Genomic DNA, 109,909 nt, shown 5'->3' with positions numbered 1-109,909 from the left:
CTGAGGCGGATCGGGGACGGACGAGACCGGGCGGGGCCGCGCGAGACTGGGCCGGCCGAGGCCAGGGCAGGCCGGGCGAGGCCAGGGCAGGCCGGGCGAGGCCGAACGGGCCTCGCGCCGCCGCGTGCTGAGCGTGGCTGCCGGGCGCTGAGCCGGGCCGCCGGGCGATGCCGGTACCGAAGGCCGATGCCGGGCCGCCGGTAGCGAAGGCCGATCGTGCACGGGGCGGATCTGCGGGGCCGCCGGGGTTGGCAGCCGAGTGGGTCTGCGAGGTGGCGGCGCGGCACCAAGGGCGAGCGGGTCCCGCGGGGCCGCCGGCGCCGGGCGCCGAGCGGGTCTGCGAGGTGGCGTCGGCACCGGCGGCCGAGCCCGGCCGATCAAGGCCGGGCGGGGCCCGGGGACCACGGAGGAACCCCTTCGGGTGGCGGAGTTTTCCACAATCGGAGGGTTTTCCACCAAGATCCACTCGCCGGTGCCGGATGCGTGAGAGTCGGTGCCGGAGGTGGTGCCCGATGAACGCTCGCGGAGCGCTCGGAAAATACGGCGAAGACCTGGCGGTACGGCTGCTCGAAGCGGCCGGAATGACGATCCTGCAACGCAACTGGCGCTGCGGCAGGACCGGTGAGATCGACATCGTCGCCCACGACGACACGTCCCCCGGCGGGCCCGTGCTCGTCATCTGCGAGGTCAAGACCCGCAGGACCGACGCCTACGAACACCCCATGGCCGCCGTCACCCCCGCCAAGGCCGACCGCCTCAAACGCCTCGCCGGCCACTGGCTCGCCGACCACGGAGGACCACCTCCCGGCGGCGTACGCATCGACCTCGTCGGCGTCGTCCTGCCCCGCAAGGGCGCACCCCACGCCGAGCACGTGCGGGGGGTGGCCTGACATGGGATTCGCACGCACCTGCTCGGTCGCCCTCGTCGGCGTCGAAGGAGTCGTCGTCGAGGTCCAGGCCGACCTCGAACCCGGCGTCGCCGCCTTCACCCTCGTCGGCCTCCCCGACAAGAGCCTCGCGGAAAGCCGCGACCGCGTGCGGGCCGCCGTCGTCAACTCCGGCGACGCCTGGCCCCAGAAGAAGCTCACCGTCGGCCTCAGCCCCGCGTCCGTCCCCAAGAGCGGCGCCGGCTTCGACCTCGCCATCGCCTGCGCGATCCTCGGGGCGGCCGAACGCATCGACCCCCGCGAACTGACCGACCTCGTCATGATCGGCGAGCTCGGCCTCGACGGACGCGTACGCCCCGTCCGGGGCATCCTGCCCGCCGTCCTCGCCGCGGCCGAAGCCGGCTACGAACAAGTCGTCGTCCCCGAACAGACCGCTGCCGAAGCGTCCCTCGTCCCCGGCATCTCCGTCCTCGGCGTACGCAGCCTGCGCCAACTCGTCGCCGTCCTCACCGACGAGCCCGTCCCCGACGAAGAACCCGCCGAAAAGGGCCGCCCCGACGCGATACTGGCCGGACTCGTCGTACCCGGCGCCGGGGCGGGCACCGGCCTCGCCGCCGGCCCACGCGACGCCGACCTCGACCTCATCGACGTCGCGGGCCAGCACGCCGCCCGCGCCGCCCTCGAAATCGCCGCCGCAGGCGGTCACCACCTGCTGCTGTCCGGCCCCCCGGGAGCCGGCAAAACCATGCTCGCCGAACGGCTCCCCGGCATCCTGCCGCCCCTCACCCGCCAGGAATCCCTCGAAGTCACCGCCGTCCACTCCGTCGCCGGAATCCTCCCGCCCGGCGAACCCCTCGTCCGCCGCGCCCCCTACTGCGCCCCCCACCACTCCGCCACCATGCAGTCCCTCGTCGGCGGCGGCAACGGCCTACCGCGCCCCGGCGCGGTATCCATCGCCCACCGAGGAGTCCTCTTCCTCGACGAAGCCCCCGAATTCGCCGGCAAAGCCCTCGACGCCCTCCGCCAGCCCCTCGAATCCGGCCACGTCGTCATCGCCCGCAGCGCCGGAGTCATCAGGCTCCCCGCCCGATTCCAGATGATCCTCGCCGCCAACCCCTGCCCCTGCGGCCGCCACACCCTGCACGGCGCGGGCTGCGAATGCCCCGCCTCCATGATCCGCCGCTACCAGGCCAGGCTCTCCGGCCCCCTCCTCGACCGCGTCGACCTCCGCGTAGAAGTCGAACCCGTACGCCGCGAAGACCTCCTCGGCGGAGGCGGCCGCGGCGAACCCAGCGCCGTCGTCGCAGCCCGCGTCCTCGCCGCCCGCGAACGCACGGCGGCCCGCCTCGAGGACACCCCCTGGAGCAACAACAGCGAAGTCCCCGGCCACGAACTGCGCACCCGCTGGCTCACCGCCCCCGGCGCCCTCACCGGCGCCGAACGCGACATGGAACGCGGCCTGCTCACCGCCCGCGGGCTCGACCGGGTCCTACGCGTCGCCTGGACCATCGCCGACCTTGCCGGACACGACCGCCCCGACGCGAACCACGTGGCCCTCGCCCTGGAACTGCGCACCGGCATCTCCCGAGGCGCCCCCATGCCGGCAGGAGTGACCCTGTGAGCACCCATCCCGGCCGCGGCGAGCGGCCCGTGGACCACCCCCCTGCGGGCCGGATCGAGCCCCCGCACAGCCTCCACGCGGGCCGGAACGAGACCCCGTACGGCCTCCACGCGGGCCGGAACGAGACCCCGTACGGCCTCCACGCGGGGCGGGGAGAAGACGCGGTCGGCACCTACGACGCCCGGGACGGCCGGGACCATCCCGTGGACAGGACCGCCCAGGAGCGAGAGCATCCCGTGACCGGTACCGGCATCGGCGGGGAGCCTCCCGCGACCCGCACCAGCGTTGGCGGGGAGCATCCCGGTACCGGCACTGGGCGGGAGCATCCCGCGACCAGTCCCGGCGTTGGCAGGGAGCATCGCGCCCCCGGCGCGCAGCCGGGCCGCACCGCGGCAGACGCCGAGCGCCTGGCCAGAGCCGCCCTCACCCGCATCATCGAACCCGGCGACGAGCGCGGCGGCCGCTGGCTGCGGACCTACGGCGCCGTCGACCTGCTGCGCCGCCTCACCGCATCCCAAGGGCCCGCGGACGATCCGCCCGGCGCCAGCCCGGCCCGGCTCGACGGCCACCGCCGCCGGGCCGCCCTGGCCGACCCCGAACGCGACCTGACGACCGCTCACGCGTCCGGCGCGCGATTCCTCATCCCCGGCGACGAGGAATGGCCCAGCCAACTCGACGACCTCGCCGACGCCCGGCCCATCGGCCTGTGGGTACGGGGCCACTCCGACCTGCGGATATGGGCACTGCGCTCCGTTGCCGTGGTCGGCGCACGGGCCTGCACACCGTACGGGGCCCACATGGGCGCGGTCCTCGGCTCCGGGCTCGCCGAAAAGGGCTGGGTCGTCGTGTCCGGGGCCGCCGCCGGAATCGACGGGGCCGTGCATCGCGGAGCCCTGGCCGCCGGGGGAGCCACCATCGCCGTCCTCGCCTGCGGAGTCGACGTCATCTACCCGCGCGGACACGCCGAGTTGATCGGACGCATCGCCGAACAGGGCCTCCTCGTGGGCGAATTGCCACCCGGAGACCATCCGACGCCCAGCAGATTCATCGTGCGCAACCGCGTCATCGCCGCTCTCACCCGCGGCACCGTCGTCGTCGAGGCCGAGTACCGCAGCGGCTCGCTCGTCACCGCCCGCGCCGCGCAGAAACTCGGCCGCTTCACGATGGGCGTCCCCGGCCCCGCCACCAGCGGGCTCTCGGCCGGCGTCCACGAACTTTTGCGCGGTGAGGCCACCCTGGTCACCGACGCGGCGGAAATCGTCGAACTCGTCGGAAACATGGGCGAGCTCGCCCCCGCCCGCCGGGGCCCCGTACTGCCCCGGGACCTCCTGGCCCCGGGCGCCGCACGTGTCCTGGAAGCACTGCCCTCCCGGGGTGCAGCGGCCGCCCGCGACCTCGCCCGCGAGGCCGGAACCAGCACCGACGAGGCGCTCGGCCGCCTCTACGAACTGCACTCGCTCGGCTTCGTCGAACGCGTCGGTGACAGCTGGAAGTTGACACCGGGCACACTCCAGGCCGCCGCCGCCCGGCGAGGCGGTGCTTGACCAGGGGCATTCGGGTGACAGGGTGAGGGGGCGATGTCCACCACGGGCCGCACGGCAGCGCTTTCGGGGCCGACGCGCGGCACCGCGGCCCCCACCTGCGCGTGCGCCGGGAACAGCCGGTGCGACCGGCCCCGTCCACCCGGCCCTCGCACACCGCGACCGCCCAGTCACGCTACGCTCACGAGGATTCCCGACCGGAAACAGCCCCCGCACACGTCACAGCAGAACGGCTCAAGGCAACGCATGCCCCAGCACACCTCCGGGTCTGATCGCACGGCAGCGCCCCCGGCTGCCCGCGGCAGCGGCACCGTGCGGCCACCAGCACCCTCATCCGTCGACGAGCTGTGGCGGTCGTACAAGGCCAGCGGTGACGAGCGGCTGCGCGAGCAGTTGATCCTGCACTACTCGCCCCTGGTCAAGTACGTCGCGGGGCGCGTGAGCGTGGGCCTGCCGCCCAACGTCGAACAGGCCGACTTCGTCTCCTCCGGCGTCTTCGGGCTCATCGACGCCATCGAGAAGTTCGACATCGAGCGGGCCATCAAGTTCGAGACGTACGCCATCACCCGGATCCGCGGCGCGATGATCGACGAGCTCCGGGCCCTCGACTGGATCCCGCGCTCCGTGCGCCAGAAGGCACGCGCCGTCGAGCGCGCCTACGCGACCCTCGAAGCACAGCTCAGACGCACGCCGTCGGAGGCGGAAGTCGCCTCCGAGATGGGCATCGCCGTCGAGGAACTGCACGCCGTATTCAGCCAGTTGTCGCTCGCCAACGTCGTGGCCCTCGAAGAACTGCTCCACGTCGGCGGCGAGAGCGGCGACCGGCTCAGTCTCATGGACACCCTTGAGGACACCTCCGCCGACGACCCCGTCGAGGTCGCCGAGGACCGCGAACTGCGCCGGCTGCTCGCCCGCGCGATCAACACGCTGCCCGAGCGCGAGAAGACCGTGGTCACCCTCTACTACTACGAGGGCCTCACCCTCGCCGAGATCGGCAACGTCCTCGGAGTCACCGAGAGCAGGGTGAGTCAGATCCACACCAAATCGGTGCTCCAGCTGAGGGCCAAACTGGCGGACGTCGGGCGCTGAGGGGCCCTGGCGAATCGTCCCTGCCGATCGCGTTCGGCGCTCGGCCGTAAAGTGGAGCAGTGCCCAGGATCCGAGCGGCCTCCGTGGCCGAGCACCGCACCATGCAGCGCGACGCCCTGCTGGACGCCGCACGATCGCTGCTGTCCGAAGGCGGAACGGAAGCGCTGACCTTCCCCGCCCTTGCCGAACGCACCGGCCTCGCCCGCTCCTCCGTGTACGAGTACTTCCGCTCCCGCGCCGCGGTCGTCGAGGAACTGTGCGCCGTCGACTTCCCGCTGTGGGCCGCCGAGATCGAGGGCGCGATGCAGCGGGCCGACACCCCCGAGGGCAAGGTCGAGGCGTACGTACGCCACCAGCTCGGCCTCGTCGGCGACCAGCGCCACCGGGCCGTGGTCGCCATCTCGGCCAGCGAACTCGACGCCGGGGCCCGCGAAAAGATCCGCGCCGCCCACGGCGGCCTCATCGCCATGATCGTCGAAGCCCTCGCCGACCTGGACCACGCCCAGCCCCGCCTCGCCGCGGTCCTCCTCCAGGGCATCGTCGATGCGGCGGTCCGCCGCATCGAAGCGGCCACCACGGAATCCCCCTCCGCGATCGCGGACGCGGCGGTGGTCATGGCCCTGACCGGCGTCAGAGGCTGAAGCTGGGTGGGGGGGCTCCCCCCCCCCGCCCCCACCCCCCTCCCCCCCACCCCCCCCCACCCCGCCCCCACCCCCTCACCCCGGCTCAACTACCCCCGTCACCGGCAGCAGCCGTGGTCGGCCGGTCCGGTGCAGGAGCAGGAGGGGGTTCAGGTATGTGTCGCCTTTTCTCAGGCCCCAGTGCAGGCAGCCCTGCGGGCAGTGGGAGGGGGCTTCGGTGGTGGCGACCACTTGGCCCGCGACGACTTCCGTGCCCTCCTTCACTTCGGCCCGTACTGGTTCGTATGTCGTTCTCAGCGGGGTTCCCCCTGGTGGTGGACCTGTGCCGGACAGGGTGATCGTGAGGACTCCGCGGCCTGCGACCCGGCCCGCGAAGGTGATGCGTCCCGGGGCGGCCGCGCGGACGGGGGTGCCCGGGGGTGCGGCGAGGTCGATGCCGCGGTGGCCGGGGCCGTAGGGCGTGGCGGGCGGGGCCCAGGGGTGGATCACCGTGGGCGGGACGACGGGCCAGGCGGCCGCGGCGGTCAGGCCGGTCAGGGTCAGTAGGAGTGCTCGGTACATGGGGAACAGGGTCCCGGGCGGGGGAGATCGGGGTGGATCTTGCTCGGTAGCTGTGGAGTACTCGTCGGTTGTGGACAACGCCGTCACCCGGCACTGTGCGGGTCCCGTACACTTCTTGTGGCGATCCGGGCGACCGGATCGACTTCGCACGCCCCGCCGGCGGTCTCACCACCATCGCCGGCCGCGCCTCTCGGTCCTCAACCCGCACAGGGTCCAGGGCATGGCGCACCGGGGCGTCAGGCGCGGCAGCCGACCGGCGGCCGCGGTAACCGAGTATCTCAAGGAGTACGGCCATGGCCGTCGTCACGATGCGGGAGCTGCTGGAGAGCGGCGTCCACTTCGGTCACCAGACCCGTCGTTGGAACCCGAAGATGAAGCGCTTCATCTTCACGGAGCGCAACGGCATCTACATCATCGACCTGCTCCAGTCGCTGTCGTACATCGACCGCGCCTACGAGTTCGTCAAGGAGACCGTCGCGCACGGCGGCTCCATCATGTTCGTCGGCACCAAGAAGCAGGCGCAGGAAGCGATCGCCGAGCAGGCGACGCGTGTGGGCATGCCCTACGTCAACCAGCGCTGGCTCGGCGGCATGCTGACCAACTTCTCCACCGTCTACAAGCGTCTGCAGCGCCTCAAGGAGCTTGAGCAGATCGACTTCGAGGACGTCGCGGCCTCGGGTCTCACCAAGAAGGAGCTCCTGGTCCTCTCGCGCGAGAAGGCCAAGCTGGAGAAGACCCTCGGTGGTATCCGCGAGATGTCGAAGGTTCCCAGCGCCGTCTGGATCGTCGACACCAAGAAGGAGCACATCGCCGTCGGTGAGGCGCGCAAGCTCCACATCCCGGTCGTCGCGATCCTCGACACGAACTGCGACCCCGACGAGGTCGACTACAAGATCCCGGGCAACGACGACGCGATCCGTTCCGTCACCCTGCTCACCCGCGTGATCGCCGACGCCGTCGCCGAGGGCCTCATCGCCCGTTCCGGTGCGGCCACGGGCGACTCGAAGCCGGGCGAGAAGGCGGCCGGCGAGCCGCTCGCCGAGTGGGAGCGCGACCTGCTCGAGGGTGACAAGAAGGCCGACTCCGAGGAGTCCGCCGAGGCTGCGGCCCCCGCGGCCGAGGCTGCTCCGGCCGCCGAGGCCGAGAAGCCGGCCGAGGCCGCTGCCGAGGCTCCGGCTGCCGCCGAGGCCACCGAGGCTCCGGCCGCGGACGCCGAGCAGGCCTGACCCTTCACCGGGACCCACAGGTTCGGTAGTTGACGGCGGGGGCCACAAGCCCCCGCCGTCGACCCGTAGCCCCGCAGATCTTCGTAGATCTTTCTAGACTCCGAGAGAGAAACACAGACTCATGGCGAACTACACCGCCGCTGACGTCAAGAAGCTCCGTGAGCTCACCGGCGCCGGCATGATGGACTGCAAGAAGGCCCTGGACGAGGCCGACGGCAACGTCGACAAGGCCGTCGAGGCGCTGCGCATCAAGGGTCAGAAGGGCGTCGCCAAGCGCGAGGGCCGTTCTGCCGAGAACGGTGCCGTCGTCTCCCGCATCTCCGAGGACAAGACCTCCGGCGTCCTGGTCGAGCTGAAGTGCGAGACGGACTTCGTCGCCAAGGGTGACAAGTTCCAGGCCGTCGCCGCCCAGCTGGCCGAGCACGTCGCCGCCACCTCCCCGGCCGACATCGCCGCGCTGCTCGCCTCCGAGATCGAGGCCGGCAAGACCGTGCAGGCGTTCGTCGACGAGGCCAACGCCAACCTCGGCGAGAAGATCGTCCTGGACCGCTTCGCGCAGTTCCAGGGTGGTTACGTGGCCGCGTACATGCACCGCACCATGCCTGACCTGCCGCCGCAGATCGGTGTCCTTGTCGAGCTCGACAAGGAGAACGCCGAGGTCGCCAAGGGCATCGCCCAGCACATCGCCGCCTTCGCGCCGAAGTACCTCACCCGTGAGGACGTTCCGGCCGAGGTCGTCGAGACCGAGCGTCGCGTCGCCGAGGAGACCACCCGCGCCGAGGGCAAGCCCGAGGCCGCGCTCCCGAAGATCGTCGAGGGTCGCGTCAACGGCTTCTTCAAGGACGCCACGCTCCTGGGCCAGCCGTACGCGCTGGACAACAAGAAGTCCGTCGAGCAGGTTCTGAAGGAGGCGGGTGTCACCCTGAAGCGCTTCTCGCGCATCAAGGTCGGCATCTGAGTCCGTTCGGCGTTCGACACTAGACCCCGCTAGGGTCTGAGGCAGTCGTCCGCGTACGCGACGGACGACCGCAGATCTGACGAGGAGGCCATTGCCGCTAGGGACCACGAGTACCCACCGGCAATGGCCTTCTTCGTATGTGCACGAGGAGATCCCCATGAATCAGGGCGCGGACGCCGCCAAGGCCGACCACTCGGCCGACCACAAGCGCGATGAAGGCAAGGTGGCCGGGCGCTTCATGCTGAAGCTTTCCGGTGAGGCGTTCGCCGGCGGTGGGGGGCTCGGTGTCGACCCCGACGTCGTGCACAACATCGCCCGCGAGATCGCCGCAGTCGTCCGGGACGGGGCGGAGATCGCCGTCGTCATCGGCGGAGGCAACTTCTTCCGAGGTGCCGAGCTCCAGCAGCGCGGCATGGACCGGGCGCGCTCCGACTACATGGGCATGCTCGGCACGGTCATGAACTGCCTCGCTCTCCAGGACTTCCTGGAGAAGGAGGGAATCGACTCGCGCGTCCAGACCGCCATCACGATGGGCCAGGTCGCCGAGCCGTACATTCCGCTGCGGGCCGTGCGGCACCTGGAGAAGGGCCGCGTCGTGATCTTCGGCGCCGGCATGGGCATGCCGTACTTCTCCACCGACACCACCGCCGCCCAGCGCGCTCTGGAGATCGACGCCGAGGCCATGCTGATGGGCAAGAACGGCGTGGACGGGGTCTACGACTCCGACCCCCGGACCAACCCCGACGCGGTGAAGTTCGACGCCCTCGAGTACGGCGAGGTCATCACCCGGGACCTGAAGGTCGCCGACATGACCGCGATCACCCTGTGCCGCGACAACAACCTCCCGATCCTCGTCTTCGAGCTCCTGACGGCCGGCAACATCGCGCGCGCCGTCAAGGGTGAGAAGATCGGCACGCTCGTGAGCGACCAGGGCACCCGGGCCTGACCGGGGGATGGACAATCCCCTGCCGGTCGGACACCGTGCAGGGAAAGACGCTGGTTATCCAGGGCCCAAGGCTCAGGTCGCACTGAGAACTCCCGGCCCACCCAAGACATGCAGGAGCAAGTGGTGATCGAAGAAACCCTCCTCGAGGCCGAGGAGAAGATGGAGAAGGCCGTCGTGGTCGCCAAGGAGGACTTCGCCGCGATCCGCACCGGCCGTGCGCACCCGGCGATGTTCAACAAGATCGTGGCGGACTACTACGGCGCGCTGACTCCGATCAACCAGCTCGCCTCGTTCTCCGTGCCGGAGCCGCGCATGGCGGTCGTGACCCCGTTCGACAAGAGCGCGCTGCGCAACATCGAGCAGGCCATCCGCGACTCGGACCTGGGTGTCAACCCCAGCAACGACGGCAGCATCATCCGCGTGAACTTCCCGGAGCTGACCGAGGAGCGCCGCAAGGACTACATCAAGGTCGCGCGCACCAAGGCCGAGGACTCCAAGGTGTCGATCCGCGCCGTGCGCCGCAAGGCCAAGGACGCCCTCGACAAGCTCGTCAAGGACAAGGAGTCCGGCGAGGACGAGGTTCGCCGTGCGGAGAAGGAGCTCGACGACACCACCGCCAAGTACGTGGCGCAGGTCGACGAGCTGCTCAAGCACAAGGAAGCCGAGCTGCTCGAGGTCTGATGAACGACTCTTCCTGGGGGGCTCCGCCGAGACCCGAATACTGGGGAACCCCCGAGGGGCCTTCCCAGGGGGCGTTCCCGGCGGGGCCTGCATACGATGCGTATGACGCCCCGCCGGTGTCGCGGACACAGCCGATGCCGGTCGTGCCCGACCTCGGCACAGGCGCCGAAGACCGCGAACGTGACCTGGGGGCCGCTCTGCCGGGCGGCCCTGACTTCCGCGACGAGCCGCCGCAGGAGCCCATGGCAAGCCCTCCGCCCGTGCCGCCCGTGCCCGCCCAGCCGGAGAAGAAGAAGGCGGGCCGTGACCTGCGGTCCGCCATAGGGGTCGGTGTCGGCCTCGGCGTGGTCGTCCTCGCGTCGCTGTTCATCGTGAAGGCCGTCTTCGTGGGGGTCGTCGCCGTCGCCGTGGTCGTCGGCCTGTGGGAGCTGACCAGCCGCCTCCAGGAGCGCAAGCAGATCAAGGCGCCCCTGGTGCCGCTCGCGGTCGGCGGCGCGGCGATGGTGGTCGCCGGATACGTCGGCGGCGCCGAGGGCGCGTGGGTGGCGATGGCGCTCACCTCGCTCGCGGTCCTGGTGTGGCGGATGACCGAGCCGCCGGAGAACTACCTGCGGGACGTCACCGCGGGGGTCTTCGCCGCGTTCTACGTGCCGTTCCTCGCCACGTTCGTGGCGATGCTGCTCACCGCGGACGACGGCCCGTGGCGGGTGCTCACCTTCCTGCTCCTGACCGTGGTCAGCGACACGGGTGCGTACGCGATCGGCTGGCGCTTCGGCAAGCACAAGCTGGCCCCGCGCATCAGCCCCGGAAAGACCCGCGAGGGCCTGTTCGGAGCGGTGTCCTTCGCGATGGTGGCGGGCGCTCTGTGCATGCAGTTCCTGATCGACGACGGCACCTGGTGGCAGGGCCTGCTGCTCGGTCTCGCGGTCGCCGCGAGCGCCACGCTCGGCGACCTCGGCGAGTCGATGATCAAGCGGGACCTCGGCATCAAGGACATGGGGACGCTGCTGCCCGGCCACGGCGGCATCATGGACCGCCTCGACTCCCTGCTGCCCACGGCTCCGGTGGTGTGGCTGCTGCTGGCGGTGTTCGTCGGAACTGGCTGACCTGCGCTTTCTTATCGCTTTGAACGGTGAGGGCTCCTCGTCCACAGGACGGCGAGCCCTTTTCCGTACGTCTGAGACACTTGAGGAACCATGCCCAAGCCCGGAGAACTCACTTTCGTCGCCCCCCGCGGAGCCAAGAAGCCGCCGCGGCACCTCGCCGACCTCTCGCCCGCCGAGCGCAAGGAAGCCGTCGCCGCGATCGGCGAGAAGCCGTTCCGCGCCAAGCAGCTCTCGCAGCACTACTTCGCGCGGTACGCCCACGACCCGGCGGAGTGGACCGACATCCCGCTCGCCGCGCGCGGCCGGCTCCAGGAGGAGCTGCTGCCCGACCTGATGTCCGTCGTGCGGCACATCTCGTGCGATGACGACACCACCCGCAAGACGCTGTGGAAGCTGCACGACGGGACGCTCGTCGAGTCCGTCCTGATGCGCTACCCGGACCGGGTGACGATGTGCATCTCCTCGCAGGCCGGCTGCGGCATGAACTGCCCGTTCTGTGCCACCGGCCAGGCGGGCCTCGACCGCAACCTGTCGACCGCCGAGATCGTGCACCAGATCGTCGACGGCATGCGGGCGCTGCGCGACGGCGAGGTGCCGGGCGGCCCGGCGCGGCTGTCGAACATCGTCTTCATGGGCATGGGCGAGCCGCTCGCCAACTACAAGCGGGTCGTCGGCGCGATCCGCCGCCTCACCGACCCCGAGCCGGACGGCCTGGGCCTGTCCCAGCGGGGCATCACCGTCTCCACCGTAGGCCTGGTGCCGGCCATGCACCGCTTCGCCGACGAGGGATTCAAGTGCCGCCTCGCGGTGAGCCTGCACGCCCCCGACGACGAGCTGCGCGACACCCTCGTCCCGGTCAACACCCGCTGGAAGGTCCGCGAGGTCCTCGACGCGGCCTGGGAGTACGCCGAGAAGTCGGGGCGCCGCATCTCCATCGAGTACGCCCTGATCCGGGACATCAACGACCAGGCGTGGCGCGGCGATCTGCTCGGCCGGCTCCTCAAGGGCAAGCGGGTCCACGTCAACCTGATCCCGCTGAACCCGACGCCGGGCTCCAAGTGGACGGCCTCGCGGCCCGAGGACGAGAAGGCGTTCGTCGAGGCCATCGCGGCCCACGGCGTGCCCGTCACCGTCCGCGACACCCGCGGCCAGGAGATCGACGGGGCCTGCGGTCAGCTCGCTGCCTCCGAGCGCTAGTCCGGAGGGGGCCGGCCAGGCCGGAGTCCGAAGCGGCGCCGTCGCGGCAAGGCCGTGCCGGGCCGTGCCGGGGCCGCCGTCCGAGGGGCAGAACGCCCGGGGCCGTGTCAGGGGCCCCGTGTAACCTGGCTGGAAACATCTGCATATTCCGACAGGGGAGCGCCACAGCGCTGAGAGTGCGGTACCCGCAAGGGATACGGACCGCAGACCCTCTGAACCTTGCCCCGGTCATGCGGGGTAGGAAGTTCGGCGATTACTCAAGCTGTTGCGCCCTGCCCGCACGACCTCGCGTCGTGCGGGCAGGGCCGCGTCTCTTCCTGGTCATCTCCAGGAGGAATGAAGAAATGCGCAGTTCCAAGAGGCTCGCGGCCGGGGCGCTCGCCGCCGCCCTCGGGGTCACCACGCTCGCGGCGTGCGGCGGCTCGGACGGCAAGAAGGCGTCCGGCGGGTCCGGCGGCAAGACCGTGACGCTCGTCAGCCACGACTCGTTCAACGCCTCCGACCCGGTGCTCAAGGCGTTCACCGCCGAGACCGGGTACACCGTCAAGGTCCTCAAGAGCGGGGACGCGGGCGCCGCCCTCAACCAGGAGATCCTCACCAAGGGCTCCCCGCGCGGCGACGTGTTCTTCGGCGTCGACAACACCCTGCTCTCGCGCGCCCTCGACAACGGCATCTTCACCCCGTACGAGGCCAAGGGCCTGGACCGGGTGGCCGCCGACGTCCAGTTGGACAAGGACAAGCACCGGGTCACGCCCATCGACACCGGCGACATCTGCGTCAACTACGACAGGAAGTACTTCGCGGACAAGAAGCTCAGCCCGCCGCGGTCCTTCGACGACCTGATCAAGCCCGAGTACAAGGACCTGCTCGTCACGGAGAACGTGGCGACCTCGTCCCCGGGGCTCGGCTTCATGCTCGGCTCGGTCGCCACCTACGGCGACGACCGCTGGCAGGACTACTGGAAGAAGCTGAAGGCCAACGGCGTCAAGGTCGTCGACGGCTGGGAGCAGGCCTACAACACGGACTTCTCCGGTTCGGCCGGCGGCAAGAAGGCCAAGGGCGACCGCCCGCTGGTCGTCTCCTACGCCTCCAGCCCGCCCGCCGAGGTGATCTACGCCGACCCGAAGCCGGCCGAGGCCCCCACCGGCGTCGCCACCGGCACCTGCTTCCGCCAGACCGAGTTCGCGGGCCTGCTCAAGGGCGCGAAGAACGAGGCCGGCGGCAAGGCGCTCCTGGACTTCCTGATCTCCAAGAAGTTCCAGGAGGACATGCCGCTCCAGATGTTCGTGGACCCGGTCGCCAAGGACGCCGCACTGCCCGCGGAGTTCACGAAGTACGGCGCGAAGATCACCGAGTCGACGACGGTCGCCCCCGACAAGATCGCCAAGAACCGTGACCAGTGGGTCAAGACGTGGTCCTCGCTCGTCCTGAAGTAGACGGCCCCGAGGCGGACGGCCCCGAGGCAGACCGCCCCGAGGGCGGGGTGCACCCCGGCGCGGCACGGCGCGGTGCGCTGCGCCGCGCCGGTGCGCGGTTCGGCCTCCTGGCGCTGCCGCTCGTGTTCTTCGCGCTGTTCTTCGCCTGGCCGGTGGCCGCCATCGTCGGCCGCGGACTCAAGGCGGACGGCGCCTGGCAGTTCGGCCGGATCACCGAGGTCCTCGGCGACCCGGACATCGGCCACGTTCTGTGGTTCACCACCTGGCAGGCACTCGCCTCCACCGCGCTGACCCTCGTGATCGCGCTGCCCGGCGCCTATGTCTTCGCGCGCCTGGACTTCCCCGGCAAACAGCTCCTGCGGGCCGCCGTCACCGTGCCGTTCGTGCTGCCGACCGTCGTCGTGGGCACCGCGTTCCTGGCGCTGCTCGGCCGCGGCGGGCTGCTCGACCAGCTGTGGGGCGTACGCCTGGACACCACGGTGTGGGCGATCCTGCTCGCGCACGTCTTCTTCAACTACGCGGTCGTCGTACGCACCGTCGGCGGCCTGTGGTCCCAGCTCGACCCCCGTCAGGAGGAGGCCGCCCGCGTCCTCGGTGCGTCCCGCCTCGCGGCCTGGCGCAAGGTCACACTGCCCGCGCTCGGCCCGGCGGTCGCCGCGGCCGCGCTCATGGTCTTCCTCTTCACCTTCACCTCCTTCGGCGTCGTCCAGATCCTCGGCGGCCCCACCTTCTCCACCCTCGAAGTGGAGATCTACCGCCAGACCGCCGAGCTCCTCGACCTGCCGACCGCGGCGGTCCTGACGATCGTGCAGTTCGCGGCGGTCGGACTGATCCTCGCCGTGCACGCCCGGACCGTGCGCCGCCGCGAGAGCGCCCTCAAGCTCGTGGACCCGGCCCAGACCGCACGCCGGCCGCGCGGCGCAGGCCAACGCGCCCTGCTCGCCTCGGTCCTGGCCGTCGTCGCGCTGTTGATCCTGCTGCCCATCGGCGTCCTGGTCCAGCGCTCCCTCGACACCCCCGACGGCTACGGATTCGGCTACTACCGGGCGCTCCAGGCCGCCGGCGACAACGGCAGCTTCCTCGTGCCGCCCATCGAGGCGATCGGGAACTCGCTCCAGTACGCCCTCGCCGCCACCGCCATCGCGCTCCTCGTCGGCGGCCTCGCGGCGGCCGCACTCGCCCGGCGCGGCACCGGCCGCCTCATGCGCGGCTTCGACGCGCTCCTGATGCTGCCGCTCGGCGTCTCGGCCGTGACCGTCGGCTTCGGCTTCCTGATCACCCTCGACCAGCCCCCGCTCGACCTCAGAACCTCCTGGATTCTGGTGCCGCTCGCCCAGGCGCTCGTGGGCACCCCCTTCGTCGTACGGATCATGCTGCCGGTGCTGCGCGCGGTGGACGGCCGGCTGCGCGAGGCGGCGGCCGTGCTCGGCGCGTCCCCGCTGCGGGCCTGGCGCGAGGTCGACCTGCCGTTGGTGCGCCGGGCGCTCCTGGTCGCGGCGGGCTTCGCGTTCGCGGTCTCGCTCGGGGAGTTCGGCGCGACCGTCTTCATCGCCCGGCCCGACCACCCGACACTGCCCGTCGCGGTGGCCCGCCTGCTCGGCCGGGCCGGTGACCTCAACTACGGCCAGGCGATGGCCCTCAGCACGATTTTGATGGTGGTGTGCGCGGTGTCGTTGCTCGTCCTGGAACGCATCCGGACCGACCGGAGCGGGGAGTTCTGATGCTGAAGCTCGACGGTGCGACCGTACGGTTTCGACAGCGGGCCGCGCTCGACGCGGTCGACCTGGAGGTCGCCGACCACGAGACGGTGTGCGTGCTCGGGCCCAGCGGCAGCGGCAAGTCGACCCTGCTGCGGGTCGTCGCCGGACTCCAACCCCTGGACTCCGGGCGGGTGTCGCTCGGCGGCGCCGACCAGGCCGGGGTGCCCGTGCACAAGCGCGGGCTCGGCCTGATGTTCCAGGACCACCAGCTCTTCCCGCAGCGCGACGTCGCCGGGAACGTGGCGTTCGGGCTGCGCATGCGGGGGGCCTCGCGAGCCGAACAGGCGGCCCGGGTGGGGGAGTTGCTCGACCTGGTCGGCCTTCCCGGCGCGGAGCGGCGGGCCGTGGCCGCGCTCTCCGGCGGCGAACAGCAGCGCGTCGCCCTCGCCCGGGCGCTGGCGCCCTCGCCCCGCCTCCTCATGCTGGACGAGCCGCTGGGCCAGCTGGACCGCACCCTGCGCGAGCGTCTGGTGGTCGAACTCCGGTCCCTGTTCGGCCGGTTGGGCACCACGGTCCTTGCCGTCACGCACGACCAGGGCGAGGCGTTCGCGCTGGCCGACCGGGTCGTCGTGATGCGGGACGGCCGCATCGCGCAGACCGGCACGCCCCTGGAGGTCTGGCAGCGCCCGGCCTCCGAGTTCGTGGCCCGCTTCCTCGGCTTCGAGAACGTGGTGCCGGCGACGGTGACGGGGACGGTGGCGGCCACCCCCTGGGGGAAGGTGCCGGTGCCCTCCGGCTCCCCCCAGGGGGAGGCACGCCTGCTGGTCCGACCCGGGGGCGTCCGGCTGGTCCCCGCACGGGACGGCCTGCCCTGCGAGGTCGTCTCACGCACGTTCCGTGGCAACCATGTGGCCCTTCGACTGCGGCCCGGGGCAGGGCCGTTGCTGGAGGCGGAGTGCGAGCTGACGGCCTCGCCGCAGCCGGGCGACGAGGTGGGGGTCGCCTTTGCGGCGGGCGGGGTCGTGGTGCTGGGGGAGGGGTAGGGGGCTGTCGGGCTGTCCGGGGTGCGCTGGGGCTCCGCCCCAGACCCCGGGTTTTCGGCCCCACCCCGCCCCTTCCCTGAACCCGCCGGGGGTGATGGGGTCGGGTCGGCTTCCGGGGCTGCGCCCGGGCCTCCTGGGTCGGCTGCCGACCGTGCGTGGTTGCTCGCGCAGTTCCCCGCGCCCCTGTAGGGGGCGCGGAACCAGCGACCTGGGGGCGGAGCCCCAGGGGTCTAGCCCACCCGGACGGGTTCCTTCGGGGTGGCCGGTTCGGGGGTGTCGGGCGTGCCGAACCAGGCCACCGCCACCGCCCCGCCCACCGCCAGGACGAAGCCCAGGACGGCCATCCAGGCAAGGCCGGCCCGGGACGCGTCTCCCAGCCACAGCACTCCGATCGCCCCCGGCAGCACCGTCTCGCCCACCACCAGCGCCGCCGTCGCCCCGTTCACCGAACCGATCTGCAGGGCCACCGTGTGCAGATACATCCCGCCGATGCCGGCGACCAGGATCGCGTAGAGCGCCGGGTCGGTGAGGAGGGCCCCGGCGTCGAAGGGGTCCACGCCGTTCAGGACCCGCACGCCCACCCCGAGCGCACCGAAGCCGAGCCCCGAAAGCAGTCCCGCCAGGATCGCGGCGCGCGAGCCCAGGAGGCGTACCGCCACCGTGCCGCCGGCCATGAGCAGGAGCGCGATCGCGAGCAGCCACCAGTGCGTGGACAGCTCGGTGTGCCCGCTGCCCTCGTGGCCCGCCGCCGAGGCGAGCAGCACCAGGGCCGAGCAGACGACCCCGATCGACGTCCACTCCGCACGGCTCAGCCGGATGCCGAGCAGCTTGACGCTGAGCACCGCCGTGATCACCAGGTTCGCGCTGATCACCGTCTGGGAGAGGAAGAGCGGCAGCAGCCGGGCCGCCAGCGCGCCGAGTGCGAACCCGACGAAGTCGAGGACCGTGCCGACGATGAACTCCCAGGTCATCGCGGCCTTGGCGGTCGACGACAGGCTCGGCCCGCCGTGCTGGGTCCGGTCACCGGCGGCCGCGTCGCGGCGGGCGGACTTGCGGGACCCGACGGCTTGCAGGACCGAGCCCGTGCCGTAGCAGACCGAGGCGGCGATGGCGGTCAGCAGACCGAGCAGCACAGAGGACTCCGTTCCTGGCGGGGGCAACCCGTTCGCCCCACTCCGCTTTACCAGACGTTTACCGCCCCTTGGGAGTTGCCTGGAGATCGGCCCTTTTCCGGACCGCCCCGGACGCGCCGCGCTATCGCGACATGCGGGCCAGTGCGTCGGGCGCCTCGGAGACGGAATCGACCAGGGCGATCCGCGCCGCCATCGGACGGTCCTTCGCCAGCGCCTGGAGCAGCGGCCAGGTCGGCAGCTCCTGCGTCCAGTGCGCCCGGTCGACGAGGACCATCGGCGTCGGCGTCCCCCGCGACTCGTAGTAGTTCGGCGTCGCGTTGTCGAAGATCTCCTGCACGGTCCCGGCCGCGCCCGGCAGGAAGACGACGCCCGCGTTCGAGCGGGCGAGCAGCCCGTCCTCGCGGGTGGCGTTCGCGAAGTACTTGGCGATGGCGCCCGCGAAGGCGTTCGGCGGCTCGTGGCCGTAGAACCAGGTGGGGATGCCCACGGAGGTGCCGCCGCGCGGCCACTTCGTCCGCACCTCGAAGGCGGCGCGCGCCCAGGCGGACACCGACGGCCTGAACGAGGGCTCCCCGGCCAGGAGTTGCAGGGCCGAGGCCAGCATCGCGTCGTCGAGGGGCGCCGCGTACGCCCCCAGGTTCGCGGCCTCCATCGCGCCCGGGCCGCCCCCGGTGGCGACGGTGAACCCGGCCCGCGCCAGGGTGCGGCCGAGCATCGCCGCGCCTTCGTACTCGGCCGTGCCGCGGGCCATCGCGTGGCCGCCCATCACGCCCACCACCCGCGCCCCGACGAGCAGTTCGTCGAGCGCGTCCGAGATCGCGTCGTCGTGGATGGAACGCAGCATCGAGGAGAATATGTCGCCGTCCGCCCGGGTGCGCTGGAACCAGTCGTAGGACAGGGCGTCCGGGGTCCCCTCGTAGCCCTGCGCGAGCCCCTCGAAGAGCTCGGCGGGGGAGTAGAGCGCGCCCCGGTAGGGGTCGAACGGCAGGTCCGGTACGGGCGGGAAGACGAGCGCGCCGTCGGCGCGTACCTTGGCGGCCGCGTCCGGCTCCATCGCGCAGCCGAGGAACACCGCGCCCGCGGTGTCGACGCCGAGCAGGGCGGACGTACGCCCGGTCAGGTCGACCGACTGGACGCGGTACCCGGCGAGTTCGCCCCGCTCGGCGGCCGCGTCGAACTCGGACAGCGATTCGATCTCGGTGTCGCTGCCCGCGGGGAACTTCACTTCGTCTTCCGGCACGCCCACATGCTAGGCGCTGCCCGGTGCGGGCCCCGCCGGTGGGTCCGCGAGCGCGGAGCCCGGCCGCACGCGCCGGAGCGGCTACCGCAGCGGCAGCGCCGCGACCTCCGCGATGAGCACGGTGAGCGGGGTGAGGACCGCGAGCAGCGCGGCCGCCCGCAGGAACGCGGCGGTCCGCAGCACCGCCATCGGGGTGCCGATGGACACCAGGGCCGCCGTGGTGTGGGCGCGGGCATGGCGCGACTCCAGGGCGGCGGTCAGCAGCGTCGCCACCGTGCAGCTCATCACCAGGGCCGCCCCGAGCCCGGTCAGCGGTCCGAAGGGGTGCGGTCCTGCCCGGTCGCCGTACAGGGTCGCCGCGGCGATCGCCCCAGCGGCCACCGCGCACACCACCCCGAGCGGCCGCCCGATGCGCCGGGCCTCCGCCATCAGGACCCGGCCCGCGAGCAGCCGGGCCGCGCTGGGCCGGGCCAGCTGGAGCAGCCGCCCGCTGAAGTGGACCAGGGCCGGGCCCGCCAGGGCGAGGCCGAGCACAGTGACCGCCCAGCCCGCCAGCACCCCGGCCGGGGTGCCTTCCGGGTGCCCCGGCATCGGGAACGCGGCGCCCTGGGCGCCCCGGCTCGCGTACGTCTCGACGGCGAGGCCCGCGGCGACCAGCGCGAAGCCCCACGGCAGTCCGGCCGGAGCCGGTGCCGGCTCCTCGGGGTGCACCGGGTCGCTGGTTCCGCCGGCGCGCGCGGGGCGTGGGCGCAGGGCGAGCCCGGCCGCGACGGAGGCCGCCACCGGCAGCACCGCGAGCAGGGTCAGGGCGCCCGCCAGCGGCATCGGCTCGTCGGCGGCGAGCAGCCCGGCGGCGGCGCCGTCGAAGGGCAGCCCGTCGATGTCGCCGCGCAGATGCAGATAGACCAGGAGCGCCACCGCCGAGCCCAGGGTGCAGGTCACCGCGGTGGACGCGGCGGCGATCGCGGCGAGCCGCGCCGGACCCAGGCCGACCGCGGAGAGCCCGGTGCGCGGCCGGGTGCTCGGGTCGGTGCGGGCGACCGCGACCGCGAAGTGCACGGTCGCCGCCAGCGGAACCGCGCACCACAGCAGCCTCAGCACCGAACTGCCGGGATGGCCGACCGCGTAACCGAGCGTGCACAGGAGCAGGAAGCCGACCCCGGCGGACGCGGCGGACACCAGCAGCCGGCGCAGCAGGACCAGGGGGTGGGTACCGCGGGCTAGACGGAGAGCGAGCACGCGGCGATACCCTCCGGTTCCGAAGTGCCGTTTTCTGTACGGGAGTTGACCCGTCGCCCGTCGATGAGGACCACCGTGCGGTCGGCGAGGGCCGCCACGTCCGTGTCGTGGGTGGCGATGATCGTGGTGATGTGGTGCGAGCGGGCCGCGGTGAGCAGGGTGCGCAGCACCTGGGCGCGGTCGGCGCTGTGCAGGGTCGCGGTCGGCTCGTCGGCGAAGAGGACGGCCGGCTCGGTGATCAGGGCGCGGGCGATGGCCACCCGCTGGCGCTCCGCCTGGAGCAGTGCGTGCGGGCGCTTCTTGGCGCAGGTGTCGATGTCGAGGCGCTCCAGCCACTCCAGGGTGGTCTTCTTCGCGCTCCGGTGCGAGACCCCGCGAAGCAGCAGCGGCAGGGCCGCGTTCTCCCAGGCGCTCAGCTCGGGGACCAGGGCCGGCTCGGGGTCGATCCAGGCGAACCGGTCGCGCCGCAGCCGCTCGCGGGCCGCGGCGCCCAGGGTGTGCACGGCCCCGCTGTTGAACCACACCTCGCCCTCGTCCGGCACGACCGCGCCCGAAAGGCAGCGCAGCAGGGTCGTCTTGCCCGAGCCGCGCGGGCCGCCGACGGCGAGGATCTCGCCCTCGCGGGCCTCGACGCTGACCCCGGTCAGGGCGGGCGAGCCGCCGTGGGAGTGATGCAGGGAACGTGCCCACAGCACGTCGTTGTCCGGCGGAGCCACCATGGTGCACACCTCGGTTCAGATCAGATTTCCTGCTCCCCGTACGGGGGAACGAAGGCAGGGCCGATCGGTCACTGGGCACGCTAGGCACTGGGGTGTGACTGCCATGACAGCACGCGGCCCGGCCGCCCCCATCTCACTCGGATGGGCGCGGCCGGGCCGTGGGCGGGACGGATCAGAGCTTCGTCCAGGCCTCCGTCAGCACCTGACGCAGGACGCCCTCGATCTCGTCGAAGGTGTTCTGGTCGGAGATCAGCGGCGGGGCGAGCTGGACGACCGGGTCGCCGCGGTCGTCGGCCCGGCAGTACAGGCCGTTGTCGTACAGCGCCTTGGAGAGGAAGCCGTACAGGACGCGCTCGGTCTCCTCGTCGTTGAACGTCTCCTTGGTGGCCTTGTCCTTCACCAGCTCGATGCCGTAGAAGAAGCCGTTGCCGCGGACGTCGCCGACTATCGGCAGGTCGTGCAGCTTCTTGAGGGTGTCGAAGAAGGCGCCCTCGTTGTCGAGCACGTGCTGGTTGAGGCCCTCGCGCTCGAAGATGTCGAGGTTGGCCAGGCCCACCGCGGCGGAGACCGGGTGGCCGCCGAAGGTGTAGCCGTGCAGGAAGGTGTTGTCACCCTTGTAGAACGGCTCGGCGAGCCTGTCCGAGATGATGCAGGCGCCGATCGGGGAGTAGCCCGAGGTCATGCCCTTGGCGCAGGTGATCATGTCCGGCACGTAGTCGAACTTGTCGCAGGCGAACATCGTGCCCAGGCGGCCGAAGGCACAGATGACCTCGTCGGAGACGAGCAGCACGTCGTACTTGTCGCAGATCTCGCGGACCCGCTGGAAGTAGCCGGGCGGCGGCGGGAAGCAGCCGCCCGCGTTCTGCACCGGCTCCAGGAAGACGGCGGCGACGGTCTCGGGGCCCTCGAAGAGGATCTCCTGCTCGATCTGGTCGGCGGCCCAGCGGCCGAAGGCCACCGGGTCCTCGCCGTGGATCGGGGCGCGGTAGATGTTGGTGTTCGGCACCTTGTGCGCGCCGGGGACCAGCGGCTCGAAGGGCGCCTTCAGGGCGGGCAGACCGGTGATGGACAGGGCGCCCTGCGGGGTGCCGTGGTAGGCGACCGCGCGCGAGATGACCTTGTACTTCGTGTGGTTGCCGGTGAGCTTGTGGTACTGCTTGGCCAGCTTCCACGCGGTCTCGACGGCCTCGCCGCCACCGGTGGTGAAGAAGACCTTGTTGAGGTCGCCCGGCGCGTAGTTCGCGAGGCGCTCGGCGAGTTCGACGGCCTTGGGGTGGGCGTAGGACCACACCGGGAAGAAGGCCAGCTCCTGCGCCTGCTTGTAGGCGGTCTCGGCGAGCTCGTGACGGCCGTGGCCTGCGTTGACGACGAACAGGCCCGACAGGCCGTCCAGGTACTTCTTTCCCTTGTCGTCGTAGATGTAGGTGCCTTCGCCACGGACGATGGTGGGAACGGGCGCGTTCTCGTACGACGACATGCGGGTGAAGTGCATCCACAGGTGGTCGTAGGCGGTCTGGCTGAGGTCCTTGCTCACGGCTATCGGGTTCCCCACATATAGGTCTGCTTCTTCAGCTTGAGATAGACGAAGCTCTCGGTGGAACGCACGCCGGGGAGGGCGCGGATCCTCTTGTTGATCACTTCGAGGAGGTGGTCGTCGTCCTCGCAGACGACCTCCACCATCAGGTCGAAGGAGCCCGCGGTCATCACCACGTACTCGCACTCGGCCATGGCCGTCAGCGCCTCCGCCACGGGGTCGAGGTCGCCCTCGACGCGGATGCCGACCATCGCCTGCCGCCGGAATCCCACGGTGAGCGGGTCGGTGACGGCGACGATCTGCATCACGCCCTGGTCGAGCAGCTTCTGCACGCGCTGACGCACGGCCGCCTCCGACAGGCCCACGGCCTTGCCGATCGCGGCGTAAGGACGGCGTCCGTCCTCCTGGAGCTGCTCGATGATCGCCAGGGAGACGGCATCGATGGAGGGGGACGATCCGTTCCCGATCCTGGGGTCTGTGCTTCGGCTGGCCACGGAGCCACTGTGCACCTGACTCGGTCTGTCCCGCAACCCCAAAGCGATGAAATTCGTTGTTCCGTGACCTCTGGAGAACTGAATCCGAAGTTCCGGGCCGTCGGGTCTGTCGAAAGCGTCGCTCCACCGACTAGGGTGGGCTGTCTCACCCATCGGACATCGGACCGGGAGGCCAGCGAAGTGACCACCGAACTGCGTCGTTTGCGCAACTACATCGACGGAGAGTTCCGCGATGCTGCCGACGGGCGGACCATCGAGGTGGTCAACCCGGCCACGGGACAGCCATATGCGACCTCGCCGCTCTCCGGGCAGGAGGACGTGGACGCCGCCATGGCGGCCGCGGCCAGGGCGTTCCCCGCCTGGCGCGACTCCACCCCCGCCGAGCGCCAGCGCGTGCTGCTCAAGATCGCGGACGCCTTCGAGGAGCGGGCCGAGGAGCTGATCGCGGCCGAGTCGGAGAACACCGGCAAGCCGCTGGAGCTCACCCGCACCGAAGAAGTGCCGCCCATGGTCGACCAGATCCGCTTCTTCGCCGGCGCCGCCCGGCTGCTCGAAGGCCGTAGCGCCGGCGAGTACATGGAGGGTCTGACCTCGATCGTCCGCCGCGAGCCGGTCGGCGTCTGCGCGCAGGTCGCGCCGTGGAACTACCCCATGATGATGGCGGTCTGGAAGTTCGCCCCGGCGCTCGCCGCGGGCAACACCGTCGTCCTCAAGCCGTCGGACACCACCCCCGCCTCGACGGTTCTGCTCGCCGAGATCATCGGCGCGATCGTCCCCAAGGGCGTCTTCAACGTCATCTGCGGCGACCGCGACACCGGCCGCGCGATGGTCGAGCACAAGACCCCGGCGATGGCCTCCATCACCGGTTCGGTACGCGCGGGCATGCAGGTCGCCGAGTCCGCCGCCAAGGACGTCAAGCGCGTCCACCTGGAGCTGGGCGGCAAGGCCCCGGTCGTCGTCTTCGAGGACGCCGACATCGCCAAGGCCGTCGAGGACATCGCGGTCGCGGGCTACTTCAACGCCGGCCAGGACTGCACGGCCGCGACCCGCGTGCTCGTGCACGAGTCGATCCACGACGAGTTCGTGGCCGCGCTCGCCAAGACGGCCGCCGAGACCAAGACCGGGCAGCCGGACGACGAGGACGTGCTGTACGGCCCGCTCAACAACGCCAACCAGCTGAAGCAGGTCGCCGGGTTCATCGACCGGCTGCCCGCCCACGCCAAGGTCGAGGCGGGTGGCCACCAGGTCGGCGAGCAGGGCTACTTCTACGCCCCGACCGTCGTCTCCGGCCTGAAGCAGGACGACGAGATCATCCAGAACGAGGTGTTCGGGCCGGTCATCACCGTCCAGTCCTTCACCGACGAGGCCCAGGCCCTGGAGTACGCGAACGGCGTCGAGTACGCGCTCGCCTCCTCGGTGTGGACCAAGGACCACGCCCGCGCCATGCGGATGTCCAAGAACCTCGACTTCGGCTGTGTGTGGATCAACACCCACATCCCGCTGGTCGCCGAGATGCCGCACGGCGGCTTCAAGAAGTCCGGATACGGCAAGGACCTCTCCGCGTACGGCTTCGAGGACTACACCCGCATCAAGCACGTGATGACGTCCATCGAAGGCTGAGCCACGGCCTGAACGGCGCGCAGGGGCGGGGGAGTTGTCCCCCGCCCCTTTTCGCTGCCGCCGTGCCCCGACAGGGTGTCTGGCCCGGGGCGCCCGGCTGTACGCAGCGTCCATTGAACGCGGTGGGCGCGGGAGGCATCCTGCCGGAATGCGACCGACCGCGTTCCCCGCAGCCAGCCCCCTGTCCCGCCGCAGCCTGCTGCGCGCCCTCGGCGGCGGCGCCGCGCTGGCCGCACTGGCCGGCTGCGGGGTCCCCGCGGCCTACGTCGAACCCGGTGACCGGGCCGGGCGCGACCGCTCGGCCGCCGACAAGTCCCTCACCTTCGCCAACTGGCCGCTCTACATAGACGTCGACGACAACGACGCCTCCCGGCGGCCCACCCTGGACGCGTTCACCAGGAGCACCGGGATCTCCGTCACGTACACCGAGGAGATCAACGACAACGACGAGTTCTTCGGGAAGATCAGCCCGGCCCTGATGAACCACCAGGAGACCGGCCGGGACCTGATGGTCATCAGCGACTGGATGGCCGCCCGGTTCGTCCGGCTCGGCTGGGTGCAGCAGATGGACCGAGCCAAGCAGCCCAACGTCACCCGCTACCTCGACCCCCAGCTGCGCACCCCCGCCTTCGACAACGGGCGTCTGCACAGCGTCCCGTGGCAGTCCGGGATCACCGGCATCGCGTACAACAAGAAGAAACTCGGCCGCGAGATCCAGCACGTCCACGACCTGTGGGACCCGCGGCTCGCGGGCAAGGTGACGCTGTTCTCCGGCCTCGACGAGTCCTTCGCGCTCCTGATGCAGGGCAACGGCGTCGACATCACCAAGTGGACCGCCGACGACTTCCACCGGATGTGCGACCAGGTCGAGAAGCAGGTCGCGAAGAAGCAGATCCGCCGCTTCACCGGCAACGACTACACGAGCGACCTCAACAAGGGCGACGTGCTGGCCTGTCAGGCCTACAGCGGTGACGTCTTCCAGCTCCAGGCGGACAACCCCGACATCGAGTTCGTGGTGCCCCAGGAGGGCGCCGAGCTGTGGGCGGAGTCGATGATGATCCCCAACCTGGCCCGTCACAAGGCGAACGCGGAGGCGCTGGTCGACTACTACTACGACCCCCACGTCGCGGCCGAACTCGCCGCCTCGGTCAACTACGTGTGCCCGGTGCCGGCCGCCCGCGAGGTGCTCGCCTCCTCCAAGGACAAGGACGAGGCCCAGCTCGCCGAGGACCCGCTGATCTTCCCGGACGACGCGATGCGGGGGCGCCTCGCCATCGCACGGGACATCACCTCCGAGGAGCGGGTCGAGTTCGCCAAGCGCTGGAACGAGATCGTGGGGCTGTAGGCGGGGTCCGGGGTCCGGGCCTTGGGCTTGCGGCCCGGCCCCGCTTTTGAACGCGTTCAACACAGGCGTACGCTGCGATCATGAGCGAGCGAAACGCCCTGTTGCGGCGTACCCGCGTATGGCTGGCCGTGTTCGTCGTCTGCCTCGTGCTGAGCGGCCTGACGGCCTTCCCCCTGGTGCACGAACTGCGCTGGACGCAGTCCGTGTTGCACCACACCCCGATCGGCGACAAGCTGCCGGGGCTGACCGGCTGGATCGACCGGGTACGGGCCGGCGTCGACACCGCCGACGCCGACTACCCGTTCCTGCTCTACGGCACGGACTGGCTGGCCTTCGCCCACCTCGTCATCGCGGTCGCCTTCTACGGGGTGCTGCGCGATCCGGTCCGCAACGTCTGGGTCGTCGAGTTCGCGATGATCGCTTGCGCGGGGATCATCCCGGTCGCCCTGATCTGCGGGCCCCTCAGGGGAATCCCCTTCTGGTGGTCGCTGATCGACATGTCCTTCGGGGTGTTCGGCGTGATCCCGCTGTACGTGGTGCGGCGCAAGATCAAGGCCCTTGAGGAGATGGGGGAGCGGGTGCCGGTGCCGGCTTGAGGGGGCGCTTCCGTCGGGCGTGTTCCCTCTGTCGGGAGGGGGGCGGGGCTCAGGAGGGGTCCGGGGCACCGCCCCGGGTCGCCTGCCTTTCCGACAGGACGGCCGACAGTGTGTCCAGGCGGTTGGTGGTGATCGCGTCCACGCCGTGGGCGATGAGGTGGCGCTGGGTGCGGGCGGTGTCCGGGGTCCAGGCCGAGACGAGCAGGCCGTCCCGGTGGGCCCGTGCCACCAGGTCCGAACTCAGCAGGCCGAAGCGGTAGTTGAGCCAGCGGGGCCTGACGGCCTCGACCAGGGCGGGGCGTGGCGGGGCGGGCCTGGTCCACGTCAGGGCGATTTCGGCGGCCGGGTCGGCGCGGCGCACGCACAGCATGGCGACCGGCCCCGCGCAGTAGTAGACCCGCTCGCCCGCACCGCACTCGCGGACCGTGTTCACCACCTTGCGCACCGACTCCTCGGTGGCGCCGGGCAGATCCAGCATCACCCGGTGCGCCCCGGCCGCCATCAGGGCCTGGCGCAGGGTGGGGACCCCGCCGCCGGTGACCTCGGCGACCTCCGCGTGCGGGAGCTCGGCCAGCGGGCGGTCGAAGTCCCACAGCCGCTTCAGCGTCTCGTCGTGCAGCAGCACGGGCACGCCGTCCCGGGTGGTGCGGACGTCGACCTCGACCGCGTCGGCGCCCCGCTCCAGGGCCGAGGCGATGGAGGGGAGCGTGTTCTCGCGGACGCGGTACGGGTCGCCGCGGTGGGCCACGGCTGTCACGGTGCGCATGGGGTCATTGTGCTGAGCGCCGGCGGGGGCGGCCAGCCGGGGCCCGGCCCCGGAGGGTCAGCGGGCGAGCCACTTCGCGGTGTAGTCGTCGATCTCCCCGGCGAGTTTCGTCTTGCCCGCGGGGTCGAGGAAGGAGGCCTCGACGGCGTTCTTGGCGAGGTCGGCGACCCCCTGCTCGTCCAGCTCCAGGAGCCGGGCCGCGACTGCGTACTCGTTGTTGAGGTCGCTGCCGAACATCGGCGGGTCGTCGCTGTTGATGGTGACCAGGACGCCCGCGGCCACCATTTCCTTGATGGGGTGCTGGTCCAGGTCGGGCACCACGCGCGTCGCCAGGTTGGACGTCGGGCAGACCTCCAGGGCGATCCGGTGCTCGGCGAGGTGCTTGAGCAGGGCCGGGTCCTGGGTCGCGCTGGTGCCGTGGCCGATGCGCTCGGCCCGCAGGTCGATCAGCGCGTCCCAGATCGACTGGGGTCCCGTGGACTCGCCCGAGTGCGGTACGGAGTGCAGGCCGGCGGCGATGGCCCGGTCGAAGTACGGCTTGAACTGCGGGCGCGGCACGCCGATCTCCGGGCCGCCCAGGCCGAAGGAGACCAGACCCTCGGGGCGCACGCCGTCCTCGGTGGCGAGCCGGGCCGTCTCGGCGGCGGCGTCCAGACCGGCCTCGCCCGGAATGTCGAAGCACCAGCGCAGGACCGTGCCGAACTCGGCCTCGGCGGCCCGGCGGGCATCCTCGATCGCGTCCATGAAGGCGCGCTCGTCGATGCCCCGGCGAGTGGAGGAGAACGGCGTGATGGTCAGCTCGGCGTAGCGGACGTTCTGCCGGGCCATGTCACGGGCCACCTCGTAGGTGAGAAGGCGCACGTCCTCCGGGGTGCGGATCAGGTCGACGACCGAGAGGTAGACCTCGATGAAGTGCGCGAAGTCCGTGAACGTGAAGTAGTCGGCGAGCGCTTCGGGGTCGGTGGGGACCTTCGAGTCCGCGTGGCGGGCGGCGAGTTCGGCCACGATGCGCGGTGAGGCGGAGCCCACGTGGTGCACGTGCAGCTCGGCCTTGGGCAGCCCCGCGATGAAGGGGTGCAGGTCGGTCATGGGGTCCTCCATGGGTCTGCCGCGAGGGTCCTCGCGCGATGGGCGTCGTACGGCCTTCGCCGGTCGGGGATCATGGTAGGCCGGGCGCACCCGCCCGGAACCCTTGGCCGTAGCATGACGGAACCACGATGGGGGAGGCCCATGTCAGACAACACCCAGCAGCCGTCGGGAGGCCAGGAGCCCCGCGACCCCTGGGCTCCGCCGGAGCGCAAGGTCCCGCTGGACAAGCCGTCGGTGCACGACCAGCAGACGGTCGTCTCCATGCCCGGCACGCCGACCGAGGGACAGTACCCCGCCCCGCCGCAGGGAGCCCCCGGCGCCCCGGCCCAGGGTCCGTTCCCGGGCGCACCCGGGCAACAGGCTCCCGGCAGCGGCTACGGCGGCCCGACCCCGCCGCCCGCACCGGGACAGGCGGCCCCCGGCAGCTACGGCTACCCCGCCTACCCGCAGCAGCCCGGACAGGGCTACCCGGGCTACCCGGGCCAGCAGCCCGTCTACGGCTACCCGGGCTTCACCGGGATGACCGCGCCGCAGAACGGGTTCGGCACCGCCGGGATGGTGCTCGGCATCATCGGCTGTGTCCTCCTGTTCTGCACGATCGGTATCGCGGGCATCGTGCTCGGGACTCTGGCGCTGATCTTCGGGATGCTCGGCAAGGGCCGGGTCGCGCGCGGTGAGGCGAACAACCGGGGGCAGTCCCTGGCGGGCATCACCCTGGGCATCATCTCCATCGTGCTCGGTGTCGCGCTCCTCGTCATCGTGATCGCGACCGGCTCGCTGGACCACCCCACCAGCTACGACTACTCGAACTTCCTGTCGTCGGGCGTCCTGGCCCGCTGAGCGGCTCCCGCCCGGGGGAGGGGGCCCGCGAGGCACCCTCCGCCCGGACCGGGCCCGCGCCCGGCCGGACCCGGGTACGCCCCCCGCCTCAGCCCAGCCGCTGTCGCGCCTCCGTCAGCGCGAAGCCCAGGAGGTTCAGGCCACGCCACCGCTGCGGGTCCGCCGCCTCGGGTGCGTCCGCCGCAAGTCCTATGCCCCAGATCCGGTCCATCGGGCTCGCCTCGACCAGGACCCGGCTCCCGGTGCCGAGCAGATACCCCCGCAGCGCCTCGTCCTGACCGAACTTGTGCAGGCTGCCGGCCAGGACGATGCCGTAGCGCTCCCGGCGCCACACCTCGTCGTCGAAGCCCCGCACCAGGCGGCCCGCCCTCTTCGCGAGCGCCGGATTCGCCGCGTCGATCGCCGCGCGCTCCGCCTCCGGGTCGCCGAACAGGCGGGCCTTCGACGCCATCATCCAGTGCTCGGCGGTGGCGTAACGGACGCCCTCGACCGTGAAGGGCGAGGGCCACCACTGGCTGAAACAGCTCGGGCCCAGGGACCCGTCCCGCTGCGGCCGGTGCCCCCAGAAGTGCAGATACTTGATCCGGTCGCCCTTCTTGACCTGCGCGATCAGCTCGTCCAGCGCCGCGCGGTCCCCCGTGTACTCGTTCATGCATGCGAGTCTGGCAGGCGCCACTGACACTCCGTCGGGCCATTACGGCTCCGACGCGACACATGGTCGACAGATTCCGTCGCGTAACCAAAAGGCAACAACGGAATCACTTGTTGGCCAGATGTGCCTCTGTCAGGATCGGCACTCAAATCGAGCTGAAGCTACGAAGAACGTGGGCGACATGGACACCGACACCGGCAACGGCAACAGCACCCCCGCCAAGGACCGCTTCCCCGCGCAGGACCGCTTCGCGGCCGGCGCCCAGTACATCGGGGGGCGGCTGCGCCCCGGCACCTCCGGGCGCCGGCACGCGGTCGTCGATCCGGCCACGGGGGACACGGTCTACTCGTACGAGCTCGCGGGCACCGCCGATGTCGACGCCGCGGTCGCCGCGGCCAAGGAGGCCTTCCCCGGCTGGTCCGGCGCCACCCCCGGCGAGCGCTCCGCCGCCCTGTACCGGTTCGCGGAGGTGCTCGCCGAGCGGGCCGAGGAGTTCGCGCAGGCCGAGTCCCTCCAGTGCGGCAAGCCGATCAAGCTGAGCCGCGAGTTCGACGTGCCGGGCACCATCGACAACACCGCGTTCTTCGCGGGCGCGGCCCGGCACCTGGAGGGCAGGTCGGCCGGGGAGTACGAGGGCGACCACACCTCGTACGTCCGGCGTGAGCCCATCGGTGTCGTCGGTTCCATCGCGCCCTGGAACTACCCGCTCCAGATGGCCGCCTGGAAGATCCTTCCGGCGATCGCGGCGGGCAACACCATCGTCCTCAAGCCCGCCGAGACCACCCCGCTGACCTCGCTCCTGTTCGCCGAGGCCGCCAAGGAGGCCGGCATCCCGGACGGTGTGATCAACATCGTCACCGGCGCCGGCCAGGACGCCGGCGAGCACCTCGTCGGCCACCCCGACGTCGTGATGACCTCCTTCACCGGGTCCACCGGCGTCGGCAAGCGCGTCGCCGAGATCGCCACCCGGACCGTCAAGCGGCTCCACCTGGAGCTCGGCGGCAAGGCGCCCTTCGTGGTCTTCGACGACGCCGACCTGGAGGCTGCCGTGCACGGCGCGGTCGCCGCCTCGCTCATCAACTCCGGCCAGGACTGCACCGCCGCCACCCGCGCCTACGTCCAGCGCCCGCTGTACGAGGCCTTCGTCGCCCAGGTCGCCGCCCTCATGGAGACGGTCCGGCTCGGCGACCCCTTCCGCGAGGACACCGACCTCGGCCCGCTGATCTCGCACGTCCACCGCGACCGCGTCGCCGCCTTCGTCGAGCGGGCCAGGAGCTACGCCCGGATCGTCACCGGCGGCGAGGCCCCCGAGGGCGACGGCGCCTACTACCGGCCCACCCTCATCGTGGACGCGCCCCAGGACAGCGAGGTCGTCCAGGACGAGATCTTCGGCCCGGTCCTGGTGGTGCTGCCCTTCGACACCGACGACGAGGGCATCGCGCTCGCCAACGACACCCCCTACGGTCTCGCCGCCTCCGCCTGGAGCCGGGACGTGTACCGCACCGGGCGGGCCACCCGCGAGATCAAGGCGGGCTGCGTCTGGGTCAACGACCACATCCCGATCCTCAGCGAGATGCCGCACGGCGGCTACAAGGCGAGCGGCTACGGAAAGGACATGTCGGCGTATTCCTTCGAGGAGTACACGCAGGTCAAGCACGTGATGTACGACAACACAGCGGTCGCCAGGAAGGACTGGCACCGCACGATCTTCGGGGACCGATAAAGAGGCGGCCCGACCAGGCCACCGAACCCACCCGAAAGGGCATACAGCGCATGGAGCAGTACGAGCCCGAAAGCCTGTCGGCGGCCCAACTGGCCGCCGTCCGGCGCAGCTTGACCAATGGCCGGGGCGCCCTGACCCGCCGTTCCCTGCTGCGCGCCTCGGGCGTCGGCGCGCTCACCGTCGGCGGCCTCGCCACCCTGAGCGCGTGCGGCATCCCGGCGGCCAAGAAGGAGAACGGCACCGGACCGTCCAACGCGGACCACTCCGCGCAGGAGAAGGAGGTCAACTTCTCCAACTGGACGCAGTACATGGACATCAGCGACGACAAGAAGCACCATCCGACGCTGGACGAGTTCACCCGCCGCACCGGCATCCAGGTCAAGTACACCGAGGACATCAACGACAACGTCGAGTTCTTCGGGAAGATCAAGCCGCAGCTCGCGGCCGGCCAGGACACCGGCCGGGACCTCGTCGTGCTCACCGACTGGCTCGCCGCCCGGCTCATCCGGCTCGGCTGGGCGCAGCAGCTCGACCCCGCGCACCTGCCCCACGCCTACGCCAACCTCGCCCCCCAGTTCCGGTCGCCCGACTGGGACCCCGGCCGCGCCTACTCCTATCCCTGGACCGGCATCCCGACCGTCATCGCCTACAACTCCAAGGCGACCGGCGGCAAGAAGGTCGACTCGATCACGCAGCTGCTCGACGACCCGACCCTCAAGGGCCGCGTCGGCTTCCTGTCCGAGATGCGCGACTCGGTCGGCATGACCCTGCTCGACCTCGGCAAGGATCCCGCGAAGTTCACCGACGCCGACTTCGACGCGGCGATCGGGCGGCTCCAGAAGGGCGTCGACTCGAAGCAGATCCGCCGCTTCACCGGCAACGACTACACCGGCGACCTGGTGAAGGGCGACCTCGCGGCCTGTGTGGCCTGGGGCGGCGACGTAACGCAGCTGCGCGCCGACAACCCGGACATCAAGTACGCGATTCCGGCGGCGGGTTACATGACCTCCAGCGACAACCTGCTCGTCCCGGCGAAGGCCCGGCACCAGGGCAACGCGGAGAAGCTCATCGACTACTACTACGAGCTGCCGGTCGCGGCGAAGCTCGCCGCGTTCATCAACTACCAGTGCCCGGTCGACGGGGTCCGCGACGAACTCGCCAAGATCGACCCGGCGCTGGCGGCGAACGAACTGATCCTGCCGGACAAGGCGATGGCCGCGAAGTCCCACTCCTTCCGCTCGCTCAGCGAGGCCGAGGAGACGGCGTACGAGCAGAAGTTCTCCAGGCTCATCGGAGCGTGAGCGCTCCGCGGGACCCGAGTTCACAGGTGCGCGGTCCGTTGCGGCCGATCGCGCCCCCACGTCCTCGGCTTCGCTCGAACAGGGGGGACCCCCATCGCTGCGCAGCCGCACCATGTCACAGCCCCGCGCCCCTTTCGGGGCGTTTGGCCCCCTCCCTCTCCCTCGACACCCCCTGGGACCCCACCCATGACTGACAGCACCGCAGGCGGCGACGTCCGCCTCACCGGGATCAGCAAGACGTACGGCTCCTTCACCGCCGTCCATCCGCTCGAACTGACCGTCCCGCAGGGCTCGTTCTTCGCCCTGCTCGGTGCGTCCGGCTGCGGCAAGACCACCACCCTCCGCATGATCGCCGGGCTTGAGGAGCCGACCACCGGCACGGTCTTCCTCGGCGACAAGGACGTCACCGACCTGCCGCCCTACAAGCGGCCGGTGAACACCGTCTTCCAGTCGTACGCCCTCTTCCCGCATCTGAACGTCACCGAGAACATCGCCTTCGGGCTGCGCCGGCGGGGCATCAAGTCGGTGAAGAAGCAGGTCGACGACATGCTGGAGCTCGTCCAGCTCGGCGACTTCGCGCAGCGCAAGCCGCACCAGCTCTCCGGCGGCCAGCAGCAGCGCGTCGCGGTCGCCCGCGCGCTCATCAACCACCCCCAGGTACTGCTCCTGGACGAGCCGCTCGGCGCCCTCGACCTCAAGCTGCGCCGCCAGATGCAGCTGGAGCTCAAGCGCATCCAGACCGAGGTCGGCATCACCTTCGTGCACGTCACCCACGACCAGGAGGAGGCCATGACGATGGCCGACACCGTCGCGGTGATGAGCGGCGGCCGGGTCGAACAGCTCGGTGCTCCGGCCGAGTTGTACGAGAACCCGAAGACCACCTTCGTCGCGAACTTCCTCGGCACCTCCAACCTCATCGAGGCCGAGGTCGTGGAGAAGAGCGGCGAGGACGTCGTGGTCACCGCGGGCGGCGCCAAGCTCAGGCTGCCCGGCGGGCGATGTTCGGCCGCCACGAGCAGCGGCGGCAAGCTCCTGGTCGGTGTGCGCCCCGAGAAGATCTCGCTCGCCCACCGCGACGACGAGGGCGCCGTCGCCGACGGCCGCAACCGCGTCACCGGCCGCATCGTCGACTCGTCCTTCATCGGTGTCTCCACCCAGTACCTCGTCGACTCCCCGGCGGGCAGCGGCCTTTCGGTGTACGAGCAGAACATCGAGCGCGACACCCGCCTCGTGCCCGGCGCCGAGGTCGTCCTGCACTGGAACCCGGCGCACACCTTCGGCCTGGACGCGGCGCAGGCCAAGGACGCGGGCGTCGAGAAGGTCGAGGACGCCGCGTGACCGCCCTGACCGAGGCGCCCGCGGCACCCACCGTGCGCAAGGCGTCCACCCGCAAGCGGCTCGTCCCGTACTGGCTGCTGCTGCCCGGCATCCTCTGGCTGATCGTGTTCTTCGCGCTGCCGATGGTGTACCAGGCCTCGACCTCCGTACAGACGGGCTCACTGGAGAAGGGCTTCCAGGTCACCTGGCACTTCCAGACGTACTGGGACGCCTTCAAGGAGTACTACCCGCAGTTCGTCCGGTCCCTGCTGTACGCGGGCACGGCGACCCTGCTCTGTCTGCTGCTCGGCTATCCGCTGGCCTATCTGATCGCCTTCAAGGCGGGCCGCTGGCGCAACATCGTCCTGGTCCTGGTCATCGCGCCGTTCTTCACCAGCTTCCTCATCCGCACCCTCGCCTGGAAGACGATCCTGGCCGACGGCGGGCCCGTGGTGCACGCGCTCGCCACCCTGCACGTCCTGGACGTCACCAACTGGCTCGGCTGGACCGAGGGCAGCCGGGTCCTGGCCACGCCGATGGCGGTGGTCTGCGGACTCACCTACAACTTCCTGCCGTTCATGATCCTGCCGCTGTACACCTCCTTGGAACGCATCGACTCCCGCCTGCACGAGGCGGCCGGCGACCTGTACGCGACGCCGGCCACCACCTTCCGCAAGGTGACCTTCCCGCTGTCGATGCCCGGCGTCGTCTCGGGCACGCTGCTCACCTTCATCCCGGCCAGCGGTGACTACGTGAACGCCGAACTGCTCGGTTCCACCGACCAGAAGATGGTCGGCAACGTCATCCAGTCGCAGTTCCTGCGCGTCCTCGACTATCCGACGGCCGCGGCCCTCTCCTTCATCCTGATGGCGATCGTCCTGATCATGGTCACCGTCTACATCCGCCGAGCCGGGACGGAGGACTTGGTCTGATGACTCACCTGCCGATTCTCAAGTGGCTGCGCCGCAACCTCGTGGTCATCGGGGGGCTCGCGACCCTCGCGTACCTGATCCTGCCGAACGTCGTCGTGATGGTGTTCTCGTTCAACAAGCCGAACGGGCGCTTCAACTACTCCTGGACGCGGTTCTCCACGGACGCCTGGAAGGACCCCTGCGGGGTCGCCGACATGTGCGGCTCGCTCTCGCTCTCGCTGCAGATCGCCTTCTGGGCGACGATCGGCGCGACCGTGCTCGGCACCATGATCGCCTTCGCCCTGGTCCGCTACCGGTTCCGGGCGCGCGGCGCGATCAACTCGCTGATCTTCCTGCCGATGGCGATGCCCGAGGTCGTGATGGCCGCCTCGCTGCTGACGCTCTTCCTCAACATGGGCGCGCAGCTGGGCTTCTGGACCATTCTCATCGCGCACATCATGTTCTGCCTCAGCTTCGTCGTCACCGCCGTCAAGGCCCGCGTGATGTCCATGGACCCGAGGCTCGAAGAGGCCGCGCGCGACCTCTACGCGGGTCCTGCCCAGACGTTCCTGCGGGTGACGCTGCCGATCGCCTCGCCCGGCATCGCGGCGGGTGCGCTGCTCGCCTTCGCGCTCTCCTTCGACGACTTCATCATCACCAACTTCAACGCGGGCTCCACCGTGACCTTCCCCATGTTCGTGTGGGGCTCGGCACAGCGCGGCACACCCGTGCAGATCAACGTCATCGGGACGGCGATGTTCATCGTTGCCGTCGTGGTGGTCACCGCCGGACAATTCATTGCGAACCGGCGCAAGAACAGCGCGAAAGCGTAACCGTACGCAGTTCCTGAGGGAGTTGGAAATCATGGCCGTGACCCGAGCCATGAAGAGTGCAGCACGCCAGTCCCTGGCGGGCGCCAAGCCCGTCCCCTTCTGGCTGGAGGACCCCGGCCGCCCCGAGGCGCTGCCCGCCCTCACCGGCGACGAGAAGTGCGACCTCCTCGTCGTCGGCGGCGGCTACAGCGGGCTGTGGACCGCGCTCATCGCCAAGGAGCGCGAGCCCGGCCGCGAGGTCGTCCTCATCGAGGGCAAGGAGATCGGCTGGGCCGCCTCCGGCCGCAACGGCGGCTTCTGCGCCGCCTCGCTCACCCACGGCCTGGGCAACGGCCTGGCCCGCTGGCCCGGCGAACTCGCCCAGCTCGAAGAGCTCGGCGCGGCCAACCTCGACGCCATCGGGGACGCGGTCGCCCGCTACGAGATCGACTGCGACTTCGAGCGCACCGGCGAGATCGACGTGGCCACCGAGCCGCACCAGCTGGAAGAGCTGCACGAGATGTACGAGGAGGCGACCGGGCTCGGCTTCGGCGGGCTCGAACTCCTCGACGAGCAGGCGCTGCGCGCCCAGGTCGACTCGCCCACCTTCCTCGGCGGGCTCTGGGACCGCGACGGCGTCGCCATGCTCCACCCGGCCAAGCTCGCCTGGGGTCTGAAGCGGGCCTGCCTGGAGCTCGGCGTACGGATCTACGAGCACACCCCGGGCCTCTCGCTGGCCCGGGTCGGCACCGGCATGGGCGTACGCACCCCGTACGGCAAGGTGCGGGCCGAGCATGTCGCGCTCGGCACCAATGTGTTCCCCTCGCTGGTCAAGCGGCTGCGGCCGTACACGGTCCCGGTGTACGACTACGCGCTGATGACCGAACCGCTGGACGCGGCCCAGCTCGCCTCGATCGGGTGGCAGGGTCGCCAGGGGCTCGGGGACGCGGCGAACCAGTTCCACTACTTCCGTCTGTCCGCGGACAACCGCATCCTGTGGGGCGGTTACGACGCGATCTACAGCTACGGCGGGAAGGTGTGCAGCGAGTACGACGACCGGCCCGAGACGTACGCCAAGCTCGCCGAGCAGTTCTTCCACTGCTTCCCGCAGTTGGAGGGGCTCCGCTTCGGCCATGCCTGGGGCGGCGCGATCGACACGTGCTCGCGCTTCTCGGCGTTCTTCGGCACCGCCCACGGCGGCCGGGTGGCCTACGCGGCCGGATACACCGGGCTCGGGGTGGGGGCGACCCGCTTCGGCGCCGATGTGATGCTCGACCTGCTCGCGGGTGAGCGCACCGAGCGCACCGAGCTGGAGATGGTGCGCACCAAGCCGCTGCCGTTCCCGCCGGAGCCGGTGGCCTGGGCGGGCATCGGCATCACCAAGTGGTCGCTGGCCCGGGCCGACGAGCGGGGCGGCCGGCGCAATCTGTGGCTCAAGGCGATGGACCGGGTCGGCCTCGGCTTCGACAGCTGACGGCCCCGGGCCACAACAGGGCTTCACCCTGCGACAGTTGAGTGCTTGATCATCTCGTACGCCCCCGGTCACGCCGGGGGCGTACCCCGTTCGATCACCGTGTGACCCAGCTCACTACCGATTGGTAGGCGAAGTCGCGTCATAGCCCGGCCCCGGGCCGCTCTCTCCCGTGGACGCACTGGCTGTGCCCAGTGGAGCGGGTTGATCGGAGGGACGGCAATGACTGCCTCGGGGTCGAAGACCGCGGTGGAATGGCTGGCGTCGGTGGCGCCGGATCCCGACGCCTGCCGGTGGGAGTGGGAGCGCAACCCCCATGGGGTCGCCCTCCTCCCGGCCGGCCGGCGCTGGGACGTACTGATCCTGCCGGGCGAGCTCGGCCACCACACGCTCGATGTGCTGGCCCGGCTCGTGGACCGGCCGGGCCCCGTGCTCGCCGACTTCGGCGACGCGCGGATGGGCTTCTTCGTGCCGCCCGGCACCGCCGCGCGCTGGCTCGGCACGGGGGTGCGGGGGGCGGGGCGCGGCACCTGGATCGTGGTGCCCTACCCCGGCCGGACGACCGGCGGGGTGCGCTGGCTGGTGCCGCCCGACGGCTCGGGCACCCTCACCGACCCCACCCTGCTCGAACTGGCGATGCACGAGGCGGCGGCCCGGATCGCGGGCGACGGGGACAACCGGGACATGGGGGACTGAGCGGGGGTGGGCGACTGCCGGAAGCCTTGACAAGCCGATTGGTCTGGACCATGTTGTGCGCACTTCGTGTCTCAATACCCCCTTGCCTGGAGGCAGTTGTGGACCGCACCAGACATCCGGCCTTCCGGTCATCCCTCTGCGCCACCCTGACGGCGGCCGCCCTCGCCGCCGCCGGGCTCGTCGCCGCGGCGCCGTCCGCGCAGGCCGCCGACACCGACCTCATGCGCAACGGCGGCTTCGAATCCGGGCTCGACGGCTGGAGCTGTACCGCGGGCAGCGGCGCCGTGGTCGCCTCGCCCGTGCACGGTGGCACCCACGCCCTGAAGGCCACCCCGGCCGGCAGCGACAACGCGCAGTGCGCCCAGAGCGTCGCCGTGCAGCCCAACTCCACGTACACGCTGAGCAGTTGGGTGCAGGGCAGCTATGTCTACCTCGGCGCGTCCGGCACCGGTACGACCGACGTGTCGACCTGGACCCAGTCGGCGCCGTCCTGGCAGCAGCTGACGACCACCTTCAAGACCGGCGCGAACACCACCTCGGTGACCGTCTACACCCACGGCTGGTACGGCACCGCCGCCTACGGGGCCGACGACGTGAGCCTGATCGGACCCGGCGGCGCCCCCGTCCAGAAACCGGCCGCCCCCGCCGGGCTCACCGCCTCCGGTGCCACCTCCTCCGGCATCGGCCTGAGCTGGTCCCCGGCCACCGGTGCCACCGGATACAACGTCTACCGCGACGGCGCCAAAGTGGCCTCGGTGAACGGGACTTCGGCCACCGTCACCGGCCTCGCGCCCGCCACCTCGTACAGCTTCCAGGTCACCGCGACCAACAGCGCCGGCGAGTCCCCCAAGTCGGCCGCCGTCGTCGCGAGCACCACCAGTGGCGGCACCACCCCGCCGCCCTCCGGGCACGCGCTCGTCGGCTATCTGCACGCGTCCTTCGCCAACGGCGCCGGCTACACGCGCATGGCGGACGTGCCCGACGACTGGAACATCATCGACCTCGCCTTCGGCGAACCCACCTCCGTGACGTCCGGCGACATCCGCTTCACCCCGTGCCCGGTCAGCGAGTGCCCGACCGTGGAGCCGCTCGCCGACTTCAAGGCGGCCATCAAGGCCAAGCAGGCCGCCGGCAAGAAGGTCCTGATCTCCATCGGCGGCCAGAACGGCCAGGTCCAGCTCACCACGACCGCCGCCCGCGACACCTTCGTCTCCTCCGTCTCGAAGATCATCGACGACTACGGCCTCGACGGCCTCGACATCGACTTCGAGGGCCACTCGCTCTCGCTCAACACGGGCGACACGGACTTCAGGAGCCCCACGACTCCCGTCATCGTCAACCTCATCGACGCCCTGAAGACCCTCAAGGCCAAGTACGGCTCCAAGTTCGTCCTGACCATGGCCCCGGAGACGTTCTTCGTGCAGATGGGCTACCAGTACTACGGCTCGGGGCCCTGGGGCGGCCAGGACCCGCGCTGCGGCGCCTACCTGCCGGTGATCTACGCGCTGCGCGACTCGCTCACCCTGCTGCACGTCCAGGACTACAACTCGGGCTCGATCATGGGACTCGACAACCAGTACCACTCGATGGGCGGCGCGGACTTCCACATCGCCATGACCGACATGCTGCTCACCGGCTTCCCGGTCGCGGGCGACACGTCCAAGGCGTTCCCCGCGCTGCGGCCCGACCAGGTCGCCATCGGCCTGCCCGCCTCCACCCAGGCGGGCAACGGGTGGACCAGCCCGGCCGAGGTCACCAAGACCTTGGACTGCCTGACGAAGAAGGCGAACTGCGGGACCTACCAGACCCACGGCAGCTGGCCGGGGCTGCGCGGCCTGATGACGTGGTCCATCAACTGGGACCGGTTCAACGGCGGCGAGTTCTCGAAGAACTTCGACGCATACCCGTGGAGCTGAGCACCAGGAGCGCCCCGCACAGACAGCAGCTGGCCAGGACGTCCAGGGGCCAGTGGTAGCCGTGCAGCACCAGACCGGTGCCCGTCGCCGCCGTCAGCACCCCGGCGGCGACGGGCAGCGCCCGGCGGCGGCGCACGACGGGGGAGAGCAGCAGCGCGACCGAGCCGTACGCCACCATCGCGGTCGCGGTGTGGCCGGAGGGGTAGTAGCCGGTGGCGGGGTCGAACGGGCCGGGCCGGTCGGTCCACTCCTTCAGCGGCACCACGAGCAGCGGCACGATCGCCATCGTGGCGGCGGCGATCAGCGCCTGCCGGCGCAGTCCGCGCCACAGGGCGTAGCCGATGGCGAGGGCGAGCACCGGCAGGGCGACCGGCATGCTGCCGAGGTCGGAGAGCCCCTCGGCGAGCCATGAGGGGCCGTGGCCGGTGAGCGAGGGGTCGATGCGCTCGTCGAGACGGCGCAGCGGGCCGTCGGAGACGACCTGCCAGGTGATGACCGCGAACACGCAGAGCAGCGTGACGAAGAGGAAAGCCGGCCGCCCCGGAACAGGGGGGGAGGTTCCGGGGCGGCCGCCTTGACCGGCGTGCCGCTCGCCCCGGGGGGTGTGGGGCGGTCGGCCGGCCGATCGGTGAGGAGTTCCGGAGCCGGGGGCTCCAGTGGTGTGCGCGAGGGCACGACCAGGGCAGGGCTGGGGAAGCTCCGCTCTGGAATCGCCCGCAGTCCCCTGCGGGCGGGGTGTTTCTCTCATCTGCAGAAACCGTACGGCAGACAGCGGGGGACCGACAGCGGGAACCCGATCCCGCCATTGGCCCCCCACACCTTCTTCACAGGCGCTGCCGACCGCCCGGCGTCACACGCCGGCGAAGGCCTGCTCGATGATGTCGAGGCCCTCGTCCAGCAGGTCCTCGCCGATGACCAGCGGCGGCAGGAAGCGCAGCACGTTGCCGTAAGTACCGCAGGTCAGGACCAGGAGACCCGCCGCGTGGCAGGCCTTGGCGAGCGCGCCGGCGGCCTCCGGGTTCGGGGTCTTCGAGGCGCGGTCCTTGACCAGCTCGATGGCGATCATGGCGCCGCGGCCGCGGATGTCGCCGATGATGTCGTACTTCTCGGCGATGGTGGCCAGCCGGGCCTTCATGACCTCCTCGATGCGCTTGGCCTTGCCGTTGAGGTCGAGCTCCTTCATCGTCTCGATCGCGCCGAGCGCCGCGGCACAGGCCACCGGGTTGCCGCCGTAGGTGCCGCCGAGGCCGCCCGCGTGCGCGGAGTCCATGATCTCGGCGCGGCCGGTCACCGCGGCGAGCGGCATGCCGCCCGCGATGCCCTTGGCGGTGGTGATCAGGTCGGGGACGATGCCCTCGTCCTCACAGGCGAACCACTGGCCGGTGCGGCAGAAGCCGGACTGGATCTCGTCCGCGACGAAGACGATGCCGTTGTCCTTGGCGAACTGGCTGATCGCGGGCAGGAAGCCCTTGGCCGGCTCGATGAAGCCGCCCTCGCCGAGCACCGGCTCGATGATGATCGCGGCGACGTTGTCCGCGCCGATCTGCTTGTTGATCATGTCGATGGCCTGCGCGGACGCCTCGGCGCCGGCGTTCTCCGGGCCGGTGAGCCAGCGGTAGCCGTAGGCCACCGGAACCCGGTAGACCTCGGGCGCGAACGGGCCGAAGCCGTTCTTGTACGGCATGTTCTTGGACGTCAGCGCCATGGTCAGGTTGGTACGGCCGTGGTAGCCGTGGTCGAAGACCACGACCGCCTGGCGCTTGGTGTACGCACGGGCGATCTTGACGGCGTTCTCGACGGCCTCGGCGCCCGAGTTGAACAGGGCGGACTTCTTGGCGTGGTCGCCCGGGGTCAGCTCGGCGAGCTGCTCGGCGACGGCGACGTAGCCCTCGTACGGCGTGACCATGAAGCAGGTGTGCGTGAAGTCCTGCAGCTGGGCGCTCGCGCGGCGCACCACGGCCTCGGCGGAGGCGCCGACCGAGGTCACCGCGATGCCGGAGCCGAAGTCGATCAGGCGGTTGCCGTCGACGTCCTCGATGATGCCGCCGCCCGCGCGCGCGGTGAAGACGGGCAGGGTGGAGCCCACACCGGCGGCGACCGCCGCGAGACGGCGGGCCTGAAGCTCCTGCGACTTCGGACCGGGGATGGCGGTGACGACGCGGCGCTCCTGCGGGATCGCGCTCATGAGGGGCTCCTGGAGATTTTCTGGGGGATTCGGACGCTTCCTTGGCTTTCTTGGCAGGCTAGGGCGCGGGGACGGCCCGTGGCATGCGCCGTTCGGTAGTGGTGGGGGTGTGTCCCTTGTCCTCGGCGGACAGTTCCCCCGGGCGGGCGCGCGGTGCGCGGCAGCGGTGAACCGTCGTGCGCTGCCACTAGATTGAGCGTTCGCACCGCTCGGAACGGACCTGGCTGGTCAGGGGGCAAGGGGTCGATGGACACCGAAGGCACGTACGACGCACGCGGCACCCGTTCGGGATCGGTCCCGCGCCCCGCCGGACCGCCGCCCCGCCCGGCGCTCCCGCCCCGCCCCGTCGAGGCCCCCACGGCCGGAACCTCGCTCGGCGACTGGCTGCGCACCCCGCGCGCCGCCGCGGAGCCCGGCCTGTGGCGCTTCGGCCACAAGCCGCGGCCCGACGCCGACCCGGACCGGGTGCCGGACCGGGCCCTGCTCGTCGGCGCGCTCGTGGCCCTGCTCGCCGCCACCCTCGTCTGGTCGCTGTGGAGCAACGGCTACATCCCGCACAGCCGGGTGCTGCTCGAACTGTTCACGCCCGCCGAGTGGTGGAGCTACCCCCGGCCGCCCCAGTCGATCACCGCGATCCAGGTCTACAACAGCCTGTTCGCGGCGCTGCTGATCTTCGTGTTCGGGCGGATGGGGAACTGGCTGGAGGTGTTCCGGCGGTACGCCGTCGACTGCCCCCAGCCCGAGCGCACCCTGCGCACGGCCCTGGCCGGCGGTGTGGCGGTGTGGCTCGTGATCGGCACCAGCCTGTTCCCGTTCTTCTTCGCGATCTGGAGCCTGTTCCCGCTGTCCTGGACGACCGGCGACGGAGACCGGACGGTCGCGACCCTCGTCAACTACGCCCTGTACGTCCTGGTCGGCGGCGCGGTCCTCTGGCCCTTCGCCAAGGAGGGGGACTGGCTGAGTCACTTCCGCGCGCGCAAGCCCGCCGCGCAGGCACCGGCCGCGCCCCCCGCCGCGCCCGTGACCTCCCCCGCCGACTGGCCCCAGCTGCGCTCCGCCGGGCTCGCCGCCGCGGCCGACCGGCTGGTGGCCGAGGAGCGGTCGGGGCGCATGAACGACGTGGACTGCGTACGCATCCGGCGGGCCTGGGCCACGGTGAAGGCCGACCCGGCCCGGCTCGGCGCGTTCACCGAAGCCGTCGCGGGCCAGGGCGCGCGGGCCTGTCTGCACCCCTCGGGCGACCGTGACCTGCCCGCCCGCGCGGCCACCCACGACCTGCTCACCTCCCAGGTGCGGCTCGGCCGCTACCCCGACGCGGAGCGCACTCCCCTCGCGCGCCGGGGCGCGGGCGCCGCGCTCGACCCGGGCTCGCTCGGCTCCTCGCTGCTGGCGATCGGCCCGTTCGGCTCGGGCAAGACCCGGCACCTGGTGCGGCCCGTCGTGGAGTCGCTCGCGCTCCAGGCGCTGGCCGGGAAGGCCGCCGTCGTCGCGGTGTGCGCGGCGGGCACGCCGCTCGGCCCCGACGACGGCTACGACGTGGTGATCAAGCCCGGCGACTCCGCGTCCGCCTACGACCTCGACCTGTACGGCGGCGCCACCGACCCCGACGAGGCGGCGGCCCTGCTCGCCGAGGCCTTCGCGGGCGACCTCGCCGAGGTCGACTCGCGGCGGGCCGCGACGGTCCTCGCCCAGCTGCTCGGCCCCTACCGTGCGGCCCACCGGCGCTTCCCCTCCGTGCCCGTCCTGCGTGAGCTGCTCGACGGTTCGCCCGGCGCGCTCGCGGACCTGCGAGCCCGGCTCGACGACGAGACCCACCGCGCCTACCACCGTGAACTCGACGCCAGGGAAAGGCAGTTGGGGACCCCGGGAGACCCGGGGCTCGCGCTCGCCGCACGCGTCGCGGTGCTCGACCGCCCCGCCTTCGAGGGCTTCTTCGACACCACCGGCGAGAGCCGGCCGTTCTCGCTGCGCTCCCTGGAACACCCGCTCCGGGTCCGCGTCGACGTGCCCGAACGCGCCCACCCGGAGGCGGCCCACCTCCTGACCCGGCTGATCCTGGCCCAGTTCACCACCGGCGCGACCGCCCGCAGGGACCGCTCGCTCTTCGCCTTCCTCGCCCTCGACGACGCCACGCACGCGGTCACCGCCGAGTCCGTACGGGGCCTGCAGCGGCTGCGGAACTGCAACGCCGGGGTGCTGCTCACGCTGCGCGCGCTCGGCGACGTCCCCGAACAGCTGCACACCTCGCTGCTCGGCTCGGTCGGCTGCCACATGGCGTTCGCCGGGCTCAGCACCTGGGACGGGCGGCTGTTCGCGCAGGCGTGGGGCACCGAATGGGTCGAGACCACCGAAGTCGCCAAACACACCGTCTTCGCCGACCAGCCGCTCACCCGGGCTGTCCACGCGCTGCGCAAGCTCGTCACCGGCAAGGCGGTCACCACCGACGCCGTCACCGTGCGCAAGGTCGAGCGGGAACGCTGGTCGGCCTCCGAGCTCGCCCACCAGGTGCCCGCGGGGCACGCGGTGCTCTCGCTGACCACCGTGAACGGGGAGCACGCGCCGCCGCTGCTGGTCGACCTGCGGGGATGAGGCCGGTACCCGGCGGTCGAACGACCCCCGGGTATCTGGCCGGGCTGGCAAAATGGGAGTGTGCGTTCATACGGGACGTAGTAATCGCCCGCGCCACGTCCGTCCCGTACGTCCTGCGTACGGTCCCGTCCTTTCCCGTCGAAGGTAGCCGGTCCCATGCCGCCCACGCTCGCCTCGCTCGTCCAGCACTCGGCGCTCAAGCTCACCGTGCGCGCCGGCGAGGACCACCTGGACCGCCCGGTGCGCTGGGCCCACGTCAGCGAACTCGCCGACCCCGTCCCGTACATGGAGGGCGGCGAGCTGCTGCTCATCACCGCGATGACGCTCGACGCGGAGGACCCGCAGGCGATGCGCCGCTATGTGCGCAGGCTGTCGCGGGCCGGGGTGGTCGGGCTCGGCTTCGCGATCGGAGTCAACTACGAGACCGTGCCGGACGCGCTCCTCGACGCGGCCCGCGAGGAGGACCTGCCCCTCCTGGAGGTGCCCCGGCGCACCCCGTTCCTGGCCATCTCCAAGGCGGTCTCGGCGGCCATCTCGGCCGACCAGTACCGCGCGGTCACCGCGGGCTTCGAGGCCCAGCGCGAGCTCACCAAGGCGGCGCTCTCCGACGGCCCGGCCGTCCTGATCGCCAAGCTCGCCGCCCACGTCGACGGCTGGGCCGCCCTGTACGACACCTCCGGCGCGGTCGTGGCCGCCGCCCCCGACTGGGCCGCGCGGCGCGCGGCCCGGCTCACCGCGGACGTGGCCCGGCTGCGCGAGCGGGCGGCCCCGGCCAGCACGGTGGTCGGCGGCGCCGACGAGGCCTCCGGGGACCGCGTCGAGCTCCAGTCGCTCGGCACCGGGCGCCGGGTGCGCGGCGCGCTCGCCGTCGGCACGGGGGCGCCGCTCGGCACCGCGGAGCGCTATGCCGTCCACTCGGCGGTCGCCCTGCTCACCCTCACCACCGAGCGGTCCCGCTCGCTCCAGGCGGCCGAGCAGCGCCTGGGCGCGGCCATCGTGCGGATGCTGCTCTCGGGGCAGCAGGACCACGCCCGCGCGGTCGCGGGGGACCTGTACGGCGGCCTCCTGGACGCGCCGTTCCGCCTGGTCGTCGCCGAGCCCGCGGGCGACGGCGACCCCGCGGGGCTCGGCGCGCTCGCCGAGGCGATGGAGTCGGCGGCCGCGCGCTGCGGCGAGGCGGTCCTGGTGGTGCCGGAGGCCGCGCGGCTCGTCGTGCTCGCCGCGGACGGGGGCGAGGCGGTCGCGGCCTGCCTCGCCCACGAGGCCGCCGAGGGCGAGGACATCGTCGTCGGGCTCTCCGCGCCGGCCGGACCGATCGCCGCGGCCTCCGCGTACAAGCAGGCCGAGCAGTCGCTGTCGGTCGCCCGGCGCCGCGGCAAGCCCCTCGTCGAGCACGAGGAGCTGGTGGCGGGGTCGGTGCTGCCGCTCCTCGCGGACGACGCGGTGCGGGCGTTCGCGGACGGGATGCTGCGGGCGCTGTACGAGCACGACGCGACGGGGCGGGGCGATCTGGTGGCCTCGCTGCGGGCGTGGCTCTCGCGGCACGGGCAGTGGGACGCGGCGGCGGCGGACCTCGGGGTGCACCGGCACACCCTCCGGTACCGGATGCGCCGCGTGGAGGAGATCCTGGGCCGCTCCCTGGACGACCCCGACGTCCGCATGGAGCTCTGGCTCGCCCTGAAGGCGACGTCTGCCCCCGACCCGGGGTGATCCTTTCTTCCCGTGGCTCCGCCCCGGCCCCCTCTCCCTGGGGCTCCGCCCCAGACCCCGGGTTTCGCCCCTCCCCGCCCCTTCCCGCAACCCTCCGGGGGTGGAGTGGGGGTGGCCGGGCTTTCCGGGGCTGCGCCCCGGGCCCCGCTTGTTCGGCTGCGGACCGCGCGTGGCTGGTCGCGCAGTTCCCCGCGCCCCTGTAGGTGGCCCCGAATGTCTCGGTGCTGGCCCGCATCGGGGCATTTCAGCCCGTCCGGCGTTTGAGGACGAGCGCCCTTGAGGCGCGAACGGCGTCCGGGGCGGAGCCCCGGGGTCTTTCAGCCCCCGGAGGGTTGCGGGAAGGGGCGGGGCGGGGAAAGGCTCTCGGGGTCCCCGGGGGCGCCGCGCTCGCGGGGCGACAAAGCGGCGTACGGAGTGGGCGGACCACTCCATCCCGGACAAACACGCACCCCCGCCGCGCGCCCTACCGTGAGGGCATGACTTCTACCCACGCCTTCTGGCTCGCCGGCCGCGAGGCCACCGGCGACGACAGCTTCGATGTCACTTCGCCCTGGGACGGCCGTCACGTCGCCTCGGTCAGCGTCCCCACCGACGCCCAGGTCGAGGAGGCCGTGGCCGCAGCGCACGCCGTCGTGGAGGAGTTCGCGGCGACCCCGGCGCACGTCCGCGCCGCCGCCCTGGACCACGTCTCCAAGCGCCTGACCGAGCGCACCGAGGAGATCGCCCAGCTGATCTCCGCCGAGAACGGCAAGCCGATCAAGTGGGCCCGCGGCGAGGTCGGCCGCGCGGTGTCCGTGTTCCGCTTCGCCGCGGAGGAGGCCCGCCGCTTCAACGGCGGCGAGGCCCAGCGCCTGGACACCGACGGTGGCGGCGTGGGCCGCCTCGCCCTGACCCGCCGCTTCCCCAAGGGCGTCGTCCTCGGCATCGCGCCGTTCAACTTCCCGCTCAACCTCTGCGCCCACAAGGTCGCCCCGGCCATCGCGGTCGGCGCCCCGATCGTCCTGAAGCCGGCCCCCGCGACCCCGCTCTCGGGGCTCGTCCTCGGCGAGCTGCTTGCCGAGACCGAGCTGCCCGCCGGCTCGTGGAGCATCCTGCCGGTCGCCAACGACAAGATGCCGGCCCTGGTGCAGGACGACCGCCTCCCGGTCATCTCCTTCACCGGCTCCGACAAGGTCGGCTACGCGATCATGGACTCGGTGCCGCGCAAGCACTGCACCCTGGAGCTCGGCGGCAACGGCGCGGCCGTCGTCCTCGCCGACTGGGCCTCCGAGGAGGACCTGGACTGGGCGGCGACGCGCATCGCCACCTTCTCCAACTACCAGGGCGGCCAGTCCTGCATCTCCGTGCAGCGCGTGATCGCGGACGCCGCCGTGTACGACCGGCTGCTCCCGAAGGTCGTCGCCGCCGTCGAGGCGCAGGTCACCGGAGACCCCTCCGACTCCGCCACCGACGTCGGCCCGCTGGTCAGCGAGGATGCCGCCCGGCGCGTCGAGTCCTGGGTCGACGAGGCCGTCGCGGCCGGTGCCGAGCTGCTCGCCGGCGGCAAGCGCGACGGCGCCTCCTACGCGCCGACCGTGCTCACCGAGGTCCCCGCCGACACCACCCTCGCCTGCGAGGAGGTCTTCGGGCCGGTCCTGACCGTGCAGAAGGTGGACGGCGAGGCCGAGGCGTTCGCCGCGGTCAACTCCTCCAAGTACGGCCTCCAGGCAGGGGTGTTCACGCACGACGTGGGGACCGCCTTCCGCGCCCACCGCGCCCTTGAGGTCGGCGGCGTGATCATCGGCGACGTGCCGTCCTACCGCGCCGACCAGATGCCGTACGGCGGCGCCAAGGCCTCCGGCGTCGGCCGCGAGGGCGTCCGCTACGCGATGGACGACTACACCTACGAGCGCGTCCTCGTCCTGACGGGCCTCGCCCTGTAGGACCTGACGCGCCTCGCCCTGCGGTCACGGGCGATGTGAGACCGGCGGCCGGAACCCACTGTGCGGGGGTTCCGGCCGCCGTCGTGCGTCCGGGCGGACGTGAGGGGTGGTCCAAGTGCCGGGAATGGGGTACATACGGTCGAGTAGCACCACCCGGTAACGGGCAGCCGCCCGCACCCGTCAGCCCGCGGCGAGGAGAACCCCTCAATGACCGCACCACAGCACACGCCCAAGGTCTCCGAGCGCGAGGCGCGCCAGGTCGCCGAGGCCGCCCGCGAGCAGGACTGGCGCAAGCCCAGCTTCGCGAAGGAGCTCTTCCTCGGCCGGCTGCGCCTCGACCTGATCCACCCCCACCCCCAGCCCGCCCCCGAGGACGTGGAGCGCGGCGAGGCCTTCCTCGCCAAGATGCGCGACTTCTGCGAGACCCGGGTCGACGGCCGCCTCATCGAGCGCCAGTCGCGCATCCCGGACGAGGTCGTGAACGGGCTCAAGGAGCTCGGCGCCCTCGGGATGAAGATCGACACGAAGTACGGCGGCCAGGGGCTGACCCAGGTCTACTACAACAAGGCGCTCACGCTCGCCGGTTCGGCCAGCCCCGCGATCGGCGCGCTGCTCTCCGCGCACCAGTCGATCGGCGTGCCCCAGCCGCTGAAGCTGTTCGGCACCCAGGAGCAGAAGGACGCCTTCCTGCCGCGCTGTGCCCGTACCGACATCTCCGCGTTCCTGCTCACCGAGCCCGACGTGGGCTCCGACCCGGCCCGGCTCGCCACCGCCGCGGTGCCGGACGGCGAGGACACGTACGTCCTGGACGGCGTGAAGCTGTGGACCACCAACGGCGTCGTCGCCGACCTGCTCGTCGTGATGGCCCGGGTGCCGAAGTCCGAGGGCCACAAGGGCGGCATCACCGCCTTCGTCGTGGAGGCCGACTCGCCCGGCGTCACCGTGGAGAACCGCAACGCGTTCATGGGGCTGCGCGGCATCGAGAACGGCGTCACCCGCTTCCACCAGGTCCGGGTGCCCGCCGCCAACCGGATCGGGCCCGAGGGCTCCGGGCTCAAGATCGCCCTGACCACGCTCAACACGGGCCGGCTCTCGCTGCCCGCGATGTGTGTCGGCGGCGGCAAGTGGGCTCTGAAGATCGCCCGCGAATGGGCGGGGGTGCGTGAGCAGTGGGGGCGTCCGGTCGCCCGGCACGAGGCGGTCGGCGCGAAGATCTCCTTCATCGCGGCGACCACGTTCGCCCTGGAGGCGATGACCGACCTGTCGGCGCAGATGGCCGACGAGAACCGCAACGACATCCGCATCGAGGCCGCCCTCGCCAAGCTGTACGGGTCCGAGATGGGCTGGCTGATGACGGACGAGCTGGTCCAGATCCGCGGCGGCCGCGGCTTCGAGACCGCGGACTCGCTGGCGGCCCGCGGCGAACGGGCCGTGCCCGCCGAGCAGATGCTCCGCGACATGCGGATCAACCGGATCTTCGAGGGCTCGACGGAGATCATGCACCTGCTGATCGCCCGCGAGGCGGTCGACGCCCACCTGTCCGTGGCGGGCGACCTCATCGACCCCGACAAGACCCTCCAGGACAAGGCGAAGGCGGGTGTGGGCGCGGCCGGGTTCTACGCCAAGTGGCTGCCCAAACTCGTCGCCGGGCCCGGCCAACTCCCCAGCTCCTACAGCGAGTTCGGGCCGCTGGCCCAGCATCTGCGCTACGCCGAGCGCTCCGCGCGCAAGCTCGCCCGCTCCACGTTCTACGCCATGTCCCGCTGGCAGGGCCGGATGGAGACCAAGCAGGGCTTCCTCGGCCGGATCGTCGACATCGGGGCCGAGCTCTTCGCGATGAGCGCGGCCTGCGTACGGGCCGAGCACCTGCGCGCCGCCGGTGAGAACGGCCGCGAGGCGGTCCAGCTGGCCGACACCTTCTGCCGTCAGTCGCGCATCCGCGTGGAGGAACTCTTCACCCGGCTGTGGAGCAACACCGACGACCTCGACCGCAAGGTCGTCGACGAGGTCCTCGCCGGGGCGTACACGTGGCTGGAGGCGGGCGTCATCGACCCGTCCGACGACGGCGCGTGGATCGCGGACGCGACCCCGGGCCCGGCCAAGCGCGACAACGTCCACCGCCCCATCCGCTGACCCGTGCCCGGCGGGCCGGAGCGAGTGTCTCCGCTCCGGCGCCGGGCCCCCTGGGCGCCGTCCCGACAGCGGGGTACGGGACGGCGCCCGCACCTGCCTCCCGCCCCCGGCCGCACCCCGCTCCCCGCCACCGCCCGGCCCCGCTCCCACCCGCCTCCCGGCGCCGCCCCCGCACTCATCCCGGGCTTATTGTCAGGAGCGCTGTTCGGGCGCACAGCCGATGCGGCAACAATGGGGGCATGAGCGACAGCCCAGCCCCCCTCGCCGACCCCCACATCACCTTCGACCCGGTCGAAGGCCGACGCGATGTGGTGGTCCTCGGATCCACCGGGTCCATCGGTACCCAGGCCATCGACCTGGTCCTGCGCAACCCCGACCGCTTCCGCGTGACCGCGCTCTCCGCGGCCGGCGGCCGGGTCGAGCTGCTCGCCGAGCAGGCCCGACGGCTGCGGGTGCGCACCGTCGCGGTGGCCCGCGAGGACACCGTGCCCGCCCTGCGCGCGGCGCTGGCGGCCCAGTACGCGGGTGAGCCGCTCCCCGAGATCCTGGCCGGCCCCGACGCGGCGACCGAGCTCGCGGCGTCCCCCTGCCACACCGTCCTGAACGGGATCACCGGCTCGATCGGCCTCGCCCCGACGCTGGCCGCGCTCACGGCCGGCCGCACGCTCGCGCTCGCCAACAAGGAGTCGCTGATCGTCGGAGGCCCCCTCGTCAAGGCGATCGCGAAGCCCGGCCAGATCATCCCGGTCGACTCCGAGCACGCCGCCCTCTTCCAGGCGCTCGCCGCCGGAAAGCGCGCCGACGTACGCAAGCTCGTCGTCACCGCGTCGGGCGGCCCCTTCCGGGGGCGCACCAGGAGCGAACTGGCCGACGTCACGCCCAGCGACGCGCTCGCCCACCCCACCTGGGCGATGGGACCCGTGATCACCGTCAACTCGGCGACCCTGGTCAACAAGGGCCTGGAGGTGATCGAGGCGCACCTGCTCTACGACATCCCCTTCGAGCGCATCGAGGTCGTCGTCCACCCCCAGTCCTATGTGCACTCCATGGTCGAGTTCACCGACGGCTCCACGCTGGCGCAGGCCACCCCGCCCGACATGCGCGGGCCGATCGCCCTCGGGCTCGGCTGGCCCGAGCGGGTGCCGGACGCGGCCCCCGCCTTCGACTGGACCAAGGCCTCGACCTGGGAGTTCTACCCGCTCGACAACGAGGCCTTCCCCTCGGTGGGACTCGCCCGGCACGTCGGGGAACTGGGCGGGACGGCTCCGGCGGTGTTCAATGCCGCGAACGAGGAGTGCGTGGACGCGTTCCTGGCCGGGCGGCTCCCCTTCAGCGGGATCATGGAGACGGTGACGGAAGTCGTCACCGAACACGGGACGCCGGCCGCGGGAACTTCCCTCACGGTCTCGGACGTCCTGGAAGCGGAGACCTGGGCACGCGCCCGGGCCCGGGAACTCGCGGTGAAGGCGACAGCGGAGGCACGCGCATGACGATCCTGTTGACGGTCCTCGGCATAGCGCTCTTCGCCGTGGGGCTGCTCATCTCCATCGCGTGGCACGAGCTCGGCCACCTCTCCACGGCCAAGCTCTTCGGCATCCGCGTGCCGCAGTACATGGTCGGCTTCGGCCCCACCATCTGGTCGCGCAAGAAGGGCGACACCGAGTACGGCATCAAGGCGGTGCCGGCCGGCGGCTACATCCGCATGATCGGCATGTTCCCGCCCGGCGCGGACGGCCGTATCGAGGCGCGCTCGACCTCGCCGTTCCGCGGCATGATCGAGGACGCGCGGGCGGCCGCCTTCGAGGAGCTCCAGCCCGGCGACGAGGACCGGCTCTTCTACACGCGCAAGCCCTGGAAGCGCGTCATCGTCATGTTCGCCGGCCCGTTCATGAACCTGATCCTCGCCGTCGCGATCTTCCTCAGCGTGCTCATGGGCTTCGGCATGGCGACCCAGACCACCCAGGTCGCCGGTGTGCAGAAGTGCGTGATCGCGCAGAGCGAGAAGCGCCAGACCTGCGAGCCGGGCGACGCGGTGTCGCCCGCCGAGGCGGCCGGCCTGAAGAACGGCGACACCATCGTCGCCTTCAACGGCAGTCCCGTGAAGGACTGGGCGGACCTCTCCGACCGCATCCGCGAGACCATCGGCCCGGCCACGATCACCGTGGAGCGCGCGGGGCAGCAGGTCACCCTGCACCCGACGCTCGCCAAGAACATGGTGGCGAAGAAGGACGGGAACGGCGACGTGGTGCCGGACCAGTACGTCCCGGCCGGCTACCTCGGCTTCGCCCCCAAGTCGGAGATCAAGCCGCTCACCTTCGGCCAGTCCGTCGACCGCATGGGCGAGATGGTGCAGAACGGCGTCCACTCGATCGTCGCGCTGCCCGGCAAGATCCCGGACCTGTGGAACGCGGCCTTCGACGGCGGCGAGCGCAAGGCCGACTCCCCGGTCGGCGTGGTCGGCGCGGCCCGCCTCAGCGGCGAGGTGCTCAACCTGGACGCCCCGACGCCGAACATCATCGCGACGTTCCTGTTCCTGCTCGCGGGCTTCAACCTCTCGCTGTTCCTGTTCAACATGCTGCCGCTGCTCCCGCTGGACGGCGGCCACATCGCGGGCGCCCTGTGGGAGTCGCTGCGCCGCAACGTCGCCCGCGTCCTGAAGCGGGCCGACCCGGGCCCGTTCGACGTGGCGAAGCTGATGCCGGTCGCGTACGTGGTGGCCGGGATCTTCATCTGCTTCACGCTGCTCGTCCTCGTGGCGGACGTGGTGAACCCGGTGAAGATCACCTGACGGCCGCGGCGGAGATCCCCGCCGCACGTGCCTGACGTACCACCGGGGTACTGCCGGTGTACGGACGGCGTACGCGATCAGGGGCGGCCCGGGTGCACGGAGTGCCCGGAGCCGCCCCTTCGCGTGAACTCCGGGGCACGGTGTGCCCCGGGCCCCGTGGGTGACGTAACCTCGAAGGCTGGAGCCCGCCGATCTCGGGACCTTGATCCACACCTTGGGGTTGCACAGCAGATGACTGCGATTTCACTGGGAATGCCGTCCGTACCGACCAAGCTGGCCGAGCGTCGCAAGAGCCGTCAGATCCAGGTCGGTTCCGTGGCGGTCGGCGGGGACGCACCCGTCTCGGTGCAGTCCATGACCACGACGAGGACGTCGGACATCGGTGCGACGTTGCAGCAGATCGCCGAGTTGACGGCGTCGGGCTGCCAGATCGTCCGTGTCGCCTGCCCCACGCAGGACGACGCGGACGCGCTCGCCACGATCGCGCGGAAGTCGCAGATCCCGGTGATCGCCGACATCCACTTCCAGCCGAAGTACGTGTTCGCGGCGATCGACGCGGGATGTGCGGCGGTGCGCGTGAACCCGGGCAACATCAAGCAGTTCGACGACAAGGTCAAGGAGATCGCGCAGGCGGCGAAGGACGCCGGCACGCCGATCCGGATCGGCGTCAACGCGGGCTCGCTGGACGCGCGGCTGCTGAAGAAGTACGGCAAGGCGACGCCGGAGGCGCTCGTCGAGTCCGCGCTGTGGGAGGCCTCCCTCTTCGAGGAGCACGGCTTCCGTGACATCAAGATCTCGGTCAAGCACAACGACCCGGTCGTGATGGTCAACGCCTACCGTCAGCTGGCCGCGCAGAGCGACTACCCGCTGCACCTCGGCGTGACCGAGGCGGGCCCGGCGTTCCAGGGCACGATCAAGTCCGCCGTCGCCTTCGGCGCGTTGCTCGCGGAGGGCATCGGCGACACGATCCGCGTCTCCCTTTCGGCCCCGCCGGCCGAGGAGATCAAGGTGGGCATCCAGATCCTGGAGGCCCTGAACCTGCGCCAGCGCCGCCTGGAGATCGTGTCCTGCCCCTCCTGCGGGCGGGCCCAGGTGGACGTCTACAAGCTGGCCGAGGAGGTCACGGCGGGCCTTGAGGGCATGGAGGTTCCGCTGCGGGTCGCGGTCATGGGCTGCGTCGTGAACGGGCCCGGCGAGGCGCGTGAGGCCGACCTGGGCGTCGCCTCGGGCAACGGCAAGGGCCAGATCTTCGTCAAGGGCGAGGTCATCAAGACGGTGCCGGAGTCGAAGATCGTGGAGACGCTCATCGACGAGGCGATGAAGATCGCGGAGCAGATGGAGCGGGACGGGGTCGCCTCGGGCGAGCCCCAGATCTCGGTGGCCGGCTGATCCGTCCCGGCCGGGGCGGCCCGGGGTGCGCCGGGGCTCCGCCCCGGGCCCCGGGTTTTGCCCCGCCCGCCCCTTCCCGCAACCCTCCGGGGGTGTGAGTGGGGATGGTTGGGCTTCCGGGTTGCTTCCGGGGCTGCGCCCCCGGGCCCCCTTTTTTTCGGCTGCGGACCGTGGGTGGCTGGTCGCGCAGTTCCCCGCGCCCCTAAAGGCCCGGTGCCGGCCCGCACCGGAGCATTTCAGCCCGCCGGGCTGATTGGTGCGGGCCCGTGCAGGCATCCCCAGCTCGTCATGGGGGTCCCCCCTGGCCCTAGAGGCCTCGGGGGAGATTGAGGGCCAGCGCCCTTGAGGCGCGAACGGGGCCCGGGGCGGAGCCCCAGGAAAGCGGGGGGACCGGGGCGGCGGGTACAGTGCGGAGATCAGCAGCCCGTCCCGTGAGGCCCCCTCGTGTTGATGCAGACCACCACCCGGGTCCTCGAACCCGGCGACCTCGGCGCGGCGCTCGCCATCCTGGAGAGCGAGCCGGTCGCCAACGCGTTCGTGACGTCCCGCGTACAGATCGCCGGCCTCGACCCCTGGCGCCTCGGCGGCGAGATGTGGGGCTGGTACGCGGACGGCCGGCTCCGCTCCCTGTGCTACTCCGGCGCCAATCTCGTACCGATCTGCGCCACCCCCGAGGCGGTACGTTCCTTCGCCGACCGGGCCCGCCGCACCGGCCGCCGCTGCTCCTCGATCGTCGGCCCCGCCGAACCCACCGCCCGGCTGTGGGGGCTGCTCGAACCGCACTGGGGCCCGGCCCGTGACGTACGCCCGCACCAGCCCCTGATGGTCGCCGAGCGGATGCCCGACGACATCGCCCCGGACCCGTACGTCCGCCGCATCCGCAAGGACGAGATGGACGTGATCATGCCGGCCTGCGTCGCCATGTTCACCGAGGAGGTCGGGGTCTCCCCGATGGCCGGTGACGGCGGCCTGCTCTACCAGGCCCGGGTCGCCGAACTCGTCGGCTCCGGGCGGTCGTTCGCCCGCATCGAGGACGGCAAGGTCGTCTTCAAGGCCGAGATCGGCGCCGCCACCAACCAGGCCTGCCAGATCCAGGGCGTCTGGGTCGCCCCCGAACACCGCGGCAAGGGCCTGTCGGCCACCGGCATGGCGGCCGTCCTGCGGTACGCGCTCGCGGACGTCGCGCCGGTCGTGAGCCTGTACGTGAACGACTTCAACGCCCCCGCCCGCGCCTGTTACCGCCGGGTCGGTTTCCGTGAGACCGGAGCATTCATGAGCGTGCTGTTCTGAGGTTAGGGTGCGCCCATGGCTCCTGACTCTGAGGTACTGGTCGGCCCGCTCGACCTCGCGGCCCGCGTGGACGAGGCGCTCGCCGTGCAGGCGGTCGCCTTCGGACTGGGCGCCGAAGAGGTGGGGGTCCGCCGCCACATCGTGCTCCGCCACCTCACCTACCCCGGCGCCAGGGCGCTCGGCGCCACCACCGCCGACGGGCGCCTGGCGGGCTTCGTCTACGGGATGCCCAACGACCGGGCGCACTGGTGGTCCACGGTCGTCGAGCCGTATCTGCGCAACAAGGGCACCGAGCACTGGCTCGACGACTCCTTCGTGATCACCGAGCTGCACGTCCACCCCGCCTTCCAGGGCCGGGGCCTGGGCCGGGCGCTGATCACCACCATCACCGACAGCGCGACCGAACCCCGCTCGATCCTCTCCGCGATCGACACCGAGAGCCCGGCCCGGGCCCTCTACCGCACGCTCGGCTACGCGGACCTGGCCGGTCAGGTCCAATTCCCGAGCGCGGCACGGCCGTACGTCGTGATGGGCGCCCCCCTCCCGCTGCTGCGGAGCGGACCTCCTCGGTAATCGGATTTCCGCGCACTCGGGCGGCCCGGCTAACCTCCAGGCATCACCCCGTGCACGTACAGGAGAGAAATCCATGGCAGCCGCCCAGGTTCAGCGCATGTCCCGTCTGATGGCCAAGACACTGCGCGACGACCCGGCGGACGCCGAGACGCTCAGCCACAAGCTCCTGGTGCGCGCCGGTTACGTGCGCCGCAACGCCGCCGGCATCTGGACCTGGCTGCCGCTGGGCAAGAAGGTCCTGGACAACATCTCCACCGTCGTGCGCGAGGAGATGGACGCCATCGGCGCCCAGGAGGTCCTGCTCCCTGCGCTGCTGCCCAAGGAGGCGTACGAGGCCAGCGGCCGCTGGGACGAGTACGGCGACCTGCTGTTCCGCCTCAAGGACCGCAAGGGCGGCGAGTACCTGCTCGGCCCGACGCACGAAGAGATCTTCACGCAGACGGTCAAGGACCAGTGCACGTCCTACAAGGACCTGCCGGTGATGCTCTACCAGATCCAGACCAAGTACCGCGACGAGGCCCGTCCGCGCTCCGGCGTGCTGCGCGGCCGCGAGTTCCAGATGAAGGACTCGTACTCCTTCGACACCACCGACGAGGGTCTCGCCGAGTCGTACGCGCTGCACCGCGCCGCCTACCAGAAGATCTTCGCGCGCCTGGGTCTCGACTACCGCATCGTGTCCGCCGTGTCCGGCGCCATGGGCGGCTCCGCGTCCGAGGAGTTCCTGGCCCCGGCCGCGGCCGGTGAGGACACCTTCGTCGACTGCCCGGCCTGCGACTACGCGGCCAACACCGAGGCCGTGACCTTCGTGGCCGCCCCCGTCGACGGCTCCGCGCACGGGCCCGTCGAGGAGATCGACACCCCCGACACCCCCACCATCGAGACCCTGGCCGCCCACCTCGGCGTCCCGGCCTCGGCCACCCTGAAGAACCTCCTCGTCAAGGTCGACGGCGAGATCGTCGCCGTCGGCGTGCCCGGCGACCGCGAGGTGGACCTCGGCAAGCTCGGCGAGCACCTGGCGCCCGCGGTCGTGGAGCTCGTGACGGCCGAGGACTTCGCCGACCGCCCCGACCTGGTGCGCGGCTATGTCGGCCCGCAGGGCCTGGAGAAGGTCCGCTACATCGCCGACCCGCGCGTCGCCCCCGGCACCGCCTGGGTCACCGGCGCCAACAAGCCCGACACCCACGCCCGCAACGTGGTCTGCGGCCGTGACTTCGAGGTCGACGACCACCTCGACGTCGTCGTGGTCGAGGAGGGCGACCCCTGCCCGTCCTGCGGCGCCGGCCTCAAGCTGGACCGCGCGATCGAGATCGGCCACATCTTCCAGCTCGGCCGCAAGTACGCCGACACCTTCCAGCTCGACGTCCTCGGCAAGGAGGGCAAGCCGGTCCGGGTCACGATGGGCTCGTACGGGATCGGCGTCTCCCGCGCGGTGGCGGCCCTCGCCGAGCAGACCGCCGACGACAAGGGCCTGTGCTGGCCCGCCGAGATCGCCCCGGCCGACGTGCACGTCGTCGCCGCGGGCAAGGCCGTCCAGACCGAGGCCGCGCTCGACGCCGCGGAGCAGCTGCGCGCCGCCGGTCTTCGGGTGCTGGTCGACGACCGCGCCGGTGTCTCGCCCGGCGTGAAGTTCACCGACGCCGAGCTGATCGGGGTGCCGCAGATCCTGGTGGCCGGTCGCCGGGTCGCCGAGGGCGTCTTCGAGCTGAAGGACCGCCGCAGCGGCGAGCGTGAGGAGCTGCCGCTGGCCGAGGCGATCGCCCGCCTCACGGCCTGACGGCCTGGTCTTTCCCCACCCCGCCCCTTCCCGCAACCCTCCGGGGTTGAAGGGACCCTGGGGGCTCTGCCCCCAGACCCCGTTCGCGCCTGAACGGCGCTCGTCCTCAAACGCCGGACGGGCTGAAATGCCCTGGTGCCGGCCGGCACCAGGGCATTGAGGGGCGCGGGGAACTGCGCGACCAGCCACGCACGGTCCGCACCCGACGAACTCTCCCCCCGAGGGTTGCGGGAAGGGGCGGGGTGGGGGCTCTCCCGGGGTGTGGGGCGGAGCCCCAGGGTCGTTTCAACCCAGGGGGCGCGGGGCTACAGCCAGCCCGCGAATTCGAGCAGGAGCTCCGCGTCGCGGTGGCGGCCCGCGGCCCCCGCCCGCAGTCCGGATTCCACCGCACGGAACAGCGTCCAGCCGTGCAGCCGCTCGGGGTCCACGTCGAGCGAGTCGGCGAGCTTCTTCACGCGGCGCCGGGCAGCCGACGCCCCGCTCGGTGCGGCGATCAGGTCCTCGACCCGGTCGCGCACCAACCGCGCGAGGTCGTAGGCGCGTTCACCCACCAGCGGTTCCGGACCGACCGTCAGCCACGGTGCCCGCTCGCCCGAAAGCACCTTGCTCTGGCGGAAGTTGCCGTGCAGCAGCATCAACTCCGACGCGGACGAGGCGAGTTCGTCGCGGGCCGCCAGCGCGGCCGTCACCAGCGGGGCGAACTCCCCGCTCTCCGCACCCCGCATCGGGACGCTCTGGCGCTCGGTGCGCTCGGCCACCGACTCGAAACCGTGGCCGCCCGGCGGCTCGACCCACAGCCGCCGTACCGTCCCGGCCGCTTCGAGCAGTGCCTTCGCCTCGGGCAGCGAGCGCAGCGACACCTCGGGGTGCAGCCGCTCCAGGAGCAGCGCGTCGTCCGGCGCGTCCTCCTCCATCAACTGGGCCGCGCCCCAGCCGTTCCAGTGCGCGAGCGCCGCACGCTCCAGGTCGGGGCGGGCGAAGGGAGGGGCGACCTTGAGGGCGGCCGGGGCGCCGTCCGGCCGGCGTACGAGGGCGACCAGGCTGGACCGCCCGCCCGGCGCCTGCACCCGGTCGACGGCGAGGCCGCGCCGGGCCGCCGACTCCTCGGCCACCTCCGGCAGCCGGCCGAGCCAGGGCCCGGCCAGCGCGTCCCCGTACGTCTCGCCGAGCGCGCGGACCAGCCGCTCAGGCGGTTCGAAAGCCATGCGTGTATTGCCCCTTGCTCAGGTCTGGCCGGTGGAACTCAGGTACCGGCCGGTGGAACGGGTGCGCTCGGGCGTTCCGCGAGCCCAGGAAAGGCTACGCTGCCGCCCCGCCAGCGCACGGCCCGCACCGCCGCCTCCCGCAGGGCCGCGGCCGCCTCCTGGCGCAGCGGCCCCGCGGCGGACCGGACGAGGTCGGAGTACACCCCGGCGACCCGGTCCTCCAGCTCCGCCGCGAGGCGCACCGCCGCGCCCGCGTCCGGCACCGCGAACGGCAGCGCGTAGGCCGCGGCGGCCGCCACCGGCGATCCGCCCAGGTCGCGCACCGTACGGGCCAGCAGATCGCGGCGGGAGCGGTGCCCGGTGAGGGCGTCGCGGGCCTCGGGAACGCGGGCTTCGGCGAGCCTGCCCCCGAGCACCCCGTACCCGTAGACCGCCGCGTGCTCGGCGGCGAGCGCGGCCTGTGCCGCGTCCAGGGGCTCGGCCATCACGCACCCCCGCCGAGGAGGTAGGCGTGCCCGGCGCCGGAAGCGGCCACCGAGGCGAGGAGCCGGGCCAGCTCCGGCGGGGCGGTGGCCACGGCCGCCAACTGGGCGTCGGAGGTGCGGCGTTCGGCGTCCGCGAGCTGCTTGACGGCGTCGTCGGCGTCGGCCGGGACGGAGGAGACCGAAGGCGGCCGGGTGGCCGTCGGGCCCGGCGTGGCCGCCGGGGGAGCGGCGAGCGCCCTGTCGTGCTGGGCGGACTGGTCGCGCAGCGGGGCGAGCCGGTCCCGCAGCGACGGATGCATCGCGAGGACCGCGTCGTACTGCGCGACCAGGGCCCGGCTCGCCGCCGAGGTCCGCTCGCGCAGCTCCGCCTCCGCCCGCTTCGCCGTCTCGCGCGCCTCGGCCGCCGAGCCCTGCCCGCCGGCCGCGTCCGAGCAGCCGGCCAGCAGTCCCGCGGCCGCCGCTCCCGTCACGGCCAGCACACGCCTTCGCGTGGTCCCCGGGTGCCCCACGTGTCACTCCCCTGTGTGCGGTCCGCCGGTGACCGAGTGATCACCGCAGGCGAGCGTACCCGCGGGCCCCGGCCGTGGACGGCAACACCCTCCCGGACCGGATACCCTTTGATCTGAACGGCGGCGGTCCACACGACGGCCGCCGTACGCGACGACGACCCCCCACAACAGCAGACGCGGCCGAGGAGTCACCCGGATGAGCACGACCCAGAGCGACAGGCTGCGCGGTCTTCTTGAACCGCTCGTCAGCGCGAAGGATCTGGACCTCGAGGAGATCGAGGTGTCCCGGGCGGGCCGCCGGCGCGTGCTGCGGATCGTGGTCGACTCCGACGAGGGCGTCGAGCTGGACGCCTGCGCCGAGCTGAGCCGGGCCGCATCCGAGCTGCTCGACGAGAGCGACGCGATGGGCGAGGACGAGTACGTCCTCGAAGTGACGTCGCCGGGCGCCGAGCGCCCGCTCACCGAACTGCGCCACTACCGGCGGGCCACCGGCCGGCTCGCCCGGCTCCAGCTGCACGACGGCGGCGAAGTGGTCGCACGGATCATCGAGGCCGACGAAGAAGGCATCGACACCGAGATCCCGGGTGTGAAGGGGCGCAAGCCCACCGCCCGCAGGATCGCCTTCGCCGAGATCGCCAAGGCGCGGGTCGAGATCGAGTTCAGCCGCAAGGACGGAAAGAACGAGATCACGCAAGGCAGCCAGGACAACAGGGACGACATCCTGAACGACATTCAGAACGAAGAGGAGGCGTAGCCGTGGACATCGACATGAGTGCCCTGCGGGGTCTGGTCCGGGAGAAGGAGATCTCCTTCGACCTGCTGGTCGAGGCGATCGAGTCGGCGCTCCTCATCGCCTACCACCGCACCGAGGGCAGCTTCCGGCGTGCGCGCGTGAAGCTCGACCGTGAGAACGGTCATGTCACGGTGTGGGCGAAGGAAGACCCGGCCGACCTCGAAGAGGGCCAGGAGGCCAAGGAGTTCGACGACACCCCGTCGGACTTCGGGCGGATCGCGGCGAGCACCGCCAAGCAGGTCATCCTGCAGCGCCTGCGCGACGCGGAGGACGACATCACCTTCGGCGAGTTCGCCGGCCGTGAGGGCGACGTCATCACCGGCGTCGTCCAGCAGGGCAAGGACCCGAAGAACGTCCTGGTCGACATCGGCAAGATGGAGGCCATGCTGCCGGTGCAGGAGCAGGTCCCGGGCGAGGAGTACACGCACGGGCTGCGCCTTCGTACGTACGTCGTACGGGTGGCGAAGGGCGTGCGCGGGCCGTCGGTGACGCTGTCGCGCACCCACCCCAACCTGGTGAAGAAGCTCTTCGCCCTGGAGGTCCCGGAGATCGCCGACGGTTCGGTGGAGATCTCCGCGATCGCCCGCGAGGCGGGTCACCGCACCAAGATCGCGGTGCGCTCCACGCGCAGCGGCCTCAACGCCAAGGGCGCCTGCATCGGCCCGATGGGCGGCCGGGTGCGCAACGTCATGGCCGAGCTGCACGGCGAGAAGATCGACATCGTCGACTGGTCGGACGACCCGGCCGAGATGGTGGCCAACGCGCTGTCCCCGGCCCGGGTCTCCAAGGTCGAGGTCGTGGACCTCGCGGCCCGCTCCGCCCGGGTGACCGTGCCGGACTACCAGCTCTCCCTCGCCATCGGCAAGGAGGGCCAGAACGCCCGGCTCGCCGCCCGCCTCACCGGCTGGCGCATCGACATCCGCCCGGACACCGAGCAGCCCGACCAGGACTGACGGGAATAAGAAGTGGCCCTGCCCCGGTTCACCGGGGCAGGGTGAGCTTTCTGGACAACAACCGTTCGATTTTTGCCCCGAAGGGGTGAGGTCGGTGCGGGGAGGTAGACTTAAACGTGTCTGGCCGGACGCACGCCCGCGCCTGCCCTGAGCGAACCTGCGTGGGATGCCGGGAGCGAGCGGCCAAGAGCGATCTGCTGCGCATCGTGGCGATCGAGGGTGCTTGCGCCCCTGATCCTCGCGGTACGCTGCCCGGCCGGGGTGCGTATGTACACCCCGCCTCGGTCTGTCTCGACCAGGCGGTCCGCCGCCGGGCGTTCTCCAGGGCCTTCCGGGCCAAGGAAGCGCTCGACACCGCGGACGTGCGGAAGTACGTCGAGCAGGCAGCAACGTAAGAAGAAGTACGGCACGGAATCCCGTGCGGTCAGGTACCTCGCGAGTTGGAAGTAGGTCGAGATTGCGATGAGCACTCGATGAGTACGCGATGAGTACGCCCATGAAGTAGCGACGGTCCGGCGGTAACCCGGACCTAAAAGGAGCGAAGTGGCTAAGGTCCGGGTATACGAACTCGCCAAGGAGTTCGGGGTGGAGAGCAAGGTCGTCATGGCCAAGCTCCAAGAACTCGGTGAATTCGTCCGTTCGGCGTCCTCGACGATCGAGGCGCCGGTTGTACGCAAGTTGACTGACGCACTGCAGGGGCCCGGCGGCAACGCCGGCAAGTCCGCTGCGAAGCCCGGCGCGCCCCGCAAGGCCGCGCCCTCGAAGCCCGCAGCGCCCTCCCCGGCCGCCGCGGCACGTCCCGCTGCCCCGAAGCCCGGCGCTCCGGCCCCCAAGCCGGCTCCCGCCGCGCCTGCGGCCCCGGCTGCCCCCGCGGCCCCGGCGAGCAGCACCCCCGCTCCGGCGGCCTCCCCGGCTCCGGCCGCCTCGGGCCCCCGCCCGGGTCCGAAGCCCGCCCCGGCCAAGCCGGCCCCGGTCACCCCGGTGCCCGCCGCCGAGTTCTCGGCTCCGGCTCCGGCCCAGCCCGCGGCGCCCCAGGCCCCGCGTCCCGCCGGCGCCACCCCCGGCCCGCGTCCCGCCCGTCCGGCCCCGGCCGGTCAGCGTGACGGCGGCCAGCGCGACGGTGGCCAGCGCGACGGTGGCCGTGGCGGCGACCGTCCGGCCCGCCCCGCGGGTCAGGGTGCTCCCCGTCCGGGCGGCGCCCGTCCGGCCGGTCCGCGCCCCGGCAACAACCCCTTCACCTCGGGTGGCTCCACCGGAATGGCGCGCCCGCAGGCGCCCCGTCCCGGCGGCGGCGCCCCGCGTCCCGGCGGTGCCGGTGCCCCCGGTGGCGCCCCGCGTCCGCAGGGCGGCCCCGGCGGCGCTCCGCGTCCGCAGGGTCAGGGCGGTGCCCGTCCGAGCCCGGGCGGCATGCCCCGTCCGCAGGGCGGCGCACGTCCCGGTCCCGGCGGACCTGGTGGTGCTCCCGGCGGTAACCGTCCCAACCCCGGCATGATGCCGCAGCGTCCCGCTGCGAGCCCGCGTCCCGGCGGCGGCCCCGGTGGCCGTGGTCCCGGCGGCCCCGGTGGCCGTCCGGGCGGCGGTGCCGGTCGTCCCGGTGGTGGCGGCGGCTTCGCCGGCCGTCCGGCCGGTCCCGGTGGCGGCGGTCGTCCCGGTGGCGGCGGCTTCGGCGGCCCCCGTCCGGGTGGCGGCGCTCCCGGTGGTGGCGGCGGCTTCGGCGGTCGTCCCGGCTTCCAGGGCCGTCCCGGTGGCCCGGGTGCCCGTGGTGGCACGCAGGGTGCCTTCGGCCGTCCCGGCGGGCCCGCCCGTCGTGGTCGCAAGTCGAAGCGTCAGAGGCGCCAGGAGTACGAGGCCATGCAGGCCCCGTCGGTGGGCGGCGTCATGCTGCCTCGCGGCAACGGACAGTCCGTCCGTCTGTCGCGCGGTGCTTCGCTGACCGACTTCGCCGAGAAGATCGGCGCCAACCCGGCGTCGCTCGTCGGCGTGATGATGAACCTCGGCGAGATGGTCACCGCCACGCAGTCGGTCTCGGACGAGACGCTGAAGCTGCTCGCGGACGAGATGAACTTCATCCTCGAGATCGTCAGCCCCGAGGAGGAGGACCGCGAGCTGCTCGAGTCCTTCGACATCGAGTTCGGTGAGGACGAGGGTGGCGAGGAACTGCTCGTCGCGCGTCCGCCGGTCGTGACCGTCATGGGTCACGTCGACCACGGTAAGACCCGCCTTCTGGACGCGATCCGCAAGACGAACGTCGTTGCGGGCGAGGCCGGTGGCATCACGCAGCACATCGGTGCGTACCAGGTCGCCACCGAGGTCAACGGCGAAGACCGCAAGATCACCTTCATCGACACCCCGGGTCACGAGGCGTTCACCGCCATGCGTGCCCGTGGTGCGAAGTCCACCGACATCGCGATCCTCGTGGTGGCGGCGAACGACGGTGTGATGCCCCAGACGATCGAGGCGCTGAACCACGCCAAGGCGGCCGACGTGCCGATCGTGGTCGCGGTCAACAAGATCGACGTCGAGGGTGCGGACCCGACGAAGGTGCGCGGTCAGCTCACCGAGTTCGGTCTGGTGGCCGAGGAGTACGGCGGCGACACGATGTTCGTCGACATCTCCGCCAAGCAGGGCCTCAACATCGAGTCCCTCCTGGAGGCCGTCGTCCTCACCGCCGACGCCTCGCTCGACCTGCGGGCCAACCCGGAGCAGGACGCGCAGGGTATTGCGATCGAGTCCCACCTGGACAAGGGACGCGGCGCCGTGGCGACCGTCCTGGTCCAGCGAGGCACCCTGCGGGTCGGCGACACCATGGTGGTCGGCGACGCGTACGGCCGAGTCCGCGCGATGCTCGACGACAAGGGCGAGAACGTGGAAGAGGCGGGTCCCTCGACCCCGGTCCTCGTCCTCGGTCTCACCAACGTCCCGGGTGCCGGCGACAACTTCCTGGTCGTCGACGAGGACCGTACGGCCCGTCAGATCGCCGAGAAGCGTGCCGCCCGTGAGCGCAACGTCCGCTTCGCCCGCAAGGGTGTGCGGTTCTCCCTGGAGAACCTGGACGAGGCCCTCAAGGCCGGTCTGGTGCAGGAACTCAACCTCATCATCAAGGGCGACGCGTCCGGTTCGGTGGAGGCTCTCGAGTCCTCGCTGCTCCAGCTCGACGTCGGCGACGAGGTCGACATCCGCGTCCTGCACCGCGGTGTGGGTGCGGTCACCGAGTCGGACATCAACCTGGCGACCGGCTCCGACGCCATCGTCATCGGCTTCAACGTCCGCGCCGCGGGCCGCGCGGCGCAGATGGCGGACCGCGAAGGCGTCGACGTCCGGTACTACTCGGTCATCTACCAGGCGATCGAAGAGATCGAAGCGGCCCTCAAGGGCATGCTCAAGCCGGAGTACGAAGAGGTCGAGCTCGGCACGGCGGAGATCCGCGAGATCTTCCGCTCGTCCAAGCTGGGCAACATCGCCGGTGTCCTGGTCCGGTCGGGCGAGGTCAAGCGCAACACCAAGGCGCGCCTGCTGCGCGATGGCAAGGTCATCGCGGAGAACCTCAACATCTCCGGTCTGCGCCGCTTCAAGGACGACGTCACCGAGATCCGCGAAGGCTTCGAGGGCGGTATCAACCTCGGAAACTTCAACGACATCAAGATCGACGACGTCATCGCGACGTACGAGATGCGCGAGAAGCCGCGCGGCTAGTCCGTGCAGCCGATCCGTACCCCTGGAGGCGCGGCCTCCTGAGGAACGCGAAGTCGGGGCCGATCGGCGGGAAGATTATTTCCGTCGATCGGCCCCGGCCGTTCCGGTACGGTTCTAGATGTCCCTGCCAAGACTTTGGCCGGGTCCTCTAACCCGTACCGGCGGGACATCCGGACATACATGTATGTGGGGACACTGTCCTTCGACCTGCTCCTCGGCGACGTACGGTCGCTGAAGGAGAAACGCTCCGTCGTCCGGCCGATCGTCGCCGAGCTCCAGCGCAAGTTCGCGGTGAGCGCGGCCGAGGTCGGTGACCAGGATCTGCATCGCAGGGCCGAGATCGGCCTCGCGGTGGTGTCCGGGGAGACGGGGCACCTCACAGACGTACTCGACCGGTGCGAGCGGCTCGTCGCCGGCCGGCCCGAGGTGGAACTGCTCTCGGTGAGACGCAGGCTCCACAGCGACGAAGACTGAAACACTGAGCAAGGCTTGAGAAGGAGAAGGACCAGTGGCCGACAACGCGCGGGCGAAGAAGCTGGCGGACCTCATCCGGGAGGTGGTGGCCGAGAAGCTGCTGCGTGGCGTCAAGGACCCGCGCCTCGGAACGCACGTCACCATCACGGACACCCGGGTCACCGGCGACCTGCGGGAGGCCACGGTCTTCTACACGGTGTACGGGGACGACGAGGACCGGGCCGCCGCCGCGGCCGGCCTGGAGAGCGCCAAGGGCATCCTGCGCTCCGCGGTCGGCTCCGCCGCCGGCACCAAGTTCACGCCCACCCTGACGTTCATCGCGGACGCGCTCCCCGAGAACGCCAAGACCATCGAGGACCTCCTCGACAAGGCACGGGCCTCCGACGCGGCGGTGCGCGAGGTGTCCTCGGGCGCCCAGTTCGCCGGTGACGCCGACCCGTACAAGAAGCCCGGCGACGAGGACGACGCCTCCGCATGAGCACCGCAGCAAAGACGCCCGACGGCCTTGTCATTGTCGACAAGCCGTCGGGCTTCACTTCGCACGACGTCGTGGCCAAGATGCGCGGCATCGCCAAGACCCGCCGGGTGGGCCACGCCGGCACCCTCGACCCGATGGCGACCGGGGTGCTCGTCCTGGGCGTCGAGCGGGCCACCAAGCTCCTGGGCCACCTCGCCCTCACCGAGAAGGAGTACCTCGGTACGATCCGGCTCGGCCAGGACACCGTCACCGACGACGCCGAGGGCGAGATCACCTCGTCCACCGACGCCTCCAAGGTGACCCGCGAGGGCATCGACGCGGGCGTCGCCGAGCTGACCGGCGCCATCATGCAGGTGCCGTCCAAGGTCTCCGCCATCAAGATCGACGGCAAGCGGTCCTACGCGCGGGTGCGCGGCGGCGAGGAGTTCGAGATCCCGGCCCGCCCGGTGACCGTGTCCTCCTTCCGCGTCTACGACGTCCGCGAGGCCGTCGCCGAGGACGGCACCCCCGTCGTCGACCTGGTCGTGTCCGTCGTCTGCTCCTCGGGCACCTACATCCGCGCGCTCGCCCGTGACCTCGGGGCCTCCCTCGGCGTCGGCGGCCACCTCACCGCGCTGCGCCGCACCCGCGTCGGCCCCTACGGCCTGGACGCGGCCCGCACCCTGGACCAGCTCCAGGAGTCGCTCACCGTGATGCCGGTGGCGACGGCCGCGGCCGCCGCCTTCGCCCGCTGGGACGTCGACGCGCGCCGCGGCTCGCTGCTGCTCAACGGCGTACGCCTGGACATGCCGGACGAGTACGAGAACGGGAAGCCGGTCGGCGTCTTCGGGCCCGAGGGCACCTTCCTCGCCCTCGTCGAGAGCCAGAAGGGCAAGGCCAAGAGCCTCGCCGTGTTCGGCTGAGCCCGCCGTCGGGGAGCGGGCCGGCCCCACCGCCGCCGAGCGGGGCGCCCATCGTGGAGTGGGCGGGCCGGCCCGCCCACTCCACGATCCCCCTCGTCCGGGGTCTATCCGCACCGCCCGGGCGATTCACCCCTACGGGCAGGCGCTCGGAGTGAAGGGCGGGGGCGCGAGGGGGCGCTTTCCCCCGATCTTCTTCTCGGGCGGATCACCCCAGAACTACCGTTTCGGACATGGGACGCGGGGCTGGGGGCGAGGGCGCCAGGGCGCTCGTACGGATCTGTGATCTGGCCGGGCGGACCCGGGGAACGGGCTTCGTCGCCGACGACCGGGGGACCGTCCTCACCAGTCACGAGGCCGTCGACGGACTGAGCAGGGTCGTGCTGCACGCCCCCGGCGAACGCACCTGGCTCGCCGAGGCCGACGACATCACGCCCCTGCCCGCAGCGGGCCTGGCGCTCGTACGCACCGACGGACTCGGGGTGCCACCGCTGCCGGTCTCCTCGCGCACCGGAATCGAACCGGGCGGCTATGTGCGGGTCGCCGCCCACGGCTGGCGCGAGGCACGCGTGCTCGGCACCTCGGCCGTCACCTACACCGCCACCGACCGCTTCCATCTCCTGGGCGGTGTCATGGAGTTGGCGATCGGCACGGCCGGCAGCGAGGCCATGCGGCTCGGCGGCGAGGCCAGCGGAGGCCCCGTCGTCGACACCGTCACCGGTGCCGTCCTCGGCGTGGTCGGCACCGCGCTGCACGCCGCCCACCAGGCCTCCGGCTTCGCGATGCCGCTGCGCGCCGAGCGGGGCCCGCTCGCCGACCTGCTGCGCCGCAACGCCGCCACCGTGCCCGCCTACGGCGCCGACCTCAACCTGGCCGGTGCCCTCCAGCTCACCGCGACCTCGGTGGGCTCCGCCGGCGGGTCCCGCCCCCGGCAGGACCCGGTCGAACGGCCCGCCACGCTCAAGGAGTTCGCCGCCTTCGCCACCGGCGGGGCCCTCGTGCTCGGGCTCGTCGGAAACCCGGGCACCGGCCGCACCACCGAACTCGCCGCCCTCGCCGCCCGCCGGGCCCGCGGCGCCGAGCCCGCGCCCACGCTGTGGCTGCGCGGCGCCGACCTGCACGCCGACGACACCTCGGTCGCCGACGCCGTAGGCCGCGCCCTCGCCCACGCGGCCCGCATCGTCGCCGCCTTCGTGGCACGCGGCGAGGAGCCGGCGGCCACCCACGACCGGCTCGCCCACCTCGCCCTTGAGGCCGGACGCCCGCTGCTCGTCCTTCTGGACGGGCCCGAGGAGATGCCGCCCGTCCTCGCCCACCGGCTGGCCGAATGGACCGCCGGGACCGTGGAGTGGCTCGCCGCGGCCGGGGCGCGCCTGGTGGTCGCCTGCCGGCCCGAGCACTGGGAGCAGGCCGGCGCGCACTACCCCGAAGGCGCCCTCCACCCGGCCCGGTTGCCCCGCCTCCCCGACGGGGTGCGCATCGGCGACCTGGGACCCACGGAGGCGGCCCTGGCCCGCGAGCGCCACGGCATCGCCCAGGACGCGCTCGGCGACCGCGACGCCCGCCACCCCCTCACCCTGCGGCTGCTCGCCGAGGTGCGCGGCGCGCTGCCCGCCGAGATCGAGGGCCGCCCGGACCGCGAGGACGTCTTCGGCGCGCACCTGGACCTGATGTGCCTGCGCATCGCGGTGCGCGTCGCCGCCTCCGCCCGCCCACCGGTGCGCGGCCGGGCGGTGCGACGGCTCGCGGCCCGCGTCGGCGGACAGGTGCACGAGGCGGCCCGGCGCTGCCTCGGCCCCGGCCAGGGCGAACTGGACCGGGAGTCGTTCGAGGAGATCTTCCCGTGGCGTACGGGAGCCGCCTCCGCCGTGCTCACCGAGGGCCTCCTCGTGCCCGCCGGGTCCGGCTACCGCTTCGCGCACGAGGAACTCGCCGACTGGGTGCAGGCCTCCCACCTGGACCTGGACGCCGCCCTGTACGCCCTGGTGCACCGCTGGTACGACGAGAGCGACCCGGGGACCGTCGTGCGGCTGCCCTCGCGGGACGCCCCCGGCGCCGGGGTGCCGGCCGGCCACGTGCCGCCCCCGCCCGGCTCGGGGCCCGCCCCCGCCGAGCGGTCCCTGCCGGTGCCCCGGCACCGCATCGGGCCCGTACTGGAAGCCATGCTGCTGCTCGGAAGCCGACACGGCTCCACTCAACTCGCCCTGAAACTGAAGGAGTTGGTGACCGTTCTCGGCCGGCCCCCGGCCGGGGGCGCGGACGGCGAACGGTTCGCGGACGCCCAGTGGTGGGCCGTCCACCTGCTCACCGAGACGCTGCTGCGGGTCCCCGACGCCCGGCCCTACCAGGAAGTGCTGCGGCTGCTCGCCGACCGGATCAGCCACCGGTCCCTGCACGAGGGAGGCCCGGCGCACCTGGGCGCGCTCGGCGGGTTCGGGCCGTGGTTCTGGACCCGGCTGCGCCTCGGCGAGGACGGCAGGTTCGAACTCCTGCGCCGCCTGGTGCCGGCCGACGGCGTGCCCGGGGCCGCGCCCGGCTGGGAGCGCTACCTGGACGCGGCCGACCGGCGGCTCGCCGCCGAGCCCCGGACCGTACAGCCGCTGCTCTGCCGCTGGTTCGGCGACGAGCGCCCGCTGCCGGTGGCACCGGGCACCGAGGTGCGGCCCACCGTCGCCCGGGCGGCGCAGGCCCTGCTGTACGCGCGCCGGTCCCTGGCGGTCGACGACCTCACCGAGGCCCTGGTGGCGACCGACCACGTCCGCGCCGGGGAACTCCTCGCCCAGCTCGCCGAGGACGAGCCGTCCGCGCTCTGCCGGGCCGTGGACCGCTGGGCCCACGACGACCGGCCCGAGCGCCGCGCCGCGGCCGCCGCCCACGGGCCGCGCGTCGCCCTGGGCATCCGCACCCCCGCCGACCGCGCCCTGCTGCGCTACGCGGCCCTCGCCCTGCTCGCCCGTCCCGAGGACACGCCCCTGCACGGCGCGGCCCTCGCCCTGCTGGTCCGCGATCCCAGCACCCGCGCCCGCTACCTCGACCGGGCGCTCACCGCGTACGCCGCGGGCGGTCCCGCACCGGCGCCCGGCGTGCTCGCCACCGCCCTCACCACGCACCCCGAGCCCGTCCTCGCGGCCTTCCGCGCCCGCCTCCAGGAGGGCGGCGACGGCTCGGCCGACGTCCTCGGCGCGCTCGCGGAGGTCAACACCCCCGCCCTCGCCCGCCGCGCCGCGGCCCTCGTGCAGGAGCACATCGAGCACCACCCCGAAGCGGCCGGACGGGCCGCCGCCTTCGTGGAGCGCCGGCTCGCCCACGGCCCGGCGGCCCGCGCGGTGCTCTTCCCGATGGTGACCAGCCTGCTGCGCGGCCCCGCCCGGCGCGCGCTGGCCCCCGTGCTGGCCGCCCCCGGCACCCGCGCCTCGCGCCCGCTGCGCGCCGAGCTGCTCGACGTCCTGCTCGACTTCGAGCGCCAGGCATCCCGCGACCCGGCCGTGGTCGACGCGCTGCTCGACGCCGCCGCGCACGGCTCGGGGGAGCGGGCCGAGGCGCGCACCCGCGACCTCGTGCACCGCACCGGGCTCCTGTTCGTCCGTACGCCCGAAGGCGCGGCGCGTTTCGACGGGCGGCTGGTCGAGCTCTGCGAGGAGGTCCCCGCCTTCGCCGCGCAGGTCGCCGGATGGCTGGTCCAGGCGCCGCACGAGTGGGCCACGGTGGTCGGTCCGGGCGCCCGCCGCGCGGTGGAGACGCTGGGCAGTCCCATGCCGATGCCATCCCGGGCGGCCGGGCATGGCAGTCTTAGACCTGCATGACGCGTAAGGGTCAACGACGTACACGGGTTCGAGGAGCGGTCACAGTGCAGCGCTGGCGTGGCTTGGAGGACATCCCCCAGGACTGGGGACGCAGCGTCGTCACCATCGGCTCCTACGACGGGGTGCACCGCGGACACCAGCTGATCATCGGGCGGGCCGTGCAGCGCGCCCGCGAGCTGGGCGTGCCGTCCGTCGTGGTCACCTTCGACCCGCACCCCAGCGAGGTCGTACGCCCCGGCAGCCACCCGCCGCTGCTCGCCCCGCACCACCGGCGCGCCGAACTGATGGCGGAGCTCGGCGTGGACGCGATCCTGATCCTCCCCTTCACCAGCGAGTTCTCCAAGCTGTCGGCCGCCGACTTCGTGGTGAAGGTCCTGGTCGACAAGCTGCACGCCGAGCTCGTCGTCGAAGGCCCCAACTTCCGCTTCGGCCACAAGGCCGCGGGCAACGTCGAGGTGCTCGCCGAGCTCGGCCGCAGCCACGACTACGAGGTCGAGGTCATCGACCTGCGGGTGCGCGGCGAGGCGGGCGGCGGCGAGCCGTTCTCCTCCACGCTGACCCGCCGCCTGGTCACCGAGGGCGACATCGAGGGCGCCGCCGAGATCCTCGGCCGCCCGCACCGCGTCGAGGGCGTCGTGGTGCGCGGCGCCCAGCGCGGCCGCGAGCTCGGCTACCCGACGGCCAACGTCGAGACCCTGCCGCACACCGCGATCCCCGCGGACGGCGTGTACGCGGGCTGGCTCACAGCGGCGGGCGAGCGGATGCCCGCGGCCATCTCGGTCGGCACCAACCCCCAGTTCGACGGCACCGAGCGCACGGTGGAGGCGTACGCCATCGACCGCGTCGGCCTCGACCTGTACGGGCTGCACGTCGCCGTCGACTTCCTCGCCTATGTGCGCGGCATGGCCAAGTTCGACTCCATCGAGGACCTCCTCGAAGCGATCGGCAACGACGTGAAGCGCTCCAGCGAACTGATCGAGGCGTACGAGGCCGAGCGCGACTAGTCCGCCCCGTGTGCCGGGGGCACCGCCCCCGGACGCGCGGCGGCCCAGTGGCAGGCGACCTGCGCGGCCGTGCCGCCCGCCAGGACCGGCAGGTCCTCGGTGCGGCAGCGGTCCGCCACACCCGTCCGGTCCGCCTCGCCCGAGGCCAGGACCTGGCAGCGGGCGTGGAAGCGGCAGCCGCCCGGGACGCGGGACGGGTCCGGGGGCTCGCCCGTGAGGACCACCGGGTCGCCGGGGGACTCCGGCAGGACCGACAACAGGGCCTGCGTGTAAGGGTGCTGAGGGTTCGTCAGGACGTCTTCGACGGGGCCCGTCTCCACGATGCGGCCCAGGTACATCACCGCCACCCGGTCCGCGATGTTCCACGCCAGACCCAGGTCGTGCGTCACGACCAGCGCCGAGAGGCCCAGCTCGTCCCGCAGACGCAGCAGCAGGGCCAGGATCTCGCCCCGCACCGACGCGTCGAGGGACGCCACCGGCTCGTCGGCGACGATCAGTTCGGGGTCGAGGACCAGCGCGCCCGCGATCACCACGCGCTGGCGCTGGCCGCCCGACAGCTCGTGCGGATAGCGCAGGAAGAACCGCTCCGGCGGCCGCAGCCCGGCCCGTGACAGCGCCCGGGACACCAACTCCCGCTCGTCGCGCGGCGATCCGTGGATGCGCAGGCCCTCGGCGACCGCGTCGTACACCGTGTGCCGCGGGTTGAGCGAGCCGCTCGGGTCCTGCAGGACCAGCTGGACGCGCTTGCGGTACGCCTTGAGGGCGCGGGCGTGATGGTCGAGCGGGCTGCCGTCGAAGGCGACCGTGCCCTCGGTCGGGGAGACCAGGCCGAGCAGGGTGCGGGCCAGGGTCGTCTTGCCGCAGCCCGACTCGCCGACCAGAGCCACGATCTCGCCCGCGCCGACGGTGAGTTCGACACCGTCGACCGCCCGGGCGGGCGGGGCGCCGCGCCGGCCGGGGAAGGTGACGTGCAGCGCGGACGCGGCGAGGAGGGGGGCCGTGGTGGGGGTCATGCGGTGCTCCTCGACGGGGAAGCGGCGTGCACACAGGCCGCCCGGTGCTCCGGGCCCGCCTCGCGCAACGGCTGGTCGTCCACGGCGCAGACGCCGGTCGCGACCGGGCAGCGCGGATGGAAGGTGCAGCCGGGCGGCAACGCGGACGGGTCCGGCGGATCGCCCGGCAGGCCCCGGGGCGCCCGGCGCGAGGCCGGGTCTCCGATGCGGGGGAAGGCGGCGGACAGCGCCCGCCCGTAGGGATGCCGGGCCGCCGCGTAGACCTGGCGCGCCGGGCCCTCCTCGACGATGCGGCCCGCGTACATCACCGCGAGCCGGTCGCAGGTGTCGGCGAGCACCGCCAGATCGTGGCTGATCATCAGCAGGCTGATGCCCTGGTCGGCCACGAGCCGTTCGATCAGGCGCAGGATCTGGGCCTGGATCATCACGTCGAGGGCGGTCGTCGGCTCGTCGGCGACGATCAGTTCGGGGGCGCAGGCCAGCGCCATCGCGATCATCACGCGCTGGCGCTGGCCGCCGGACAGCTCGTGCGGGTGGGCGTCCGCGCGGGCGGCGGGCAGCCCGACCTGTTCGAGGAGTTCGCGGACCCGGGCCCGGGCGCCGTCCGGCCCGGCCAGGCCGTGCAGCAGGATCGGCTCGGCGATCTGGTCGCCGACCCGGTGCACCGCGTTCAGGGAGTGCATCGCCCCCTGGAAGACGATGGACGCCCCCGCCCAGCGGACCGCCCGCAGCCGCCCCCAGCGCATCCCGAGCACGTCCTCGCCGTCGAGCAGGACCGACCCGGTCAGCTCGGCCGAGGACGGAAGCAGCCGCAGCAGCGCCATCGCCAGCGTCGACTTCCCGCACCCCGACTCGCCCGCCACACCCAGCTTCTGGCCGGGCGCGAGGGTCAGGTCGACGCCGCGCACCGCCGCCGCTCCGCTCCCGTACGTGACGTGCAGGTCCCTGATCTCCAGCAGGCTCATCGGACCCCCAGCTTCGGGTTGAGCACGGCCTCGACGGCCCGGCCGCACAGCGTGAAGGACAGGGCGACCAGGGCGATCGCGATCCCGGGCGGCGCCAGATACCACCAGTGCCCGGAGGAGACCGCGCCCGCCTCGCGGGCGTCCTGGAGCATCCCGCCCCAGGAGACCACCGTCGGATCACCCAGGCCCAGGAACGCGAGCGTCGCCTCGGTGAGGATGGCGTTGGAGATGCCGAGCGTGGTCTGCGCGAGGACCAGCGGCATCACGTTCGGCAGCACGTGCCGGGACATGATGTGGCGGTGCCCGCCGCCGAGCGCGCGGGCCCGCTCGATGTACGGGCGGGACTCGACCGCGATGGTCTGGGCCCGCACCAGCCGGGCCGTCGTCGGCCAAGACGTCACGCCGATCGCCAGGATCACCGTCCAGACGCTGTGCGACATGACGGTGGCCAGCACGATCGCGAGCACCAGCGTCGGCATCACCAGGAACCAGTCGGTGATCCGCATCAGCGCCGTCGCGAGCCAGCCGCCGTAGTGCCCGGCGAGGATGCCGACCAGGGTGCCGATCGCCACACTCAGTGCCGCCGCGAGCAGCCCGACCGCCAGCGAGATCCTGGCTCCCCAGATCAGCAGCCCCAGCAGCGAGCGCCCGAACTGATCGGTGCCGAGCGGGAATTGACCGCTCGGCGACTCCAGGGCCGAGCCGGGCGCACTGGTCACGCTCTGGATGTTCCCGCCGACGGTGAGCGGCGCCGTCAGCGCGATCAGCGCGATGACGGCCAGGCCCGCCAGACCGTACAGGCCCGCCCGGTGCGTGCGGTACGCGCGCCAGAAACGGGCCAGCGAATCGCGCCGGCGCGCCCAGGCCAGCGAGCCCGACCCGTCGTTGCCGGGTGCGGCGGCCGTGGTCATCGGCCCTCCTCGGGGTCGTGCACGGCGGTCCTGGCCACGGGCGCGGGACCGGACTCGTATGCGGTCGTCCTCATCGGCCCACCCGGGGATCGAGGAGCGGATACAGCAGATCGGCCAGCAGGTTCATCACGATCATCGCGCCGGCGAACACCACGAACAGGCCCTGCACCAAGGGGAGATCGGGCACGCTCAGCGCCTGGTAGAACAGACCGCCCAGGCCCGGCCAGGAGAACACCGTCTCGACCAGGATCGAACCGGCCGCCACATGGCCCAGGTTGATGAACAGCATCGTGACCGTCGGCAGCAGCGCGTTGGGCACGGCGTGGCGGCGGCGCACCGCCGCGTCGCGCAGCCCCTTCGCCCGGGCCGTCGTCAGATAGTCGCCGCCCATCTCGTCGAGCAGCGAGGACCGCATGACGAGCAGGGTCTGCGCGTACTGCACCGCCACCAGTGTCAGCACCGGAAGCACCATGTGGTGCGCCACGTCCAGGACGTACGCGAAGCCGCTCGTGTCGCCCGACGCCATGCCGCCGGTCGGGAACAGCCCCGGGACCGGGCCCGTGCCCACCGAGAACGTGATGACGAGCAGCAGCCCCAGCCAGAACGAGGGCACCGACCACAGGGTCAGTGCGAGCCCCGTGTGGAACCGGTCGCCGAGCCCGCCGCTGTGCCAGGCCGAGCGGGTGCCGAGCCAGATGCCGAGCGCCGAGTACAGGACGACGGCCGTGCCGGTCAGGAGCAGCGTCGCCGGGAGCTTCTCGGCGATCAGCGAGCCGACCGGCGCGTGGAACTGGTACGACGTGCCCAGGTCCCCGGTCAGCGCACCGCCGCAGTAGTGGGTGAACTGCTGCCACAGCGGCAGGTCGAGCCCGAACTGGCTGCGCAGGGAGCCCAGTTGCTCGGCCGAGACCTGGCGGCCGTGCGTCATGGTGCGCACCGGGTCGCCGGGGATGATCCGGAACAGGAAGAAGCTGGTCACCAGGACGGCGAACAGGGACACCACCGCCCCCGCCAGCTTGCCGCCCACGTACCGCAGATAGGCGAGCGCCGGGCCCGCGGTGAACCGGCGGCCGCGCGGCTCGGTGCGTGCCTCGGTGACCACCGCGGGGGTGTCGGCCGAACTCGCTGTCGTCATGGCCTACTCGCGGTCGTCGGCGTCGACGCGACGGCGCAGCACGACGAAGGAGGCGGCCCCGGCGAGCACGATCGCGCCCGCGACGATGCCGAGGACGACTCCGGCCGAGGGGCCGCCGCCCGGCTTCGCGGCCGAGCCGCTCGCCGGGACCGCCGACCACCAGCTCCAGTAGCCGTCCTGACCGTAGATGTTGCCCGCGGCCTCGGGCATCGTGGTGATCGACTCGATCTGGTCGGTGCGGTACGCCTCGACCGCGTTGGGGTACGCCATGACGTTGATGTACCCGGTGTCGTACAGCCGCGACTCCATCCGCTTGACCAGGTCCGCCCGCTTGGCGGTGTCGTACTCGGCCAACTGCTTCGCATACAGCTCGTCGAACGGCCGGTCGCAGACGAAGTCGTCCGTCTGCCCGGTCGCCCTCGGGGTGGCGGGCCGCGCGGCACAGGTGTGGATGGACAGGACGTAGTCCGGATCGGGGCTCACCGAGTAGCCGTCCAGAGCCAGGTCGTACTCGCCCGACATCCAGGGATCGGTGACGTTGTCGACGCAGTCCACGGTGAGCCCGATGCCGAGCTTGGCCCACCACTCCTGGAGGTACTTGCTGACCGCCTTGTCGTTGGGGTCGATGGCGTGACACAGCAGCCGCAGGCCGAGCGGCCTGCCGTCCTTGCCCGTCCGTCTGCCGTCGGCGCCCGTGCGGTAGCCCGCCGCGTCGAGCAGTGCGGCGGCCTCCACCGGGTCGTATGCGATCCTCTGCTCCGCGGCCGGCTTCCAGAAGTAGTCGGCGAACCGGGGCGGAATGTAGCCCTCGCCCTCGACGGCATGGCCCTGGAACACCTTGTCGACGAGCATCGTGCGGTCGACGGAGGCGAACAGGGCCCGACGCACCCGGGGGTCGAGCAGCGCCGGATTGCCGTCGCCGAACCGGGTGCCGTCCTTGGACTGCGCGCCCGGGTTGGCGGCGAGCGCGAAGAAGCGCCGGCCGGGGGCGTCGTTGACCTTGATGTGCGAGGCCGACTTCAGTGAACTCGCCTGTGCGGGCGTCAGGTTGGAGACGAAGGACACCTCGCCCTTGCGCAGCGCCGCGACCGCCGCGTCATTGTCCTTGTAGTACTTGAAGACCAGCTCGTCGAACTGGGGCGCACCCCGCCAGAAGGTCTTGTTGGGCCTGAGCTTGATGTACTGGTCCACCTTGTAGTCGGTCAGGACGAACGGCCCGTCGCCGACGACGGGGAAGCGCCGGTCGTTGTTGAACCGGGTGAAGTCGCCGACCTTCTCCCACACGTGCCGCGGCACGATCGGCACGTCCAGGGCCGTCATCGTCGCCTGCGGCCGCTTGAGTTCGACGACCAGGGTCGTGGGGCCGGGCGCGGTGACCTTCTTGAAGTTCGCCACGAAACTGCCGTTGGCGGTCGCGGCCCCCTTGTCGGTCATCGTCTTGTTGAACGTCCAGGCCGCGTCGTCGGCGGTGACCTGCCGGCCGTCCGACCACTTCGCGTCCCTGCGGATCGTGTACGTCCAGGTCAGCTTGTCCGGCGAGGTGTTCCAGGCGGTGGCGAGCCCCGGGACCGCGTGTCCGTCCCCGGCGTCGTAGTCCGTCAGGTACTCGTACATCAGCCGGTGCACGCTGGTGCTGATCACCCGCTGGGCGAGGAAGGGGCTCAGCGAGTCGACGCTCTGGGAGACGGCGACGGTGAGCACCTTCTCGCCGCCCTTGGAGTCGTCGGCCACCGCACCCCGAACGGGGAGCACGGCGGTGGCGAGCAGCGCGACGGCGGCGGCCCCTATGGCCACCCGGCGGCCGGGCCGCGGCGGTCGCAGGGCGTTGCGCGACGGGACTGTTCTTGCCATGGGACGGTGACCTCGCGTCATCACTCGCACGGAAAAGCAGGGTTGACCGCAGGTTGAGCGCCGGTGGAACAGCGGCGGCGAGCCGGTGTGGGCGCAGGTCTACCAGCGTGGTCTAGACGTGTCAACGACGCACCGCAGGCCATGCGCAAGCCATGTGGTCTGCGAAAACGCCAGAGGGCCCGCACCGTGCACACGGTGCGGGCCCTCATTGGTCCAGTCCTCGGTCGCCCTACTGCTGCGGGGCCGACGGCGGCTGCGGAGCGTGATCGGCGCCGTCCTCACCGGTCCGGGGCTGCGGCGGCTGGAGCTGCCAACCGGCAGGCGGCTGCGGGGCGTTGGGGTGGGGCCGGCCCGGAACGGGCTGCCCGGGCTGGGGCGCCGGCGGCTGCCCCGACGGGGCCGGCTGGGCCCCGTACGGCTGACCGGGATAGGGCTCCGGCTGGGCGCCGGGCCCCGGCTGACCGGGGTAGGGCAGGCCCTGCGGCGCCGGGTAGGGCTGCCCGGGCTGCGCCTGCTGCGGGAACGGCTGCCCCGGCCCGGGCCGGCCCGGGCTCGGATAGGGCTGACCCGGGTAGGGCCCCGGCTGGGCGGCGCCGGGCCCCGGCTGACCGGGTGCCGGGTAGGGCTGCCCCGGCTGGGGCTGAGCCTGGCCGGGGAACGGCTGGGCGGGGGCACCCTGATGGCCCGGCATCGGCGGGGCCATGTGCGGGGGCGGGTTGAGGCCGTCTCCCGTCCAGAGCCCCTGCTGCTGCTGGGCGCGTACGAAGTCCTCGGCCACCAGCGCCGAGAGGTTGAAGTACGCCTCCCGGGTCTTGGGCCGCATCATGTCGAGGTCCACCTCGGCGCCCGCCGCCAGGTGCTCGTCGAACGGCACCACGACCACGCCGCGGCAGCGCGTCTGGAAGTGCTGCACGATGTCGTCCACCTTGATCATCTTGCCGGTCTCGCGGACACCGGAGATGACGGTCAGGGAACGCTGGACGAGGTCGGCGTAGCCGTGCGCCGAAAGCCAGTCGAGCGTGGTGGACGCGCTGGACGCGCCGTCCACCGACGGCGTCGAGATGATGATCAACTGGTCGGCGAGGTCGAGCACCCCGCGCATCGCCGAGTACAGCAGCCCCGTACCCGAGTCGGTGAGGATGATCGGGTACTGCTTGCCGAGGACGTCGATCGCACGCCGGTAGTCCTCGTCGTTGAACGTCGTCGACACGGCGGGGTCGACGTCGTTCGCGATGATCTCCAGGCCGGACGACGCCTGCGAGGTGAACCGGCGGATGTCCATGTACGAGTTGAGGTACGGGATCGCCTGGACCAGGTCGCGAATGGTGGCCCCGGTCTCGCGGCGCACCCGGCGGCCGAGCGTGCCGGCGTCCGGGTTGGCGTCGATCGCCAGGATCTTGTCCTGCCGCTCGGTGGCGAGCGTCGCGCCGAGCGCGGTCGTCGTGGTCGTCTTGCCGACACCGCCCTTGAGGGAGATGACCGCGATCCGGTAGCAGGAAAGGACCGGTGTCCGGATCAGGTTGAGCTTGTGCTGCCGGGCCGCCTCCTCCTTCTTGGCGCCGGGCTTGAAGCGCGAGGCCCCGGCCGCCGGGCCCCGGCTGCTCTTCGCCTTCGGCTTGTTGTTGCGCAGCAGCCGGTCCGAGGACAGCTCGACGGCGGCCGTGTACCCGAGCGGGGCGCCGGGGTTCGACCGCTCCCGCTGGTCGTGGGCGATCGGCGCGGGCCATGCGGTGCCGGACCGGGGGTCGGCGGGCGGTGCGGGCTGGGCGTGCGGGTCGGCGGCACCCTGCGGGGCCGGCTGTGCCGGCGGATGGGGCTGCCCCTGTATGGGCAGGCCCTGCGGTCCGGTCGGGCCCTGCTGCGGGAAGCCGTAACCGCCTTGCGCGGGCCCGGACTGGGGGCCCGGCAGGGGCTGGGGTGCGGCCGGGGGGCCGGCGGCGGGGTGGGGGAAGCCGTAGCCGCCCTGCTGCGGCGCGGCCTCGGCCGGCCCGGGCCCCGGCTGCGGGAAGCCGTAACTGCCCTGCGGGGAGGGCGAGTTGGGGGCGGGCGACTGCGGGGCGACCCCCGGCGGGCCGGGCTGACCGGGCTGCGCCTGCGGCTCGGGCTGCCCCTGCTGGGGGAAGCCGTAGCCGCCCTGCTGCTGAGGGGGCTGCGGCTGCTGCGGCCACGCGGGAGCGGCCGGTGCGGCCTGGTCCGGGAACGGTCCCGGCATCGGCTGCGCCTGCGGCTGTACCGGCCACTGCGGTGCGGCCGCGGGCGCGGCGGGCTGGAACGCCGGGGGCAGCGGAGGCAGCCCGGGCTGCGGCCCGGCGGCCGGGGCCCACGGCTGGTCGGCCGGGGGCGCGTCCTGCGGCTCCACGGCGGGGGCATCCGCGGGCACGGCGTCCGCGATCGGCGCGGCGTCAGCGGCCGGCGCCGCATCGGCGACCGGGGGCGCGTCCGTGATCGGGGGCGCGTCCGCGATGGGATGCGCGTCCGTGATCGGGGACGCCTCCGCGACGGGGGGCGCCCCTTCGACGGGCGCGGGCGGGGCGGGTTCCGGGGTGGCCGGGCCGGCCGGGGTGGCTTCGGCGTCCGTGCGGGCCGCGTCCGTGCGGAGTGCGTCCAGAGGGGCGGCGGCCGAGGGGGCGCTGTCGGCGGGGTGCTCGGCGTGGAACGGCGAGGGCTCCGGCTCCGGGACGGCCGGGCTGTCGCTCGGCACGGTGGCGTTCGAGGTGCTGTCGTTCGGGGTGCTGTCGTGCGCGGCGTCGTGCGGGGGGAGGCCGTCGCCTTCGGTGGCAGGCGATGCCTCGGGTGCCTTGGGCGCCTCGGGTGTCTCCTCGGTGGCGGCCAGGGTCGAGAGCGTGCCGCTGGGACGCCTGTTGGGCCCCTCGTTGAACGGGTCGAAGTCATCGAAGCCGTCCGAGGCGTCCGGCCCCGAGCCGGTCGGACCGGTCGCATGGTCGGAGACGCCGGTGTGCTCGGACTTCGCCGAGGTGCCCGGGGTGCCGGAGTCCGACGTGCCCGATGCGCCCGAGGTGTCCGGCGCATCCGCCCCGGTGGGGGCATCGGGGCTCCCGGCGTCGGCGTCCGGCGCGGAGGCGGACTCCGGCGGCGCGGGCGGTCCGTCGGTCGGCGCAGTGGCTGACGGTGTGTCAGAAATGGGGGCCGGGGCGGGCGGAGGCGGGGTCGGTGCGGGCGCGGATGCGCCACGGGCCGCGGCCGCCGCCGCTTCGAGCTGCTCGAACTCCCGCTTGAGGGCGGAGGGCGAGAACCGCATCGTCGCGCCGCTCTCGACGTCCCCGCCACCGAAGGCCTGGCTCTCGTCCGCGGGGCGAGGCGCCTCGGGCGCAGGCGCAGGCGCAGGCGTCGGCGCAGGCGTCGGCGCGGGCGGGGCCGGGGGCGCCGCGGGGGCCGGGAAGGCGGGCGGGGGAGTGGCCGGTGCCGGGGCGGCCGGAGGCGGAGGCGGCGTGGCGGCCCAGTGCGGCTGCCAGCCGCCGTCGTCCGGAAGGCCGGGCACGTCGAGCGGTGCACCGGTCGGCGCCGGGGGCGGCGGAGGCGGAGCCCCCGTGTTCCCGCCCGGCTCACCGAAGGGAGCGGGAGCCGGGGCCGGAGCGGGTGGGGTGTCCTGCGCGCCCTGGGTGTACCAGGCGGGCGGGGTGTAGTCGATGGTGAACTCACCCGTGGTCTCGGGATCGGCGTCGGACCGATTCTCGTCGCGCGCGTTCCCGCCGGTGCGGAACTGGTCCTGGTCGCTGTTCACCGGTTTCCTTTCGTTTCGCCTGTGACCGGGTTGTAGGCCGTGGGTTTCCTTGGCACGTACGGCCGGGGCGGGGCAGCCCCCGTGTGCGGGGCGCGGAGTCGTGCGCGGTCGCCCGCCCCTTCCCCCACCGCGAGCGCCGCGTCGTCCGGAACGTTTACGGACGGCGTGCGTTCGTCGTGGAGTCCCTGCCCCCGGTCCGTCCCACCCTAATCGTCGTCAATACCGCCGCGGCAGGCCCGGCCACCCCGAGTGCCTGTCCCTTTCGTCACCCTCGCCTCGTGCGTGCCGCCGAAGTGGCCGACCGGGGGCGGGGCGTGTGGGGCGAAACGGGCAGAGCGGGTCAACTCGCGCCGCCGTCCCGGGGTTCAGTCCACCCGTCGGGCGTTACCCAACAATCCGGTCTCGGTGTCCGTCGCCTGCGTCATCGCGAAGGAACGGTCGCGCTCGTTGCACCAGAGCGTCACCCCGTCGGCGAGCGTGGGGAGGCCTTCTTGTTCCGTACGCGGCAGGCTCATGATGCGGCCTATGCGGGCGGCCTCGTCCGGCGAGACCCGCTGCACCCCGACGAGCCGCGCCTGGCGGACGAGCCGCGGGGCGACCGGGCTGACATAGGGGAGCAGGGTCAGCACCGCCTGCCAGGGTGCCGACACCACCCGGCCGCGCGGCGGGCGCATGCCGCAGTCCCGCACCACCAGGACCGGTTCGCCGGCCGAGGCACCGAGGGGCGGCACCCGGCCCACGTCGTGCACGGTCATGCCGCTCTGGCTGGCGATCGCGTGCACCAACTGGGCCCAGGCCTGCGGCCGGCCGGTCTCCACCGCGACCCGGATGCCGGTCGCGGCCGCCCGCAGCGCGAGCACCTGGGCCGTCCACAGCCCGCCGATCAGCACGATGTCGTACGCGGTCGGCCGGCTGACCCCGAGCACCGCGGGCCGTCCCGCGGCGTCCACCCCGACGACCACCCCGTCGTCGCCGATGGGCAGCGCCAGGGCGTCCAGCTGGTCGGTGGACAGGGTGTGGCGGCGATGGCGGGGCCCGATCAGGCCGAAACCGGTGCGCTGTTCGCGGCGCGGACCGGGGGCGGGTGTCGTCGTGGCCATCAGCGGGCGCCTCCGAACGGCAGGGTGGCGAGCACGCCGGGCAGTTGCTCGTGGTCGAGCGCCACGAGCTGGGCCTTCGCCGCGCGCGCCGAGCTCTCCAACGCCGAGCGGGCCGTGCCCAGTTCGGCCTCGTTGCGGCCGGTCACCCGCAGGTGGCCGCTGATGCTGCTCTGCCGGGCTCCGGCGCGGGCGATCGTCAGGCTGAAGGTGGTGGCGAGCGCGGGCACGGCCGTGAGCAGGGCCACGAGTTGCGGCAGCCCGCCCGTTCCGGCGCCCGCGTCGATCCGGGGCCAGCGGCGGACCCAGTACGTCGCGTGCCGGCGGTTGTCGCAGCGCCAGGACCGGCTCGACTCCTCGGTGCGCCGCTGCGGGGCCTCCGCGCGGCCCGCCTGCGCGGTGACCAGCGGATTGGCGCAGGCCGATGTCGCCACCGCGTCCGCGAGCTCCTCCTCGGTCAGGACCGTGGCGTTCAGACCCGCCCCGGTCAGCCGGCTCGCCAGGTGCAGTGCGGTGCGGGCCGCGCACTTCTGGGCGCCGGCCAGACCACCGCCGCGAGCGGCCACCGCCTCCGGGCACAGCTCCGGATTCAGCTTCAGCGCGATCCAGGTGATGCGGACCGCGGGCGAGGCCGTCCGGGCGTACAGCGGAGCGTAGTTGGTGACGGCGAGGGACTGCTGGGGCAGCCGCAGCGCGGGCGCGGGCTGGGTGTGCAGCACGATCTGCGCCGATTCGAGCCGGATGTCGTCCACGTCGAGCGCGTCCCGCACCAGGGCGAGCGGCAGCGGGCGTTGGCCCCGCTCGGTGCGCAGCGCCGTCGCGTCCGACTCCACTTGGAGGACGGTGGTGAGGAAGCCGCCGTCGCCGATCATCCCGATCGGCCGCTGGTCGCGGTCGCCGTGGCTGTAGCTGCGCAGCGTGGGGTCGCACTCCACCGCCGGGGCGAGCCCGGGCAGGGTGCCGGGCGGCACCACGACGTCGCCGGCCCGCTTGCGCCGGGCGCGCAACGCCCAGGCGGTGCCCAGCCGTTCGGGCAGCGAACGGCCCCGGTGGCGCACCACCGCGAGCAGCACCAGGGCCACCGCGACGACGCCCGCCGGCACCAGGGCCGCCGTGCCGACGGCCCAGGCCGCGAGCAGCAGGGCGACGGCCGACTCGACCAGGACGAGCTGTTGCAGCCGAAACGAACCGAAGCGTCCGGAACGGGACTTGAGGTGGGGCGTCACCGCACCGACGGCCGCGGTGACCGCCGTCCGGCGGGCCCGGGACGACGGCTCCGCACGCGCTCCCGGACGGGCGGCCGCGGTGCTCGGAGCGGGTGACCCCTCACGGGAGCGCGAGCGCGTCCCTGTCGGCGAAACCATCCGTCAACCCCCCGAAACCCCTCGAAAACCCCTGGCTGATAAGGCCCTTGAGGACCCGGCAACCCTACCCGCCCCAGACGTACGATCACGTAACAGGCATAGTAGGGGCCCGGTCTGACAACGGCGGGCGGGGGACGGGCCCTCGGGGGATCCGCCCGGCGACAACGGAGAACGCGGACACTCATGGCATCACGGCGGGACGAGCTCAACGCGTACACCTTCGCGAAGCGTCGCACGCTCGCATCGTTCATCCAGCCCTCGCCGACGGGCTCGGAAGAGGGGGCTCCGCGTCCGCTGCGAGCCGTGCTGCCGGGCACGGTCATGGCGGTGGTGCTGCTCGCCGCGTTCGGGGCGTGGGGGATGTTCAAGCCCACCGCGCCGCCCGGCTGGGACACCCCCGGCGAGAAGGTCATCATCGCGAGCGAGTCCACGACCCGCTATGTCGTGCTCACCACCGACGGCAGGAGCGAACTGCACCCCGTCCTCAACATGGCCTCGGCGAAGCTCCTGCTCGCCCCGGACAAGGGCCAGGTCGTCAAGGTCGACGAGTCCGTCCTGGACAAGGGTTCCCTGACGCACGGCGCCACCCTCGGCATCCCGTACGCCCCCGACCGGCTGCCCTCGGCCAAGGAGGCCGGGTCCGCGAAGCGCTGGGCGGTGTGCGAGCGGCCCGGCGACGGGGGCCGCGCCATCCAGAAGGCCGCGTTCGTCCTCGCGGACCGCGACATGAACCGCACCGACGGCGATGAGCGGCTGACCGGCGGCGAGCTGATGTTCGTCATCGGGGCCGAGGACAAGACCCGTTACATCGTGGACGCCCGGGGCACCAAGTACCCGGTCGGCTCCGACGAGAAGCTGCTGCGCCCCCTGGTCGGCTCGGGCCGTGAACCCGAGCGGGTGTCCAAGGAGTGGCTGGAGACCCTCCGTACGGGTGACCCGGTCGCGTTCCCCAAGGTCGAGGGGAAGATCGGCGCCCCGGCCGGGGTCCCGGGCAGCCTGTCGGCCGATGCGAACCGGATCGGCGTGGTCCTGCGGGCGACCAACGGCGCGGGTGCGCAGTACTACCTGGTCCAGCGGGGCAAGGTCTCGCCGGTCTCCGACTTCACCGCCAAGCTCCTCCTCAACAGCGTCCAGCTGAGCAAGGTCATGGGGACCGGTCAGGCGACCGCGACCAACGCGTCCATGTTCAGCCCCGAGGCCACCGAGTTCCCGGGGAACGTCGACTGGCCGCGCCCGATGCCGGTCGCCGTCAACGAGGCGGGCACCGCGAACGGCAGCCGCAACACGGTGTGCAACGTGCTGCGCGACGTCAACAAGGACAACGGCGCCACCACCATGAGCACCTGGGCGGGCACCGACTTCCCCGAGCCCCTGCCCACCGGTTCCAGCAGCGCGTACGTGACGCCGGGCTCCGGGCAGCTCTTCCGCCAGATCCAGGGCTCCGAGACCGAGGCGGGCGGCGTCTTCCTGGTCACCGACACGGGCCTGCGGTACGCGATGCAGTCCAACAGCGACAGCGCCGCGGGCGACTCGGGCGCGGGCCTGACCGCCGAGCAGCGCAAGCAGCTCGACCAGGAGGCCCAGCAGGCCCAGACCCGGCTCGGCTACGCCAAGTCCGACCCGGCCCCGATCCCGATCAGCTGGTCCACGTTCCTGCCCACCGGGCCCCGCCTGTCCACCGGGGCGGCCCGCCAGCCCCAGGGCTCGTGAGGGGCGGCGCGACCATGGCGTACGTGCACAGGAGGCTCGCCCTGCCGGCCGCGGCCCTGACGTCCCTCACGGTCCTCGCCGCCCCGGCGGCCGCCGCCCCGGCCGACGACGGGGGCGGCGACCAGTGCACCTTCCCCTCGAAGCCGTACGCCGGCCGGCCCTGGGCGCTGCAGCGCGTACTCCTGGACGAGCTGTGGCACCAGTCGACCGGCCGGGACGTGCGGGTCGCCGTGATCGACACCGGCGTCGACATCAAGAACGCCCAGCTCAAGAGCGCGGTCGACGCGTCCAAGGGCAAGAACCTGCTGCCGAAGGACATCAAGGACCCGAGCGGGCAGCCGTTGCCGCGCGGGGCGGAGAACGGCACCACCGACACGGTCGGGCACGGCACGAAGGTCGCCGGGATCATCGCCGCCCGCCCCGCCGACGGCACCGGGTTCGTGGGGCTCGCCCCCGACGCGACGATCATCCCCATCCAGCAGAACGACGCGGACGGCCACGGCACGGCGGAGACCCTCGCCAAAGCCATTCGCGAGGCGATCGACGCCGGCGCGGGCGTCATCAACATCTCGCAGGACACGGCGAAAGCGGTGGAGCCGGCGGGCACCCTCAAACAGGCGGTGGACGCGGCCCTTGCGAGGGACATCGTCGTGGTCGCCTCGGCGGGCAACGACGGCCTCGGCGGCAACGTCAAGCCGACCTACCCCGCCTCCTTCCCCGGGGTCCTCGCGGTCGCCGCGTCGGACCGCAACAACGAACGGGCCGCGTTCTCGCAGTCCGGCGCGTTCGTGGGGGTGGCCGCGCCCGGCGTCGACATGGTCTCCACCGTCCCCGGCGGCGGCCACTGCGCCGACAGCGGTACGAGCTTCTCGGCGCCCTACGTCGCGGGTGTGGCCGCGCTCATCAAGGCCAAGCACCCCAAGTGGACCCAGCGCGAGGTCGTCGCGCAGATCGAGCAGACCGCCGAGCGCTCGGTGGCCGGCCACGACCGCCTGGTCGGCTGGGGCGTGGTCGACCCGGTCCGCGCCCTCACCGAGGACGACCACCCGGTCCAGACCCCGGTCGCCCACGAGGGTGTCACCCCGGCCCGCGCCCCCACCCCCGCGGCCCTCCAGCTGGGCGAGACCGACGAACAGCGCACCCGGCGCCTGGCCACGTACGTGGCGGTGGGCGCGGCGGTCCTCGCGGCGGCCCTGGCGGGCGCGGCGGTGGCCTTCAGGGAGGCCCGCCGTCGTGGCCGACGCGGTGGCGCGAGCGGGGCGGCGTGACGGCGCTGCGTGCCTGAAGGGTTGCGGGGTCGTAGGGCAGAACGGCTATGGGGCTGAAGGCGAGGGCCCGTACTGCGCCTTACTGCGTGGGTTTGGTGCAGAACAGGTCAAGAGCGCGCCTGCGATGCCGGAGGCCGATGAGAGTTGATCAGAATTGATCAAACCTGAGTAGGTGTACTCATGCGTCGGGTGATGACCCTTCCTAGAGTTGGGGCAGCCCGGGAGAACTCGGCCCAGGAGAATGTCTGTTGGGCGTGCAACGGGTGTTGGCTAGAGTGCTCGCGGTGCGACAAGTGACGTCAATAGCGGCGCTGTAGCGATGTAGCGATATGCGCGCCGGATACGCAGCGCGTAAGCAGAGCACGTGCGGCGCAAGGCAATTGGTTCACGCGGACGGGGACGGGGAGGGTGGCATGGGGCGGCGCCCTGATGTCGGGAGCGGGGGCGGCGGTCATGGCCACTGACCTGAGCAAGGGCCTGGAGGCGCTGACGACCTTCAAGAAGCGCGTCGACAAGCTGCTCACCGAGTTCGACGGCTCCCACGGCAGCCCCACGAACCTCGCGGCCCACCAGATCTCCCGCGCCTCCTTCAGCGCCGCCGGCGCGGCCTTCCCCGAGGCGGACGGCCTCTTCACCCAGTACCACCGCGTGCACGAACGGCTGACCTCGCTGTCGCGGTCGCTGAGTCATCAGATCGAGGCGATGGGGATCGCCGTGCACGGGGCGGACGTCGGGTTCGACAACCTCGACGAGGAGACGCGGCAGCGGTTCTGGGAGATCCAGTCCAAGACCGACTACGACGCGGGTCTGGCCCGGCGCGAGAAGGACGGCAAGCCGCTGCCGGAGCGTACCGACGACAAGACCTCCGGAACGGGGTGGTAGCGATGACCGACAAGAAGCCGCAGTCACCCGCACCCCTGACGGACAAGCAGCGCGTCACCCAGCAGGTCGGCATTACCGACATGACCACGGGGGCGGCGCAAGCCCTCTCCGGCGTGTTCCCGTTCGGGGGAAGGGTCCGCTTCTTCGGAAAGACGGATTTCGAAGGCCACCGGCTCAACGAGATGATCGACCTGATCCATCCCGCGAACCCGCAGCATTTGATCAGCGCGGGTGACGCGCTCTTCGCCGCGCACGAGGCGATCAGCAGCGCCGCGGCCGAACTCCGCGGCCACATCGGCAAGGTCGAATGGGAGGGCGAATCCGGGGAGGCCTTCCGCACCTGGGGCAACAACCTGGCGAACCACGCCAACCGGCTGGCGGAATTCGCCGATACGGCGGGTGTGCAGATCAGCGCGGCGGGCCAGGGCCTCGTATCCGTGAAGAGCGCGATGCCGCCGCGGGACCACCGGGCCGAGCCGGTGAAGGTCGACGACCTGCCTACGGCGAAGAGGGTTGCGGGGAACGCCGAGTACGAGGCGGCGCTGAAGGTGGAGCAGGACCGCCAAGAGGCGATCAACCAGATGAACCGCCTGTCGTCCTTCTACTCGGTCTCCGAACAAACCCTGGCCGCGCAGGAGCCGCCTGTTTTCCAGATCATGCCGGATGTGGGCGTGCCCAAGCCCCAGCGTTCCACGGGGGATGGGCCTTGGCCCCAGCCTGTAAGGGCGGACGGCTCCTCGCCGGAAGGAGTGGCACCGGCACGGCACTCGGACAGGACAGGCACGCGCACGAATCACCCACCGGTGGAGACCGTGGCAGCCCCCGCCGGAGGGGCAGAAGCCTTTGTCCATGAGGGTCTCTCGGGTAGCAGAACGGTGGGTATGGAGATCAACAGCGCCCCGCCCTCGCTGGATACAGCACCAGGGCGGAGCGTCGTGGCCCCGATGTCACCGGTCGCGCCCGTGTCCCCTGAAGGTGCTACGCCCCCGCCTCCCACCCGCGCGTTCTCCTACCCGGCGGTGAACCGTGTGTCGCGGGCTCTCGGTGGTGAACACGGCCCCGGTCTGTCGGAACCGTCAAGGCGTCCGGGGGGCGCTCCAGGTAGAGGTGGTCCGAATCCGACAGGACGAGTGGGAACCTCGGGTTCGGAAGTCGCGAGGGGCGGGCCTCCCTCCGCTGTCGGCCAGTCGCAGATGGGACGCGGTGTCTCGGGAGGCACCCCCCGCGGTGGGGGAGCCGTGTTTCCGAGGGAGGGGACTTCCGGGGTAAATGGGGGAGGCCGTAACGGGATTGTCGGCGGACGGCCGAATGCCGGAGCACAAGGCCCCGCAGGACCACAGAGGTCCAAGCCGACGACCATCGGATCCGAAGGGACCTCCAGCCGGCCAGTCCCTACCGGTCGCCCGAGTCGGAAGGGTGTGGTCAAAGGCGCCGAGCCTTCCACAACTGGCAGGCCGGACAGGGGCGGACGCGGCAAGGGCAATGCGGACGGAGTGGTCGGACTTCCGCAGGGCCGATCCATCGGCCGGCGCGGCAATCGCAGCGGGTTTACCAGCGGTGGTTCCGGTTTGGTCCGGGCCTTACAGGAAGATCGGGCCGTGGACGACGAGGGCGATGAGACCGCGCGGGTCCAAGGCTGCTCGGGCGGCGACGAGGAAATGGGCAAGAACGCATGAGGCCACGAATCCGCCGAACCGGCAAGGGCAACTCTGCGCTGGGAGCCGCCGGCCGCAGACGCTTGGCGGCTACGTGCGCAGCCTTTGGCGCCTGGGTTGTCGCGGGTGCCGCATTGGCTCCTCAGGCGTTCGCGGACGACACGGCGGCACCGGACCAGTGGTACCTGGCGGCCATGCACGCCCCGGAGATGTGGAAGGCGAGTACGGGCAAGGGCATCACGGTTGCCGTCGTGGACACGGGCGTCAACCCCGACACTCCGTCCCTCAAGGGGCAAGTGCTCGCCGATGAGGTCCCGAAATCCGCTGCGTACGGGGCGACCGAGGACTATCAGGGGCATGGGACGACCATGGCCGAATTGATCGCCGGTACCGGAAAGGGCGGAGGGCTCAAGGGCCTTGCCCCGGACTCCAAGATCATCCCTTTGCGTATCACTCTCGACAGCCTCAAGGACCCAGCGGAGCGGAAGCTGACGCAATCGTCCGAGGCGGGCATCCGGGCTGCTGCGGATTCGGATGCAAGGATCATCAACCTCTCTTTCGGTGGCCCTGCGGTGACATCCGAGGGTGCGGATGCGATCAAGTACGCCCTTTCCAAGGGCAAGTTGCTGTTCGCCGCGACGGGCAATGACGAGAAGCTCAGCGATGAGCAGTACCGTGATTTCCCTGCCGCCTACCCCGGCGTCGTCGGCGTCAGCGCGGCGGACCAGAGCGGCACCGTCGGCGACTTCTCCCATTCGGGCAACTACATCGACCTGGCTTCACCAGGCCTCAAGGTTCCCGTGTGGTGCGACACCACCTTCAAGAAGTACTGCCCCAGCCAAGGCACCAGCCAGGCCTCCGCCATCGCCTCCGCCTCCGCCGCCCTGATCTGGTCCGCCCACCCCAGCTGGACCGCCAACCAGGTCCTCCGGACGATGATCGACACGGCCGGGCGCAGCTGGGACAGGAGCACGCCCAGCAAATACCTCGGCTACGGGCTCATCCGGCCCCGGCTCGTGCTGGAGCAGGCCCGCATCGACCCGGGCCCGGCCGGCGCCGACCCCCTCGCGCGGGAGAACGGCACCGGGGGCGGTGCGCCCGCCACCCCCGCCGTGCCCTCCTCCTCGGCGCCGCCCAAGACGCCCGAGAAGGGGGAGGCCCAGGCCGCGGGCAAGGGGGGCGGCGACAGCGGCACCCCCTGGCTCATCGGCGGGGTCGCCGCCGGGGTCCTCGTCATCGGGGGCGGTGCCTTCGCCGCGCTCAGGAGCCGGCGCCGCGCCTAGCGCACCACCGACCACAGCCATCCGCACCAGCATCACCACACCACCCCATCACGAAGGGAAGCCGTTACATGTCGAAGGACCAGCGGGTATCAGACAGTGACATGGCCAGGCTGGAGAACCAGATTCTCGAGCGGTTCGACTCGGTGAAGGGCCAGCTCAAAAGCCTCCAGGGCGTGATCGACAGCCTCGAAGGGGCCTGGGAGGGAATCGGCGCCGGCGCGTTCGACCGGAAGCAGACCCACATCAACCACCAGATGGTCCACATGGGCAGGCTGCTGCTGGACTTCCTGGAGGCCATGAAGGCGACCCGCACGCTCAAGGGCGACACCGACGAAGAGGTCCGCAAGGCCCTCATGGGCATCGACGTCGTGGACGGCTACAGCGGTGACGCGGCGGCCACGAGCGCGATGACCTCGAACCTCAGCACGTACTAAAGGGCGGACCGGCCGAAGAGGCCGCACCGACGGGCCCGAAGCGCCGCGCAGTCCAACACCAGCCATTCACAAGGAGATTGGGGAAGCCATGCCCAGCAACAACGGCGATGTCCTCGGAGTAACGTACGGCAGCCTCGACCAGGCGGCCGAGGCCATCAGGAACCAGGCGGCCAAGCTGGACCAGGACCTGGCCGAAATCCGCACCCTGGTCGACACGGCCGCCGCCAACTGGCACGGCGAGGCCCACGAGGTCTACGCGACGAAGCAGCGGGACTGGAACAACACCGCCGCGAGCGTCCACACCTCTTTGACGCAGATCGCCAACGCCGTCGCCGAGGCCGGTCCGACCTACCGTGCCGGTGACCACAAGGCGGCCGGCTACTTCCACTAGGAGCCGCACCGCACACGACGGACGGGGTGGGCGCGCACGGGAGGCGCCCACCCCGTCCGTCGTTCGTGCGCGGGCCGGTGTCCGGCCTGCGCTACTCCGACGGGGCTTCGAGCCCCCCGTTGCGCACCGACGGCTCCAGGTCGAACTCCCCGTCCCGCGCGCCCAGGACGAACGCCTGCCACTCCGCCTCGGTGTACCGCAGCACCGTCGAGGGGTCCACGGAGGACCGCATGGCCACGGCCCCGGCCGGCAGGTAGGCGATCTCGACCCGCTCCTCGTCCTCGGCCGTACCGGGAGCGCTGTGCCATTCGACCCCCGAGATGTCCAGGGCGTACAGCTCGTTCTTCTCGCGCTCCTTGCGCTCCCGCAGTTCCGTGTCCTGTTCCTCAGCCATGACGGAGCGATTCCTTCCAGACGTAGCGACGGGCCTGCCAACCGGCCGTCCGATCAGCCTACTTGGCAGGTCGCGGCACGGATGGAGAGGCGGAAAGAATCACGAGAACGAGGCGGCGGGCCGGGACCTGGCCCACAGGCGGGGCCCCCAGCGGGCTCCCGCGCCGCCCGACCCCGCGCCGCCCGACCCGCCCCGACCGGCGGGCCCGTCCGGCCCCGTCAGGCCCCGTCCTCCGTCAACCCCGTCTGCACCAGCGGCTTCCCCCGCCGCCGCGAGACGAACGTGCCGCGCCCCGTCGGCATCGGGCGGGGGCGGACGCCGGCCAGGAGGTCGCCCTCGGCGGGGTCGCCCGCCAGGATCACGCCCTGGGCGCCCAGCTCCTTGATGCGCTGCAGGAACGGCTCGTACGAGGCGCGGCCCGCGCCCGCCGTGGAGCGGGCGATGATGAAGCGGACGCCCACGTCCCGGGCGAACGGCAGCAGCTCGGTGAGCTTGCCCAGCGGGTTGCCGCTCGACGTCGACACCAGGTCGTAGTCGTCGACCACGACGTACACCGTGGGGCCCCGCCACCAACTGCGCTCGCGCAGCTGCCGCGCGGTCACGTCCGCGCTCGGCGCGCGACGCCGCATCAGATCGGCGAGCGCGTCCATGTGGTGGTCCATGGCGTTCGACATCGGGATGTACTCGGCCAGATGCGACGGCGGGGTCACATCCAGCAGCGCACGCCGGTTGTCCACCACGAACAGCTTGCAGGCCTCTCCCGGGTACCGCCGGGTGAGCTGGGTGATGAGCAGGCGCAGCAGGTTCGACTTGCCGGACTCGCCCTCGCCGAAGACGAGGAAGAACGGGTCCTGCTCGAAGTCGACGAACACCGGCTCCAGGTTGTTCTCGTCGAGCGCGAACGCGATGCCGCGCTCCGGCGCCGCGTCACCGGGCGGCAGCTGGGCCGCCGGGAGTTCGCGCGGCAGCAGGCGCACCACGGGCGCACCCGGCACCGTCCAGTGCCGGGCCACCTCGGTGGCCAGGGCGGCCGTCGCCTCGGCGAGGTCGGTGTCGGACTGGAGGCCGTCGATGCGCGGCACCGCCGCCATGAAGTGCAGCTTCTGCGGGGACTGGCCGCGCCCGGGCACCCCGACGGGCACGTTGGCGGCCACCTTGCGGTCGAACTCCGAGTCCATGGTGTCGCCGAGCCGCAGTTCCAGACGGTTCGCCAGATGGTCCTTGAGGTTGGCCCGGACCTCCATGGAACGCGACGCGGTCAGCACCAGGTGGATGCCGTAGCCGAGGCCGCGGGCCGCGATGTCGAGGACGACCTGCTCAAGACCCTCGTACTCGGTACGGAAGTTGCCCCACCCGTCGATGACGAGGAACACGTCGCCCCACGGCTGGTCGGCGACCGACACGGTGCCGCGCGCCCGGCGGGCCCGGAAGTCGGCGATGGAGGCGATGCCCGCCGAACGGAAGTACTCCTCGCGCCGGGTCAGCACGCCGTACACCTCGGCCACCGTGCGCCGCACCCGCTCCGGGTCGAGCCGGGAGGCCACCCCGCCGACGTGCGGCAGACCGGCCACCGCCGCCATGCCGCCACCGCCGAAGTCGAGCCCGTAGAACTGGACCTCGTGCGGGGTGTGGGTGAGCGCGAACGAGGCGAGCAGGGTGCGCAGCAGCGTCGACTTGCCGGACTGCGGGCCGCCCAGGATCTGCAGATGCCCGGCCGCACCCGAGAAGTCGCACCACAACGGGTCGCGGCGCTGCTCGTACGGCTTGTCGACCAGGCCCAGCGGCACGACGAGCCGCCCGGCACCCTCGTAGCCGGGCTTGGTGAGCCCGCGCCCCGCCACCGGGGCGAGGCCGGGCAGCAGCGTGTCGAGCGCCGGGGGGCTGTCCAGCGGCGGCAGCCACACCTGGTGCGCGGCCGGCCCGCGCGCCTCCAGGCGGCGCACGATCACGTCGAGCACCGTGTCGGCCAGCGCGTCATCGGTACGCGGCCCGCTGCTCGGGCGCGGCCCCGGCACGGTCTGCGGGGCGTACGTCACCGGCACCTCGGCGGCGGTGAACAGGACCGGCCTGCGGTCCACGGGGACCGGTCCGCCGAGCGCGGCCGAACGGTCGGCGCCCGTGCGGTACACACCCGAGACGTACGCCGCCTTGAAGCGGGTCATCTCGTCGGTGCCGAACTTCAGATAGCCCGAACCCGGAACGCTCGGCAGGTGATAGGCGTCGGGCACCCCGAGCGCGGCGCGGGACTCCGCCGCGGAGAACGTGCGCAGACCGATCCGGTAGGAGAGGTACGTCTCCAGACCGCGCAGCCTGCCCTCCTCCAGACGCTGCGAGGCGAGCAGCAGGTGCACACCGAGGGACCGGCCGATGCGGCCGATCTGCACGAACATCTCGATGAAGTCCGGCTTGGCGGTGAGCAGTTCACTGAACTCGTCGATGACCAGGACCAGCGAGGGCACCGGCTGGAGCGCCGCGCCGGCGAGCCGGGCCCGCTCGTAGTCGTGGATGTTGGCGTAGTTGCCCGCGTCGCGCAGCATCTCCTGGCGGCGGTTGAGCTCACCGCGGATCGAGTCGCCCATGCGGTCGACGAGCGTCAGGTCGTCGGCGAGGTTGGTGATGACGGCCGCCACGTGCGGCATCTGCGCCATGCCCGCGAACGTCGCGCCGCCCTTGAAGTCGGCGAGGACGAAGTTCAGCGTCTCGGAGGAATGCGTCACCGCCAGGCCGAGCACCAGGGTGCGAAGGAGTTCCGACTTGCCGGAGCCGGTCGCGCCCACGCACAGGCCGTGCGGGCCCATGCCGTCCTGCGCGGCCTCCTTCAGGTCCAGCATCACCGGCCGGCCGTCCTCACCGACACCGATCGGCACCCGCAGCCGCTCGGAGGCCGACCGCGGCCGCCAAGTACGGGCGGTGTCCACCGAATCGGCGTCCCCCAGGCCGAGGAGCTCGGTGAACTCCAGATTGGCGAGCAGCGGCTCGTCGTCGTCACCGCCCGACGCCATCCGCAGCGGCGCCAGCTGACGGGCCAGCGCGTCGGCGGACTCGTACGACAACAGATCGGGCGTGCCCTCGTACACGAGGCCGTGCCCCGACTCCAGGCGCAGCGCGCGCGGCTGCACCACCATCGCCAAGTCGCCCCGTGCGCCCGTCAGTTCACCGGGCACCACCTCGACGACCGTGACGCCCTGCAGGCCCTCCGCCGAGGCGAGCACCGACATCGGCGGCGGTGAAACCCCGTCGAGCACCACGACGACGTGCGGCTCCTCGGGCAGCGGCGCGCCCTCGGGGTGGAAACGCGGCCGGCCGGCCAGACGCGGGGCGAGCAGCTCTTCGAGCTCGGCCGCGCTGCGGCTGAACAGACGCCGGCTGCCCGCGCCGTCGGTCAGCCCCGACACCTGGGTGTGCGGCAGCCACTTGGTCCACTCCCAGTGCGCCGCGGCGGACGCCGACGACGCGACCGCGATCACCAGGTCATCGGGGGAGTGCAGCGCGGCGAGCGAGGCGGTCAGGGCGCGCGCCGAGGCCCGTACCGTCTGCGCCTCACCGCTCAGCGTCAGGTGGTAGAAGGCGCGCAGCGACACCGCCATCGGCAGGTCCTCCACCGTCTGGTGGGTGGCCAGGAACCGCTGCATGGCGCCCGCCGTCAACGGCTCCAGCTGATCGACCGGAGCCGTCTGCGGAGGCACCAGCGGGGTGGCGAGCGCCTGCGGACCGAGCCCGACGCGGACCTGCCCGAAGTCCTCGTCCCCCGACCGGCGTTCCCACACCCGGCTGCCCTCGGCGACCAGCGCCCACAGCTGCTCGGGCGACGGGTGCAGGTAGTACTGGGCGTCACGCTGGCGGAGCGCGGCCCGCACGGCCTGGCGCCGGGTCTGGCCGAGATAGCGCAGGTAGTCGCGGCGCATGTCCGCCAACTGGCCCTGGGAACCCTTGCGATAGCGGATGATCATCGCCACCGACATGGCCACCGTCGACGCGACCATCACCATGCCCATGATCTTCATGAACGGCTGCGAGTTCGGCATGAAGAAGAACACCACCGAGCCGCCCATGCCCAGCATGGGCAGGAGTTGCATCAGCGCGCCCTCCTGCTGTCCGCGCGGCAGCTCCGGCGGAGGCTGGAGAACGACCTCCTCCGTGGGCACCTCGGACGGCAGAGCCCGTGGCGGACGCTTCACGATGATGTGGCTCACAACGCACCAATTCTGTTGGCAGTCGGAGAAGTTCAGCCCGCCGCCCCGTGTCCGGCGAACGCCGACCGCGCTGGGATCCTACTGACATCCGATGTGATCGGCTGGCGATAGGGTGCCTCTGGTTCGCGTCACACCCGCGAACACAGCGAAGACGGCCGGGAGATCGACACCGGCGGCGAACGACCCGGGCCGCGGTGCCCGGAGCGCCGCACACACCGGTGACAGCGAGTTGAGGGGGAGCCGAGGGTGAGCCAGACGACCACCGCGACGACGGCCGCCGAGCCGAACCGGCCGGCCCAGGGAACCGGGGCGGGCCTCGGCTTCTGCCGGGTGACCATCGTCGCGCCCGACGGCCGCATCGACGTGGCGCTGCCCGACGACATCCCGGTCGCCGACATCTACCCGGAGATCCTCCGGCTCGCCCAGCAGAGCCCGCAGGAAGGCGCCCCCGTCGGCTACTCCCTGGTGCGCCGCGACGGCACCGTCCTCGACAGCGCGCGCTCCTTCGCCGCCCAGTCGATCCTCGACGGCGAACTGCTCACCCTGCGCCCGTTCTCCCAGTCCCTGCCGCCCGCCGTCTTCGACGACGTGTCCGAGGCCGTCGCCTCCGCGGTCACCCAGGACCGCACCCTGTGGAACACCGGCCTGACCCGCGCCGCCGGCCTCGTCGCGGGCGGCGTCCTGCCCGCCCTGCTCGCCTTCGCGGCCTGGACCGGCGACCCCCGGCACGACATGCACGGCCTGCCCGGCATCCTCGCCGCCGTCGCCGGACTCCTCCTGCTCACCTTCGCCGCCGTACGCGCCCGCATCTACGACGACCAGCTCTCCGCCGTCGCCCTCGGCCTCGGCGCGCTGCCCAACATCGCCGTCGCCGGCTCCGGACTCCTGCCGCTCGCCGCCCACCACGGCATCGGCCGCCTCCAGATGCTGCTCGCCTGCGCCGCCGTCCTCATCGCCGCCCTCGTCCTCACCCTGCTCTCACCCCGCGGCGACGGGCCCTTCGTCGCGTTCGTGCTCGCCTCCGCGGCCGGCGCGCTCGTCGTGTTCGCCGCGATCCTCACCGACATGACGGCCACCGAAACCGCCGCCGTTGCCGCCCAGCTCGCGGTCGGCGCCCTCGCCTTCCTGCCCGGCCTCTCCATGCGCTTCGCCCGGCTGCCCATCGGCTTCGACGCACCCCGCAGCTCCCAGCGCGACCTCGGCGAGGACATCGACCCCCAGCCCGTCGACGCCGAGCGCATCGCCGCCCAGGCCCGGCGCGGCCACGAACTGCTCGTCGGCCTCGTCGGCGGCTGCGCCCTGCTCGCCGTCGCCGGCGCCGCGGTGCTGGGCTTCTCCGACAACACCTGGGGCCGCCTGCTCGCCCTGGCCACCGGCGTCGCCCTGCTCATGCGCGCCCACCTCTTCCGCTACACCGCCCAGGTCGGCGCCACCCTGGCCGCCGGACTCGGCTCCCTCGTACTGCTCGGCCTCGGCCTGTGCATCAACGCCCCGCGCGGCCTGATGGCGGACGCGCTCAGCGGCGACAGCGCCGCCCTCGACATCCGTACGCTGTGGCTGGTCGCCGCGATCGCCGCGGCCGCCGCCCTGGTCACCGCCATCGCGCTGATCGTGCCGAACCGCGGAGTGACCCCCTTCTGGGGCCGCTTCCTGGAGATCGCCGAGGGATTCGTACTGCTCACGCTGCTGCCGCTGACCCTTGCCGTCTTCGACGTCTACGCCCGGGCCCGCGCCCTGACCAGCTGATCCCGCCCGCCCCGGACGCCGGTCAACCGCCACCCGGGGTACTGGTACGCTGTGTGACGGCCGTTTGTGTACGCGTTTCCGGAACATCTGGAAGCTGCGCTCATCGGACCTTCGCCTCCGAGTCACGGAAGCTCCCCTGAGATCAAGACCAGGGGCACTCGTGGGCGCATCGAACCATACTGAGGAGTAAGCGTGCCGCTCGACGCCGCTACGAAGAAGCAGATCATGTCCGAGTTCGGCCAGAAGGAGGGCGACACCGGCTCCCCCGAGGTCCAGGTCGCCATGCTCTCGCGCCGCATCTCCGACCTGACGGAGCACCTCAAGACGCACAAGCACGACCACCACTCCCGTCGTGGCCTGCTGATCCTCGTCGGCCAGCGCCGTCGCCTGCTGCAGTACCTGGCCAAGAAGGACATCCAGCGCTTCCGTACGCTGGTGGACCGCCTGGGCATCCGCCGCGGTGCGGCCGGTGGCGCCAAGTAAGCATGCTGTCGAGGGAGCGGTTCCCACCTATTAGGGGGCCGCTCCCTTTGCTGTACATGCGAGACGTACCGAACGCTCAGTAGTCTGGTACGCACAACAGAACAGCAGCACCGAAGAACCAGCAGTACCGCAGCACCAGAAGTACCGGCAGTACCGACGAAGCAAGCAGCACCAGCAGTACCGAAGAAGCTTCACCGCGACGAGCGAGCAGAAGCCTCCTCCGCCGCCGGTCCTCGGTAGTGGCCCCCGGAACGCAAGGAAACCGGGCGCTTCGATCGAAGACCGGCCCGCCCCCAGGAGCGCTTCTCCGCCGCCGTCACCCCACCGTCCATCGGGCCACACGGGCCCGGCGGACGAAAAGACGACAAGCAAATGGAGAAAACGCTAGTGGAGAACGAGACCCACTACGCCGAGGCCGTCATCGACAACGGCACCTTCGGCACCCGCACCATCCGCTTCGAGACGGGCCGCCTGGCCAAGCAGGCCGCCGGCTCCGCCGTGGCGTACCTGGACGACGACACGATGGTCCTTTCGGCCACCACCGCGTCCAAGAAGCCCAAGGACCAGCTCGACTTCTTCCCCCTGACGGTGGACGTCGAGGAGCGGCAGTACGCGGCCGGCAAGATCCCCGGCTCCTTCTTCCGCCGTGAGGGCCGCCCCTCCGAGGACGCCATCCTCACCTGCCGCCTCATCGACCGCCCGCTGCGCCCGTCCTTCAAGAAGGGCCTGCGCAACGAGATCCAGGTCGTCGCCACGATCATGGCGCTCAACCCCGACCACCTGTACGACGTCGTCGCGATCAACGCCGCGTCCGCGTCCACGCAGCTGGCCGGCCTGCCCTTCTCCGGCCCGATCGGCGGCGTCCGCGTCGCGCTGATCAACGGCCAGTGGGTCGCGTTCCCGACGCACACCGAGCTCGAGGACGCCGTCTTCGACATGGTGGTCGCCGGCCGCGTCCTTGAGGACGGCGACGTCGCGATCATGATGGTCGAGGCCGAGGCCACCGAGAAGACCATCCAGCTCGTCAAGGGCGGCGCCGAGGCGCCGACCGAAGAGGTCGTCGCCTCCGGTCTGGACGCCGCGAAGCCCTTCATCAAGGTGCTCTGCAAGGCCCAGGCCGACCTCGCCGCCAAGGCCGCCAAGCCCACCGGCGAGTTCCCGGTCTTCCTCGACTACCAGGACGACGTCCTGGAGGCGCTGACCGCCGCCGTCAAGGGCGAGCTCGCCCAGGCGCTCACCATCGCCGGCAAGCAGGACCGCGAGGCCGAGCTGGACCGCGTCAAGGAGATCGCCGCCGACAAGCTGCTCCCGCAGTTCGAGGGCCGCGAGAAGGAGATCTCCGCCGCGTACCGCGCGCTGACCAAGAAGCTGGTCCGCGAGCGCGTCATCACGGACAAGGTCCGCATCGACGGCCGTGGCATCACGGACATCCGCACGCTCGCCGCCGAGGTCGAGGCCATCCCGCGCGTGCACGGCTCGGCGCTGTTCGAGCGTGGCGAGACCCAGATCCTGGGCGTCACCACCCTCAACATGCTCCGCATGGAGCAGCAGCTGGACACCCTCTCCCCGGTGACCCGCAAGCGCTACATGCACAACTACAACTTCCCGCCGTACTCGGTCGGCGAGACCGGCCGCGTGGGCTCGCCCAAGCGCCGCGAGATCGGCCACGGCGCGCTCGCCGAGCGCGCCATCGTGCCGGTGCTGCCGACGCGCGAGGAGTTCCCCTACGCGATCCGTCAGGTGTCCGAGGCCCTCGGCTCCAACGGCTCGACGTCCATGGGCTCGGTCTGCGCCTCCACCATGTCGCTCCTGAACGCCGGTGTGCCGCTCAAGGCCCCCGTCGCCGGTATCGCCATGGGCCTCATCTCCCAGGAGATCGACGGCAAGACGCACTACGTCGCCCTCACCGACATCCTCGGTGCCGAGGACGCGTTCGGCGACATGGACTTCAAGGTCGCCGGCACCAAGGAGTTCGTCACCGCGCTCCAGCTCGACACCAAGCTCGACGGCATCCCGGCCTCCGTCCTGGCCGCCGCCCTCAAGCAGGCCCGCGACGCCCGCCTCCACATCCTCGACGTGATGATGGAAGCGATCGACACGCCGGACGAGATGTCCCCCAACGCCCCGCGGATCATCACCGTCAAGATCCCCGTGGACAAGATCGGCGAGGTCATCGGCCCCAAGGGCAAGATGATCAACCAGATCCAGGAGGACACCGGCGCCGAGATCACGATCGAGGACGACGGCACCATCTACATCGGTGCCCAGGTCGGCTCGCAGGCCGAGGCCGCCCGCGCCACGATCAACGGCATCGCCAACCCGACCATGCCGGAGGTCGGCGAGCGCTACCTGGGTACGGTCGTCAAGACCACCACCTTCGGTGCGTTCGTGTCCCTCATGCCGGGCAAGGACGGTCTGCTGCACATCTCGCAGATCCGCAAGCTCGCCGGCGGCAAGCGCGTGGAGAACGTCGAGGACGTCCTGGCCGTGGGCTCCAAGGTCCAGGTCGAGATCGCCGAGATCGACTCCCGCGGCAAGCTCTCCCTGGTCCCCGTGATCGAGGGCGAGACGGCCGACGATGCAGACAAGGACGACGCTGCCAAGTGACGTCCCGTAGTTCCGCGACGACGGCCCGCCCCTCTTCGGAGGGGCGGGCCGTCGCCCGTACCCAAACGCTTCTGAAGGGCACCAACGGCATCGGCACCGTCCGCCGTACGACCCTCCCCGGCGGCCTGCGGGTCGTCACCGAAACCCTTCCCTCCGTACGGTCGGCGACCTTCGGCATCTGGGTCCAGGTCGGCTCGCGCGACGAGACACCGACGCTGAACGGCGCCACCCACTACCTTGAGCACCTCCTCTTCAAGGGCACCAAGAAGCGCAGCGCCCTCGACATCTCCTCCGCCCTCGACGCGGTCGGCGGGGAGATGAACGCCTTCACGGCGAAGGAGTACACCTGCTACTACGCGCGGGTGCTCGACACCGATCTGCCGCTGGCCATCGACGTCGTGTGCGACATGCTCACCGACTCGCTGATCCTCGCCGAGGACATCGACGCCGAACGCGGCGTCATCCTCGAAGAGATCGCGATGACCGAGGACGACCCGGGCGACTGCGTGCACGACCTGTTCGCGCACACCATGCTCGGCGACACCCCCCTCGGCCGCCCGGTCCTCGGCACCGTCGACACCATCAACGCCCTCACCCAGGCGCAGATCTCCCGCTTCTACAAGAAGCACTACGACCCGCGCCACCTGGTCGTCGCGGCGGCCGGCAACGTCGACCACGCCACCGTCGTACGCCAGGTCCGCAGGGCCTTCGAGAAGGCCGGCGCGCTCACGCACACCGACGCCGTCCCGCTCGCCCCGCGCGCCGGCTCGCGCACCCTGAAGGCCGCCGGGCGCATGGAGCTCCTGAACCGCCGCACGGAACAGGCCCACGTGGTCCTCGGCATGCCGGGCCTGGCCCGCACCGACGAGCGCCGCTGGGCGCTCGGCGTCCTCAACACGGCACTGGGCGGCGGCATGTCGTCCCGCCTGTTCCAGGAGGTCCGCGAGAAGCGCGGCCTGGCCTACAGCGTGTACTCCTACACGTCGGGCTTCGCCGACTGCGGCCTGTTCGGCGTGTACGCGGGCTGCCGCCCCAACCAGGTCCACGACGTCCTGAAGATCTGCCGGGACGAACTGGACCGGGTCGCGAGCGACGGCCTCTCGGACGACGAGATCGGCCGTGCGGTCGGCCAGCTCTCCGGCTCCACCGTCCTCGGCCTGGAGGACACCGGCGCACTGATGAACCGCATCGGCAAGAGCGAGCTGTGCTGGGGCGAGCAGATGTCGGTCGACGACATGCTGGCCCGGATAGCGCAGGTCACCCCGGACGACGTCCGCGAAGTGGCCCGTGATGTCCTGGGACGGCGTCCCTCGCTGTCCGTCATCGGCCCGCTCAAGGACAAGCAGGCCGACCGCCTCCACGAAGCGGTCTCGTAAAAGGTCTCGTAACCCCTTAAGGAAACAAGCGAATGAGCAAGCTGCGCGTGGCGGTCCTCGGAGCCAAGGGCCGGATCGGCTCCGAGGCGGTACGAGCCGTGGAAGCCGCCGAGGACATGGAGCTGGTCGCCGCCCTCGGCCGCGGCGACAGCCTGGAGACGCTCGCCGACACGGGCGCCCAGGTCGCGGTCGAACTGACCACTCCCGCCTCGGTGATGGACAACCTGGAGTTCTGTGTACGCCACGGAATCCACGCCGTCGTCGGCACCACGGGCTGGACCGAGGACCGCCTCGCGCAGCTGAACACCTGGCTCGCCGCCTCCCCGGCGACCGGTGTGCTCATCGCCCCGAACTTCTCCATCGGCGCCGTACTCACGATGAAGTTCGCCCAGCTCGCCGCCCCCTACTTCGAGTCCGTCGAGGTCGTCGAGCTGCACCACCCCAACAAGGTCGACGCCCCCTCCGGCACCGCGACCCGCACCGCCCAGCTGATCGCGGCGGCCCGCGCCGAAGCCGGCGTCGCCCCCGCACCGGACGCCACCACCACGGCGCTCGACGGCGCCCGCGGCGCCGACGTGGACGGCATTCCCGTGCACGCCGTCCGGCTACGCGGTCTCCTGGCCCACCAGGAAGTACTGCTCGGGGCCGAGGGCGAGACCCTGACCGTGCGCCACGACTCCCTCCACCACAGCAGCTTCATGCCGGGCATCCTGCTCGGCGCCCGCCGCGTGGTGACCACTCCCGGCCTCACCTTCGGCCTGGAACACTTCCTCGACCTCAACTGAGCGGCACCGTCGGCCTCATGCGCGCAAAAATCACCTATCTCGTCACGGCCGCCGTCCTGGTCTTCTACTTCGTCCTGGCCGGCAGCCGCGGCGTGCTGCTCCTGGAGCAGGGCACGTGGATCACCGTCACCCTGGGCGTGGCCGTGCTGATCCTGCCGGTCATCGGCATCTGGTTCCTGTGGGCCAACACCCGCTTCGTGACCCGGGCCAACCGGCTCGCCGTGGCCCTGGAGGCCGAAGGCGGCCTGCCCGTCGACGAGTTGGTCCGCACCGAGGGCGGCCGCATCGACCGCGACTCGGCCGACGCGGTCTTCGCCCGCCGCAAGGCCGAGACGGAGGACGCGCCCGACGACTGGCGCTGCTGGTTCCGCCTCGCCGTCGCCTACCAGGACGCCCGCGACACCCCGCGGGCCCGCAAGGCGATGCAGCGGGCGATCGCCCTGCACGAGAACAAGCCGGCCGGAGTCTGACGGCACACGTCCGACGGCCGGGTCCGACGGCCAGGGCCTGCCAGGGCTGCCGGGGCAGGCGTGGCGGGACGGACTCGACGGCGCTCGGGCGGCTCAGGCCGCCGCAGCGCCGGTCCCCTCAGCAGCGGCGGTACTCGTCGCCCCAGGCCTCCACCAGGTCGGCCGCCCGGTCGAAGGCGTCGCCGCGGCCCAGGAAGTCCGCGTTGTGGTCGGTGAGCAGCGGCGGAAGCGTCTCGCCGCCCTGCCGCTCGGCGAGCAGCGCCTGCCCCTGGACCGTGCGGGGAAGCCCGAGCCAGCGCACCGGCTGCTGCACCGTGCGTACGCCCGAGATCCGCGGCCACGCCACCGTGGTCGTGGTGAGGAAGGCGACCCGGCGCAGCCCGGCCCGGCTGACCCACACCCCGACGCGCAGCAGCCGCAGCGCGGAGGCGATCACGAGCACGGCGATGCCCAGGACGGCGACGGCCCCCGCCGGTTCCCCCGCGGCCGCGATGATGACGGCCGCGAGCAGCACGAACGAGGCGAGGAGCAGCAGCATGGCCGCCGCGCCGACCCGCCAGGGGCCGGGCCGGTAGGGCCGCCGCCAGCGATCGTGGTCGTCGAAGGGCAGGGCGACGTCGTCGGAGTACTCACCGGGTGCGTCGACTGCGCGGTCGGCCGTCAGGAAGGGCAGGGGCACGACTGATCCTCACTCACAAGCACGCTCGATTGGGCTGTGCGGGGTGAGGCTACCGAGGAGGTCGGCGCGCGGCCACCTCCGGGGGGCCGGGCGCGCGTCGGCGCGTCAGGGCCGGTCAGCGACGGTCGTACGCCCGTCAACGCCCGTTGGAGGCCTCGGACTGCTGGCTGTGCGCGGGGGACTGCGGACTCTCCATGGCCGGCAGCCCGAACAGCAGCGCACCGGTGAGACCGGCTATGACCGTGAGCCCGACCAGCGTCCTGCCAACGAGCTGACCTGCGCTGGCGCGCTGGCGCGGCGGCGGCTCGACATTGCTGCGGTAGCGGTCGGCCTCGGCGACGAATGCGAACGGAACGGGCTCACGCCGGCGGAACATGGGGGCACATCTCCTGGGAAAGTCGAGTGGCTGTCGAACTGGCTGCTGCTTACTGGTACAGACGCTCGGCACTGCCGATTGGTGCCCGAATTCCCCGAATTGGCCGAAGAATGTGCTGACGATCCGTCAGAGACGGAGATGTCGGTGCCGGGCCGTAGAGTGGGCGCCGCCCGAGCGACGCAATTGGAAGGACCCGCCGGTGACCGACACCCCCGCCCCTGACCTCAAGCCCAGCTTCCGCAACGACGTCACCGTCGAACTGGTCAAGCACGCGGCTACCGACTCGGACGTGCTGTGGGCCGCCCGTGTCTCCACGGCGGGCGAGCAGTCCCTGGAAGAGCTCCAGAAGGACCCCGAGCGCTCCAAGGGCCTCATCAACTACCTGATGCGGGACCGGCACGGCAGCCCCTTCGAGCACAACTCGATGACCTTCTTCATCAGCGCCCCCATCTTCGTCTTCCGGGAGTTCATGCGGCACCGGGTCGGCTGGTCCTACAACGAGGAATCGGGCCGGTACAGGGAGCTCCAGCCCGTCTTCTACGTCCCGGGCGCCGACCGCAAGCTGGTCCAGCAGGGCCGCCCCGGCAAGTACGAGTTCGTCGACGGCACGGCGGCCCAGCAGGAGCTGACCGAGCGCGTCATGGAGGACTCCTACCGCCGCTCCTACGAGGCCTACCAGGAGATGCTGGCGGCCGGTGTCGCCCGCGAAGTCGCCCGCGCCACGCTGCCGGTCGGCCTCTTCTCCTCGATGTACGCGACGTGCAACGCGCGCTCGCTGATGCACTTCCTCGGTCTGCGCACCCAGCACGAGCTGGCGAAGGTCCCGTCCTTCCCGCAGCGGGAGATCGAGATGGTCGGCGAGAAGATGGAACAGGAGTGGGCCCGGCTGATGCCGCTCACCCATGCGGCCTTCAACACCAACGGCCGGGTGGCCCCGTAACCACCCCCGCCGACACGGGCGCCCGACCATACCGGCACAGATGTGCGGATACGCCGCGCAAAGTGTCCGTATTGCGGCGTTTCGTGAAGTTCATCTAGGCTGATCAAACGGACCCGGCACTGCTTGAACCCCCGAGCAGGCAGTGCCGGGCTCCCTCAGCCACCGGCCCCCGAGGGGGCACCACGCGCTGAGCAGCGAGTAGCGTGTTACCCATGGCTCCGATCTCCACTCCGCAGACCCCCTTCGGGCGGGTCCTCACCGCCATGATCACGCCCTTCACGGCGGACGGCGCACTCGACCTCGACGGCGCCCAGCGACTGGCGGCCCACCTGGTCGACGCAGGCAACGACGGACTCGTCGTCAACGGCACCACCGGCGAGTCCCCGACCACCAGCGACGCGGAGAAAGACCAGCTCGTACGAGCCGTACTGGAAGCCGTAGGAGACCGGGCCCACGTCGTCGCCGGAATCGGCACCAACGACACCCGCCACACCCTCGAACTCGCCCGAACGGCCGAACGCTCCGGCGCGCACGGCCTGCTCGCGGTCACGCCGTACTACAACAAGCCCCCACAAGAGGGACTGTTCCGGCACTTCTCGGCCATCGCCGACGCCACCGAGCTCCCCGTGATGCTCTACGACATCCCCGGCCGCAGCGGCGTCCCGATCGACACCGAAACCCTCGTACGGCTCGCCGAACACCCCCGGATCGTCGCCAACAAGGACGCCAAGGGCGACCTCGGCCGCGCCAGCTGGGCCATCGCCCGCTCCGGCCTCGCCTGGTACTCCGGCGACGACATGCTCAACCTGCCGCTCCTGTCCGTCGGCGCCTGCGGCTTCGTCTCCGTCGTCGGCCACCTCGTCACCCCCGAGCTGCGCGCCCTCCTGGACGCCTACCTCGCAGGCGACGTGCGCAAGGCCACCGAGATCCACCAGCAGCTGCTCCCCGTCTACACCGGCATGTTCCGCACCCAGGGAGTCATCACCACCAAGGCGGCCCTCGCCCGCCAAGGACTCCCCGCAGGACCCCTGCGCCTGCCCCTCGTCGAACTCACGGCGGAAGAATCCAGCCAGCTGGCGCTCGATCTGGCAGCCGGTGGGGTACAGCTCTAACCACAGACTTCACAACTGAATACGCGCCGGACAACGCGCGAAACCACACACAACAGCAAGTGCACGAATGACATACGCGCCACGTGCCCTACCGGTACGTGGCGCGTGTGGTGAGGAGAGTCTTTTGAGTCATCCGCATCCCGAACTCGGCACCCCGCCGCAGCTTCCCAAGAACGGCCTGCGCGTCACCCCACTCGGCGGTCTCGGCGAAATCGGCCGAAACATGACCGTCTTCGAGTTCGGCGGCCGCCTGCTCATCGTCGACTGTGGCGTCCTCTTCCCCGAGGAGGAGCAGCCCGGCATCGACCTGATCCTGCCCGACTTCAGCTCCATCAGGGACCGCCTCGACGACATCGAGGGCATCGTCCTGACGCACGGCCACGAGGACCACATCGGCGGCGTCCCCTTCCTGCTCCGCGAGAAGCCGGACATCCCGCTCATCGGCTCCAAGCTGACCCTCGCACTCATCGAGGCCAAGCTCCAGGAGCACCGCATCCGCCCCTACACGCTGGAGGTCGCCGAAGGCGACCGCGAGCGCCTGGGCCCCTTCGACTGCGAATTCGTCGCCGTCAACCACTCCATCCCCGACGCCCTCGCGGTCGCCATCCGCACCCCCGCGGGCATGGCCGTCGCCACCGGCGACTTCAAGATGGACCAGCTCCCGCTCGACGGGCGCCTCACCGACCTGCACGCCTTCGCCCGGCTGAGCGAGGAAGGCATCGACCTCCTCCTCTCCGACTCGACGAACGCCGAGGTCCCCGGATTCGTGCCGCCGGAGCGGGACATCTCCAACGTCCTGCGCACCGTCTTCGCGAACGCCGACAAGCGGATCATCGTGGCCAGCTTCGCCAGCCACGTGCACCGCATCCAGCAGATCCTGGACGCCGCCCACGAATACGGCCGCCGCGTCGCCTTCGTAGGCCGCTCGATGGTCCGCAACATGGGCATCGCCCGCGACCTCGGCTACCTCAAGGTCCCGGCCGGCCTCGTCGTCGACGTCAAGACCCTCGACGACCTGCCGGACGACGAGGTCGTACTGGTCTGCACCGGCTCGCAGGGCGAGCCGATGGCCGCGCTCTCCCGCATGGCCAACCGCGACCACCAGATCCGGATCGTTCCGGGCGACACCGTGATCCTCGCGTCGTCGCTCATCCCGGGCAACGAGAACGCGGTCTACCGCGTCATCAACGGCCTGACCCGCTGGGGCGCCAACGTCGTCCACAAGGGCAACGCCAAGGTGCACGTCTCGGGCCACGCCTCGGCCGGCGAGCTGCTGTACTTCTACAACATCTGCAAGCCGAAGAACCTGATGCCGGTCCACGGCGAATGGCGCCACCTGCGGGCGAACGCGGAACTCGGAGCGCTCACCGGCGTCCCGAAGAACCACATCGTCATCGCCGAGGACGGCGTGGTCGTCGACCTGGTCGACGGCACCGCGAGAATCGTCGGCAAGGTCCAGGCCGGTTACGTCTACGTCGACGGCCTCTCGGTCGGCGACGTGACGGAGTCCTCCCTCAAGGACCGCCGCATCCTCGGCGACGAGGGCATCATCTCGGTGTACGTGGTCGTCGACTCCAGCAGCGGCAAGATCACCAGCGGCCCGCACATCCAGGCCCGCGGTTCCGGCATCGAGGATTCGGCATTCACTCCGGTGGTCGCGAAGATCGAGGAAGCCCTGAACCGTTCCGCCCAGGACGGCGTGGTCGAGCCCCACCAGCTCCAGCAGCTGATCCGTCGCTCGGTCGGCAAGTGGGTCTCGGACACCTACCGCAGGCGTCCGATGATCCTGCCCGTGGTCGTCGAGGTCTGACGGTCCCACGGACGTACCTCCGGAGCGGGGCGCCTCGATTTGCATCGAGGCGCCCCGCTCCAGTAGGTTTATGTCTCCGCCTGAACGGGAACCCGGCACAGTCAAGTGTCGTACGGGGGACCGGAACGGGGCGGGAATCCGGCTTCAGAATCTCTGATAAAGTCGGGACACGCCGAAAGGGAAAACGCGAAAGCGAATACCTGGAAGCGAATCCCCATTCCGACGGGGAATCGGACACGAAAGAGTCTGATAGAGTCGGGAACACGAAATACCGAAGGGAAGCGCCCGGAGGAAAGCCCGAGAGGGTGAGTACAAAGGAAGCGTCCGTTCCTTGAGAACTCAACAGCGTGCCAAAAGTCAACGCCAGATTGACAACCCCGTATCCGCTTCGGCGGATCGAGGTTCCTTTGAAAAGTCCTGTCGGCCCTCGTGGCGGGCAGGCAACAACACAGCGAGGACGCTGTGGACGGTCCGCCTTATTCCGGTGGTTCCGTCCCGCTCTTACGTGATGTGTGCACCCGATTACGGGTAAACATTCATG

General features: G+C 71.8%; 88 protein-coding genes. 61 read left to right on the top strand and 27 right to left on the bottom strand.

Annotated features, from left to right (window positions below; all coding sequences use genetic code 11):
* The first annotated feature begins 512 nt into the window (after window positions 1-512).
* From IE267_RS19475 to IE267_RS19455, 5 genes are all read left to right on the top strand, one after another.
* Window positions 513-890, top strand: a complete 378-nt coding sequence (locus IE267_RS19475; protein WP_167156544.1) for a YraN family protein — start codon at window positions 513-515, stop codon at window positions 888-890.
* Between the two features lies 1 nt (window position 891).
* On the top strand, window positions 892-2,508 hold the full coding sequence (locus IE267_RS19470; protein WP_189764104.1) for a YifB family Mg chelatase-like AAA ATPase: 1,617 nt from the start codon (window positions 892-894) through the stop codon (window positions 2,506-2,508).
* Window positions 2,509-2,915: 407 nt separating this feature from the next.
* Entirely contained in the window at window positions 2,916-4,052 is a 1,137-nt protein-coding gene (gene dprA / locus IE267_RS19465; RefSeq protein ID WP_189764225.1) for a DNA-processing protein DprA, read from the top strand.
* 243 nt (window positions 4,053-4,295) lie between these two features.
* Window positions 4,296-5,138, top strand: a complete 843-nt coding sequence (gene whiG, locus IE267_RS19460) for an RNA polymerase sigma factor WhiG (RefSeq protein ID WP_167156542.1) — start codon at window positions 4,296-4,298, stop codon at window positions 5,136-5,138.
* An 83-nt stretch (window positions 5,139-5,221) separates the two neighbouring features.
* Window positions 5,222-5,779: a TetR/AcrR family transcriptional regulator gene (locus IE267_RS19455; protein WP_189764224.1), complete on the top strand. Its 558-nt coding sequence runs from the start codon at window positions 5,222-5,224 to the stop codon at window positions 5,777-5,779.
* A 75-nt stretch (window positions 5,780-5,854) separates the two neighbouring features.
* Here the strand turns inward: IE267_RS19455 and IE267_RS19450 are convergent, their stop codons facing one another.
* Window positions 5,855-6,340: a murein hydrolase activator EnvC family protein gene (locus IE267_RS19450; RefSeq protein ID WP_167156540.1), complete on the bottom strand. Its 486-nt coding sequence runs from the start codon at window positions 6,338-6,340 to the stop codon at window positions 5,855-5,857.
* Window positions 6,341-6,633: 293 nt separating this feature from the next.
* Here IE267_RS19450 and rpsB point away from each other — a divergent pair, with 293 nt between their 5' ends.
* The 9 genes from rpsB (at window position 6,634) to IE267_RS19405 (ending at window position 16,633) form a co-directional block, all read left to right on the top strand.
* Entirely contained in the window at window positions 6,634-7,566 is a 933-nt protein-coding gene (gene rpsB / locus IE267_RS19445) for a 30S ribosomal protein S2 (protein WP_167156538.1), read from the top strand.
* 121 nt (window positions 7,567-7,687) lie between these two features.
* Window positions 7,688-8,524: a translation elongation factor Ts gene (tsf, locus tag IE267_RS19440; protein ID WP_161246453.1), complete on the top strand. Its 837-nt coding sequence runs from the start codon at window positions 7,688-7,690 to the stop codon at window positions 8,522-8,524.
* 157 nt (window positions 8,525-8,681) lie between these two features.
* The gene (pyrH, locus tag IE267_RS19435) at window positions 8,682-9,470 is read left to right on the top strand and encodes a UMP kinase (RefSeq protein ID WP_189764103.1); all 789 of its coding nucleotides are present in this window, start codon (window positions 8,682-8,684) and stop codon (window positions 9,468-9,470) included.
* 123 nt (window positions 9,471-9,593) lie between these two features.
* A complete protein-coding gene (frr, locus tag IE267_RS19430; RefSeq protein ID WP_120727660.1) occupies window positions 9,594-10,151 on the top strand; it encodes a ribosome recycling factor in 558 nt (185 codons plus the stop codon).
* Entirely contained in the window at window positions 10,151-11,257 is a 1,107-nt protein-coding gene (locus IE267_RS19425; protein ID WP_161246457.1) for a phosphatidate cytidylyltransferase, read from the top strand. The genes frr and IE267_RS19425 overlap by 1 nt, the downstream gene beginning before the upstream one ends.
* A gap of 90 nt (window positions 11,258-11,347) precedes the next feature.
* Window positions 11,348-12,454, top strand: a complete 1,107-nt coding sequence (gene rlmN, locus IE267_RS19420; RefSeq protein ID WP_053729267.1) for a dual-specificity RNA methyltransferase RlmN — start codon at window positions 11,348-11,350, stop codon at window positions 12,452-12,454.
* Between the two features lie 344 nt (window positions 12,455-12,798).
* The gene (locus IE267_RS19415; RefSeq protein ID WP_189764102.1) at window positions 12,799-13,890 is read left to right on the top strand and encodes a thiamine ABC transporter substrate-binding protein; all 1,092 of its coding nucleotides are present in this window, start codon (window positions 12,799-12,801) and stop codon (window positions 13,888-13,890) included.
* Between the two features lie 107 nt (window positions 13,891-13,997).
* Window positions 13,998-15,611, top strand: coding sequence for an ABC transporter permease (locus IE267_RS19410; protein ID WP_167159479.1), 1,614 nt, complete (start codon window positions 13,998-14,000; stop codon window positions 15,609-15,611).
* Complete coding sequence (locus tag IE267_RS19405) at window positions 15,611-16,633, top strand: ABC transporter ATP-binding protein (protein WP_167156535.1); 1,023 nt, start codon at window positions 15,611-15,613, stop codon at window positions 16,631-16,633. The genes IE267_RS19410 and IE267_RS19405 overlap by 1 nt, the downstream gene beginning before the upstream one ends.
* Window positions 16,634-16,863: 230 nt before the next feature.
* Here the strand turns inward: IE267_RS19405 and IE267_RS19400 are convergent, their stop codons facing one another.
* The 6 genes from IE267_RS19400 to IE267_RS19375 all read right to left on the bottom strand — a co-directional run bounded on the left by IE267_RS19400 (window position 16,864) and on the right by IE267_RS19375 (window position 22,992).
* Window positions 16,864-17,766 (bottom strand): DMT family protein, encoded by a 903-nt coding sequence (locus IE267_RS19400; RefSeq protein ID WP_189764101.1) that lies wholly within the window; start codon window positions 17,764-17,766, stop codon window positions 16,864-16,866.
* A 121-nt stretch (window positions 17,767-17,887) separates the two neighbouring features.
* A complete protein-coding gene (locus tag IE267_RS19395; protein ID WP_189764100.1) occupies window positions 17,888-19,006 on the bottom strand; it encodes an LOG family protein in 1,119 nt (372 codons plus the stop codon).
* Between the two features lie 81 nt (window positions 19,007-19,087).
* A complete protein-coding gene (locus IE267_RS19390) occupies window positions 19,088-20,245 on the bottom strand; it encodes a hypothetical protein (protein ID WP_167156529.1) in 1,158 nt (385 codons plus the stop codon).
* Window positions 20,227-20,964: an ABC transporter ATP-binding protein gene (locus IE267_RS19385; RefSeq protein WP_167156527.1), complete on the bottom strand. Its 738-nt coding sequence runs from the start codon at window positions 20,962-20,964 to the stop codon at window positions 20,227-20,229. The genes IE267_RS19390 and IE267_RS19385 overlap by 19 nt, the downstream gene beginning before the upstream one ends.
* 172 nt (window positions 20,965-21,136) lie before the next feature.
* The gene (locus tag IE267_RS19380) at window positions 21,137-22,516 is read right to left on the bottom strand and encodes an aspartate aminotransferase family protein (RefSeq protein WP_161245330.1); all 1,380 of its coding nucleotides are present in this window, start codon (window positions 22,514-22,516) and stop codon (window positions 21,137-21,139) included.
* Window positions 22,501-22,992 carry an Lrp/AsnC family transcriptional regulator gene (locus IE267_RS19375; protein WP_189764099.1) on the bottom strand — a complete coding sequence of 164 codons (492 nt, stop codon included), beginning with the start codon at window positions 22,990-22,992 and terminating at the stop codon, window positions 22,501-22,503. Before IE267_RS19375 ends, IE267_RS19380 begins: the two co-directional genes overlap by 16 nt.
* Before the next feature lie 180 nt (window positions 22,993-23,172).
* Between IE267_RS19375 and IE267_RS19370 the strand changes: the two genes are divergently transcribed.
* The 3 genes from IE267_RS19370 to IE267_RS19360 all read left to right on the top strand — a co-directional run bounded on the left by IE267_RS19370 (window position 23,173) and on the right by IE267_RS19360 (window position 26,553).
* The gene (locus tag IE267_RS19370) at window positions 23,173-24,612 is read left to right on the top strand and encodes a gamma-aminobutyraldehyde dehydrogenase (RefSeq protein ID WP_161245332.1); all 1,440 of its coding nucleotides are present in this window, start codon (window positions 23,173-23,175) and stop codon (window positions 24,610-24,612) included.
* 148 nt (window positions 24,613-24,760) lie between these two features.
* The gene (locus tag IE267_RS19365; protein ID WP_189764098.1) at window positions 24,761-25,957 is read left to right on the top strand and encodes a polyamine ABC transporter substrate-binding protein; all 1,197 of its coding nucleotides are present in this window, start codon (window positions 24,761-24,763) and stop codon (window positions 25,955-25,957) included.
* Window positions 25,958-26,037: 80 nt separating this feature from the next.
* Entirely contained in the window at window positions 26,038-26,553 is a 516-nt protein-coding gene (locus IE267_RS19360; protein ID WP_189764097.1) for a hypothetical protein, read from the top strand.
* Between the two features lie 49 nt (window positions 26,554-26,602).
* Here IE267_RS19360 and IE267_RS19355 read toward each other — a convergent pair whose 3' ends face one another.
* Both IE267_RS19355 and IE267_RS19350 read right to left on the bottom strand, forming a co-directional pair.
* Window positions 26,603-27,319 (bottom strand): glycerophosphodiester phosphodiesterase, encoded by a 717-nt coding sequence (locus tag IE267_RS19355; protein WP_189764096.1) that lies wholly within the window; start codon window positions 27,317-27,319, stop codon window positions 26,603-26,605.
* Between the two features lie 57 nt (window positions 27,320-27,376).
* Window positions 27,377-28,498 carry an adenosine deaminase gene (locus IE267_RS19350; protein ID WP_373304571.1) on the bottom strand — a complete coding sequence of 374 codons (1,122 nt, stop codon included), beginning with the start codon at window positions 28,496-28,498 and terminating at the stop codon, window positions 27,377-27,379.
* 51 nt (window positions 28,499-28,549) lie between these two features.
* On the opposite strand from IE267_RS19350, the gene IE267_RS19345 reads away from it, so the two are divergent.
* Window positions 28,550-29,248: a DUF4190 domain-containing protein gene (locus IE267_RS19345; protein WP_167156518.1), complete on the top strand. Its 699-nt coding sequence runs from the start codon at window positions 28,550-28,552 to the stop codon at window positions 29,246-29,248.
* Window positions 29,249-29,336: 88 nt separating this feature from the next.
* Here the strand turns inward: IE267_RS19345 and ybiA are convergent, their stop codons facing one another.
* Window positions 29,337-29,900: a riboflavin biosynthesis intermediates N-glycosidase gene (gene ybiA / locus IE267_RS19340; protein ID WP_189764094.1), complete on the bottom strand. Its 564-nt coding sequence runs from the start codon at window positions 29,898-29,900 to the stop codon at window positions 29,337-29,339.
* A 181-nt stretch (window positions 29,901-30,081) separates the two neighbouring features.
* Here ybiA and IE267_RS19335 point away from each other — a divergent pair, with 181 nt between their 5' ends.
* From IE267_RS19335 to IE267_RS19300, 8 genes are all read left to right on the top strand, one after another.
* A complete protein-coding gene (locus tag IE267_RS19335; RefSeq protein WP_189764093.1) occupies window positions 30,082-31,623 on the top strand; it encodes a gamma-aminobutyraldehyde dehydrogenase in 1,542 nt (513 codons plus the stop codon).
* A 50-nt stretch (window positions 31,624-31,673) separates the two neighbouring features.
* Window positions 31,674-32,924, top strand: a complete 1,251-nt coding sequence (locus IE267_RS19330; RefSeq protein ID WP_189764092.1) for a polyamine ABC transporter substrate-binding protein — start codon at window positions 31,674-31,676, stop codon at window positions 32,922-32,924.
* A gap of 186 nt (window positions 32,925-33,110) precedes the next feature.
* On the top strand, window positions 33,111-34,262 hold the full coding sequence (locus IE267_RS19325; RefSeq protein WP_167156510.1) for an ABC transporter ATP-binding protein: 1,152 nt from the start codon (window positions 33,111-33,113) through the stop codon (window positions 34,260-34,262).
* Complete coding sequence (locus IE267_RS19320; protein WP_189764091.1) at window positions 34,259-35,173, top strand: ABC transporter permease; 915 nt, start codon at window positions 34,259-34,261, stop codon at window positions 35,171-35,173. Before IE267_RS19325 ends, IE267_RS19320 begins: the two co-directional genes overlap by 4 nt.
* Before the next feature lie 8 nt (window positions 35,174-35,181).
* Window positions 35,182-35,985 carry an ABC transporter permease gene (locus IE267_RS19315; RefSeq protein ID WP_189764223.1) on the top strand — a complete coding sequence of 268 codons (804 nt, stop codon included), beginning with the start codon at window positions 35,182-35,184 and terminating at the stop codon, window positions 35,983-35,985.
* Window positions 35,986-36,016: 31 nt separating this feature from the next.
* A complete protein-coding gene (locus IE267_RS19310) occupies window positions 36,017-37,438 on the top strand; it encodes an NAD(P)/FAD-dependent oxidoreductase (RefSeq protein WP_229861331.1) in 1,422 nt (473 codons plus the stop codon).
* A gap of 219 nt (window positions 37,439-37,657) precedes the next feature.
* A complete protein-coding gene (locus IE267_RS19305) occupies window positions 37,658-38,131 on the top strand; it encodes a bifunctional DNA primase/polymerase (protein ID WP_189764090.1) in 474 nt (157 codons plus the stop codon).
* Between the two features lie 98 nt (window positions 38,132-38,229).
* A complete protein-coding gene (locus tag IE267_RS19300) occupies window positions 38,230-40,047 on the top strand; it encodes a chitinase (protein WP_229861330.1) in 1,818 nt (605 codons plus the stop codon).
* On the opposite strand, the gene IE267_RS19295 is transcribed toward IE267_RS19300, so the two are convergent.
* Both IE267_RS19295 and gabT read right to left on the bottom strand, forming a co-directional pair.
* Entirely contained in the window at window positions 39,998-40,795 is a 798-nt protein-coding gene (locus tag IE267_RS19295) for a phosphatase PAP2 family protein (protein WP_189764088.1), read from the bottom strand. The genes IE267_RS19300 and IE267_RS19295 overlap by 50 nt on opposite strands.
* 102 nt (window positions 40,796-40,897) lie before the next feature.
* A complete protein-coding gene (gabT, locus tag IE267_RS19290; protein ID WP_189764087.1) occupies window positions 40,898-42,232 on the bottom strand; it encodes a 4-aminobutyrate--2-oxoglutarate transaminase in 1,335 nt (444 codons plus the stop codon).
* A 246-nt stretch (window positions 42,233-42,478) separates the two neighbouring features.
* On the opposite strand from gabT, the gene IE267_RS19285 reads away from it, so the two are divergent.
* The 10 genes from IE267_RS19285 (at window position 42,479) to IE267_RS19240 (ending at window position 58,400) form a co-directional block, all read left to right on the top strand.
* Window positions 42,479-44,821: an ATP/GTP-binding protein gene (locus tag IE267_RS19285; protein ID WP_189764086.1), complete on the top strand. Its 2,343-nt coding sequence runs from the start codon at window positions 42,479-42,481 to the stop codon at window positions 44,819-44,821.
* Between the two features lie 156 nt (window positions 44,822-44,977).
* The gene (locus tag IE267_RS19280; RefSeq protein ID WP_189764085.1) at window positions 44,978-46,531 is read left to right on the top strand and encodes a PucR family transcriptional regulator; all 1,554 of its coding nucleotides are present in this window, start codon (window positions 44,978-44,980) and stop codon (window positions 46,529-46,531) included.
* Window positions 46,532-47,007: 476 nt separating this feature from the next.
* Window positions 47,008-48,453: an aldehyde dehydrogenase family protein gene (locus IE267_RS19275; protein ID WP_189764084.1), complete on the top strand. Its 1,446-nt coding sequence runs from the start codon at window positions 47,008-47,010 to the stop codon at window positions 48,451-48,453.
* Between the two features lie 207 nt (window positions 48,454-48,660).
* Window positions 48,661-50,586, top strand: a complete 1,926-nt coding sequence (locus IE267_RS19270; protein WP_189764083.1) for an acyl-CoA dehydrogenase family protein — start codon at window positions 48,661-48,663, stop codon at window positions 50,584-50,586.
* A gap of 239 nt (window positions 50,587-50,825) precedes the next feature.
* Window positions 50,826-52,076, top strand: a complete 1,251-nt coding sequence (gene dxr / locus IE267_RS19265) for a 1-deoxy-D-xylulose-5-phosphate reductoisomerase (RefSeq protein ID WP_161250404.1) — start codon at window positions 50,826-50,828, stop codon at window positions 52,074-52,076.
* Window positions 52,073-53,374 carry a M50 family metallopeptidase gene (locus IE267_RS19260; RefSeq protein ID WP_167156490.1) on the top strand — a complete coding sequence of 434 codons (1,302 nt, stop codon included), beginning with the start codon at window positions 52,073-52,075 and terminating at the stop codon, window positions 53,372-53,374. The genes dxr and IE267_RS19260 overlap by 4 nt, the downstream gene beginning before the upstream one ends.
* A 231-nt stretch (window positions 53,375-53,605) precedes the next feature.
* Window positions 53,606-54,763 (top strand): flavodoxin-dependent (E)-4-hydroxy-3-methylbut-2-enyl-diphosphate synthase, encoded by a 1,158-nt coding sequence (ispG, locus tag IE267_RS19255; protein WP_161250400.1) that lies wholly within the window; start codon window positions 53,606-53,608, stop codon window positions 54,761-54,763.
* Between the two features lie 444 nt (window positions 54,764-55,207).
* Window positions 55,208-56,053 carry a GNAT family N-acetyltransferase gene (locus IE267_RS19250; protein WP_229861329.1) on the top strand — a complete coding sequence of 282 codons (846 nt, stop codon included), beginning with the start codon at window positions 55,208-55,210 and terminating at the stop codon, window positions 56,051-56,053.
* 15 nt (window positions 56,054-56,068) lie between these two features.
* Window positions 56,069-56,626, top strand: a complete 558-nt coding sequence (locus IE267_RS19245; protein ID WP_189764081.1) for a GNAT family N-acetyltransferase — start codon at window positions 56,069-56,071, stop codon at window positions 56,624-56,626.
* Between the two features lie 73 nt (window positions 56,627-56,699).
* Window positions 56,700-58,400: a proline--tRNA ligase gene (locus IE267_RS19240; protein WP_161250396.1), complete on the top strand. Its 1,701-nt coding sequence runs from the start codon at window positions 56,700-56,702 to the stop codon at window positions 58,398-58,400.
* 305 nt (window positions 58,401-58,705) lie between these two features.
* On the opposite strand, the gene IE267_RS19235 is transcribed toward IE267_RS19240, so the two are convergent.
* From IE267_RS19235 to IE267_RS19225, 3 genes are read right to left on the bottom strand one after another with little or no spacing between them, the layout of a single operon-like run.
* The gene (locus IE267_RS19235) at window positions 58,706-59,605 is read right to left on the bottom strand and encodes an aminoglycoside phosphotransferase family protein (protein ID WP_189764080.1); all 900 of its coding nucleotides are present in this window, start codon (window positions 59,603-59,605) and stop codon (window positions 58,706-58,708) included.
* A gap of 38 nt (window positions 59,606-59,643) precedes the next feature.
* Window positions 59,644-60,090, bottom strand: coding sequence for a ferritin-like domain-containing protein (locus IE267_RS19230; protein WP_167152898.1), 447 nt, complete (start codon window positions 60,088-60,090; stop codon window positions 59,644-59,646).
* Window positions 60,090-60,560 carry a hypothetical protein gene (locus IE267_RS19225; protein ID WP_229861328.1) on the bottom strand — a complete coding sequence of 157 codons (471 nt, stop codon included), beginning with the start codon at window positions 60,558-60,560 and terminating at the stop codon, window positions 60,090-60,092. Before IE267_RS19225 ends, IE267_RS19230 begins: the two co-directional genes overlap by 1 nt.
* A gap of 235 nt (window positions 60,561-60,795) precedes the next feature.
* Here IE267_RS19225 and rimP point away from each other — a divergent pair, with 235 nt between their 5' ends.
* The 9 genes from rimP (at window position 60,796) to IE267_RS19180 (ending at window position 72,696) form a co-directional block, all read left to right on the top strand.
* Window positions 60,796-61,353 (top strand): ribosome maturation factor RimP, encoded by a 558-nt coding sequence (rimP, locus tag IE267_RS19220; protein WP_167152896.1) that lies wholly within the window; start codon window positions 60,796-60,798, stop codon window positions 61,351-61,353.
* 2 nt (window positions 61,354-61,355) lie between these two features.
* The gene (gene nusA, locus IE267_RS19215; protein WP_167152895.1) at window positions 61,356-62,345 is read left to right on the top strand and encodes a transcription termination factor NusA; all 990 of its coding nucleotides are present in this window, start codon (window positions 61,356-61,358) and stop codon (window positions 62,343-62,345) included.
* A gap of 116 nt (window positions 62,346-62,461) precedes the next feature.
* On the top strand, window positions 62,462-62,740 hold the full coding sequence (locus IE267_RS19210) for a YlxR family protein (protein WP_161256098.1): 279 nt from the start codon (window positions 62,462-62,464) through the stop codon (window positions 62,738-62,740).
* A gap of 148 nt (window positions 62,741-62,888) precedes the next feature.
* Window positions 62,889-66,038 carry a translation initiation factor IF-2 gene (infB, locus tag IE267_RS19205; RefSeq protein ID WP_189764078.1) on the top strand — a complete coding sequence of 1,050 codons (3,150 nt, stop codon included), beginning with the start codon at window positions 62,889-62,891 and terminating at the stop codon, window positions 66,036-66,038.
* Between the two features lie 180 nt (window positions 66,039-66,218).
* Complete coding sequence (locus IE267_RS19200; RefSeq protein WP_161248660.1) at window positions 66,219-66,512, top strand: DUF503 domain-containing protein; 294 nt, start codon at window positions 66,219-66,221, stop codon at window positions 66,510-66,512.
* Between the two features lie 34 nt (window positions 66,513-66,546).
* The gene (rbfA, locus tag IE267_RS19195) at window positions 66,547-66,990 is read left to right on the top strand and encodes a 30S ribosome-binding factor RbfA (protein ID WP_100578009.1); all 444 of its coding nucleotides are present in this window, start codon (window positions 66,547-66,549) and stop codon (window positions 66,988-66,990) included.
* The gene (truB, locus tag IE267_RS19190) at window positions 66,987-67,892 is read left to right on the top strand and encodes a tRNA pseudouridine(55) synthase TruB (RefSeq protein ID WP_189764077.1); all 906 of its coding nucleotides are present in this window, start codon (window positions 66,987-66,989) and stop codon (window positions 67,890-67,892) included. The genes rbfA and truB overlap by 4 nt, the downstream gene beginning before the upstream one ends.
* Window positions 67,893-68,122: 230 nt before the next feature.
* Window positions 68,123-71,692 carry a S1 family peptidase gene (locus tag IE267_RS19185; RefSeq protein ID WP_189764076.1) on the top strand — a complete coding sequence of 1,190 codons (3,570 nt, stop codon included), beginning with the start codon at window positions 68,123-68,125 and terminating at the stop codon, window positions 71,690-71,692.
* A gap of 44 nt (window positions 71,693-71,736) precedes the next feature.
* Window positions 71,737-72,696, top strand: a complete 960-nt coding sequence (locus IE267_RS19180) for a bifunctional riboflavin kinase/FAD synthetase (RefSeq protein WP_189764075.1) — start codon at window positions 71,737-71,739, stop codon at window positions 72,694-72,696.
* On the opposite strand, the gene IE267_RS19175 is transcribed toward IE267_RS19180, so the two are convergent.
* From IE267_RS19175 to eccE, 8 genes are all read right to left on the bottom strand, one after another.
* Window positions 72,693-73,709 carry an oligopeptide/dipeptide ABC transporter ATP-binding protein gene (locus IE267_RS19175; RefSeq protein WP_167152892.1) on the bottom strand — a complete coding sequence of 339 codons (1,017 nt, stop codon included), beginning with the start codon at window positions 73,707-73,709 and terminating at the stop codon, window positions 72,693-72,695. The genes IE267_RS19180 and IE267_RS19175 overlap by 4 nt on opposite strands.
* Complete coding sequence (locus IE267_RS19170) at window positions 73,706-74,674, bottom strand: ABC transporter ATP-binding protein (RefSeq protein ID WP_161252747.1); 969 nt, start codon at window positions 74,672-74,674, stop codon at window positions 73,706-73,708. The genes IE267_RS19175 and IE267_RS19170 overlap by 4 nt, the downstream gene beginning before the upstream one ends.
* On the bottom strand, window positions 74,671-75,585 hold the full coding sequence (locus IE267_RS19165; protein WP_189764074.1) for an ABC transporter permease: 915 nt from the start codon (window positions 75,583-75,585) through the stop codon (window positions 74,671-74,673). Before IE267_RS19165 ends, IE267_RS19170 begins: the two co-directional genes overlap by 4 nt.
* A gap of 70 nt (window positions 75,586-75,655) precedes the next feature.
* Window positions 75,656-76,720, bottom strand: coding sequence for an ABC transporter permease (locus IE267_RS19160; RefSeq protein ID WP_189764073.1), 1,065 nt, complete (start codon window positions 76,718-76,720; stop codon window positions 75,656-75,658).
* 3 nt (window positions 76,721-76,723) lie between these two features.
* On the bottom strand, window positions 76,724-78,571 hold the full coding sequence (locus IE267_RS19155) for an ABC transporter substrate-binding protein (RefSeq protein ID WP_189764072.1): 1,848 nt from the start codon (window positions 78,569-78,571) through the stop codon (window positions 76,724-76,726).
* Window positions 78,572-78,800: 229 nt separating this feature from the next.
* A complete protein-coding gene (locus tag IE267_RS19150; protein WP_189764071.1) occupies window positions 78,801-82,313 on the bottom strand; it encodes an SCO5717 family growth-regulating ATPase in 3,513 nt (1,170 codons plus the stop codon).
* Between the two features lie 365 nt (window positions 82,314-82,678).
* Window positions 82,679-83,413: a hypothetical protein gene (locus tag IE267_RS19145; RefSeq protein ID WP_189764070.1), complete on the bottom strand. Its 735-nt coding sequence runs from the start codon at window positions 83,411-83,413 to the stop codon at window positions 82,679-82,681.
* A complete protein-coding gene (gene eccE / locus IE267_RS19140) occupies window positions 83,413-84,774 on the bottom strand; it encodes a type VII secretion protein EccE (RefSeq protein WP_167152888.1) in 1,362 nt (453 codons plus the stop codon). The genes IE267_RS19145 and eccE overlap by 1 nt, the downstream gene beginning before the upstream one ends.
* Window positions 84,775-84,957: 183 nt before the next feature.
* On the opposite strand from eccE, the gene eccB reads away from it, so the two are divergent.
* From eccB to IE267_RS19105, 7 genes are all read left to right on the top strand, one after another.
* The gene (eccB, locus tag IE267_RS19135; RefSeq protein ID WP_189764069.1) at window positions 84,958-86,484 is read left to right on the top strand and encodes a type VII secretion protein EccB; all 1,527 of its coding nucleotides are present in this window, start codon (window positions 84,958-84,960) and stop codon (window positions 86,482-86,484) included.
* A 14-nt stretch (window positions 86,485-86,498) separates the two neighbouring features.
* Window positions 86,499-87,752, top strand: coding sequence for a type VII secretion-associated serine protease mycosin (mycP, locus tag IE267_RS19130; protein WP_189764068.1), 1,254 nt, complete (start codon window positions 86,499-86,501; stop codon window positions 87,750-87,752).
* A 453-nt stretch (window positions 87,753-88,205) separates the two neighbouring features.
* Entirely contained in the window at window positions 88,206-88,634 is a 429-nt protein-coding gene (locus IE267_RS19125) for a DUF2563 family protein (RefSeq protein ID WP_229861327.1), read from the top strand.
* Between the two features lie 2 nt (window positions 88,635-88,636).
* On the top strand, window positions 88,637-90,310 hold the full coding sequence (locus IE267_RS19120; RefSeq protein WP_189764066.1) for a WXG100 family type VII secretion target: 1,674 nt from the start codon (window positions 88,637-88,639) through the stop codon (window positions 90,308-90,310).
* A gap of 113 nt (window positions 90,311-90,423) precedes the next feature.
* Window positions 90,424-91,572, top strand: coding sequence for a S8 family serine peptidase (locus IE267_RS19115; protein ID WP_229861326.1), 1,149 nt, complete (start codon window positions 90,424-90,426; stop codon window positions 91,570-91,572).
* A gap of 68 nt (window positions 91,573-91,640) precedes the next feature.
* On the top strand, window positions 91,641-92,006 hold the full coding sequence (locus tag IE267_RS19110; protein ID WP_161245921.1) for a WXG100 family type VII secretion target: 366 nt from the start codon (window positions 91,641-91,643) through the stop codon (window positions 92,004-92,006).
* An 88-nt stretch (window positions 92,007-92,094) separates the two neighbouring features.
* Window positions 92,095-92,397 (top strand): WXG100 family type VII secretion target, encoded by a 303-nt coding sequence (locus tag IE267_RS19105; protein WP_167152883.1) that lies wholly within the window; start codon window positions 92,095-92,097, stop codon window positions 92,395-92,397.
* Window positions 92,398-92,488: 91 nt separating this feature from the next.
* Here the strand turns inward: IE267_RS19105 and IE267_RS19100 are convergent, their stop codons facing one another.
* Together IE267_RS19100 and eccCa are read right to left on the bottom strand one after the other, a co-directional pair.
* Window positions 92,489-92,791 (bottom strand): DUF397 domain-containing protein, encoded by a 303-nt coding sequence (locus tag IE267_RS19100; protein WP_161245919.1) that lies wholly within the window; start codon window positions 92,789-92,791, stop codon window positions 92,489-92,491.
* Between the two features lie 218 nt (window positions 92,792-93,009).
* The gene (gene eccCa / locus IE267_RS19095; RefSeq protein WP_189764064.1) at window positions 93,010-96,984 is read right to left on the bottom strand and encodes a type VII secretion protein EccCa; all 3,975 of its coding nucleotides are present in this window, start codon (window positions 96,982-96,984) and stop codon (window positions 93,010-93,012) included.
* A gap of 246 nt (window positions 96,985-97,230) precedes the next feature.
* Between eccCa and eccD the strand changes: the two genes are divergently transcribed.
* From eccD to IE267_RS19065, 6 genes are all read left to right on the top strand, one after another.
* The gene (gene eccD, locus IE267_RS19090) at window positions 97,231-98,730 is read left to right on the top strand and encodes a type VII secretion integral membrane protein EccD (RefSeq protein ID WP_189764063.1); all 1,500 of its coding nucleotides are present in this window, start codon (window positions 97,231-97,233) and stop codon (window positions 98,728-98,730) included.
* A 192-nt stretch (window positions 98,731-98,922) separates the two neighbouring features.
* Complete coding sequence (rpsO, locus tag IE267_RS19085; protein ID WP_053728973.1) at window positions 98,923-99,213, top strand: 30S ribosomal protein S15; 291 nt, start codon at window positions 98,923-98,925, stop codon at window positions 99,211-99,213.
* A 387-nt stretch (window positions 99,214-99,600) separates the two neighbouring features.
* A complete protein-coding gene (locus IE267_RS19080; protein WP_167152880.1) occupies window positions 99,601-101,820 on the top strand; it encodes a polyribonucleotide nucleotidyltransferase in 2,220 nt (739 codons plus the stop codon).
* Window positions 101,817-103,196, top strand: coding sequence for a M16 family metallopeptidase (locus IE267_RS19075; RefSeq protein WP_189764062.1), 1,380 nt, complete (start codon window positions 101,817-101,819; stop codon window positions 103,194-103,196). The genes IE267_RS19080 and IE267_RS19075 overlap by 4 nt, the downstream gene beginning before the upstream one ends.
* Window positions 103,197-103,228: 32 nt before the next feature.
* Window positions 103,229-103,981 carry a 4-hydroxy-tetrahydrodipicolinate reductase gene (gene dapB / locus IE267_RS19070; RefSeq protein ID WP_161253538.1) on the top strand — a complete coding sequence of 251 codons (753 nt, stop codon included), beginning with the start codon at window positions 103,229-103,231 and terminating at the stop codon, window positions 103,979-103,981.
* Between the two features lie 17 nt (window positions 103,982-103,998).
* The gene (locus IE267_RS19065; RefSeq protein ID WP_161253537.1) at window positions 103,999-104,451 is read left to right on the top strand and encodes a tetratricopeptide repeat protein; all 453 of its coding nucleotides are present in this window, start codon (window positions 103,999-104,001) and stop codon (window positions 104,449-104,451) included.
* Window positions 104,452-104,569: 118 nt separating this feature from the next.
* Here IE267_RS19065 and IE267_RS19060 read toward each other — a convergent pair whose 3' ends face one another.
* Both IE267_RS19060 and IE267_RS19055 read right to left on the bottom strand, forming a co-directional pair.
* Window positions 104,570-105,130, bottom strand: coding sequence for an SCO5741 family PH domain-containing membrane protein (locus tag IE267_RS19060; RefSeq protein WP_189764061.1), 561 nt, complete (start codon window positions 105,128-105,130; stop codon window positions 104,570-104,572).
* A gap of 136 nt (window positions 105,131-105,266) precedes the next feature.
* Window positions 105,267-105,506 carry a hypothetical protein gene (locus tag IE267_RS19055; protein ID WP_114041234.1) on the bottom strand — a complete coding sequence of 80 codons (240 nt, stop codon included), beginning with the start codon at window positions 105,504-105,506 and terminating at the stop codon, window positions 105,267-105,269.
* Between the two features lie 199 nt (window positions 105,507-105,705).
* On the opposite strand from IE267_RS19055, the gene thyX reads away from it, so the two are divergent.
* The 3 genes from thyX (at window position 105,706) to IE267_RS19040 (ending at window position 109,368) form a co-directional block, all read left to right on the top strand.
* A complete protein-coding gene (gene thyX, locus IE267_RS19050) occupies window positions 105,706-106,446 on the top strand; it encodes an FAD-dependent thymidylate synthase (RefSeq protein ID WP_167152877.1) in 741 nt (246 codons plus the stop codon).
* A 212-nt stretch (window positions 106,447-106,658) separates the two neighbouring features.
* Window positions 106,659-107,558: a 4-hydroxy-tetrahydrodipicolinate synthase gene (gene dapA / locus IE267_RS19045; protein WP_189764060.1), complete on the top strand. Its 900-nt coding sequence runs from the start codon at window positions 106,659-106,661 to the stop codon at window positions 107,556-107,558.
* A 124-nt stretch (window positions 107,559-107,682) separates the two neighbouring features.
* Window positions 107,683-109,368 carry a ribonuclease J gene (locus IE267_RS19040; RefSeq protein ID WP_161253528.1) on the top strand — a complete coding sequence of 562 codons (1,686 nt, stop codon included), beginning with the start codon at window positions 107,683-107,685 and terminating at the stop codon, window positions 109,366-109,368.
* The last annotated feature ends 541 nt before the right edge of the window (window positions 109,369-109,909 follow it).

The organism is Streptomyces xanthochromogenes (genome assembly GCF_014650455.1).
Classification (GTDB): domain Bacteria; phylum Actinomycetota; class Actinomycetes; order Streptomycetales; family Streptomycetaceae; genus Streptomyces; species Streptomyces xanthochromogenes.
The sequence above is the reverse complement of the archived record's forward strand: the minus strand, read 5'-3'. Positions and strand labels throughout refer to the sequence as shown.

Bases quoted from the DNA above. Each gene is read 5' to 3' on its own strand.
- IE267_RS19475 (WP_167156544.1), top strand. From the start codon at position 513: ATGAACGCTCGCGGAGCGCTCGGAAAATACGGCGAAGACCTGGCGGTA.
- IE267_RS19470 (WP_189764104.1), top strand. From the start codon at position 892: ATGGGATTCGCACGCACCTGCTCGGTCGCCCTCGTCGGCGTCGAAGGA.
- whiG (WP_167156542.1), top strand. From the start codon at position 4,296: ATGCCCCAGCACACCTCCGGGTCTGATCGCACGGCAGCGCCCCCGGCT.
- IE267_RS19450 (WP_167156540.1), bottom strand. From the start codon at position 6,340: ATGTACCGAGCACTCCTACTGACCCTGACCGGCCTGACCGCCGCGGCC.
- rpsB (WP_167156538.1), top strand. From the start codon at position 6,634: ATGGCCGTCGTCACGATGCGGGAGCTGCTGGAGAGCGGCGTCCACTTC.
- tsf (WP_161246453.1), top strand. From the start codon at position 7,688: ATGGCGAACTACACCGCCGCTGACGTCAAGAAGCTCCGTGAGCTCACC.
- pyrH (WP_189764103.1), top strand. From the start codon at position 8,682: ATGAATCAGGGCGCGGACGCCGCCAAGGCCGACCACTCGGCCGACCAC.
- IE267_RS19425 (WP_161246457.1), top strand. From the start codon at position 10,151: ATGAACGACTCTTCCTGGGGGGCTCCGCCGAGACCCGAATACTGGGGA.
- rlmN (WP_053729267.1), top strand. From the start codon at position 11,348: ATGCCCAAGCCCGGAGAACTCACTTTCGTCGCCCCCCGCGGAGCCAAG.
- IE267_RS19415 (WP_189764102.1), top strand. From the start codon at position 12,799: ATGCGCAGTTCCAAGAGGCTCGCGGCCGGGGCGCTCGCCGCCGCCCTC.
- IE267_RS19405 (WP_167156535.1), top strand. From the start codon at position 15,611: ATGCTGAAGCTCGACGGTGCGACCGTACGGTTTCGACAGCGGGCCGCG.
- IE267_RS19385 (WP_167156527.1), bottom strand. From the start codon at position 20,964: ATGGTGGCTCCGCCGGACAACGACGTGCTGTGGGCACGTTCCCTGCAT.
- IE267_RS19365 (WP_189764098.1), top strand. From the start codon at position 24,761: ATGCGACCGACCGCGTTCCCCGCAGCCAGCCCCCTGTCCCGCCGCAGC.
- IE267_RS19360 (WP_189764097.1), top strand. From the start codon at position 26,038: ATGAGCGAGCGAAACGCCCTGTTGCGGCGTACCCGCGTATGGCTGGCC.
- IE267_RS19355 (WP_189764096.1), bottom strand. From the start codon at position 27,319: ATGCGCACCGTGACAGCCGTGGCCCACCGCGGCGACCCGTACCGCGTC.
- IE267_RS19345 (WP_167156518.1), top strand. From the start codon at position 28,550: ATGTCAGACAACACCCAGCAGCCGTCGGGAGGCCAGGAGCCCCGCGAC.
- ybiA (WP_189764094.1), bottom strand. From the start codon at position 29,900: ATGAACGAGTACACGGGGGACCGCGCGGCGCTGGACGAGCTGATCGCG.
- IE267_RS19335 (WP_189764093.1), top strand. From the start codon at position 30,082: ATGGACACCGACACCGGCAACGGCAACAGCACCCCCGCCAAGGACCGC.
- IE267_RS19330 (WP_189764092.1), top strand. From the start codon at position 31,674: ATGGAGCAGTACGAGCCCGAAAGCCTGTCGGCGGCCCAACTGGCCGCC.
- IE267_RS19325 (WP_167156510.1), top strand. From the start codon at position 33,111: ATGACTGACAGCACCGCAGGCGGCGACGTCCGCCTCACCGGGATCAGC.
- IE267_RS19310 (WP_229861331.1), top strand. From the start codon at position 36,017: ATGGCCGTGACCCGAGCCATGAAGAGTGCAGCACGCCAGTCCCTGGCG.
- IE267_RS19305 (WP_189764090.1), top strand. From the start codon at position 37,658: ATGACTGCCTCGGGGTCGAAGACCGCGGTGGAATGGCTGGCGTCGGTG.
- IE267_RS19295 (WP_189764088.1), bottom strand. From the start codon at position 40,795: ATGAGAGAAACACCCCGCCCGCAGGGGACTGCGGGCGATTCCAGAGCG.
- gabT (WP_189764087.1), bottom strand. From the start codon at position 42,232: ATGAGCGCGATCCCGCAGGAGCGCCGCGTCGTCACCGCCATCCCCGGT.
- IE267_RS19285 (WP_189764086.1), top strand. From the start codon at position 42,479: ATGGACACCGAAGGCACGTACGACGCACGCGGCACCCGTTCGGGATCG.
- IE267_RS19280 (WP_189764085.1), top strand. From the start codon at position 44,978: ATGCCGCCCACGCTCGCCTCGCTCGTCCAGCACTCGGCGCTCAAGCTC.
- IE267_RS19275 (WP_189764084.1), top strand. From the start codon at position 47,008: ATGACTTCTACCCACGCCTTCTGGCTCGCCGGCCGCGAGGCCACCGGC.
- IE267_RS19270 (WP_189764083.1), top strand. From the start codon at position 48,661: ATGACCGCACCACAGCACACGCCCAAGGTCTCCGAGCGCGAGGCGCGC.
- dxr (WP_161250404.1), top strand. From the start codon at position 50,826: ATGAGCGACAGCCCAGCCCCCCTCGCCGACCCCCACATCACCTTCGAC.
- IE267_RS19260 (WP_167156490.1), top strand. From the start codon at position 52,073: ATGACGATCCTGTTGACGGTCCTCGGCATAGCGCTCTTCGCCGTGGGG.
- ispG (WP_161250400.1), top strand. From the start codon at position 53,606: ATGACTGCGATTTCACTGGGAATGCCGTCCGTACCGACCAAGCTGGCC.
- IE267_RS19245 (WP_189764081.1), top strand. From the start codon at position 56,069: ATGGCTCCTGACTCTGAGGTACTGGTCGGCCCGCTCGACCTCGCGGCC.
- IE267_RS19240 (WP_161250396.1), top strand. From the start codon at position 56,700: ATGGCAGCCGCCCAGGTTCAGCGCATGTCCCGTCTGATGGCCAAGACA.
- IE267_RS19235 (WP_189764080.1), bottom strand. From the start codon at position 59,605: ATGGCTTTCGAACCGCCTGAGCGGCTGGTCCGCGCGCTCGGCGAGACG.
- IE267_RS19230 (WP_167152898.1), bottom strand. From the start codon at position 60,090: ATGGCCGAGCCCCTGGACGCGGCACAGGCCGCGCTCGCCGCCGAGCAC.
- rimP (WP_167152896.1), top strand. From the start codon at position 60,796: ATGAGCACGACCCAGAGCGACAGGCTGCGCGGTCTTCTTGAACCGCTC.
- IE267_RS19200 (WP_161248660.1), top strand. From the start codon at position 66,219: ATGTATGTGGGGACACTGTCCTTCGACCTGCTCCTCGGCGACGTACGG.
- truB (WP_189764077.1), top strand. From the start codon at position 66,987: ATGAGCACCGCAGCAAAGACGCCCGACGGCCTTGTCATTGTCGACAAG.
- IE267_RS19185 (WP_189764076.1), top strand. From the start codon at position 68,123: ATGGGACGCGGGGCTGGGGGCGAGGGCGCCAGGGCGCTCGTACGGATC.
- IE267_RS19175 (WP_167152892.1), bottom strand. From the start codon at position 73,709: ATGACCCCCACCACGGCCCCCCTCCTCGCCGCGTCCGCGCTGCACGTC.
- IE267_RS19170 (WP_161252747.1), bottom strand. From the start codon at position 74,674: ATGAGCCTGCTGGAGATCAGGGACCTGCACGTCACGTACGGGAGCGGA.
- IE267_RS19165 (WP_189764074.1), bottom strand. From the start codon at position 75,585: ATGACCACGGCCGCCGCACCCGGCAACGACGGGTCGGGCTCGCTGGCC.
- IE267_RS19160 (WP_189764073.1), bottom strand. From the start codon at position 76,720: ATGACGACAGCGAGTTCGGCCGACACCCCCGCGGTGGTCACCGAGGCA.
- IE267_RS19155 (WP_189764072.1), bottom strand. From the start codon at position 78,571: ATGGCAAGAACAGTCCCGTCGCGCAACGCCCTGCGACCGCCGCGGCCC.
- IE267_RS19145 (WP_189764070.1), bottom strand. From the start codon at position 83,413: ATGGCCACGACGACACCCGCCCCCGGTCCGCGCCGCGAACAGCGCACC.
- eccE (WP_167152888.1), bottom strand. From the start codon at position 84,774: ATGGTTTCGCCGACAGGGACGCGCTCGCGCTCCCGTGAGGGGTCACCC.
- eccB (WP_189764069.1), top strand. From the start codon at position 84,958: ATGGCATCACGGCGGGACGAGCTCAACGCGTACACCTTCGCGAAGCGT.
- mycP (WP_189764068.1), top strand. From the start codon at position 86,499: ATGGCGTACGTGCACAGGAGGCTCGCCCTGCCGGCCGCGGCCCTGACG.
- IE267_RS19125 (WP_229861327.1), top strand. From the start codon at position 88,206: ATGGCCACTGACCTGAGCAAGGGCCTGGAGGCGCTGACGACCTTCAAG.
- IE267_RS19120 (WP_189764066.1), top strand. From the start codon at position 88,637: ATGACCGACAAGAAGCCGCAGTCACCCGCACCCCTGACGGACAAGCAG.
- IE267_RS19110 (WP_161245921.1), top strand. From the start codon at position 91,641: ATGTCGAAGGACCAGCGGGTATCAGACAGTGACATGGCCAGGCTGGAG.
- IE267_RS19105 (WP_167152883.1), top strand. From the start codon at position 92,095: ATGCCCAGCAACAACGGCGATGTCCTCGGAGTAACGTACGGCAGCCTC.
- IE267_RS19100 (WP_161245919.1), bottom strand. From the start codon at position 92,791: ATGGCTGAGGAACAGGACACGGAACTGCGGGAGCGCAAGGAGCGCGAG.
- dapB (WP_161253538.1), top strand. From the start codon at position 103,229: ATGAGCAAGCTGCGCGTGGCGGTCCTCGGAGCCAAGGGCCGGATCGGC.
- IE267_RS19065 (WP_161253537.1), top strand. From the start codon at position 103,999: ATGCGCGCAAAAATCACCTATCTCGTCACGGCCGCCGTCCTGGTCTTC.
- IE267_RS19055 (WP_114041234.1), bottom strand. From the start codon at position 105,506: ATGTTCCGCCGGCGTGAGCCCGTTCCGTTCGCATTCGTCGCCGAGGCC.
- dapA (WP_189764060.1), top strand. From the start codon at position 106,659: ATGGCTCCGATCTCCACTCCGCAGACCCCCTTCGGGCGGGTCCTCACC.